Here is a 111581-nt window from a genome sequence, read left to right on the forward strand (position 1 = left end):
GCAGCGGCATCCCCCGGGGCGTCTCCCGGGGAGGCCCTTTCCGACCACCGGGCCGCGCCACCGGGCCGCGCCACCGGGCCGCGCCCGCGTCGGGCGCGAGGCCTCGCCCTGCGGGCGAGCGACGGGACTTCGCGGACGCGGGCCCGAAGCCGCCCCGTAGGGCAACGGCGTTGGCTCAGGGGGCCTCGCGTGAGGTCACCGTGAACTGTGCGCCGTCCGGGTCGCGCAGTACCGCCTCGTGGTCGGTCTGCCGCAGGACGCCTCCGCCGTGGGCCGCCACGACCCGGGCGCACGAGCGGATGTCCGCGACCGCGAAGTGGACCTGCCAGTGCGGGCGGACGGTCGGGTCGGGGGCCGCCTCCAACGCGCCCGACTGGATCCGCGCCACGACGTGCCCGCCGCTGAGCAGGACGACCTCGCCGCCCTCGTACCGGACCTCGCAGCTCTGGGGGTCCGCCGACGCCCAGTCGAGGATCTCGCCGTAGAAGATCGCCGCCTCGAAGGCGTCGCGGGTGTGCAGGCGGACGAAGGCCGGTGCCGAGCGGCGCCAGGTCTCCCAGCCGCCCATGAGGTCGCCCTCCCAGATGCCGAAGGTCGCGCCGTCCCGGTCGGCGAGCAGGGCCGCCCGGCCGGGCGGGAAGGACAGCGGGCCCACCGCGACCGTGGCGCCGCGCTCGCGGACCCGGCCGGCGGCCACGTCCGCGTCGGGCACGGCGAAGTACGGCGTCCAGGCCACCGCGACCTGCCACATCGAGGCCACCGCGGCCAGACCGGCCACCGGAACGTCGTTCGCGGTGGCGATCCGGAAACGGTCGCCGAGCCGGGCCGAGCGCCACTTCCAGCCGAACACGGCCTCGTAGAACGCCTCGGTGGTCTCCACATCGCGGCTCGTGAGACTGACCCAGCACGGGGCCCCGAACACCGAATGAGTGGAGACGGCGTCCGGCTTGCCGGGGATCGGTTTGCTGTCGTGGTCCATGACCCCCAGTGTCCAACCGGAAGGGGTCCCGGTGCCTGTCGAGCACGTGTCTTGACCATCCTTTTGGGTTAGTTACCTCTGCTAAAGAGGTAATCTCACGAGTGTGGAGACGGAGAACTTCCCGGAAGAGCTGGCCGACGCGCTCGTCGGTGTCCAGCGGCTGATCCGCAGGCGACTGCGGAGCGAGATGACCTTGCCGCGGCTGCGCGGCGCCGAGGTCGAGCTGCTGCGCCTGGTCGAGATCAGGCCCGGCATCGGCATCTCGGACGCGGCCAAGGAGCTGTACCTCGCGAGCAACTCGGTGTCGACGCTCGTCAACCAGCTCGTCAAGGACGGCTTCCTGATCCGCGGGACGGACCCCGCCGACCGGCGCGCCGCCCGCCTCCGGCTCACCCAGGCGGCCAAGACCCGCCTCGCCGACTGGCACACCCGGCGCGCGGCACTCGTCCGAGGCGAGGTGGACCGTCTCGACCGGGCGGACCGGGACGCACTGCGCGCGGCGATCCCGGCCCTGCACCGACTGGCCGTCAATCTGCACGAGGAGGCCGAGGACTCATGACACCGGAAACCGCCCCCGGGCGGGCCGCAGCCGTGAGCTGCACCCGGCTCGCCTATTCCTTCGGCGAGACGACCGCCGTGGACGGTCTCGACCTGTCCGTGGGGGAGGGCGAGGTCTTCGGACTGCTCGGCCCCAACGGAGCCGGGAAGACCACGGCCATCCGCTGTATCACCACCCTCCTGTCGGTCCCGGCGGGCATGGTCCATGTCTTCGGCCACGACACGGCCAAGGACCAGATGTCCGTCCGCCGGATGCTCGGCTACGTCCCGCAGCAGCTCTCCGCCGACAGCGGGCTCACCGGACGCGAGAACGTCGCTCTCTTCGCCCGCGTCTTCGACGTCCCGCGCAGAGAGCGCGCCGCCCGCGTAGCCCAGGCGCTGCGGGCGGTCGACCTCACCGACGCCGCCGACCGGCTGGCCAACACCTACTCAGGCGGCATGGTCCGCCGCCTCGAACTCGCGCAGGCCCTGGTCAGCGCACCCCGTCTGCTCATCCTCGACGAGCCCACCATCGGCCTCGACCCGATCGCCCGCACCAGCGTGTGGGAGCACATCAACGCCGTGCGCGAGGCCACCGGCATGACCGTCCTGGTCACCACCCACTACATGGACGAGGCCGACCAGTACTGCGACCGGGTCGGTCTGATGCACCGCGGCCGGATCCGCGCCCTGGGCACCCCGGTCCAGCTCCGCGAGGGCCTCGGCGAACGCCGACGCGCGGACGGCGCCCCCGCCACCGATCCGCTCCCCACCCTTGAGGACGTCTTCCGGGACATCGCCGGCAGCGGTCTCGAAGACCAGTCAGGAGGTTTCCGCGATGTCCGAAGCACCCGCCGCACCGCGAACCGCGTCGGCTGACCGCGCCGCCGAGAACGACCTGAACCTGCTGCTCACCCCGCCCCGGCCCCGGTCCGGCTGGCGGCTGATCCCCGCCCGCGTCATCGCGATGTGCGCGGTGGAACTCCAGAAACTCCGGCACGACCGCACCGAGCTGTACACCCGCGCCGTCCAGCCGGCCCTCTGGCTGCTGATCTTCGGCCAGACCTTCACCCGCATCAAGGCGATCCCCACCGGCGGCATCCCCTACATCGACTACCTCGCGCCGGGCATCATCGCCCAGTCCGCGATGTTCATCGCCATCTTCTACGGCATCCAGATCATCTGGGAGCGCGACGCCGGCATCCTCAACAAGCTCCTCGTCACCCCCACCCCGCGCTCGGCGCTGATCACCGGCAAGGCCTTCGCGGCCGGTGTGAAGTCGCTGATCCAGGCCGTCGTCGTGGTCGTCATCGCCGCGATCCTCGGAGTCGCGCTGACCTGGAACCCGCTGAAGCTGCTCGGCGTCGGGGCGATCGTGATCCTCGGCTCGGCCTTCTTCTCCTGTCTGTCGATGACCATCGCCGGCATCGTGCTCAGCAGGGACCGGCTGATGGGTTTCGGACAGGCGATCACCATGCCGCTGTTCTTCGGCTCCAACGCCCTCTACCCGGTGGCGATCATGCCGGGCTGGCTCCAGACGGTCAGCAAGGTGAACCCGCTGAGCTACGAAGTGGACGCCCTGCGCGGCCTCCTGCTCGGCACCCCCTCCCATCTCGGCACCGACTTCGCCGTCCTGCTGGTGGCCGCCGCACTGGGCATCGCCGCCGCCTCCTCGCTGCTCGGACGGCTCGCCCGCTGATCTTGTCCGGAACGTGATGTGCGGCACGCCCCCGACCACGGTTCGACGGCCGGAAAGCGGATTCTTCCTGCGCACGGCTTGATCAGTGATCAAGCGGACGAAATCGCTGGCCACAGCGCATTCTGCTCATTTGACAGTGCGCTGAGCACACAGATAGGAAGCAGCTCTCTGAGGTCGAGAGGGTGCACTGTGTACGAGCCGAACGTGGTCGGGGACTGGCAGGAGTACGACGAACATGCCGGTCTGCGGGTCCGCGTCCACAGCCTGGCGGCTGCCGAGCCGCCGCGCGGACGCGACGACGCCGCCGAGGGGCTGACGTACTTCACGCTCCGTGTCACCGTCGAGAACCGCGGCGCGCGGCACTACGGCATCCACCTGGAGGACGGTCAGATCGACGTCAGGGTCGGCCCGGACGGCGAGAGCGCCTTCATCGACTGGCGCAGCTCTCAGTTCATCGAGGGCTTCGACGTCCACCCGCTGCGCCGCGCCACCGCCGTCCTCTACGCGGCCGGTGCGGAGGCCTCCCTGACCCAGGTCGACGTACAGGTGCAGCTCCGGGTCGAGGAGGAGTGGACCGACCGGCGCCTGTGGGCGGGCGGCATCGGTCTGTGCGACGCGACGGTCGCCGGCGGTGCGGGGCGGGACGACAGCCTGGCGCACCAGGTCAGCAACTTCCTCCGCGACCAGGCGGAGCCCGGCACCGCCTGAGGGGTCAGTGCGGGATGCCGTCGATGATCTCGCGGGCGCCCTGACGCAGCAGCGCCACGGCCACCGACGTCCCGAGCGTCGCCGGGTCCAGCCGGCCCGCCCACTCGTGCGCGTTCAGCCGGGTCTTGCCGTCCGGGGTGAACACACAGGCGCGCAGCGACAGCTCACCGCTCCGGTCCACCTGGGCGTACCCGGCGATCGGGCTGTTGCAGTGCCCCTGGAGGACATGCAGGAACATACGCTCGGCGGTCGCCTCACGATGGGTCTCGGGGTGGCCGAGCCCGCTGATCGTGTCGATGACGTCGGTGTCGCCCTCACGGCACTGCAGGGCGAGGATGCCCGCGCCGATCGGCGGCATCATCGCCTCGGCGGACAGCACCTCGGTGGCCACGTCCAGCCGGTCGATGCGCTCCAGGCCGGACATCGCGACCAGCAGCGCGTCCGCCTCGCCCGACGCGAGCTTCTCCAGCCGCCGGTTGACGTTGCCGCGGAACGGCACGCACTGCAACTCCGGGTGAGTTGCGGCGAGTTGGGCGACCCGGCGGACCGACGAGGTGCCGACGCGGGTACCGGCCGGCAGCTCGTCGAGGGTCAGCCCGCCCGGGTGGATCAGGGCGTCGCGGATGTCGTCCCGCTTCAGGAACGCGGCGAACGTCGTACCGGCCGGCAGCGGCCGGTCGGCGGGCACGTCCTTCATGCAGTGCACCGCGAGATCCGCCTCACCGGCGAGCAGCGCGGCGTCCACCTCCTTGGTGAACGCCCCCTTGCCCTCGACCGCGGACAGATCGCCCATCCACTTGTCGCCGGTCGTCTTCACCGGCACGACCTCGGTGCGCACCCGCGGATGAAGGACGGCCAACTCGGCGCGGACACGCTCCACTTGGGCCAGCGCCATGGGCGAGTCGCGGGAGACGATACGGATCAGTTCGGGCACGGACATGCGGCCACGATAGACCGTTTCGCACCTCCCCAGCCGCCGCACCCGTCAACTCGAACCCGTCGCACCACCCGAATCAGACAAGGGGCTCGCTGATCTCCACGGCGCGCACCGCGGCGACCAGGGCCGTTTCGTCGCCCACGTCCAGAGCGGTGTCGGTGAACTTGATGACGTGTTCGTCACCATGGGCCACGGCCCGTTCGAGCACCTCCTCCGCCGTGAGGCGTGCCGACGGCGTGTACGTGACCGGCTCGTCGGGGGCGTACATCGCGGTGACCGCCGCGGACGCCGTCCACGCGGCGTGCAGGCTCGGCACCCACAGCTCGCGGGGGAGCGCGTCGAGGGCGCGCAGCACCGCGTTGGGAGCCGTCGCGGCGTGGACCAGCATGGTCGGCTGACCGTGCCCGTGGGTGGCGTAACGATGCGTGGCCGCGCGCACCAGCTCGGTGAGCCGGTCCCGCGCGGCGTCCGGACCGGTCACCTCCCCCGCCCAGACGGGCAGTCGGTGGACGGCGTCCAGCCGGGCCCGGAAACCGACCGGCCCTACGGCGATCGGCGGTACGGCGTCGAGGGCGTCGGCGGCGGTGCGCGCGCCGGGCACCGACGCGATGCCGGACACGGGTTGGTACCGCGCCGCCCAGTAGCCCAGCCCGTGCGCGAGTTCGGTGAGCCGGGGCTCGTTCTCCTCCGCGCCGAGCGCCCGTACGGCATGGCCGACCCGGATGACCGGATGGGTGGCGCCCGCCGCGATCCCGGGCAGCAGACGCGGCCACCACACGGCGAGGACGCTCCGCCAGGGGTGTTCGGCGAGGGCGCGGGAGAAGTAGTCGATCCAGTCGGCGGCCCGGTGCGGATCGCCCAGTGCCGAGGGCCAGTTGTCGTCCGTGACGGGAGCCACCGGATCGGGGAACTCCTCCAGCTTGTCCCGGTAGAGATCCAGCCAGTGGTGAACGGCCCCGGCCCGCCCGCGCGTGGAAAGTGCCTCGGCGACCATCGGTGCGTGATTGCTGAGCCAGCCGTCCCGCTCGGGCCCGGTGGAATGCAGTCGTCCGAAAGCCTCTTCCAGCGTTCCGCTCGTGTCCATGCCCAGCACGCTAGGCGCCCGGCCCGCGAGAGCAGATCGGCCCGGAGACGGAAGAAGCACCCGCCCCCGGCCCTAGGTCGGCGGTCCTACGGCCGTCGCGGATGCCGACGGAGTGGATCTCGCCGGTGGCCGTCCGACCGGGACCCGACCCGTCCGGCCGATCATGCCCCAGCCGCGGGGTGTGGCGCGCCCATCTCCGGCGTTGCCTTCACCCGGCGGCTCCCCACAGCTCGCACGCAGGGCCCTGTCGTGTCACCCGTGGCGGCAGCCGCCGACGTCTCCTCCCGCCTCGCGGCCGCACGCTCCACCCACCCCGCTCACCGGCACTTCCCCGGCTCTGTTCCTCCCCTGCGATCCGCTCGGCCGGACAGGTTCTACTCGGTCAGCACCACCTCGATCGTGCGATGCCCCCGCCCGTCGGCCGCCACGACGGGCTCCCCGGCCCGCCCGTCGACCGTGCTCGACCGCACCCGACTCCCGGAGCCGCTCAGTGTGACGTCGAGCGTCATGTCCCGGTACGGCAGCCCGCGCAGGCGCACCGGGCCCCAGGACGAGGGCAGGCACGGGCGCAGTCGTAGGGAGTCGTCCGTGAACGTCAGGCCGAACAGGCCGTCGTGGACCAGGCGCAGATACGCCGTCGCCGACCAGGTCTGGTCGGGCTGCGACACGAAGTGGTCGGCGTGCCCGCTGCCGCCGCCCTGCCAGCCGCCGTCGACCGCGCCGGTCACCGAGTTGTACACCTCGTAGAAGCCGCCGCTCGTGGTGATCAGGCCGGCGAGGGTGTCGACGGCGAGGGCGAACGGTCCGGTGCGGCCCGCGTCGGCGGCGGCCTGGCCGTACAGTCCGTGGACCATCGGCCAGACCATCACGTTGTGCCGTCCCGGGCGCCGGTCGTCGAAGCGCGGGAAGTGCGGCCAGACGTTGACGATGCCGTACGGCTGCCAGTGCGTGGAGTCGACGACGCGGGCGGCGCGGTCGGCGTCGGCGACGCCGAGGAGGACGGCGAGGGCGAGTCCCGCGCCCTCCTGCGAGGTGTCGAGACGTCCGGCGAGCGGGCCCTCGCCGTGTACGAGATAGCCGTAGGTGCCGGTGTCCGCGCGCCACAGGTGCCGGTCGATCGCCGTGCGCAGACGCTCCGCGTCGGAGCGCAGGGAGGCGGCTTCCACGGGGCGGCCGAGGGCCTCGGACATGGCGGCGAGGGCCGACTGGGCGCCGTAGTAGAGGCAGTTGGTCGACAGGCACATCAGCTTGGCTGCCTGCGGGTGGTCGAGGACGAAGGAGGAGTGGACGGAGGACGAGGCGGGCGGGCTCGGATAGCCGGAGATGCCGTCGTTCATGAAGCCCGGGCCCTCGAAGAGGCCGAAGGACGCGTTGAAGTGCTGGGCGCGGCGGGCCGCGAGGGTGTGGGTGGAGGTGTCGCAGGCCTGCGTGAGGAAGTCGCGGTCGCCGGTCACCAGGTAGTGGTGGTGGGCGGCCAGGACCCACACGATCTGGTCCCACCACTGGTTGTCCTGCTGGACGACGAGGCCGTCCCGCGCGCGGTCGACCACCGACCACAGGGTGTTCCGGGCGACGGCCGGTGCCAGCAGGCTGACCCCGCTCCAGGTGTTGACGGCCGCGTCCCGGGTCCAGCGCTGCGGCGCGGGATAGCCGCCGCCCGCGCGGACGACGGTGCCGGGCGGGTAGGCGAGCAGGCCCGCCCGGTCGTACACCGAGCGGTCCGCGCCGATGGTGTTGGCGCCGGACACGGACCTGAGCGCGGACGCGTACAGCGCGCCGAGCCGGCGTTGGACCGCCGGGTCGTCGAAGGCGAGGGTGGGCATGGTGTATCCGTTCCCGGGAGCCGGCCCCTGCGCACCCGCGGGGAAGGCCGTCGCCCCGGCCACCGCCAGCGCGACCAGGAGAGCCCGCCGGGAGATTCGTCTGGCTGCCACGTTCCGTCCTCTCGGGCTCCCGGGGTCGAGATGACCCCGGGAGCCCTGAGAACGATGGTGCCCTGTGCCGCGTACCGTCAGGCGTTGGGGTCGAACGTGATTCCGGACGGCTCGGCCGATGTGAGGTGGGCCGCGAAGTTGGCGTCCTTGAGTCCGAAGTTGGCGCTGCCGAAGTCGTAGGCGCTCAACTTGTCACGCAGGCCCGCCGGGTAGCCGTTCCAGCCGACCAGCGGCGGGTACTGCCAGGTGTGCTTGTCGTTCTCCGGCGGCTCGTCGGCGGAGTTCGCGAGCCGGAAGTCGTGGGTGCCGATGCCGTCCTTGTGGTAGACGATCTTGGCGTGGGTGCCGTCGAAGCGGACCTCGGAGGCCGCGTGCACGGTGAACGAGCCGTGGTTGGACGTCGACACGTACTGGATCTGGCCGTTCTGGACCCAGACCACGACGTGTTCCCAGTCGTTGCGGTGCCCGCCGATGCTGGAGTTGGCGACGGCCTGGTCCTTCTCGAAGTACAGGCCGTACATGTAGGCGCACCAGCCGTTGTTGCACTTGTAGCGCGAGTAGCTGTTGGTGTTGTCGAGGTCCGAGGCGTCGTGGCAGTCGCCGCTGAGCGAACCCGTCGGGTTGAGGCCGCCGTTGATGGTCCCGTCGGGGCCGATCGCGGGCGTCGGGTAGCAGCCGTCCGTGTCGTAGTCGAAGGCGGGCAGATACGTCTGCTCGGCCGCCTCGGCGTTCGCGGGCAGCGCCGTGGGCGGGGCGGCGAAGGCGGCGGAGGGGAAGGCGACGACCAGGGCGGCGGCACCGCCGAGGGCGGCGAGCCACCTTCCTCGGCGGACTCGGGACTTCTGGGACGACACTGCGTCCTCCTTTGCGGGCGCAGCCCGACGGCTGTGAGGGGTGGAAAGGGCTTTCAGCGTCCCGACTTTTCATGTACGTGCCAAGGGGGCGAGGTGTCGCGGTGGTGACACGCCGCCCAATACTTGATCTACGCAACTTCCTTGGTTCTCCGGTGCGTTCACCGGTTCACAGCTCGGGATCCGGCGGCACGGGCGCCTGCACCAGACCCGTCTGGTAGGCCATCACGACGAGTTGGGCGCGGTCGCGGGCGTCGAGCTTCGTCATCGCGCGGTGCACATGGGTGCGCACCGTCAGCGGGCTGACGTACAGCTTCTCGGCGATCTCGTCGTTCGAGCGGCCCTCGGCGGCCATCGCCATGATCTCGCGCTCCCGTGCGGTGAGGACGTCGAGCTTCTCGGGCGTCGCGAGCCGGGTGCCCGGGACGGGTGTGGCCAGGAAGCGGGTGATCAGGGTGCGGGTGGCGAGCGGGGAGAGCAGGCACTCGCCGGACGCGACCGTGCGGATGCCGGACAGCAGCGCCTCCGCGGTGACGTCCTTGCCGAGGAAACCGCTCGCGCCTGCCCGCAGCGCCTGCGCCACGTACTCGTCGACCTCGAAGGTGGTCAGGATGAGGACGCGTGTGTCGGACAGCGCGGGGTCGGCGCAGATGGCGGTGGTGGCGGCCAGACCGTCGGTGCCGGGCATGCGGATGTCCATCAGGACGAGATCGGGGCGGTGTTCACCGGCCAGCAGGATCGCCTCGGCGCCGTCGGCCGCCTCGGCGACCACCTCCATGTCCTCGCAGGTGTCGATCAGGATCCGGAAGGTGGCCCGCAGCAGGGCCTGGTCGTCGGCGAGCAGTACGCGGATGGTCATGAGGCGCTTTCTTCCGGTCGCGGGGTGCTGGGGTACAGCGGCAGTTCGGTGGTGACCTCGAAGCCGCCCTCGACGCGGTGCCCGGCCCGGAGGGCACCGCCGACCGACCGGGCGCGCTCGCGCATCCCGATCAGCCCGAAGCCATGGCCCGGGACCGGGACGGCGGCCGTCACCGCCTCCGCCCCGTCGTCGGTCACGGTGACGGTCAGCCGGTCATGGGAGTAACGCAGGCGCACGTGCGCCGACTGGGTCGTGGCGTGTTTGCCGACGTTGGTGAGGGCCTCCTGCACGATCCGGTACGCCGTCAGGTCCACCCCCGGTGACAGCGGGCGCCGTTCGCCCTCCGTCGTCACGGTGACGGTGAGTCCGGTGCTCACGAACGAGCCGGTCAGCTCGGCCAGTTGGGCCAGCCCGGGGCTCGGGGCCAGGGGAGTGCCGGGGTCGTCGGGCCGGCGCAGCAGACCGACCGTGCCCTTCATCTCGCGCAGCGCGGAGGACGTCGTACCGGCGAGTTCCGTCAGGATCTTCCGCACCTGGTCGGGGTGCGTGCGCGCCAGGTGCGCGGCGGTGCCGGCCTGCGCGTGGGCCAGGGCCAGATGATGGGCGACCACGTCGTGCAACTCCCGTGCGATGCGCATCCGTTCCTCGGCCACCCGGTGCCGGGCCTCCTCCTCCCGGCCGCGCTCGGCGTACTCGGCCCGCGCCCGCACCGCCTCCAGATAGGCCTCCCGCAGCCGGAGCGCGTTCCCGGCGACGACCGGCAGCAGCAGCCAGGCGACCGGGCCGACGGTCCTGAACGGCCAGGGGTGATGCGCCGGGTCCACCGCCGTGGCCGCGCCCACCACCAGCACGACCGAGGCGAAGAAGTAGCGCCGGGCCGTCCGACGGCGGGTCAGCACGGCGAGCCGGTACAGGGCCAGCATCAGCGGCCCCAGCGTCAGCGGGGTGAGCAGACAGCCCAGCGCGCCGGCCCCGGCGGCCACCACCGCCGTGACCAGGACGACCGTACGGGGGCGGCTCCGCTGCCAGAGCAGGGCCGCGCAGGAGACCGCGGCGAGCGCGATGGTGGGGCCCACGTCGGGCCGGGGACCGTGCGGCACGTTCAGCTCGCTGCCGAAGAGGAACATGGCGAACAGCAGCACCGCCGACATGGTGTCGACGGTGCGGATGTGCTCGTCCGCGTAGTGCTGCCAGCTGTCGTGCATCGGTGTCTCCGGTCGGGCTGCCGGGGCCGTGTTCCGCCGTGCCCGGCCCAGCGGTCGCGATCGCCCGCGCCGCGCGGAGCCCCCTCGTCGAGCCCAGCCTCCCTGGCGGACCCCCGTCCCGTCGTCGTGCGGCTGCCGACAATGGCGGCTACTGAGAACGCAGTACGCGCCGTCGGCCGTGTCATCCCTGGGCACGACCGGCGGCGCGCGTCACGTCACACGTTCTGCAGATACGCCAGCACGGCCAGCACCCGGCGGTGCCCGCTGTCGCTCGGCGGCAGGCTCAGCTTCAGGAACACATTGCCGATGTGCTTGCTGACCGCGCGTTCGGTGACGACCAGGGTCTTGGCGATCGTCGTGTTGTCGTGGCCTTCCGCCATCAGCTTCAGCACCTCGCGCTCGCGCGGGGTCAGCGAGTCCAGCGGTGAGTTGCGGCGCCGGGTGAGCAGCTCGGTCACCACCTCGGGGTCGAGCGCCGTACCGCCGGCCGCCACCCGGTCCAACGCGTCGAGGAACTCGTCGACCCGGCCGATCCGGTCCTTGAGGAGATAGCCGACCCCGCTCGCGCCGACGCCCAGCAACTCGGCGGCGTACGACTCCTCGACGTACTGCGACAGCACCAGCACCGGCAGTCCCGGGATCTTCTCCCGTGCCTCCAGCGCGGCCCGCAGGCCCTCGTCGCGGAAGCCGGGAGGCATCCGCACATCGAGCACGGCCACGTCCGGCCGGTGTTGGAGCAGCGCGGGCAGCACCTCGGGCCCGCTGCCCGCGACGGCCACCACCTCGTGCCCGGCCGACGTCAGCAGGAGGACCAGACCCTCCCTGAGCAGGGCGTTGTCCTCGGCGATCACGATTCTCACGACAGTTCCGCCTCAACTACGCTCACCAGACGCACGGCAGCTCCACTTCGATCACGGTAGGTCCCCCCACGGGGCTGGTCACAGTCACACCGCCGTCGAGCGCGGCGACCCGGCGCCGCATGCCCAGCAGCCCCGATCCGCCCGCCTCGTCGGCGCCACCCCGGCCCTCGTCGCGCACCCGGACGCGCAGTCCGGTGCGGACACGGGCGAGGTGGACCTCGGCGCGGTCGGCGCCGCTGTACTTGGCCGCGTTGGTCAGCGACTCGGCGATCACGAAGTACGCCGCCGCCTCCACCGCCGCGGGCGCCCGCGGCCCGTCGTGTCCGTCGGTCAGTCCGTCCACGGTCACGGTCACACCGAGCGCGCTGCTGGCGGCCAGCGCGCGCACCGCGCCGACCAGACCGCGGTCGGTGAGGATCGGCGGATGGATGGCGCGTACGACGTGCCGCAGATCCGTCAGCGCCTCCTCGGCCAGCGTCTGCGCCTCGTCGAGCATCCGGCGGGCAGCCGCCGGATCGCGGTCGTAGGCCCGCTTCGCCAGACCGATACGCATCGACAGCGACACCAGCCGGGCCTGTGTGCCGTCGTGCAGGTCCCGTTCGATCCGGCGCAGTTCGGCCCCGTGCGCGGCGATCGCGCCCGCCCGGGTCTGCACCAACTCCTCGACCCGTACGGCCAGTTGGGCCTTCGGTGAGGGTTTCAGCAGAACCGTGGACCAGTGGGCGTCGAGGTCCGCGAGCCGGCTGATCAACGGCAGGACGAGGGCCTGGCGGCGCAGCAGCCCGCACCACACCCCGTCGACGACCAGCCCCAGCGGCCACAGCGGCAGCATCAGCACGGGCAGGGCGCCGTAGGCGTAGTAGGCGATCATCCAGCGGAAGTCGGTCAGTGTGCTCGGGTCGAGAACCGCCGTGCGCACCCGCTCCCGGACGGTGCCGGTGAGCGGCTGGTACGCCTCGGGGATCTTCCGGCCCGTCCACGCGCCCGCCGTCCGCCGCTTGGCCCCGGCGATCCGCCGGATCAGCAGCACGGTCTCGGGCAGCATGAACGCGCCGACCACCGTGACCGTGAGGATCGCGGTGATCAGGAGCACGGTGATGAAGATGTACGACCCGAAGGCCATCGCGGCGGAGACGACCAGGTGGAATGTGGCCCGGGCCGCCTGCCGCAGGGTGGCGCGCATGGAGATCAGGTTAGGCGCATCGGCCCGGGCACGGGGGAGCGAGCCACCCGGTGCGGGTGCAGCCCGCTCCACCGCAGTCTCGGGAGATCGCTCCCTCGTGCCGTCGGGCGGACGACGCAATCGTTGAGGCAACACGTCAGCGAAGGTCCAAATCTGCTCGTTCCGGAGGAAACCATTCATGAAGCCGCTGCTCGCGTCGAGACCCGTGCTGTGGTTCCTGTTCCTGTTCAACCTGGTCGTCGCCGTCGCCGCGCCCTTCGTGGCCCACGGGTCGCAGGCCGTCCTGACCGGCGTCGGCATGGGGGTGGTCTCGCTGGGGGCGGGCGTCAGCCTGTTCCGGACCCGCCGGAAGCCGGCCTGACCGGGCGCGGCCGTACGGGCACACCAGGGCGCGCGCCCCGACGGACGCACCGCGGCTCGTCGCCCGGAGGCGGCGGCCCGCGGCGCCGGTCAGACGGCGCACCAGCCGTTGTCGACGGGCAGCACCACGCCGTTGATGTTCCGGGCGGCGTCGGAGGCCAGGAAGACGAGCGCGGCGGCCTGCTCCTCGGGGAAGGCGATCCGGTCGGAGAGGCCGAGTCCGGGGCCGATCACCCCCGGGCCGTGGGCTCGGGCGTCGACGTCGAAGGTGATGCCGGTGGCGGTGGCCCCGGGCGCGATGGCGTTGGCGCGGATTCCCCGGCTCCGGTACATCACGGCGAGGGACTTCACCAGGCCCACGATGCCGTGCTTGGCGGCGGTGCAGGCGGCGCCCGCCGCGCTGCCGCGCAGTCCCGCCTCGGCGGCGGTGAAGACGATCGCGCCGCGCCCGGCGGCGAGCATGTGCGGCAGCGCGGCCCGGGTCAGCAGGAACGGCGCCGTGAGATTGACGCGGATGACCCGCTCCCACTCGGCGTCCTCGGTGTCGGCGAGGGCCGACATCCGGTCCATGATCCCGGCGTTGTTCACCAGCACGTCGAGCGCGCCGAACGCGTCGAGGGCGGTGGCGACGACCTCGTCCACCACCGCCTGTTCGCTCAACTCGCCGATGACACCGACGGCGGAGCCGCCGTCGTTCTCGATCTGCTTGACGGTCTGCACGGCGCCCGCCCGGTCCAGGTCCGCGACCACGACGCCAGCTCCCGCGAGGGCGAACTGCAGGGCCGCGGCACGCCCGATCCCGGACGCCGCTCCGGTGACGACGACGCTGCGCCCCTCAAGTCCGGTGCTGCGCATGGCGTACTCCTTCGTTCTTCGCGCTCTCGCGGGTCTCGTCCCGAGACGCGGAGGGCGGTGCGGACCGTGCCACGCTCAGGGGATGTCCACGGACCCGGCGCCGATCTGGGGGAGTGGCCGGCGACCGGGTCCGGGACAGCGCCGACCCCCGTCCCCACGGGTTCGGCGCGGGGGCCGCCTTCCGCTCAAGGCGGCCCCGGCTCTGGTGAGCGAGGGCTTAGTTGCGTTCCTGCTGTCCGGCAGTCCGCCTTGACGGCGGGCTTGCTTGAGTTAGGCAAGCATATGTGACTTACTTGAGTCAAGCAAGCGAATAGATATTGCTTGAGTCAGGCAAGCAGAACGGTAGGCTGAGCGCATGTCCACGTACGGCAGCATCAGTGAGACACGATCACTCGCCCGCGGTGGCGGGCAGCACCTGCTCGTCGCCGTGGGCGAGCCGGACAACGCCGAAGTTCTCTCCACGACACTGGAGTTGGCGGGCTACCGCATCAGGACGGCCGCCACCGGCACCGAAGTGGTGGCGCGACTCGCGGAGCAGCGGTTCGAACTGGTCGTCATCGACGCGGAGTTGCCCCAGATGGACGCCCTCGCGCAGGGCCGCCGACTCGTCACGCACCGCCCGCCCGTGCTGCTGCTGACCGCCTGGGACGCCCTCGACAAACTGCTGCCCGAGCTGGGCGCGGGGGAGCGGGACTACGTCACCAAGCCCTTCCGGATCGCCGAAGTCCTCGCCCGGATCCAGGTGTTACTCCGTGGCAGGGGCGGCGGACGGGACGGCGCGCTGCACTACGCCGACCTGGTCCTGGACGACACCACCTGCCAGGCGCGGCGCGGGCGGCGCACCCTCGATCTCACGCCGGCGGAGTACCGGCTGCTGCGCCACCTCCTCGTCAACGCGCACAAGGTGCTGTCCAAGGAGCAGATCAGCCGCTACGTCTGGGGCGACTTCCGTGGCGACAACGCCATGGAGCAACTCGTCTCCCGCCTCCGGCGCAAGGTGGACCAGGAGGGTGCGGCGCTGATCCATACGCGCCGGGGCTTCGGCTACTGGCTCGGGCGGGCCGCCGGTGGCGGGTGAGTGTCCCGCCGGTGAAGTTGCAAGGGATTCGCGGAGCAAATATGGACGCCTCGTGAAGCGAGTGCGGGGCGGGGTCGCGGAGACGCGGCCCCGCCTCTTTCGCGCTGCGGTCGCGAGTCGTCGTAGTGACGTCGGGGTCGCTCAACTCGCAGGTAAATCACCTGAGTTCACCCTCCCTGACATCTCTGTCCGGTCCATGGCAACAGCGCCTAAGCGTGATCTGGATCACGTCAGGTTGATGTCAGGAAACTGACCGGAAGGTGTCAGGCCGCTCTGTTTGCATGTGCTCATCGAGGCCTCGTTCCCAGTACCCCGGCGCCCCGCCCCACGCGGAGCCCCCCACACCGAGGAGAGACATGGCCGACACCCTGACCGGTACCGCGCCCGACACGGCCGCGGCGGTCCCCGAGTATCCGATGCAGCGCGACGCGCGCTGCCCCCTCGCCCCGCCGCCGGCCGTGCACGGGGTGCGCGAGGGGAAACCGATCAGCAAGGTCCGTATCTGGGACGGCAGCACGCCCTGGCTGATCACCCGTCACGCCGACCAGCGCGCCCTGCTCACCGACCCCCGCGTCAGCGACGACGACCTGGAACCCGGCTTCCCCCACGTCAACGCGCACCGCGCCGAGATCTCCCCGCACATCCCGCGGCTGATCACCAACACCGACGCCCCCGAGCACACCCGGCTGCGCCGGACGGTCAACGCGCCGTTCCTCGTCAAGCGGATCGAGACCATGCGGGCCCCCGTCCAGAAGATCGTCGACGAGCTGATCGACGACATGCTGGCCGGCCCCAACCCCGCCGACCTGCTCACCGCGCTCGCCCTGCCCGTGCCCTCGCTGGTCATCGCCGAACTGCTCGGAGTGCCGTACGAGGACCACGACTTCTTCCAGCGCAACAGCAGCCTCGCCCTCGACACCGCCGCGTCACCCGAGGAGGCCCGCGAGGCGAGCACCGCGCTCAGCGGCTATCTGGACCGGCTCATCGGGGAGAAGCTGGAGAACCCGGGCGAGGGCGTGGTGTCCGAGATGGCGGGGCGGGTGAAGACCGGTGAGATGACCCGCCTGGAGGCCGTCCACATGGGCGTCGCCATGCTCATCGCCGGGCACGAGACCACCGCCACGATGATCAGCCTCGGCACCCTCGCCCTGCTCCAGGCCCCCGATCAACTCGCCCTGGTGCGCGACACGGACGACCCGAAGGTGATCGCCGGCGCGGTGGACGAACTGCTGCGCTTCCTGACCATCGTGCAGATCGGGCTCCGCCGGGTCGCCAAGGCCGACATCGAGATCGGCGGCGTCACGATCCGGGCCGGCGAGGGCCTGATCTTCGACCTGCCCGCCGCGAACTGGGACCCCGAGGTGTTCCCCGCGGCCGACCGCCTGGACATCACCCGCTCCGCCCGCCAGCACCAGGCATTCGGCTACGGCCCCCACCAGTGCCTCGGCCAGAACCTCGCCCGCCTCGAACTCCAGGTCGTCTACGGCACCCTCTACCGCCGCATCCCCACCCTGCGCCTGGCCGCCCCGATCGAGCACCTGGCCTTCGACCGCACAGGGACGACCTACGGCGTGGCCTGCCTGCCCGTCACCTGGTGACACCTCCTCATCGACGAACGTCAACGAACTCCGACCGAGAGCAAAGGACACAGCCATGAAGGTCGAACTCGACGAACCGAAATGCGTCGCCTCCGGGCAGTGCGTGGTCGCCGCCCCCGACGTCTTCGACCAGCGTGACGAGGACGGTGTGGCGATCCTCCTGGAGGAGCACCCCGGCGCCGAACTCGTCGACGACGTACGGGAAGCCGTGGCGGTCTGCCCGGCCGCGGCAATCCGACTGGTGGAGCGGTGAACCGGATCGTCGTCGTCGGCGCCTCGGCCGCCGGACTCGCGGCGGCCGAGACGCTCCGCCGCGAGGGCTACACCGGCAGGCTCACCCTCGTGGGCGACGAACCGCGTCCGCCCTACGACCGGCCGCCGCTGTCCAAGCAGGTCCTCGCCGCCGAGTGGGAGCCGGACCGGGTCGCCCTGCGCGGCCCGGCCGAGCTGGCCGGGCACGACCTCGACCTCCGTCTCGGCGTCGCCGCGACCGCACTCGACCTCGCCGCGCAGGAGGTGTCGCTCTCGGACGGCGCGCAGGTGCCGTACGACGGGCTCGTCATCGCCACCGGGGTGCGCCCCCGGCGGCTGCCCGGCGAGGGCGCGCACGTCCTGCGCACCCTCGACGACGCCCTCATGCTGCGCGAACGGCTCGCGCCGGGGCGGCGGTTGGTCGTGGTCGGCGCCGGGTTCCTCGGCGCCGAGGCCGCCGCCGTGGCCTGGCGTCTGGGTGCCCGGGTGACCCTGCTGGAACCGGCCCGCGTGCCCCTGGCACACGCGGTCGGCGAACAGGTCGGAAAGGTGCTGGCCCAGGCTCACGTGGACCACGGCGTCAACCTCCGCACCGACGTCTCCGTCACCGAGGTGACCGACGAGGGCGTACGGCTCGGGGACGGCGAGGAGATCGAGGCCGACGAGGTGCTCGTCGCGATCGGCTCCCTGCCGAACACCGAGTGGCTCGCGGACAGCGGGCTGCCGGTGGGCGACGGCGTGGTGTGCGACGAGTACTGCGAGGCCGCGCGGAACGTGTACGCGGCCGGTGACGTCGCCCGCTGGTACAACCCGCTCTTCGGCACCTCGATGCGCATCGAGCACCGCACCAACGCGGCCGAGCAGGGCATGGCCGCCGCCCGCAACCTCCTCGCCGCCACCGGTGCGCGCAAGCCGTTCTCACCCGTGCCGTACTTCTGGTCCGACCAGTACGACATGAAGATCCAGGCACACGGCTATCTGCGCGGCCACGACGAAGTCACCGTCGTGGAGGGCGACTTGGCCGAGCGCCGATTCGTAGCCGCCTACCGCACCGGAGACCGCCTCACCGGCGCCCTCGCCGTCGGCATGCCCCCCAAGGCGATCCGCACCTGGCGCCAGGCCATCGCCACCGGAGCGACCTGGCGGGACACCGTGTCCACGTCCCCGAAGGAGGCCGCTCATGGCGCAGCCCCTGCCTGACGCACCCCGTGACGTCGTCGTGGTCACCGGCGCGGGTGGCATGGGAACGGCGATCGCCCGTCGCCTCGGCGGTGGGCGCACGTTGTTCCTCGCCGATGCATCGCGCGGCCAACTCGACCGCACCGTGGCCGCGTTGCGCGCCGAGGGCCATGCGGTGCACGGTGTCCTCACCGACATCTCCGACCGTACGGCGGTGGAGAAGCTCGCCCGGACCGCGGCCGGCGAGGGCAGGGTCGTCGCCGTGGTGCACACGGCCGGGGTCTCCGCCTCGATCGCGTCGGCGCGGACGATCCTGGAGGTCGACCTGCTCGGCACCGTCCATGTGATCGACGCCTTCGAGGCGGTGGCCGGTCGCGGCACCTCGCTGGTCGCCGTGTCCAGCATGGCCGGCCACTACGCCTCCCTGAGCCCCGAGGACGAGGCCGCCCTGGCGACGGCCCCGGCCGAGGAACTGCTCACCCTGGCCGCCGTCACCGCCGTGGGCGACGACCCGCTGCGCGCCTACATGGTCGCCAAGCGCGCCAACCACGTGCGCGTGGAGGCCGCCGCACTCGCCTGGAACCTGCGCGGCGCCCGAATCAACACCGTCAGCCCCGGCGTCATCTCCACCGCGATGTCCAAGGCGGAGGCCGAGTCCCCGCACGGCGGGCACATGCTCAAGATGCTGGACGATTGCGGAGCGGGCCGCACCGGAACACCCGGCGAGATCGCCGACGCGGTGGCCTTCCTCACCGGCCCCGAGGCGCAGTTCATCACCGGCACGGATCTGCTCGTCGACGGTGGACAGGCGGCGTGGGTCCGCCGGCACATGCGGCATTGACGGGGCGGCGGTCCGGACCGTCCACCGCCCGGTGCGCGAGGGCGAGCCCATCGCCGTACGGCTCGCGCGGTGGAAGGACGGTCCGCACCCGCCGCTCACCCCGATGGCCCACGGCGGTGGCCTCCGCCAGGGGCCCATTCGACGCTGAGGCCATGAGCCCTGGTCATGCCCGCTCGTCGAAACGGACGAGGATCGTCCTCCTGGTGGCCGTCGTCGCGGCGGCCCTGGTCGGCGGTCTCGCGCTGCTGCCCGACACGTTCTCGGCGGACGCCGACGCCGGCGCGAGCGTCACGAAGGTGTCCGTCGGCGGTTCCGTCGGGAAGAACCTGCCGGTCACCAAACCGAAGATCTCCTGCGCCGGCCTGCTCCAGAAGGACTTCGGCACCCTCGACGACGCGGCCACGTCGATCACCTCGGCGACCGTGGTGGCCAAGGGCGACGCGAACGCGTACGAGTACTGCGACGTCAAGGGCACCATCGCCCCGCAGATCCAGTTCGAACTGCGGCTCCCGACACAGACGTACCGGCAGCGCTACCTCCAGGAGGGCTGCGGCGGCTACTGCGGCATGGTCGGTGTCAGCCAACCGGCGGCCTCGACCGGCTGCGCCCCCGTCACCGACGGCTCCTTCGCCCTCGGCCAGGACAACCAGGGACACGTCTCCACCTCGGGCATGAGCGGCGGGGGAGCGGAGGTCTGGGCGACGAACCCCCAGCTCAAGGTCGACTTCGGCTACCGCTCCGAGCACGCCTTCGCCACCGCAGCCAAGGCGATCACCAAGGCGTTCTACGGCGCCGAGCCGACGTACTCGTACTACGACGGCTGCTCGGACGGCGGGCGCGAGACGCTGATGGAGGTGCAGCGCTACCCCCGCGACTTCAGCGCCGCCCTGGTCGGCGCCCCGGCCTTCAACCAGACCGCGCTCAACGCGATGCAGGAGGCGTACCTCTCCACCATCGACTTCCGCGCGGACGGCTCGACGATCCTGCCCGCCTCGAAGCTCGCCATGCTGCACAAGGCCGTCCTCGCCAAGTGCGCCGACCCCAGGCTCAACAACGACCTCATCCAGGACCCGGCGACCTGCGCCTTCGACCCGGCCGGCCTCAAGTGCGCCGACAACAAGGACAGTTCGAGCTGTCTCACCGCCGAGCAGGTCGACGTCGTACGGAAGGCGTACGCGGGTGTGACCGCCCCGGACGGCACCCATCTCTACACCGGCGGCCAGCCCTACGGCTCCGAGACCGCCTGGGAGGGACTGTTCGTCCCCAAGGCCGGGCAGGGACAGAGTTCGGTCCAGTTGTACGGGATCGGCCTCGGGTTCCTGCGCTGGGTCGGCACGTGGGAGGCCGACCCGACGCTGAAGCTCGACCCGTCGCTGTTCACCGTGGACACCTTCAAGGCCTACCAGCGGGAGGTCTCCGGGATCTACGACGCCACCGACCCCGATCTCACCGAGTTCCACGAGGCCGGCGGCAGGCTCATCCAGTGGCACGGACTGACCGACCCCAACATCCCGCCCACCGGCACCCGGGCCTACCGCCAGGCCATGATCGACACGATGGGGCAGGACGAGGTCGACGACTTCTACCGCCTGTACCTCTTCCCGGGCGTGAACCACTGCGGGGGCGGTGACGGCCCCGACAGCTTCGATCTGCTCACCGAACTGATCGACTGGCGGGAGACCGGGAGGACGCCGGGTGCCGTGATCGCGTCCAAGACCAGCGGCGGGAGCCGGCCCGGGGGACCGGCCGGGGGGCAGCTCGGCGGCGACGCCCGGAGCGGCAAGGCCTCCGCGAGCAGCAGCGCGCCCACCGTCGAGTACACACGGCCCGTCTACCCCTACCCGCAACTGGTCGCCTACGACGGCTCGGGCGACAAGCACGACGCGGCCAACTACCGCGCCTACACGCCCGACCGACTGCCCGACGACCACTACAAGTGGGCCGGAACCTTCACCTCCGGCTACCAGGAGTGGTGCGAGACGAAGGACGGCAGGTCGATGAGGTGCAGTCGGCACAGGCCGTAGCGGAAGCCGTAGAAGAAGCCGTAGGAGAACGTGGTTCATCGTCCGTCCATGGCCGGTCCATGGGCGGGCGGCGGCATGTCTGAGGTAAGTATGGGCGGAGGCCCTGCCTGCAATACGGCGGACAAAATTGTTGACAATCTTGTTTGGCTAGATTTAGGTTCGACAGGCACTCACTCAGGGAGGGCAACGATGCCGAAAGAAGCCCGTCCGAGCACCGGGGAGCAGGCCAAGCAACATGCGCTCACGCAGTTGCGGCAGGCGATCCTGCACGGCGAGATGGCACCGGCGCAGCGGTTGGTGGAGAACGAACTCGCCGAGCAGCTCGATGTGACGCGGGCCAGCATCCGCGCGGCGCTGATCGATCTGGCGGCCGAAGGACTGGTCGAACGGATCCGCAACCGCGGCTCGCGGGTGCGGGTGGTGACCGTGGAGGAAGCGGTCGCCATCACGGAGTGCCGCATGGTCCTGGAGGGACTGTGCGCGGCCAAGGCGGCCGTCGCGGCCAGCGACGACCAACTGGCCGAACTGGCGGACCTCGGCAGGGCCATGACCAAGGCCGTGGCCGACGGCGAGCCGGTGACGTACTCCGAGCTGAACCACGAACTGCACGACAAGGTCCGGGAGTTCTCCGGCCAGCAGACCGCCGTGGCCCTGCTGGAGCGGCTCAACGCCCAACTGGTCCGGCACCGCTTCCAGTTGGCGCTGCGGCCGGGGCGTCCACAGCAGTCCCTGAACGAGCATCTGGCAATGATCGAGACGATCACGGCCAGGGACCCGCAGGCGGCCGAGACGGCCGTCCGCGCCCATCTCGCCAGTGTGATCGAGGCGTTGCGCATCTGAGGCGCGGCGCATCGGCGCACCCGGGGCGGGCGCACACCTGTCCACCAAGGAGATTCGAGCAATGACGCACGGCACCGCGCCCGCCACCCCACGATCGACACTCGTCGTCACGGCGCACGCCGGGGACTTCGTGTGGCGGGCGGGCGGCGCCATCGCGCTCGCCGCCGCCCGCGGCGAGCAGGTCACCATCGCCTGTCTGACCTTCGGCGAGCGCGGCGAGTCCGCCAAGGCCTGGCGCGAGGGGAAGCAACTCGACGAGATCAAGGCGATCCGGCGGGACGAGGCCGAGCGCGCGGCGGCCACCCTCGGCGCCGAGGTCCGCTTCTTCGACGCCGGCGACTACCCCCTGGTCGCCACCGCCGAGCTGACCGACCGACTCGTCGAGGTCTACCGCGCCACCCAGCCGGACGTCGTGCTCACCCACCCCACCGAGGACCCGTACAACGGCGACCACCCGGCCGCCAACCGCATGGCGCTGGAGGCCCGTGTCCTGGCACAGGCCATCGGCTACCCCGGTGAGGGCGAGATCATCGGCGCCCCGCCGGTCTTCTACTTCGAGCCGCACCAGCCCGAGATGAGCGGCTTCAAGCCCGAGGTCCTGCTCGACATCACCGAGGTGTGGGAGACCAAGCGCAAGGCGATGGAGTGCCTCGGCGCCCAGCAGCACCTGTGGGACTACTACACCGACCTGGCCGTCCGCCGAGGCGTCCAGCTCAAGCGCAACGCCGGCCCGAATCTCGGCCTGGCCCACACGACGATGGCCGAGGCGTACATGCGCCCGTACCCGCAGATCGCGAAGGAGCTGGCATAACCATGGGCGGTGTGATCGTCACCAACCCCCCGAAGGCCGACGCCGCGGACGTCGAGGCGCTGGCCGCCTTCGGCGTGGCCACCGTCAGCGAGGCCATGGGCCGCACCGGTCTGCTCGGTCCGGCAATCCGCCCTGTCCAGCAGGGAGTCCGGGTCGCGGGCACCGCGGTCACCGTGCTCAGCTGGCCCGGCGACAACCTCATGATCCATGCGGCCGTGGAGCAGTGCGGCGAGGGTGACATCCTCGTCGTCACCACCACCTCCCCGTGCACGGACGGCCTGTTCGGCGAACTCTTCGCCACCGCGCTCCAGCAGCGCGGGGTGCGCGGCGTCGTCCTGAACACCGGCATCCGCGACACCCAGGAACTGCGCGACATGGGCTTCGCCGCCTGGTCCCGAGCCGTCTCCTCGCAGGGCACCGTCAAGGCCACCGGCGGCTCGGTCAACGTGCCCGTCGCCATCGACGGCCAGGTCGTCCGCCCCGGTGACGTGATCGTCGCCGACGACGACGGCGTGGTGGTCGTACCGCGCGAGAAGGCCCGCGAGACCGCCCAGAGGTCCGAGGCCCGCGAGGCCAAGGAGGCCGCCACCCGCGCCGCCTTCATCGACGGCCAACTCGGCCTGGACCGCTACGGGTTGCGCGACACCCTCAAGCAGCTCGGCGTCGAGTACCGGACGTACGAGGAGTACACCGGAGACGGGTCGTGACCGGGCCCGCGGAAGTGCGCTGCATGCTGATGCGCGGCGGCACCTCCAAGGGCGCCTACTTCCTGGCCGAGGACCTCCCCGCCGACCCCGCCGAGCGCGACGACCTGCTGCTGCGTGTCATGGGCAGCCCCGACCCGCGCCAGATCGACGGCCTGGGCGGCGCCCACCCGCTCACCAGCAAGGTCGGCGTGGTCTCCGTCTCGGACGACCCCGAGGCCGACGTCGACTACCTGTTCCTCCAGGTCGCCGTCGACCGCCCCGAGGTCACCGACCGGCAGAACTGCGGCAACATCCTCGCCGGAATAGGCCCGTTCGCCGTCGAGCGGGGGATCGTGGCCCCCGGTGACGGCGAGACCTCCGTCCGTATCCGCATGCTCAACACCGGGGAACTCGCCATCGCGCGCTTCCCCACCCCGGGCGGGCGGGTCGACTACACCGGCTCCGCGGAGATCTCCGGCGTGCCCGGCACCGCGGCGCCGGTGGTGATCGAGTTCCCGCAGGGCAGCAGCCCGTTGCTGCCGACCGGCCGCATCCGGGACGTGATCGCCGGCACCGAGGTGACCTGCGTCGACAACGGCATGCCGGTGGTCCTCGTCCCGGCCGCCGCGCTGGGCGTCACCGGTTACGAGAGCCCCAAGGACCTGGAAGAGAACCTCGCTCTCGCCGACCGGCTCCGGGAGATCCGCCTGGAGGCAGGCAAGCTGATGGGTCTCGGGGACGTCGAGTCCACCACCGTGCCCAAGCTCACCCTGCTGGCACCGCCCACGGACGGCGGCGCCGTGATGACCCGAACCTTCATCCCCGTGCGCTGCCACACCTCGATCGGGGTCCTGGGCGCCGCGAGCGTGGCGGCGGGACTGCTCCTGCCCGGCGGGGTGGGGGAGGACATCGCGGAGCTTCCGTCCGGAAGTGACCGAATTCGCATCGAGCATCCCAGCGGATTCCTAGACATCGAAACTAGCGTGGCCCCCGCATCCGGCGAGGCCGCTCCCGTGGTCCGCAGAACCGCCGTGGTGCGCACCGCCCGCAAGATCTTCGACGGCACCGTGTTCCCCCGGTCCGCCGGCACCGCCCCCACACCCGCACGACCCCTAGGAGGCAACGATGGCTCCGCCGCTCGGTGACATCGCCCATATCGGCCACGCCCAGCTCTTCACCCCGGACCTGGACGCCAGTGTCGCCTTCTTCACCGACTACCTCGGGCTGACCGTCAACGGGCAGGACGGCGACACCGTCTATCTGCGCACCTACGACGACTACGAGCACCACAGCCTGGTCCTCACCGCCCGCGAACAGCCCGGCCTCGGCCGGCTCGCCCTGCGCACCTCCAGCGAGGAGGCCCTCCAGCGCCGTATCAAGGCGGTCGAGGAGGCGGGCGGCACCGGCAGGTGGGTCGAGGACGAACCCGGCATCGGCAAGCTCTACGTCACCACCGACCCGGACGGCCACGAGCACGCCCTCTACTGGGAGAGCGAGCACTACCGGGCCCCCGACGAGCTGAAACCGGCGCTCAAGAACCAGCCGCAGGCCAAGCCCAACCGGGGCGTCGGCGTACGGCGCCTGGACCACATCAACTTCCTCGCGGCCGACGTGCTCGCCAGCGCGGAGTTCCAGGAACAGGTACTCGGCGCCCGGCCGACCGAGCAGATCCGGCTCGACTCGGGCCGCATCGCGGCGCGTTGGCTGACGTACACGAACAAGTCGTACGACGTCGTCTACACCGAGGACTGGACCGGCTCGACCGGGCGGCTGCACCACATCGCCTTCGCGACCGACACCCGCGAGGACATCCTGCGCGCGGCCGATCTCGCCATCGACACCGGTGTGTTCATCGAGACGGGCCCGCACAAGCACGCCATCCAGCAGACGTTCTTCCTCTACGTCTACGAGCCCGGCGGCAACCGCATCGAGCTGTGCAACCCGCTCACCCGACTCGTCCTGGCGCCCGACTGGCCGCTGATCACCTGGACCGAGGAGGAGCGGAAGAAGGGGCAGGCCTGGGGACTGAAGACCATCGCGTCCTTCCACACCCACGGCACCCCGCCCGTCGCCTGAAACACGCTGCTCAGGGGGTGTACGGCACAGATACATGTGCCGTACACCCCCTGTGTATCTGGATTGTTGCTGAGATTGTTAACAAAACCGTTGACACTCTGGAAACGGACTCCTAGCGTCTAGCGCACCACACCGGGTCAGCCGCCAGAGCCGCGTCGACCCGATCACTGATCCCCTCCAGGAATCCCCTCCTGGACGAGAGGAAACAAAGATGTCCTCCTCCCCGACCCTGTCCGCCCGCGGCAGCAGACTGGCCCTGCTGGTCATCGGTCTGTGCTGGCTGGCCGTGCTCTTCGACGGCCTCGACATGTTCATCTACGGCTCGGTGCTGCCGCACCTGTTGGAGACGAAGACCTTCGGTCTCACCGCGGACCAGGCCGGAGACCTCGGCAGCTACGCCACCTTCGGCATGCTCGTGGGCGCCCTCACCGCGGGCACGGTCGCGGACCGGATCGGCCGCAAGCACCTGATGATCGCCTGCGTGACGCTCTTCTCGCTCGCCTCCGGCATCTGCGCGGTCTCCGGCAGCGTCGAGGTCTTCGGCCTCGGCCGCACCCTCGCCGGCGTCGGCCTCGGCGGTCTGCTGCCCACCGCGATCAGCATGGTCTCCGACTACGCCCCGCGCGGCCGTACCGCCATCACCATCGGCATGCTGATGACCGCCCACCACGCCGGCGGCATCCTCTCCGCCTACGTCGCCAAGTGGCTGGTGGACCCGGTCGGCTGGCGCGCCGCGTTCTGGGTCTGCGTCGTCCCGCTGCTCTTCGTCCCGGTGCTCCTGAAGTTCCTGCCCGAGTCGCTGAGCTTCCTGGTCGCCAAGGGCCGCACCGACGAGGCCCACGCCCTCGCCGAGCGCTACGAGGTCGAACTCCCCGCCGCCACCGGCAAGAAGACGGCGGCCGACCGCTGGGACGCCCTGCTCAACCTCTTCCGCGGCGGCGAGTGGCTCCAGACCCTGCTGTACTGGCTGGCCTCCTTCGGCGGACTGCTCCTCGTCTACGGCGTCGCCACCTGGCTGCCCACCCTGATGCGCGCCGAGGGCTACGCGCTGGCCGACGCCCTGACCTTCGTGGTCGTCTTCAACCTCGGCGGCATCGTGGGCATGCTCGCGGCCGGCCGCGCCGCCGACCGCTTCGGGGCCCCGCGCATCTCGGCGATCTGGTTCGCGCTGACCGCCGTCGGCGTCTTCCTGCTCGGCGTCCACATGGACCAGACCGTGACGATGCTCGTCGTCTTCCTCACCGGCGTCTTCCTCAACAGCGCCCAGACGATGATCTACGCGACGGTCTCCATCCGCTCCACCCCGGACAACCGCGCCACCTCGGTCGGCTGGACCTCCGGCATGGGCCGCTTCGGCGCCGTCTTCGGCCCCTGGCTCGGCGGCCAACTGCTCGCCTCGGGCAACGGCGACTGGGGCTTCACGTCCTTCGCCATCGCCGGTCTGTCGTCGATGGTCTTCATCGGCATCGCGGCCCTGCGCACCTCGAAGCAGTCGACCCAGGCTGACACCCCGCAGGAGCTGGTCGGCAGCCACTGACGGCCAGGGCACACACCGGACAGGCCCGGACGCCGGCCACCGCAGGGGATGCGGGGGCCGGCGTCGGCTTGCGCGCGTGGCCCTGCGGTGGCCTGCGCAGGGGACCGGAGTCTGCGCGGAGGTGGTGGCCGAACCGGCCCTGCCGGAGCTGGAGTCGACGACGGCGACGCTGGGGCCGACTGCCGACTGCCGACTGCCGACTGCCGACTGCCGACTGCCGAGAACCCGGCCCGCACCGGCGCCCAAGCCGCCGCCCGGGCCAGCGCGCGCGGACACGCGGACATGCCGAAGAGCCTGCCGCCCGAATGGGCGCAGGCCTCCTCGTCGCCGTTCGGCTCCTCTAGTCGTCCGAGCCCATCTGGTCCTCCGCCGACAGGTGCTCCACCGTCTTGCCCGTCTCGGTGAACGTCCGGGTCACGTAGCCGGACGAGTACACCCACAGGATGCGCAGCGGGGTGTCGCCGATGTTCCGGAACAGGTGGGGGATCGGTGAGGGGACGTACGTGGTGTCGTACTGCTCCAGCTTCGTCACCTCGCCGTCGACCCAGACCTCCGCCTGGCCCTCCAGGATGGTCACGTGCTCGTCGCAGTTGTGCGAGTGCAACGGAGCCCCGCAGCCGACCGGATACACGCTCATCCCACTGGTGATCAGGTTCTCCCCGCCCGCCGAAGGCGTCGTCACGAGGGGCGTCGACACGACGGCACCGCCCCGGTCGAGAGCGGGCACGGACGCGACCTTGATGATCGTGGTCATCCGGGTTTCCTTTCCACTTACACACTTCTGCGTCGAACGACGTTAGGCCGCGCACGGGCGAATGGGTGCCCTCTGGCGTGCAGCTTTACCTTGCATTTCCAGAGGGGTGAGCTTTCCTGACCCGCCTGTAGCGTCGGCACGCACCGCACGGCTTCACGATCCGTGCACGTAACGCGCCGGAAAGAAAAGGCAGGTATCGGCCCATGAGGCTCCCCGTTCTCACCGAAGAGGAAATGGACCCGCGCCAGCAGGAACTGGCCGCCCGCATCGCCGGCCGGCGCGGTGCCGTCCGCGGACCCTTCCGGGTCTGGCTGCACAGCCCGGAGATGTGCGAACGGGCCGAATCCCTCGGCGCGTTCGCCCGTTTCGACTCCAGCCTGCCCAAGCACCTGAGCGAACTCACCCTGCTCATGGCCGCCCGCAACTGGGACGCCCAGTACTCCTGGAACGCCCACGTCCACCAGGCGATCGAGGCCGGCATCCCGGAGGCCGCCGTCAAGGCGATCGCCGAGAAGCGCGAGGCCGTCTTCGACAACGAGGCGGACCAGGCCTTCTACCAGTTCTGCCGCGAGATCCTCGACGAGCACTTCGTCACCGACGCCACCTTCGCCGCCGCGCTGGAGCACTTCGGCTCCAAGGGCCTGGTCGACACCATCGGCGCGCTCGGCAACTTCACCATGCTCGGCATGTGCCTGAACACCTTCCAGGTGGACCTCCAGGCCGACAAGGAGCCCCCGTTCCCGGACATCCGCGGCTACGGCCGCGTCGCCCCGGACGACTCCGCGGGCACCGAGCCACGCCCATGACAACTCCGGGGGGAGACGCGGTACTTCGCGTCCGGGGCGTCACCAAGAGCTTCGGCGGCGCGGCCGCGCTGAAGGGCGTGGACCTCGACCTGTACCCGGGCGAGGTCCACGCGCTGATGGGCATGAACGGCGCCGGCAAGTCGACGCTGGTACAGGTCCTTTCGGGGGTGCACCAGTGCGACGAAGGCACCGTCGAGGTCAACGGGCGGGCGCAGCACGGACTTACGGTGCGCAAGGCGCGCCGGCTCGGTGTCGCCTCGGTGCCCCAGCGCCGCGAGCTGGCGATGGGGCTCACCGTCGCCGAGAACGTGATGCTGGGCGACCTGCCGACCCGGGCCGGCGCCGTGCGCTGGAAGGCCGTCAACTCCGAGGCGCGCAAGGCACTTGAGGCCCTGGGCATCGACATCGACGTGACCCGGACCGCGGGTTCGCTCACCGTCGCCGAGCAGACCATGGTCGAGGTGGCCCGCGAGGTCCGGCGCGGCGGCCGCATCCTGATCCTGGACGAGCCGACCGCCTGTCTGAGCGCCGAAGCGGCCCACCAGATAAGGGAGTTGGTCCGCACCCTGCGCGACGAGGGCGTGGCCGTCGTCTACATCTCGCACTACATCGACGAGGTCCTCGCCGTCGCCGACCGCGTCACCGTCCTGCGCGACGGAGCGGTGGTACGCAGCGCTCCGGTCGACGAGTTCGACGCCGCCGGACTCGTCCGCAGCATGGTCGGCCGCGACGTCGTCTCCCGGCGCACGCAGCGACCCGCGCCCAAGGACGAGATCGGGCTGACCGTGCGCGGCCTCACCGACGGCCGGGCCGTACGGGACTTCACCGTCGAGGTGCACAAGGGCGAGATCGTCGCCGTGCTCGGGCCGGCCGGGGACGCGCAGTCGCGCCTCTTCGACCTGCTCTCCGGCCGCCGCCGTCCCGACACCGGCCAACTCGCCGTGGACGGCGCCCCGGTGCCTTTCGGCCGGGTTCAGGCCTCCCTCTCCAGTGGCCTGCGCTGCGTCACCGGCGACCGCCGCGCCCTGGGCCTGGTCCCCGAACTGTCCCTGGACGAGAACCTGATGCTGGCCGGCGACCGCTTCGCCCGCAGGCGCATGCACCGCCGCGCCGAACTCGCCCGCCGGGCCGCCCCGTTGCGCCGCAGCTACGGCGTGGTCGCCCTCGCCGGCAACCCGCCCGTGGGCGCGCTGTCCGGCGGCAACCAGCAGAAGGTCCTGCTCGCCAAATGGCTGCAGACCGAGCCGGTCGCCTGCTTCCTGGAGGACCCCACCAACGGGGTCGACATCGCGGCCATGGCCGACATCCACGCCCTCGTCGACGACCTCGCCTCGCGCGGCGCCGCCGTCCTGCTCGCCTCCTCGTCCGCCGAGGAGGTCATGCGCCTCGCGGACCGTGTGGTCGTCGTCAGCGCCGGCCGGACGGTCGCCGAGCACGACATCGACGCCATCACCCACGACGAACTCGTCGCCACCGCCCTCGGAGGTCAACCGCAGTGAGCGTCAAGACAGTCACCGACGCCCCCGGGGTCTCGGACCCGCCCGGGAAGACCCGCCGCCTCTCGTGGGCCGGGCTGCGCGGTGCCCCGCACACCGGGCTGATCGCCGTCCTGATCGTGGTGATCGTCGCCACCTCGCTGCGGACCGACTCGTTCGCAACCGACACGAACGTCATCAACATCCTGCGCCAGGTCAGCGTCGTCGCCGTGATCGCGGCGGGCCTCACGCTGCTGATGACCGCGGGCGGCATGGACTTCTCGATGGGCAGCAATGTCGCCGTGACGACCGCGGTCGGGGCGCAGTTGCTGGCGCACGGCCACTCCACGGCGTTCACCGTCGTCGCCGCACTGGTGCTGGCCACCCTGATCGGTCTGGTCAACGGGGTGGTCGTGACATTCACCAACGTCGCCCCGTTCGTCGCCACCCTGGCCACGGCCACCCTCCTCGACGGTGTCGCCCTGCTCGTCCTCGACAGCGTCAGCGTGTCCATCGGCACCAGGATGTTCGCCCTCGGCAACAACAAGATCCTCGGGGTGCCCTACCTCCTGGTCGTGGCGCTCCTCGTGCTGCTGGCGACCGCCCTGGTCATGAGGTTCACCGTGTTCGGCCGCGACGCCTTCGCCATCGGCGGCAACGAGCACGTCGCCCGCCTCAGCGGCATCAATGTCACCGCCCGCAAGCTCTCCCTGTACGCCCTCACCGGCGCCCTGTCCGGACTGGCCGGCCTGATGCTGCTGTCCCGGCTCAGCGGCAGCAGCCCCGGCACCGGCGGACTCTCGCTCCAGCTCCAGGCGGTCGCCGCGGTCGTCATCGGCGGCACCGCCCTGGCCGGCGGCTACGGCACGGTCGTCGGCACCGCGCTCGGAGTGGTCCTCCTCGGGGTGGTCGCCAACGCCCTCAACCTGCTCCAGGTCTCCAGCAACTACCAGTCGGTCTCCGTCGGCGGAGTGCTGCTGATCGCGGCCATCGCCAACGAGATGCACAAGGCACGTTCAGCACGTCATTGATCACCCTTATGCACCCCGCATCCATGAATGGCGGTTCACCATGAGAATTTCGGTCCCATCCCGCAGAGCCATGCTCGCCACGTTCGCCGGCACCACCCTGGTGCTGAGCGGTTGCGGTGCGAGCGACGACAGCGGCAGTTCCGGTGACGTCACCCTCGGGTTCGTCAACGGCGGCGACACCGAGTTCCACAGTTGTCTCCAGAAAGCGGTCGAGCAGACGGCGAAGGCGCAGAACGCCAAGGTCTTCACCGCCAACTCGCACCAGAATTCCACCACCGAGCTGTCCAACATCGAGGACATGACCTCGCGCAATGTCAGCGCGCTGATCGTGCAGACGGTCAACGTGGACGCGCTCAAGGGCGACATCGCCAAGGCGAAGGCCGCGAACATACCGATCTACCTGACCTCCGTGGCCACCAGCGACGTGAACGACATCCTCGGTGCCGCCGTGGTCGACCTCGGCAAGCTCGGGGCGCTGGACGCGGGCTGGATCGAGCAGGACGCGGCCGGCAAGAGCGTGCAGGTCGGCGTCATCGCGGGCGCGCCCGGCGCCGCCTCCGACCTGATGGTGGGCGGCTTCACCAAGGCGCTGCCGAGCACCGCGAAGGTGGTCGCGAACCAGCCGGGCATGTTCAACCCGGTGAAGGCGCAGGACGTCGCCGAGAACATGATCCAGGCCCACCCGGACCTGCAGTACGCGTTCGTCGCCTCGGAGGACATGGCGCTGGCCGCCCGCAAGGCGTTCGATGCGGCCGGCAAGAAGGACGTGAAGATCGTGACCGCCAACGGCACCGACGCGGGCCTGGCCGCCGTCAAGGACGGCCGGCTGTCCGCCACCGTGGCGAACTCGGCCATGTCGATCGGGCAGACCGCGGTCAAGAACGCGGTCGGACTCCTGGCCAAGAAGAAGGTTGACAAGATTGCCAACATTCCTCTTTTGTTGGTCACCAAGGACAACCTGAGCAAGGCACCCCAGTACTGCCCCGAGTAACACCGCCGCGTGGGCAGCGCGCCTGCCCCCGCATCGTCCCGAGCCGCCCGTCCGGCATGCCGCTGGAGTGTCCTGATAGAGCCGCTATGAGGACATTCCGGATCCGGCCGGACCCCAACGCACGACCGGCACCGCCGCCGGGGCCCACCCCTGGCACACGTGGGCCTCCGGAGGAATCATGGATCGACTGCTCCTCATGCACAGCTTCGTCACCGTCGCGCAGACCGGGAGCTTCAGCGGCGCCGCCAAGAAACTGGGCTCGTCGGGCTCACTCGTCTCGCGCCACGTCGCCGAACTGGAGCGACAGGTCGGCGTCCGTCTGGTCAACCGCACCGCCCGCTCGGTGAGCCTCACCGAACCCGGACTCAGGTACGCCGAGTTCGCGGCCCGCATCCTCGACGAGATAGAGGCCGAGGACGCCGTCATCTCGCACCTGCACGACCGCGCCGAGGGCACCCTGAGCATCATCTGCCCCAAGTGGATCGGCAGCCTGGACCTCGGAGACGCGATCGCCGCCTTCTCCGCCGCCCACCCCAAGATCCACGTCCGCTTCGAACTCGGCGGCATGTCCGACCGCACGTACGACTTCCTGGACAGCGGCTTCGACGTCGCCTTCCACACCCGCGACCTGCGCGACTCCAGCGTCCGCCTGAAGAAGATCGCCTCGCTGCCCTTCGTCCTGTGCGCGTCCGAGTCCTACCTGGAGCGCGGCGGCCCGCTCACCGAGCCCAACGCCCTCGCCCACCACGACTGCCTCGTCCACGTCAACGACCCGGTCTGGCGCATCGGCCACGGACACTCCTCCACCCTGCACAAGATCCGCAACGTGGCGTTCTCCTCGAACTCCTACCTCGCGCTCCAGAAGGCCGCCGTCCACGGCCGCGGCATCGCCCTGCTCCCGCAGCGCCCCGCCTACGACGACCTCCTCTCCGGCGCCCTCAAGGTCCTGCTGCCCGAGCTCGCCGTACCGGACCGCCCGCTGTACGCGATCTACGGCCCCGGCCAGGCCACCCCGCGGAAAGTCACCGTGTTTCTCGACTTCCTCACCGAGTGGTTCTCGAACAATCCGATTCCGGCGATCGGCCGCTGACCCGCGCCTGTACGGCCGCCGTCAGGAGCGGCGACCGATAACGCAAGAAACGATTGCAATGCCTGCGCGACCTGGCTGTTGAGGTGGTCAAAGCCGCAAATCTACGATCGCGGAGAACCGGTGACCGTAGTAGCACCGCAGGCGAGATCCGCGACGAAGCGAGGAATCGATGGGCATCCAGAGAATCGAATCGGTCACCTACGGCATCGACGATCTCGACGAGTGCGTACGGTTCTTCGACGACTTCGGGCTGTTCCTGCTGGAGCGGACCGACGAGCACGCGGTCTTCGAGACCCTGACCGGACAGACGCTCCACCTGGACACCGTCCCCGGCCCGCTGCTGCCGCCGCCCCTGGAGGCCGGCCCCACCATCCGCGAGATGGTCTGGGGCGTCGACACCCCCGAGGAACTGGCCCGGCTCGTCACCGCGGCCGGCCGCGACCGCAAGGTCCACGAGAGCGCCGACGGTGTCTTCCACACGGTGGACGACAGCGGCTTCGGCGTCGGCCTCACGCTGGCCCGCCCGAAAGCCGCGGACGTCACCCCGCGACCCGCCAACGCGCTGGGCAGCGTCGACCGCTGGAACAGCGCGCTGGAACCGCTCACCCGGGCCTACCCGCTGCGCATGTGCCATGTCGCGCTGAACATCGTCAAGGACGGGCGCGAGGAGGCCGTCGCGTTCTACACCGAGCGGCTCGGCTTCCGGCCCACCGACGTCGTCGAACCGATGGGCGTCTTCATGCAGGCACCGGGCGACGACGACCAGCACACCATCCTGCTGTGCCACCGCCCGGACCGCGCGGGCATCAACCACATCGCCTACGAGGTCCCCGGCTTCGACGACGTCATCGAGGGCGGCAACTTCATGATCGAGCGCGGCTGGCGGGAGGCCCGCAAGCTGGGCCGCCACACCGTCGGCTCGAACGTGTTCCGGTTCATCCACGCGCCGTGCGGCGGCCGCGTCGAGTACGCGGCGGACATGGACCGCGTCGACGACACCTACGAGACCCGCGTCCACGAGACCACCCCGCCCCACCACATCTGGGCGCTGCGCTCCAACCGCGACCAGGACGCCCCCGCCTCCTGAACCACCATCCAGACTTTCCCAGCCTGAGAGGGCACCCACTCATGACCTCCGACCACGGCTACCCCGCCGTCCGCATGTACATCGCGGGCGAGTGGTGCCAGGGCGGCACCGGACGGACCGCCCCGATCGTGAACCCGGCCACCGAGAAGGTGATCGGCGAAGTACCCCTCGCCACCACCGCCGACCTCGACCGCGCCCTCGACGCGGCCACCGAGGGCTTCCGCACCTGGCGCGCCACCCCGATCGCCAAGCGCTCCGCGATCCTGCACGCCGCCGCCGACCTGATCACCGAGCGCGCCCCGGAGATCGGCCGGATCATGGCCCAGGAACAGGGCAAGCCGCTCCGCGAGGGCACCACCGAGGCGCTGCGCACCGCCGACACCCTGCGCTGGCACATCGAGGACGCCCGCCGTGCCTACGGCCGGATCATCCCCTCCGCGCCCGGCACCGTCCTCACCGTGCGCCGCGAACCCGTCGGCCCCGTGGCCGCGTTCGTGCCCTGGAACTTCCCCGTCGGCGGCCCCAACCGCAAGCTGTCCTCCGCGCTGTCCGCTGGCTGCTCGATGGTCATCAAGGCGTCCGAGGAGACCCCCGGCACCGCCGCCGCCCTCGTGGCCTGCTACGCCGACGCAGGACTCCCGGCCGGTGTCATCAACCTCGTCTTCGGCGAGCCGGCCGAGGTCTCCGCCCACCTGATCCCCTCACCGAAGATCCGCCTGGTCGCCTTCACCGGCTCGGTCCCGGTCGGCAAGCTCCTCGCGGCCCAGGCCGGCGAGGCCATGAAGCCCACCCTGATGGAACTCGGCGGCCACGCCCCGGTCGTCGTCTGCGCCGACGCCGACCCGGTGAAGGCCGCCCGCAAGGCCGCTCAGGCGAAGTTCTTCAACGCCGGCCAGGTGTGCACCTCGCCGAGCCGCTTCTTCGTCCACGAGAGCATCGTGGAGGAGTTCACCGCCGAGTTCGTGAAGGCCGCCCAGGCAATCACCGTAGGAGACGGTCTGGACTCGGAGACCGGCATGGGCCCGCTCGCCAACGAGCGCCGCCTCCAGGCCATGGAGACCCTGGTCGCCGACGCCGTCGAACGCGGCGCCAAGGTGCTCACCGGCGGCGAACGCCTGGAGCGCGACGGCTACTTCTACGCCCCGACCGTCCTCACCGACGTACCGGCGGACGCGAGGCTGATGCACGAGGAGCCCTTCGGCCCGCTCGCGCCCATCGTCCCGTTCACCGACCTGGACGAGACCCTGGCCCTCGCCAACGCCCTGCCCTACGGCCTCGCCGCCTACGGGTTCACCGAGTCCGCCGCGACCGCCGAGAAGCTCTCGGACGCGCTGGAGGCCGGCATCCTCTCCATCAACCACTGCGGCGGCTCCGTCGCGGAGGCCCCCTCCGGCGGCGTCAAGGAGAGCGGCTACGGCAGGGAGGGCGGCCCCGAGGCCCTCGACGCCTACCTGATCACCAAGCGCGTGTCCCACCAGTTGGCGGGCTGACGCGATGAGGTACACCCGCGTCTCGGTCGGCGGACGGGCGGTCTGGGGCCGCGTGGGGGAGGAGGACATCGAGCTGCTGTCCGAGTCCCCCATCGACGGCGACCCAACCGTGATCGGCACCGTGCCCATCGCCGAAGCCCAGTGGCTGCCCGTCGTCGTCCCGCCCGTGTTCTACGCGGTCGGCATGAACTACCCCCGCCACATCGCGCACGCCCACGCCGAGACGCCCACCCGCCCCGAGGTCGGCTACCGCGCCAACAACGCGCTCACCGGCCACCGTTCGCCCATCGTCAAGCCGGCCGAGGTCGAGGGCCGCTTCGAGGCCGAGCCGGAACTCGTCGCCGTGATCGGCCGCACCCTGCGGCACGCCACCCACGACGAGGCCCGCAAGTCGGTCTTCGGCTGGACCATCGGCAACGACGTCAGCGCCCGCACCTGGCAGCACCAGGACCGCTCGTTCTGGCGCAGCAAGAACAGCGACACGTTCAAGCCGATGGGGCCCTGGATAGAGACCGACGTCGACGCCCTGGCACAGACCACGACACTCCGTGTGAACGGAGAGGTCCGCGCCTCGTTCGCCACCGGAGACATGGTCTTCGACCCCTACGACCACATCGTCGAGCTCACCAAGCACATCACCATGCACCCGGGGGACGTGCTGTGGATGGGCGCCGAGTCCACCTGCCAACTCGAACCCGGGGACACCGTGGACATCGAGATCAGCGGCATCGGCGTCCTGTCCAACCCCGTACACCGTGAAGGGAATCCGTCATGAGCAGCGCACCCCGCTACATCCACCACGTCAACTTCCCCACCACCGACCCCGACCGGACCGCCGAGTGGTACACGAAGGTCTTCGGGATGAAGCGGATCCAGCCCAAGTCCAACACCCGCGTGGTGCTGATGACCCGCGGCAACTTCGACCTGCACTTCACCCCGGTCGAGGAGATGGAGCGCATGGCGCCCTATCACTTCGCCGTCGAGGTCGACGACTGGGACGAGTTCCTCGCCCACCTCAACGACCTCGGGATCCGGCACACCCGGCCCATCGAACGGCCGGAGAACCAGTCGAAGTTCTGCTACATCCACGACCCCGACCACACCATGATCGAGCTGGTCTTCCACGGCCGCCGCCCCAACTAGCCCCGCGCGTACAGGAGTTAACCCCCATGCCCATCGCCGACTCCGACGGCACCTCCATCTACTACGAGCGCCACGGCAGCGGTCCGGCGATCCTGTTCGTGCACGGCAGCGGTGGTCACCACGCCGCCTGGTGGCAGCAAGTGGCCGCGCTGCGCGAGGAGTTCACGGTCGTCACCGTGGACCTGCGCGGCTTCGGCAAGTCCGACTCCTCCATGGACGAGTTCGACGGCCAGGACTTCCCCGGTGACGTCGTCGCCGTACTCGACCAGGAGGACCTGACCGACGCCATGCTCGTCGGGCAGTCCATCGGCTCCGTCGCCGCCCTGCGCGCCGGACTGCTGCGGCCCGAGCGGGTCGGCTCCGTCGTGCTCGGCCACTCGCTGGGCGGCATCAGCCACCCCGAGCTGAAGGAACTCGCCGCCGCCGACCGCGCCGAGGCCGTCAAACTGCCGGTCATCGACCGCCTGTTGACCAAGGGGTTCCAGCAGGAGCGGGCCGACCTCACCTTCCTCTTCCAGCAGATGGGCACGTTCAACGTCGCCAAGATGCAGGACCTGCGCAACCTCGACACCAACGGCCCGTCCCTGGACGACATCCGTGCCTCGGGCGTCAAGGTCGCCTTCCTCGCGGGCGAGAAGGACGCGGTGCTCAGCGTGAAGACCGTGACCCGAGCCCACGAACTGCTGGCCGGCTCGCACCTGGAGATCGTCCCCGGCGCCCCGCACTCCATGTACTGGGAGACGCCCGAGAAGTACAACGCCGCCGTCGCCCACCTGCGCCGCACCCTCACCGCACCGAAGGAAGCAGCATGAGCAGCCTCACCCTGGCCGCCGCCGAGGAGATCATCGACGCCGCCCACAAACGCGCCCAGTCCGTCGGGAAGGCGGTGAGCGTGGCCGTCGTGGACGCGGGCGGCTTCCCGATCGCCATCCGCCGCCCGGACGGCGCCCGCCCGCTCACCCCGGACATCGCCCGCGCCAAGGCGTACACGGCGGCCATCATGCAGCGCCCCGGCAAGATGCTGAAGAAGTGGCAGGAGAGCCAGCCGGTCTTCTTCTCCCAGCTCTCCCAACTCCCCGGCGCCGCCATGCCGATCATGGCCACCGAAGGCAGTCTCACCATCAAGAAGGACGGCGAGATCATCGGCGGACTCGGCATCGCCGGCGGCACCGCGGACGAGGACCAGCAGATCGCCGAGGAGGTGCTCGCCTCGCTCGGCTACGAACTGGAGTTCGCCGCCTGGGGTGTCGCGGGCAAGCCTGCCTCGTCCGGAAAGGACGCATGACCCATGGCGGACACGTTCAACTACCGCATCGACCACCACGGCAGTCTGGTCCGCCCGTCGGAGCTGATCGCCGCGCGCGCGGCCGGCGACCCCGAGGCGCTGAAGGAGGCGGAGCTCCAGGCGGTCAAGGACGCGGTCGTCCTCCAGCGCAAGCTGCGCTCCACCGTCGTCACCGACGGTGACTTCCCCCGGGAGGACTTCCGCAGCGCGGTTCTTGACGGAGTATCAGGGTTCCGGCGCACGGACGAGACCGACGCCGACGGCCTGGTGCGCTGGGTCGCGGAGTCCCTTCCGAAGGCCAACGGACCGCTGCTCGCGGACTGGACCGCACGCCTCTCGGAGCTGACCCTGATCGCCCCGAAGGCCTCGCTGCCCTCACCCGCCTACCTCGCCGCCACCACCTACCAGGCCGGTCTCGGCCCGTCCTCCGCACGGGAGTTGGGGGAGGCGCTCGCGGAGATCGTCCGCGCGGAGATAGCGGCGCTGGTCGCCGGCGGGGTACGCCTGATCCAGCTCAACAACCCTCTCCTGCTGGGGCAGTTGGCCACCGACCCGGCCGACCCGGGCGCGCTCTCCTTCGCGGACGCCCTCGCCGTCGACGCCCTGGCGGTACGCCTGGACGAGCGCCCCGAGGGCGTGAGGATCGCTGTGGCCCCCGGCCCGGTCGCCCCCACCGCGGTGGACTGGTCCCGTGCCGAGCAGCTCTACGGTGAGATCGGCGCCGACCGCTGGGTCCTGCCCTTCGACCAGGGCACCCCGGCCGAACTCGCCCTGGTCAAGGCCCTGCCGGAGGACCGTGACTTCTGCCTGGGTGTCGTCGACGCGACCGTGCCCGCGCTGGAGGACGTCGACACGGTGATGGCCAGGATCGACGCCGTGGGCGAGTTCAAGGACCTGGAGGACGGGGCCGTAGCGCCGTCCCGGGGCTTCGCCGACGTGGCGAGCCGGCCGCTGCTGAGCGCCGAGGAACAGCGCCGGAAGATCGAGCTGGTGGAGACGGTCGCCCGGTACGTGTGGGGCAACGAGTTCTGACCTACGAGCCGGGAAGCGCGGTGACGCGCTTCCCGGCTGTGTCCGTCAGAGGACCTCGGCGAACGTCACCCTGCGGTCGGTCAGCAGCGGCCAGACCGTCTTCACGATCAGCTCGTCGAAGTGCTCGGCCGCCTTGTGCGCGTCGAAACCGGCCCGGTCGGCGTACCGCTCGTACAGCACGAAACTGCCGGGCTTGTCCGCCTCGGCGTGCACCTCGTACGCCAGGTTCGCCGGCTCGGCACGGGTCTGCTCGCGCACCTTCAGCAACGCGGCGCGCACCGTGGCCTCGTCGGCGGGCTCGCAGAAGTAGTGGGCGATGACTGCGTAGGCCATGTCGTGTCTCTCCTCATCGAATTCTCGGTGGATCCTCGGCTCCCGGCGGCCCGGTACATGCCGTCCGGCCTGCCGATTCCAACACGGGACAACCCTCCGCCGACCTGCGCGCGGCGCAAGCAATGCCTGCCCGCGCGGGGCTGGTGGCACCGCCCCCACATGGTGTGTTGTCGCATTCGGCCCACTGTGGCCGCTGACTGTGCAGACCGCGGACCCGCGCCGCGGCGGACGAAGGAAGTGATCTTCATGCGAAGCCTGGAAACCCTCTCCGGTGGAGAGTGGGTGGCGAGCGGCGAGTGGATCGAGGTGCACAACCCCGCCGACGTCCGCACCCCCCTCGCGCGCATCCCCGCCCTCGCCGCCAAGGACGTCACCCGCGCCTACGACCACGCCGAGCGCGGCTTCGCCGTATGGAAGCGCACCAGCCCCTTCGAGCGGGCCAGGATCTTCACCGAGGCGGCGAAGCTGATCCGCGAGCGGGTCGAGGAGATCGCCGCCGACGTCACCGCCGAGAACGGCAAGACCGGCGCCGAGGCCCGCGGCGAGACCCTCAAGGCCGCCGACTTCCTCGACTACTACGCGGGCCTGGCCCGCCAGGGCTACGGCACCCTCCTGCACGACGCCCGCCCGAACACCCGCGTGCACACCCAGCGCGAGCCGATCGGCGTGATCCTCGTGATCAGCCCCTGGAACGACCCGCTGATCACCCCGGCCCGCAAGCTCGCCCCGCTGCTCGCCACCGGCAACGCGGCCGTGTTCAAGCCGGCCACCGAGACACCGTTGTCGGGCCTGCACTTCGCCCGCGCCCTGCACGACGCGGGCCTGCCCGCCGGAGTGCTGAACGTGGTCACGGGCCGCACCGCCGAGATCGAGGAGGCGCTCCTCGACGACCCGCGGATCGTCGGCATCACCTTCACCGGCTCGAACGAGGTCGGCAACCGCATCCGCCGCCGTCTCGCCGACCGCAACGTGCGCTTCCAGGGCGAACTCGGCGGCAAGAACGCCTCCGTCGTCCTCAAGGACGCGGACCTGTCGTTCGCCGCGAAGACCGTCGCGGCCGCCTCCTTCGGACAGGCCGGCCAGCGCTGCACCGCCACCAGCCGCGTGATCGTCGAGCGGCCGGTGTACGAGGAGTTCATCCGGCTGCTGGTCGCCGAGGTCGAGGCGCTGAAGGTCGGCCCCGGCAGCGACCCGGCGACCACCCTGTGCCCCCTGTCCAGCCCCAAGCAGCGCGACAGCGTCCTCGCCCACCTCAAGGGCGCCGTCGAGCAGGGCGCCACCGTCCTCACCGGCGGCGCGGCCGACACCGAGGGCGACCACGCGCACGGCTGCTTCGTCCAGCCGACCGTCCTCGCCGACGTCACCGCCGAGACGGCGATCTGGCGCGAGGAGGTCTTCGGACCGGTCCTCGCCGTCCGTGCCGTGGACGACTTCACGCAGGCCGTGGACGCGGTGAACGACTCCGACTTCGGGCTCGCCGCCGCCGTGTTCACCCGCGACCTCGCCTCCGCGTACCGCTTCGCCGACGACGCCGAGTGCGGGCAGATCGCGGTCAACGCGACCACCCCCGGCTGGGACGTCCACCTGCCCTTCGGCGGATTCCACGACTCCGGCACCGGCTACAAGGAGCAGGGCGACGAGGTCCTGCGCTTCTCCACCCGGGTCAAGACCGTCGCCGTCCACATCGGCGCCTGAACAGGCGTGCAAGACAGAGAGGAGGATGCCGATGGCTGACGAGACGATCGGCATCGTCGGCGCCGGCATCGTGGGCCTGGCCACCGCCCGAGAGATCGCCCTGCGCCGCCCCGGCACCCGGGTCGTGGTGATGGAGAAGGAACACGCGGTCGCCGTCCACCAGACCGGCCACAACTCCGGTGTCGTGCACGCCGGCATCTACTACGCGCCGGGCAGCCTCAAGGCCGACCTGTGCGTCCGGGGCGTATCGATCCTGCGGGAGTACTGCCAGGACAGAAGCCTGCCGTACGACGAGATCGGCAAGCTCGTCGTGGCCGTACGCCCGGACGAACTGGGCCGGATGGAGAACCTGTACGAGCGGGCCAGGAACAACCACGTGCCCGAACTCCGCAAGATCTCCCGGGAGGAGATCAAGGAGCTGGAGCCGCACGTCGGCGGTATCGCGGCCCTGCACTCCCCGCGCACCGCGATCACCGACTACCCGGCGATCGCCCGCGAGTTCGCCAAGGACATCGAGGCCTCCGGCGGCGAGGTGAAGCTGGGCTTCCCCGTCACCTCGATCACCAACGTGCCGGGCGGCATCGAGGTCGCCTCGGGACAGGAACGCGTCCGGGTCGACCGGCTGATCCTCTGCGCGGGCCTGCACTCCGACGCCGTGGCGAAGCTCGCGCAGGACAAGAGGGAACCGAAGATCATCCCGTTCCGGGGCGAGTACATGCTCCTCAAGCCGGACCGCACCCACCTGGTGCGCGGGCTCATCTACCCGGTACCGGACCCCCGATACCCCTTCCTCGGCGTGCACTTCACCCCGCGCGTCGACGGCAGTGTCGAAGTCGGCCCGAACGCCGTGCTCGCCCTGGCCAAGGAGGGCTACAAGCTCAGCCGCCTCTCGGTGAAGGACCTCGCCCAGCTCGCCGCCTATGCCGGCTCCTGGAAGATGGCCGCCCAGCACTGGCGCACCGGCATCAAGGAGTACCGCGGCTCACTGTCCGCGAAAGCCTTCATGAAGGACGCGAAGCTCTACGTCCCCGGTGTCGGCGTCTCCGACGTCGTACGCGGCGGGGCGGGCGTCCGCGCCCAGGCACTGGACCCCGACGGCACACTCGTGGACGACTTCCGCATCCATCAGGTGGGCCGGATCACCGCCGTCCGCAACGCGCCCTCGCCGGCCGCGACGGCGTCCATGGCGATCGCCGAGCACATTGTGGGCGCCGTGTTCGACACACCGTCCGCAAGCTGAGAATGCCCTGCGTACAGCGGTGTTCCGCGCAACTACTGCTTGCGCTCCCAGGGCTCGGCAAGGGCCCGCGGCCCGCCTAGCGTTTCTTCAGCACCACCTCACCACCCTCTCCGCAAGCCCTTCGAGAGACCTTCGAGAGAAAGAGTTCAGGACATGTTCGTTGTCGACACGCAGATCCACATCTGGAAGGAAGAGACCCCGGACCGCCCCTGGGTCCCGGGCGCGCGGGAGCGCATCCGCCTCAACGGACACCGCGAGGACCCCTTCTCCTACGAGGAGGCGCTGGAGCTGATGGACGAGGCCGGCGTCAACCGGGCCCTGATCCTGCCGCCGTCCTGGGAGGGCGACCGTATCGACTACGCCCTGGAGGCCTGCGAGGCGCACCCCGACCGCTTCGGCATCATGGCGCGCATCCCGCAGAACAAGCCCGAAGAGGGCAAGACGATGCTGAAGGACTTCGCGCAGAACCCGCATGTGAAGGGCACGCGCCTCACCTTCCACCGGCCGCAGGACCGCAACTGGATGATCGACGGCACCAACGACTGGTACTGGCCGATCGCCGAGGAGCTGCGCATCCCGACGATGGTCCACGCGCCCATCTGGAAGCGGGAGTTGGGCGAGATCGCGGCCAAGCACCCCGAGCTGAAGATCATCATCGACCACATGGGCATCATGGCCCGCTGCGTCGACGACGCGATCGGCTACTGGGTCTCGGAGACCGCCGACCTGGCCGCCCACCCGAACATCTACGTGAAGGTCTCGGCGCTCCCGGGTTACTCCACCCAGCCCTTCCCGAACAACAACATCCAGAAGTACGTGCGCGAGATGGTCGACAAGATGGGCCCGCAGCGCTGCTTCTACGGCACCGACATCACCCGCCTCCTCGGGCACGGCATCACGTACACCGACACGATCGAGCAGTTCACCAAGCACTGGGACTTCACGCCCGAGGAGCTTGAATGGATCATGGGCCGCGGTATCTCCGAGGTCCTGAACTGGCCGATCGAGGGCTGAGGAAACACGAGAGATGACCGACATCACCAACACCCCTGGCGCCGACGGCGGCGACGCTCTCGTTACCGCCTTCAACGCCGTCGGCGCCGACTACATCTTCTGCTCGTCGGGCTCCGAGTGGGCCCCCGTCTGGGAGTCCCTGGCCCGCCGCCACCGCGACGGACTGCCCTGCCCGCAGTACCTGGACCTGACCCACGAGACCGTCGCCGTCGGCATGGCCACCGGCTACGGACTTCTCAAGCGCCGGCCGCAGGGCGTGCTGCTGCACGCGGCCCCCGGTCTGCTCCAGGGCTCGATGGCCGTGCACGGGGCGCTGCTCGCGGGCGTCCCGATGGTGGTCAGCTCCTCGGAGTCGACCACCTACGGCGACGGTCCCGGCCAGGACCCGGGCGGCCAGTGGTACCGCAACCTGTCCATCGTGGGTGGCCCGCACCAGATCGCGCAGCCCTTCACGAAGTGGTCCAACGAGGCGGCCAGCGTCCACACCCTGCCCACGATGGTGGCGCGGGCGGCGGAGCTGGCCTGGCGGGCGCCGGCCGGACCGGCGTACCTCAACGTGCCGCTGGAGATCCTCCTGGAGGAGTGGGACGGCCGCGAGGCCAAGCCCATCGTGCGGCCCGGCTCCACGCACAGCTCGCCCGAAGAGGTCGACCCGGTCGCCCAGTTGATCCGCGAGGCGAAGAACCCGGTCGTCGTCACGGAGACGGCCGGGCGCGAGGCGGGCGGCTTCGAGGCCCTCGTCGCCTTCGCCGAGGCCTGGAACATCCCGGTCGTCGAGCCCGACTCGGCGGTCTGCGGCAACTTCCCGCGCACCCACCCGCTGCACGCGGGCAGCGACATCGGACCGTGGATGGACGAGGCGGACCTGATCCTCCTCGTCAACTGCCGCGCGCCCTTCTACCCGCCGTCCCGCCGCCCCTCCAAGGCGACGATCGTCGTCATCGACGAGGTGCCGCAGCGCCCGCACGTCGTCTACCAAGTCCTGTTCGCCGACACGTACTTGGAAGGCAACGTCGCCAACACCCTGCGCCAGCTGACCAAGCGGGCGAAGGACCTCGACGAGGCCGCTGTCACCGTACGGCGGACCGCGCAGGACGAGCGGCACGCCGCCGAGCAGGCCGCCATCGCCGGCGCCGAGACGAAGGCGGAGCAGGCCGAGGGGATCGACCCGGTGCTCGTCGCCGCCACGCTGCGCAAGCTGCTGGAGGGCAAGGACGGGATCGTCGTCGACGAGACCATCACCCACAGCCGCGTCGTCAAGCGCCACGTCCAGACCGCCGACCCCGACTCGTACTTCTACGTACAGGGCGGCCTCGGCCAGGGCATCGCGGTCGCGCTCGGCGTCAAACTCGCCGCCCAGGAACGCCCGGTGGTGCTCACCATCGGCGACGGCGCGTTCGCCTACAACCCGGTCATCCAGTCGTACGACGCCTCCAAGGCGTACGAACTCCCGCTGCTGATCGTGGTGTTCAACAACCGCGTCTACAAGTCGATGAACCTCAACCACCGCAGGTTCTATCCCGAGGGCGCCGCCGCCGACACCGGCGAGTGGCTCGGCACCGATCTGCACCGGCTGCCCCGACTCGCCGCGTTCGCCGAGCCGTTCGGGATGCACACCGAGACCGTCGACGCGCCCGACGCCCTCGCACCCGCGCTGGAGCGCGCGCTCAAGGCCGTGGCGGAGGGCACCACCGCCGTCGTCGACGTACTCGTCACCCGCTGAACCAGGAAGGCACCCGCCACCATGTCCGACACCGCAACGCCCAAGCCGGGCAAGGTCCTTGTCGCCGCCGACGACCTGCGCACCTTCTCCGCAGCCCTCCTGGAGAAGGGCGGATTGAGCGCCGAGCAGGCGCGCACCACCGCCGACGTGTTCGTGTGGGCCGCGCTGCGAGGCGTCGACTCGCACGGCATCGCCCGCGTCCCCGCCTACCTGGAGCTGCTCGCCAAGGGGGTGGCCAACGCCGACGCCGACATCAAGGTCGAGTCCACCACCCCGGCCGCCGCCGTCCTGGACGCCGACCGCGCCCCCGGCCCGGTCGCCCTCAGCGCCGCCGCCGACGAGGCGGTCACCCGGGCCAGGACCAGCGGCGTCGCCGCCGTCGGGGTCCGCCGTACCGTCCACACCGGCGCCATCGGCTACTACGTGTCGAAGATCGCCGAGCAGGGTCTCGTCGGCATCGGCTACGTCTCCGGCATGCCCAACATGGGCTACACCGGCGTCAAGGGCGCCGCCGTGGCGACCAGCCCGCTCGCCATCGCCGTACCGGCGCAGGCCCACGCCCCGCTGCTGCTGGACATGGCCACCGCCACCATCGCCCTGGGCAAGATCCGCCAGGCGAAGGCGAGCGGCACCCCGCTGCCCGAGGGCGCGGCGGCCACCGCGGACGGCACCCCGACCACGGATCCCGAACTGGCCGTCATGCCACTGCCGTTGGGCGGTGCCAAGGGTTCCGGGATGTCCCTCGCCTTCGAACTGCTGACCAGCGTGCTGATCGGCGCGCCGATCTTCGCCGCGTTCCACTCGGACGACCCGCAGGGCCGCAAGCACCGCCAGAACGCGCTGCTCATCGCCCTGGACCCGGCGGCCTTCGGCGACCCGGCCGCCTTCACCGCGGCGGTCGACGACACGCTGGGCACGCTGAAGCAACTGCCGCCCGCCGATGGCGCCGAGGGTGTCTTCTACCCCGGCGAGCGCAGTGCGGCGGTCGCCGAGGCACGCGGCGCCAAGGGCATCCCCGTCGCGCCCAAGGTGTGGCGTGAACTGACCGAGGCGGCGGGCAAGTTCGGCCTCACCCTGCCGGAGCCCGTGGCCTCGGCATGAATGACAGCACTTCGCCGACCGTCCGAAGGGGGGACGGTCGGCGAAGTGCGTTTTCCGCGCGCGGAGTTCAGGCCGTGCCCACTGCGTCCCGCACCTGACGGGCTATCAGGGCGTAGGTCCGCAGGGCCCGTTCGTCGTCCGTGCCGTCGTAGCCGTGGTCGGCTCCGGTGACGTCGACGTGCTCGACCAGGGCGCCCGAGGTCCGCAGCCGGTCGGCGTAGGCGACGCCCTCCGCCTTCAGCAGGTCGTACTCGGCCGTGACGACCAGGGCCGGGGCCATGCCCTTGAGGTCCGCGGTGTCCGAGGGGTGCGCGGGTGACGCCAGGCGGTCGGTGCGCAGCTTGGGATCCGGGATGTACGCCGCGTCGAAGAGGTCGGCCATCCAGGGCCGCAGCAGCGGCTTGGCGATGGCCGCGTGCTTGTCCTTGGCGCCGGTCGCGAGGTCCAGCGGCGGATAGTGCAGCACCTGGAGCGCTATCGAGGGGCCGCCCTCCTCCAGCGCCTGACGGGCCACCGCCGCCGCGAGTCCGCCCCCGGCACTCTGCCCGCCGACGGTGAGCCGGTCGCCGTCCCAGCCCTGTTCGGCGCCGTGCTCCGCGATCCACCGCACGACCTCGTACGCCTGCCGGGGCGGCGCGGGGAAGGGGTGCTGCGGTGCGACCACGTAGTCCACGTTGACGACCACGACACCCGCCTCCGCCGCCAGGAACCGGCACAGGGGGTCGTCCATCTCGGTCAGCGGGATGACGTAGCCGCCGCCGTGGAAGTTCACGTGCACCGGCGGGGACGGATCCTCCGACGCGGGCAGGTACACCGTGGCGCGGGCCGGGGCGACCGTGGCCGGGATCGTCAACTCCCGTATTCGGCGCGGGAATTCGGGGAAGCGCTGATGCGAGGCGGCGGCGGATCCCCGCCCGCTCGGGCGCCGGTCGGCCATCCGGGTAAGGCGTTGCAGGGACTTGGCGGCGAAGGCGGCCACCGCCGGCCGGGCCAGAACAGACATGCCGCTCCATTCGTGGAGTACGCGCACCGGGGAGCCCGGTCGCCGGGACTCGATCGACAGGATTCCTGGCGATGGGTAGGGCGACGATAACACGGGTGCGCGTCGCGCAGATGCTGTGATCGGCCCTGTTCAGGGCGACGGGTTGTGGGCTGCGGCCCGGGGGTGTGCGGGCGGCGCGAAGGCGGCCCTCGCGGTCCCGGCCGTCGTGTGTGCCGGGGTGTGCCCGGGCGTCGGCGGGAACTCCGTCGGGTATTCGGGGTCGTGGCTCAGTCGGTGGGCCGGTATCGGCGGTCGCGCTGTCGGCCTGCCGGTCAGCGGTGTCGGACGGGTCCGGCCAGTCGTTCGTGGTCGTGGTCGTGCCGGTGCTCGCAGCACGGCCCGTGCGGCGGCGCCGCCGCCGCTTCCGTCGCCACGCATGCCGCGTGCTGAGCCGTCTCGATCATCTGCTCGCTGTCGGTCGCGGCGTCGGCCAGGCTCGCGCAGCACACGACGAGCAGCGCGGCACCCGCGACGAACGGCAGGGCCCGGCGCGGGGGAGGAGGCGCGAGCAGTGCCCGCACCCGCTGCGGCACCGCTCCGCCGGTCGCGGCCAGGGCCGGCCGGGAACGGTTCGCCGAGGTGGCGAGCGCGGCCCGGCCCACCGCGTGGGCGACGACCGTACGATCGCCCACGCGCACCGCGGCCTCCTCGTCGGCCCAGCGCTCCAGGGCGAAGCCGCCCGCGCCGGACAGCGGTCGTAGCAGCGGATTCACGGCGGCGGTGAGTCGCCAGAGGGTCTGGAAGAGATGGTGACGACCGCGCAGATGGGCCCGCTCGTGGGCGAGCAGCGCCTCGCGCTCACGGTCGCCGAGACAGCGGAGCATCCCGCGCGACACCACGATCCGCCCCGGTGCCCCCGGCAGCGCGAAGGCCTCCGGCAGTTCCATGTCCAGGACGGCCAACTCCGTGTCACCGGGCAGCAGTCGGCACTCGCGACGGGCCCAGCGCAGATGCCGCAGCTGACGCGTGGCGGCGACGACGAGGCCCGCGAGGGACGCGAGGAGGGCGAGCGCGGCGACTGCGGCGACCGTCAGGTACACCGGGTCGGAGGCGCGCACGGCCGCGACCGACCACCGGCCCTCCTCGGCGACCTCGGGGATCTGCGCCAGACCGGCGAACGTCAGCAGCGCCAAGGAGCCCAGCCAGCCCAGCGATGCCACCAGCGCGGCGGACGCCAGCGACCAGGCGGCCGGGCGCGGGGCCAGCAGCGGGGCGGCGCGGGGTGCGGACACCGCGATCACCATGGTGATCAGGAGGGGGACGTACACACTGATCAGCACCGGCTCACGGTCCCTCGTCGGTGCGGCCGGTGTGCTGCGGCCCGTCGTGCCCGGAGAGCAGTCGATGGAGCAACTGCTCGTCCTTCTCGGACAGTTCGGAGACGAAGCGGGTGAGCACCGCCTCGCGGTCGGTGCCGTGCTCCAGCAGGGAACGCATCCGCTCGGCGGTGTGCGTCGCCTCGTCCCGCGCGGGCGCGTACGCGTACCCGCGGCCCGCGCGCTGCCGGACGAGCATGCCCTTGTCGTACAGCCGCGACAGGATCGTCAGCACGGTGGTGTAAGCGAGGTCTCCGGGCAGCCGATCCCTGACCTGGCGCGCGGTCAGCGGCTCGTCGGCCCCGTAGAGAGCGGCGAGAACACCGCTCTCCAGCTCACCGCGCGCCCGCCGGCCGGACGTCGCACCGGACTCGTCGCTCTTCGGGTCGTCCACTGTTCACCCCACCGCCTCTCACCGCTCGGCGTCACAGCCTACCCGCCGACTTACTACGGCCTGTAGGAAGTGCACCGGAGGCGTCGGGCAGGGCTTCGCGAACATGAACTACTACATGTCGTACGAGCTTACCTACTACATGTTGTAGAGTTTCGCCGCTCCACTCCACCTGCGGAGGAAAAAGCCCATGCCCCACCTCGGAAGTACGGCGCATCTGCGTGCCTTCGCGGCCGCCACCCTGCGCCCCCGGCAGGCGCCCGCGCCTCGCCGCCCGGCGCCGGCCGAGCGTGTCGTGATCGTCTCGGCGAGCGTCGGGGCCGGTCACGACGGCGCCGCCACCGAACTGGAGCGGCGCCTGGTGGCAGCCGGTCTCCCGGTCGACCGCTTCGACCTGCTGGACGTCCTGCCCGCCCGGCTCGGCCGGCTCGTACGGGACGGCTACCACCGCATGCTCGTCCGCGCGCCGTGGGCCTACCAGCGGATCTACAGCAGCACCGAGCGCGCCGGAGGCGGCGGCCCCGTCGCACGAGCCCTGCTGCGCTCCGCCGAGGAACGGCTGCTGCGCGCGCTGCCCGCCGACACCGGCGCCGTCGTCTCGACCTACCCGGGCGCGAGCCGGGTCCTGGGCTCCCTCCGGCTCGACGGCCGGCTGACCGTACCCGTCCTCACCTACCTCACCGACTTCTCGGTGCACCCTCTCTGGGTGGCCGACGGCGTCGACGTCCACCTCGCGCTGCACGCCGTGCCCGCCGCCCAGGCCCGGGCCGCCGGCGCCCGCGACGTGCGGGTGTGCGGCCCGGTCGCCGACCCGCGCTTCCACCCCGTGGACGCGGCGGCGCGCAGCGCGGCCCGCGCCCGCTTCGGCCTGCCCGCGAACGCCCCGCTGGCCCTGCTGGTCGCCGGCTCCTGGGGCGTGGGCCCGGTCCGGCAGGTGGCCCGGGAACTGCGCGACTGCGGCGCGGCCGTACCGGTCGTGGTCTGCGGCCGCAATGAGGCCCTCGCCGACCGACTCCGCGCGGACGGCATCGACCACGTCCACGGCTGGGTCGACGACATGCCCGGCCTGATGCACGCCGCCGACGTCCTGGTCCAGAACGCCGGCGGCCTGACCTCACTGGAGGCCTTCGCCACCGGCCTGCCCGTCGCCAGCTACGGCTGCATACCCGGCCACGGTCTCACCAACGCGGCGGCCCTGGACGCCGCGGGGGTCGCGGCGTGGATCCGCGAGCCGGCCCAACTCAAGGTCGTACTGGGCGAGTTGATCGACGGCGCACGCGGCCTGCTGCAACGCGAAGCGGGCCTCGCCCTGTTCGCCGGCGAGATCCCCGGCTCGGACCGGGGCCCGGCCGCCGAGACAATCCGGGTCTGCCGGACGGGCGTCGGACCCACCGCCCGCTCCGAGGGCGGACCGCCTGCCGGTCGGGGCCGGGGTCGGCGTCGGACGGGGGCCGGGAGTTCCGCCTCCTTGCCGGGTGCCGGGCCTTCCGTCGCTCCCGCAGGTGGGGCGCCTGCCGGCCGAGGGTCGCGGCGGGCGGGTCTCGGACCTTTCGCCGCGTTCACGAGTGCGCTGCTCGCCGGCCGGGAGGTTGGTCCGGTGGGCGTCCGGGCCGCCGTTCCGCCTACCGGTGGGGCTTCTCTCGGCCGAGCGTTGCCTGGGTCCGGTGCCGGGCTCTCCGTCCGGTCCGCGCGCGGGTCGTCGGCCACCCGCCGGGTCCGGCCGACCGCGTTGCGGCTCGCCGTCACCGTGGCTCTGGCCTGCGGGGTCTGGGCGGGCGCGGTCGGCACCGCGGTCGCCACCACCGACGGCGGCCCTGATTTGATGCACGCCATCGGCCATGGCCTGGACCTCGACGACTTCGGCCGTGCTCCCCACACGTCCCACGCTCCCCGCCCCGCCCATGCGGAGGGCCGCCACTCGTGACCGCCGCACGACTGCTCCGTACGAGCGCCCTCACCGCGCTGCCGGTCCTCGCCGCCGCGTACGCCGCCCCCGTCCTCTCCACCTACGGCCCGCTCCGCAACCGCGTGCTGCCACGCCTCTCCGGCCGTGGCCGGCCCGACCACGTGGCGCTCACCTTCGACGACGGGCCGGACCCGCTGTCCACTCCACTGTTCCTGCGCCTGCTGGACGAGCGCCGGATCCACGCCACCTTCTTCCTGCTCGGCCGCGAAGCGGCGCGCGCCCCCGGCCTGGTGCGCGAGATCGCCGCCGCCGGACACGAGATCGCGGTGCACGGCTGGCTCCATCGCCCGCTGCTCCTGCGCGGCCCCCGCGCCACCCACGACGACCTCGCCCGCGCCCGCGACACGGTCGGCGACCTCACCGGACGCACGCCCCGGCTCTTCCGCCCGCCCTACGGCGTGATGTCGACGCCCGCCCACCTCGCGGCCCGCCGCCTGGACCTCACGCCGGTGCTGTGGACGGCCTGGGGCGAGGACTGGAGGGCGCGTGCCACACCGGAGTCGGTCCACCGGACGGTCACCGATGACCTGCGCGGCGGCGGCACCGTCCTGCTCCACGACTCCGACTGCACCTCGGCCGCTGGCTCCTGGCGCGCCACCCTCGGCGCCGTCCCCCGCATCCTCGACACCTGCGCCGCGCGGGGCCTGTCCGTGGGGCCGCTGCGGGAGCATGCTGTGGATCACCTCTGAAGTTGACAATATTGTTGGCGCTCCTGGTCCGCGGAATTTACGTTCGCAAGTACCTAGACCAGGGAGCCCCCCATGCTTTCGAACGCCATGAACCGTCGGACCTTCCTCAACGGGTCGCTGACCGTCGCCGCGACGGCCGCACTCGTCGGCGCCGGGACCGGAGCCGACGCGGCGGACCGCACCACCTCCGCGACCCCGCTGACCGGCCCGCTCCGGATCGACACCGGCCGGGTGTCGGGAGTGGCGTCCCTGGTCTCCGGCGTCACCGTTTTCAAGGGACTGCCGTACGCCGACACGACGGCGGGCTACAACCGCTGGCGCCCGCCGCAGCCGGCCAAGTCCTGGACGGGCGTGCGTGTCGCGGACACGTTCGGGGACATCTGCCCGCAGCAGACGATGGGTTCGGCCGCGGTCACGATGAGCGAGGACTGCCTCAACCTCAACGTCTGGACCGGAGCCGCGAGTTCACGGGAGAAGCGCCCTGTCCTGGTCTGGATCTACGGCGGCCGGTTCACCGGCGGGTACGCCTCCGACCCCGGCTTCGACGGCGCGGGCCTCGCCGCCAAGGGCCTGGTCGTGGTGACCCTCAACTACCGCACCGGCGCCTTCGGTTTCCTCTCCACCCCCGAACTCAGCGCCGAGTCCGGCCACCAGGCGTCCGGCAACTACGGTTTGCTCGACCAGATCGCGGCCCTGCGCTGGGTGCGCCGCAACATCACCGCGTTCGGCGGCGACCCGAACAGGGTGACCATCGCCGGCCAGTCGGCGGGCGGCGCCTCGGTCATGCACCTCATCTACTCCCCGCTCGCCAAGGGCCTGTTCCAGGGCGCGATCTCCGAGAGCGGCGGCGCCCGCGCCACCGGCGACCCCGAGATCGCCGCGCTGGCGGCGTCGTACCGCACCCTTGAGACCGCCGAGACCCAGGGCACCGCCTACGCCGAAGCCCTCGGCGCGACCACGCTCAGCGCGCTCCGCGCCGTGACGAGCGACAAGTTGATGGCGGGTCAGAACGCGAGCGACACCTCGGTGAGCGGACCGGTGAACGGCAACCCGCCCGAGTTCCGCCCCGTCCTCGACGGCTGGGTCAAGCCGTGGACCTACGAACAGGCCCTGGCGGGCGGGCACTTGAACGACGTACCCGTGCTGGCCGGTGGCAACAAGGACGAAAACGGCGCCTCCCCGAGCCCGACGGTGAAGCTCGCGGACTATCTCAGCACCGCGCAGAAGGAGTACGGCACGCTCGCCGACGAGTTCCTGAAGCTCTACCCCGCCACCACCGACACGGAGGCGGGCCAGGCCCGCAACGCCTGCGCCCGCGAGGGCTCGCGCGTCTCCGCCGACCTGTGGGCGGCCGAGTGGGCGAAGACGGCCAAGAGCCCCGTGTTCACGTACTACTGGGAGCACGTCCCGCCCACGGCGACCGGCCCCAACTCCCGTGGCGCCTACCACGGTTCGGAGATCAACTACGTCTTCGACAACCTCTACGCCACCGACCTGCCCTGGACCGACGCGGACCGCGCGGTCGCCGACACCCTGTCCGACTACGTGGTGAACTTCGCGACCCACGGCGACCCGGGCGGCCACGGCCTCACCCGCTGGCCCGCGGCGAACCACCGCTTCGCGACCACGATGGAACTGGGTGACCGGTTCGGCACGCTCGCCCTGGCGGACGCCGCCAAGGTGGACTTCTTCGAGCGGTTCTTCGCGGGCCAGAAGCGTTGGTGACCTCGGGCCGGTGAAGTACTCTCGTCGCCGTATCCGGGGTAAACGCACGCAGTAACTTACTTGAGTTACGCAACAATATGGTAAAGTGGGTCCCATGTCCACACCACCGGTCCCCACCGCCCCCGCCTCCCCGGAGGTGACCGAGATCGAGCGAGCCCTCACTCGGATCACCTACCTGAGCACCCGCGCCCGCCAGCACGACCGGCTCATGGCTCTCGCCGGGGTGCCCCTGGACCGTGCGGCGGTGGCGTTGCTGCGCCAGGTCGCCGACTCCGAGCCGCTGCGCCCGGGGGAGCTGGCGCACCGCCTCGGGGTCGAGGCCTCGCATGTGACACGGACCGTGCAGCAACTGCAGAAGTCCGGCTACGTCACCCGCGTGCCCGACCCCGACGACCGGCGGGCCCAGCGGATCGAGCTGACCGAGGCCGGACAGAAGGCCGTCGCCAGCGTCCGGGACGCGGGTGCGCGCGGAATGCAGATGGCCCTCGCGGAGTGGTCGACGGACGAACTGCAGCAACTGGCCACGCTGTTCCATCGCATGGTCGACGACTTCCTGAAGTACTCGATCGACGAGGACGGCGAGCAGGAGGTCGCGGCCCCGGCCGGCACCGCCTGAGCAATGGGTGCCGGGCGCGGAGTGCCGTTACGGGTCGCGCCGGCCTCAGCCGAGGTCGGCGACGATCTGCGGGAGGTCGGCCGTGGTGCGGATTCCGGGGGCCGCCGCGCAGACGAACGGCACGGCGTTCACCGCGCGGTTCGCGGTGTAGGAGGGGGACATCGCGGCCATCCGGTCGAGGGGCACGGGGAAGCGCAGGTCGATGTCGAGCGGTGCGTCCCCCTCGACCGCGACGTGCCAGCCGGTGGCGCGCAGGTCCCAGGCGGGGTCGAGGTCGGTGGTGCAGTACCAGTTGGCGCGGAACCGCAGCAGGGGATGCCCGTTCCGCAGGCCGGAGACGGTGATCCGTTGCGCGGCCACGGTGCCGGCCGGCAGGGTGCCCGCCGCGATCCGCGTCGTGTGCCGGGCGGTCGCGACCTCGCCGGTCGCCTCCACCGCGTCGAGCGGCATCCCGAGCGTCTCGGCCAGCAGCCGCAACGACGGGCCGAAGCTGTCGCGCAGTCCGGTCAGCCGCTGTGCGCCGAACTCGGCAGGGGGCTGCCCGAAGCCCATCATCTCGAACAGCAGCCCGGGGGAGTCCCGTTGGGAGAGGTCCGCGAACTCGTCGATCGTCAGGGCGTCCAGCCGCCGTTGGATCGAGGCGAGGGTGAGCGGCAGGGCCTCGGTGATGAATCCGGGGCTGCTGCCCGTGCTGTGGACAGAGGTCCCGCCCCGTTCGCACGCGTCCTCGATCCGCTTCCGTACCACCGGGTCGAGGCTGGGCGCGTGATGGAACTCGCCGCGCGTCGACACGACGTTCACACCTGCCGAGAGCAGCGTGCACACCTCGTCGAAATCACAGGCCCGCGGGGTGTAGAGGACGCAGTCGGCGCCGAGCGCGAGGATCTCGTCGAGGTCGTGCGTGGCGACGACGCCGGTCGTGCCGAGCTCGCCCCCACTCAACTCGCCCGCGTCCAGGCCCGACTTGGCCGGCGTGTGGACGTAGACGCCGGCCAAGGTGAGATTCGGATGCTCCCATACGGCACGCATCGTGCGGGCGCCGATGTTCCCCGTGGCCCACTGCACGACCCGGTAGCGCTGTACTCCGTGCCGTAGCGGCTCGGTCATCGCCCACCTCCCGTTGCGGTGGGCGAGAACCGTACTCTCCGCTATGGAGAGCGTCAATCACATCGTCGTCAGTTGCGCACCGGGACGCCCGAGAGGCCGCCGAGGCAGAACTGCCAGACCTCCTCGGCGGTGACCGCCGCCGTGTGGCTGCCGGCCGGAACTCCGTTGCCCTGTGCGACGAACATGACGGTCTGCATCAGGATCGACGCCTGCCGACGGGGCTTCCCGGCGGGGATGACGCCGGCGTCCTCGGCCTGCTCGACCAACTCCGTGAACACCGTGAGCAGCGGGAGGTGGGCGGTCGCCACCTGCGCGGGATGCTTCACGAGGAGTTGCAGCGCGAAGTCGCTGAACAGGGGGCGCTCCACACCGGGGTTGGAGAGCGACTGCTCGAACAACATCTTCACCGCGGTCCGCAGCGCCTCGAGCGGATCCGACTGGGAGCCGGCCGTCTCGCGGATCTCGGCCGCCGACTTGGACAGCGCGTCCTCGAACAGGGCGAGCAGCAGCTCGTGTTTGCCGTCGAAGTGCTGGTAGAAGCTGCGCAGTGACTGTTTGGAGCGGTCCACGATCTCCTGGACGGTGAAGTCCGTCGTCCGCTTCTCCGCGATGAGTTCCTGCGCCGCGTCCAGGAAGCGCTGCACACGCTGTTCGGCGCGGAGCTTGGCGGCACGGGTGGAACGCTCAACGGCGCGCTGGCGCCAGGCTGGTTGTTCTTCGGGGACAGCTGTCACATGAAGAACGATACTCCACTTCAGCGGTAACACTCCGGCTTCCCCTACCGAAGCCCACACCGCAAGTTTCGAGACCCTTACTTGCGTGAGATGAGAATGCTATTCTCACCTGCATTCGTGCGGGTTGGCAGGAGGTTCGTCTGACATGGCATGGGACTTTTCCACCGAGCCGGAGTTCGAGGAGAAGCTGGAGTGGATCAGACGGTTCCGCGCCGAGCGCGTGGAGCCCCTGGACCTGCTGTATCCGGACCGGGCGTACCACCCGCTCGACGACGAACTCGGCCCCGTGGTACGGACGTTGAAACAACAGGTCCGCGACGAGGGCCTGTGGGCACCGCACCTCGGCCCCGAGCTGGGCGGACGCGGCTTCGGCCAGGTCAAGCTGGCGCTCATCAACGAGATCCTGGGCCAGTCGAGTTGGGCCCCCGTCATCTTCGGCACGGCCGCTCCCGACACCGGAAACGCCGAGATCATCGCCCGATACGGCACCGAGGAGCAGAAGGAGCGCTATCTCCAGCCGCTGCTCGAAGGCGAGTGCTTCTCCTGCTTCTCCATGACCGAACCGCAGGCCGGCGCCGACCCCACGATGTTCACCACCCGCGCCGAGCGCGACGGCGACGACTGGGTCATCACCGGCCGCAAGTTCTTCTCCTCCAACGCGCGCACGTCGAAGTTCGTCATCGTGATGGCGGTGACGAACCCCGACGTCAGCCCGTACAAGGGCATGTCGATGTTCCTGGTGCCCAGCGACACCCCAGGCGTCCGCATCGAGCGCCACCTCGGCATCATGGGCGAGGCCACCGACGAGGGCATGCACGCGCTCATCGCCTACGACGGGGTCCGCGTCCCCGCCGACGCGCTGCTCGGCGGCGAGGGCCAGGCCTTCGCGATCGCCCAGACGAGGCTCGGCGGCGGCCGCGTCCACCACGCGATGCGGGTCGTGGGCCAGAGCCAGAAGGCGCTCGACATGATGGCCGAGCGGGCCCTGTCCCGCGAGACCCAGGGCAGCAGGCTCGCCGACAAGCAGCTCGTCCGCGCCGACCTCGCCGACTCCTACGCCCAACTGGCCCAGTTCCGGCTCTTCGTCCTCTACACCGCCTGGCAGATCGACCGGTACCAGGACTACAAGCGGGTCCGTAAGGACATCGCCGCCATCAAGTTCCTCACCCCGAAGGTGCTGCACGACATCGTGTACCGCTCGATGCATCTGCACGGCGCCCTCGGTGTGTCGAACGAAATGCCGTTCTCCGACATGTGGAACGGCGCCGCCGTCATGGCCGTCGTCGACGGCCCCACCGAGGTCCACAAGATCACGGTCGCCCGCGACGTCCTGCGCGGCTACGAAGCCGCCCCCGGCCTCTGGCCCACCCAGCACCTGCCCACCCGCCGCGAATGGGCCCGGAAGCAGTTGGAGGACCTGCTGTGACGCTCGCCAACACGGAATCCCTCGCCCGCTGGCTGGACGGCCAGGGCATCGCCCCCGGTGAACCCGTCGAGACGTCGTACATCTCCGGAGGCACCTCCAACGACATCTACGGCATCCGGCGCGGCGAGGTGAGCATGGTGCTGCGCAAACCGCCGGAGAAGGTTCCGCCGGGGCGCAACGAGACCATGCTCCGTGAGTACCGCGTTCTCAAGGCGCTCAACGGCACGGACGTCCCGCACCCCGAGGCGATCGCCGTCTGCGACGACACGAGCGTGCTCGGGTCCTGCTTCTATCTGATGGCCCATGTCGACGGCTGGTCGCCGATGAACTCCGGCGGCTGGCCCGAGCCCTTCCTCAGCGACCTGTCCGTGCGCCCCGGCCTCGCCTACCAACTCGTCGAGGGCATCGCCAAGTTGGGCAACGTGGACTGGCGGGCCCAGGGGCTTGAGGGCTTCGGCCGCCCCGACGGCTTCCACGACCGGCAGGTCGACCGCTGGCTCGCCCACCTCGCCAAGTTCAAGTTCCGTGAGATACCCGGCCTGGAGAAGGCCGCCTCCTGGCTGCGGGAACACCGTCCCGCCCACTGGACACCCGGCATCATCCACGGCGACTACCAGTTCGCCAACGTCATGTTCCGCCACGGCGCACCCGCCGAGCTCGCCGCCCTGGTCGACTTCGAAATGGCCACCGTGGGCGACCCGTTGCTCGACCTCGGCTGGGTGATCATGGGCTGGCCCGACGCCGACGAGGACCGCACCCAGAAGGGCTACGTCGACTACACCGGCATGCCCGACCGGGCCGACCTGCTGGAGCACTACGCCAAGGTCAGCGGCCGTGACGTCAGCGAGATCGACTACTACGTGATCCTCGCCCGCTTCAAGATGGCCGTCGTCCTCGAAGGCGGCTACGCCCGGCATATGAGGGGCGAAGGCGGCAACCCGAAGATGGCCCACTACGGCGACGTCGTCCTGCAGATGGCCGCACAGGCGGCCGAACTCGCCGCGACGACCCGGCTATGAGAGCCGCCCGCTGCAACGCCGTCGGCGGCCCGGTCGTCGTCGAGGACATCCCCGAACCACCCCTCCCCGGACCGGAGTCCGCCGAGAAGGAAGCCGGCATCCCGGTCGACGTGCACTACGCGGCCGTGAACTTCGCCGACGTCCTCGTGATCGACGGCGGCTACCAGGTGAAGGCGGAACCGCCCTTCACCCCCGGCAGCGAGTTCGCGGGCGAGGTCGCCGCGTCCGCGCACGGATTCGAGAAGGGCGAGCGGGTCTTCGGCTCCATGTTCGTCGGCGCCTTCGCCGAACGCGTCACCGCCCGCCCGGCCGGCCTCAGCCGCATCCCCGACGCAATCCCCACCGAACGCGCGGCCGCCTTCGGGGTCAGCCACGCCACCGCCTACGACGCACTCCGCCTGGTCGCCGACGTACGCCCGGGCGAGCGGGTCGCCGTCCTCGGCGCGGCCGGCGGCGTCGGCCTCGCGACCGTCGAACTCGCCGCCCTGCTCGGCGCGGAGGTCGTCGCCGTCGCCTCGACGGAGGAGAAACGGGCGGTGTGCGTCGAGCAGGGGGCGCGGGTGACCCTGCCGTACGACGATCTCAAGCGGGGCCTGCGGGACGCGGGCGGCGCCGATGTCGTGATCGACCCGGTCGGCGGGCCGTACGCGGAGGAGGCGTTGCGTGCCATGCGCTGGGGCGGACGGTTTGTGAGCGTGGGGTTCGCGAGCGGGGAGATCCCGCGTATCCCGCTCAATCTCCCGATGCTCAAAGGCGTCACCGTGCACGGCTTCGACCTCGGCGGCTGGGCGCGCCACCGCCGGGACGACCTGGTCGCCGCCCGCACCGAACTCCACGAACTGTTCGCCGCCGGGAAGATCCGGCCCCGCGTCCACGCCGTGTATCCGCTCGCCGAAGTCGCCGCCGCCCTCAGCCTGGGGCGCCGCGCCATCGGCAAGGTCCTTCTGGAGGTCGCGCATGGAGTTTGAGTTCGACGACGACCAGCGGCTGCTCCAGCGCGTGGTCCGCGAGACGGTCACCAAGTCACGAGCGCTGCCCGAAGAGCAACTCTGGGACACCTACCTGGAGTTGGGCTGGCTGGACGCCCCTCCGGTGGAACTCGCCATCATCCTGGAGGAGTTGGGCTACGCCGCCGACGCGACGCCCTTCCTCGCCACGTCGACCTGGTTCGCCCCGCTGGCCGGCCGGCTGCCCCGCGGCTCCGGCACCGGAGTCTTCGACGGAGCAGGACGGTTCGTCCTCGACGCCGACCGCGCCGACGAGATCGCCCTTCTCACCTCCGACGGCGTCGTCGTACGGGACGGAGCTGAACTCGCGGCCGAGCGGCTGTCCGTGTTCGACCCGACCCTGCACGTCGCCCGGGTGGACGTGCCCGACCTGGTCGCCGGAGTACCGGACCTGGCCCTGATGGGCCTGGCCGTGAGCACCGTCGGCAGTTGCCGGCGCATCCTCGACCTGGTCGTCGCCCATGTGAAGGAACGCCACCAGTTCGGCGTGCCCATCGGCTCGTTCCAGGCCGTCAAGCACAAGGCCGCCGACATGTACGTCGCCATCGAACGCGCCAAGGTGCTCGCCTACTTCTCCGCGCTCACCATCGCCGAGGACGACCCACGCCGCACCCGCGCCGCCGCGATGGCCAAGGCCGCCGCCGGAGACTGCCAACGAGTCTGCTTCCGCAACGGGTTCCAGCTCTTCGGCGCCATGGGCTACACGTGGGAGAACGAACTGCAGATCCATCTCAAGCGGGCCAAGGCCGGGGACCTGCTCCTCGGCACGGCGTCCGAGCACAGGAAGGCGCTGCTGGTATGAGGCTGGCCCCCGACCCCGAGGTCGAGAAGTTCCGCGCCGATTTCAGCGACTTCCTCGACGCCCATCTGCCCACCCCCGAAGAGGCCACGGACCGCTCCAAGTCCAGTGCGCACATACCCGATTGGGCCCGCCGCTGGCAGCGCAAACTCTTCGACGCCGGCTGGCTGCTGCCCGCCCAGCCGCCCGAGTACGGCGGCCGCAACGCCACCCTGCCCCAAGTCGTCGCCCACCTGGAGGAGTTGTCCCGGCGGCGGATCTACCACAGCTTCAACCCGCAGGGCCTCAACATCATCGCGGCCTCCCTGCTCACCTTCGGCACCGAGGAACAAAAACGCGACTGGGCGATCCCCCTGCTGCGCGCCGAGATCACCGCGTCGCTCGGCATGAGCGAGCCCGGGGCCGGTTCCGACCTGGCCGGGCTGCGCACCCGGGCGGTCCTCGAAGGCGACCACTTCGTCGTCAACGGGCAGAAAGTGTGGACCTCGGGCGCCCACGACGCCGACGTCCTGCTCACGTTCGTCCGCACCGACCCCGACGCGCCCAAGCACAAGGGGATCAGTGTCCTGCTCATCCCCACCGACTCCGCGGGCCTGGTCCGGCGGCCGTTCGGATCGATCGCCGCGCCCGACGACCTCGACTTCAACGAGGTGTTCTTCACCGACGTCCGCGTCCCGAAGGAGAACCTCGTCGGCCCCCTCAACGAGGGCTGGCGCGTGGCCAACGGCTCACTCGGCCACGAACGGACCCTGCTGTGGGTGCACTACGCCGAGCGGATGGACGGCCTGATCCAGGACGCGGCCTGCGACGAGGAGTGGTACGCGACGCTCCAAATGGATGTTCAGGCACTGCGGTTGCTCGGCTACCGGCTGCTCGCGCCCGACCGGAACCCGGTGGAGATCTCGGTACTCAAACTGCTCGGCTCCGAGGCCGCGCAGAACGCCGAACTGCACGCCCTCGAACATCACGGCGGCGAGGCGCTGCTGCATCCGGTGCAGACCGGGGCGTACACCCATATGAACCTGGCGACGTTCACCGCCAGTTGGTTCGAGCGGTACGCGCGCAGCTTCGGCGGGACCATCGCCGGCGGCACCTCCGAGATCCAGCGCAACATCATCGCCGAGCGGATCCTCGGCCTGCCCCGATAGAACCGACTCAGGACCGAATCGGAACCGAGTCAGAGCCGACAGAGGACGAGACGCATGGACGACATCCTGTACGAGGTCGACGACCGGGTGGGGATCATCACCCTCAACCGGCCCCAGGTCGCCAACGCGCAGAACGCGGAGCTGCTCGACGCGCTCGACGCGGCCTGGAGCCGGGCCGCGGCCGACGAGGACGTGAAGGTCGTACTCCTGAAGGCCAACGGCAAGCACTTCTCGTCGGGACACGACCTCAAGGACCGCTGGCCGGCGCCGAACGAGATCACCCTGGAGTGGATCTACAGCGCCGAGACCCGCCGGTACCTGGAGTACACCCTGCGCTGGCGCAACATACCCAAGCCGACGATCGCCGCCGTGCAGGGCAAGTGCATCGCGGGCGGACTGATGCTCTGCTGGCCCTGCGACCTGATCGTGGCCGCCGAGAACGCAGAGTTCTCGGACCCTGTCGTCCACATGGGCATCGGGGGAGTCGAATACCACGGCCACACCTGGGAGTTGGGCCCGCGCAAGGCGAAGGAGATCCTCTTCACCGGACGGGCCGTCACCGCCGAGGAGGCGGAGAAGGTCGGCATGGTCAACAAGGTCGTCCCCCTCGACCAACTGGGCACCGAAGCCCTTGAGTTGGCCCGCCAGATCGCCCGCATGCCGTCCTTCGGCCTCCGCCAGGCCAAGCGCGCCGTCAACCAGAGCCTCGACGTCCAGGGCTTCTACGCGGCCGTCCAGTCCGTCTTCGACATCCACGAGACGGGACACGGAAACGCGCTGAGCGTGAGCGGATACCCCATTCTCACCAAGCTCGACGCCATGAAGGAACGCCTCAAGGACCAGTAGGCAGGGTTCACGGGTGACCACAACCGCAGCACGCCGCGTCCCCTCGGCCAACCGAATCGGTTGACCGAGGGGACGCGGCATACCCACACCCTGACGGTGTCGACGACGTGCCCTCAGCCGCGCTCGTCGCGGAACACCTTCCCGCCCTTCATCACGAACCGCACATCCGCCGTCACGGAGACGTCCTCCAGCGGATTGCCGGGCACCGCGATCAGGTCGGCGAGCAGCCCCTCGGCGATACGGCCCCGGTCGTCGGCGTCGATCAGCTCCGCCGCGTTGACGGTCGCCGCCTGGAGCGCCTCCAGGGGAGTCATCCCGCGGTCGACCAGAGCGATCAGCTCCTGGGCGCCGCGGCCGTGCGGGATCGCCGGCGCGTCCGTGCCCAGCGCCATCCGGACACCCGCCTTGCCGGCCCTGGACACCACGGTCTTCGCCCGGGGAAAGATCTCGGCCGCCTTCTCCCGCAGTTCGGGCGCGGAACGGGACATGTCCATCCCCTCGATGAGAGCGGTCGTCGGCACCAGGAACGTGCCCCGCTCCGCCATCAGCGCGATGGTGTCGTCGTCGAGCAGGAAGCCGTGCTCGATGCAGTCGATGCCGGCCTCCACCGCCGAGCGGACGGCGTCGGCCCCATGGGTGTGGGCCGCCACCTTCAGTCCGCGCCGGTGCGCCTCGTCGACGATGGCCCGCAGCTCCTCGTCGGAGTAGTGCTGCGCGCCGGGGGTGCCCGTATGGGACATCACGCCCCCGGACGCGCAGACCTTGATGAGCCGTGCCCCGTGCTTGATCTGGTAACGGACTGCCTTGCGCACCTCGGAGACACCGTTGGCAATGCCCTCTTCCAGGGAGAGAGGCATGATTCCGGGGGCGTACGCGGCGAACATCGTGGGGTCCAGATGTCCGCCGGTCGGTGTGATGGCGTGTCCGGCCGGGACGATGCGCGGACCGTCGATCCAGCCGGCGTCGATGGCCTTCGCCAGCGCGACGTCCAGCAGATAGCCGCCCGTCTTCACGAACAGGCCGAGGTTCCTGACCGTGGTGAACCCCGCGCGCAGGGTCCGCCGGGCATTGCCCACCGCACGGAGCATCCGCAGCGGGGGATCGTCCTGGACGGGGGAGAGCGCCAGCGTCTCTCCCCGGCCGCCCATCAGGAGGTTGACCTCCATGTCCATGAGACCGGGCAGGAGAGTGACGTCACCGAGATCGAGAACCTCGCCCTCGCCGGTGCCCGCGCCGGGCGCGATACGGTCGCCGTCGACCGTGATCACGCCCGGCTCCTCCAACTCGCCCGTCTCCACGTGCAGTACACGCGCCGCTTTGAGCGTGAGCACGAGGGATCACACCTTCGGTTCGACGACGAGGTCCATGTAGGCGGCCCCGCTGTCCGGCACCCGGGCCTGCTTCCAGACCTCGACCGGGAACGACACGTTCACCAGGGAGAACATCAGGAGCAGCAAGTTGCGCTCCTGCTCCGGCAGTTCGGCCAGCGGGAACTTGTCGAGGTGGTCGGAGGCCTGCTCCAGCAGCGGGAACGCGGCGTCGTAGAAGGCCTGCATCTCCTCCATGGAGCTGGCCAGGCGCTTGCTGTAGCGGTCGCGCTCGGACTCCAGGACCCACTCGCTGAACGGTTCGAGGGCCGCGAACTCACTGGGCAGCATCGGTGTGCTCCTTGACGTAGTCGGCGACCGTCTTGTGCAGATGGCGGAGCAGCAACTCCTGGTCGCAGAGCGGGAAATCGGTGACGACCCGGCTCTTGAGCATCGTCTGGGTGGCTTCCAGCGTGTTGCCGTCCTGGAGGGCGTACTCCTTGAACGTCACCGCCGCCAGCTCCTGCTTCAGCCGTTCGCGTGCCGTCTTGGCGGGCACGAAGTACAGGTTGGCCTCGAAGATGTGCTTGTCGACCGCCGTCGGCCAGTAGTGGTACGTCAGATACCAGCCGGGCTTCCAGATCAGCAGGGTCATGTTGGGGAAGAACTCGAAGGAGTCGTTGCCCCACGCGCGGTGCCCGCCAGGATTGAGGCCGGGGGGCAGAGGGTCGAGGCCCTCGATGTCGGGCGCCTCCCACGGGCCGAACAGGCCGCTGCGCAGCACGCGTTCGATGGGCTTGACGATGGTCAGGTCCTTGGGCGGCGACATGCCTCCCCAGGAGGAGATCATCGAGTGCGGGGGGTGGATCTCGTAGTGCAGCGCCTCGTACCCGACGTTGAAGAGCTTGTCGGCCTCGTCCTTGACGGCCTGCTTCATGTGCAGGACGGGCGCGTGGTAGAACTCCGCGAACGCGTCGATGAACAGCTTCCAGTTGCTGCCGATCTCGGCCTTGTAGGTGAAGACCTCGGTCATCTCGTGGAAGGGGTAGCCCTCCAGGCCCTTGGCGAACTCGCCGAGGTACTCCTTCAGCGGCTGGGCGTCGGGGTCGAGGTTGACGAAGATGAACCCCTCCCAGACCTCGCAGCGGACCAGCTTGAGGCCGTAGTCCGCCTTGTCCAGGTCGAAGAACTCCTTCTCCTGCTGGACGAAGGTCAGATCGCCGTCGAGGCTGTAGCGCCAGGCGTGGTACTTGCAGGTGAACTGGCGGCAGGTGCCCTTGACCTCCTCGCCCGGGTAGTCGTTCCACACGAGCTTGTTGCCGCGGTGGCGGCAGACGTTGTGGAAGGCGCGGATCTCCTTGTCCTTGCCCCGCACGATCACCAGTGAGGTGTCGGCGACGGCCAGCTCCTTCGTGAAGTAGCTGCCGACCTTGGGGACCTGCTCGACCCGCCCGACGTTCAGCCAGGTCTTCTTGAAGATCGCCTCCTTCTCCGCCTCGTAGTACGCGGGGTCGATGGAGTCCTCGTAGTTGACCGGGCTGGTGCCCAGCTCGGGGTAGTTCTCGGTCCAGCTTCCGGCCGCCGGCTTGGCGAAGTGTGGCATGGGATCACCCCTCTCGCTTGTGAGAATACCATTCTCGTTTTGGGAAACTGAAGTTCTCGTCCGAGATCACGGGGTCGAGTTCCACGCCGAAGGTGTTGAGGGCCATCGTGAGCATCGTGTAGGCGCCGATGGTGAAGACCAGGTCCATGAGCTGACGTTCGTCCAGGTCGACGGCGAGCGCCGCGTAGGTCGCGTCCGACAGGCCCGAGTCGGTGTCCAGTTCGTCCACCGCGCGGTTGAGCAACGTGTCGGCGCCGGTGCGGACTTCCTCGATCTCGGCTTCGGTCACCCCGAACTTCCGGCCGATCAGGACGTGGCTGGCCCACTCGTACTTGCTGCCCCGCCGCCAGGCCACCCGCATGACGGCCAGTTCGCGGACGCGCACCGGCAGGGTCGAGGTGTTGAGGTGCATGTTGAACGTCAGGAACGCCCGGGCCAGGGCCGGATGCCGCTGGAAGATCCCCAGGACGTTGGCCTCCGGCAGCTTCCTGGGGTGGTTGATGACCGAGAACAGGTCGTGGTCCCACTCGTCGTACGGCACGGGGGAGATGCGGACGGGGTTCTCGGGGGTGCTCCCGCCGTTCTCGCGGTGGCCGGTCGGGCTCTCACCGTGCTCGCTCATGTGTTCCGACCGCCGTTCACGCCCAGGATCTGGCCTGTGATGTAGCCGGCCTCCTCGGAGGCGAGGAAGGAGCAGGCCGCCGCGATGTCCTCGGGGCGCCCGACCCGTCGTACCGGAGTGCGCTGGATGTGCTCCTCGACCGTCCCGCCGAGCAGTCGGCGCTCCTCCGAGCGGCGCAGCATGGGGGTGTCGATGAAGCCGGGCGGCACCGCGTTCACGGTGATGCCCTGCGGGCCCAGTTCCAGGGCCAGCGCCTTGGTGAGGCCGTTGACCGCCGACTTGGCCGCCACGTAGTGCGTCATGAACGGCTGGCCCGAGTGCGCGCTGGACGAGGAGATGTTGACGATCCGCCCCCAGCCGGCCTCCACCATGTCCGGCAGGACGGCCTGGACGCAGTGGAAGACGCCGTTGAGGTTGACGTCGACGACCCGCTGCCAGGCCTCGAACGTGAGGTTGGCGAAGCGCTTGTAGCCCTCCATTCCCGCCGCGTTGACCAGAACCGTGACCGGACCGAGCTGCTCCCGGACCTCGGCCAGCGCCTCGTCCACCTGGGCCCGGTCGGAGACGTCGGCCTTTCGGGAGAAGCCCCTGTCGGACGGATTGAGGTCGAGGGTGGCGACCTGCAGACCGTCGGCCTCCAGGCGCTGTGCGATGGCCAGTCCGATGCCGGAGCCGCCGCCTGTGACGAGGGCTGTCCTCATGCCGGAACCCCCTTCGTCTCGATCATGAAAATCTCCCTTCCGGATCTGAGAAGCGTATTCTCGTCTCCCGTGCTTCCGGAAGTCCCCCGCAGGCGGGGGCTGTTCGCCGCCCTCCGTGCACCTGCCACCCAACCGGCCAGGATGACATTCTCGCTTCCGGATGGTTGATTCGCGTATAAGGAGAATGTAGTTTCCGCTTCATTGGAGCAAGCCGCCCATCCATGCGAGGAGAACAGGATGCGGTTCCAGGACAAGGTGGCGATCGTCACCGGAGCGGGACAGGGAATCGGCGAGGACTACGCCCGGGCGCTGGCCGCCGAAGGGGCACGGGTCGTGGTCGCGGACATCAACGAGGAGCAGGGGCAGCGGGTCGCCAAGGAGCTGGGGGAGTCCGCGCTCTTCGTCAAGGTCGACGTCGGAGACCCCGCCTCGGCCGACGCGCTGGCCGCCGCCACCGTCGCCGAGTTCGGCCGCATCGACTACCTGATCAACAACGCCGCGATCTACCACAGCATGCGGCGCGAGGGCCTCACCACCGTCGACCTCGACTATCTCAACCGTTTCATCCAGGTGAACCTGATGGGCGCCCTGTACGTCACCCGGGCCGCCGTCCCGCACATGAGCGAGGGCGGCGCGATCGTCAACCAGTCCTCCGCCGCCGCCTACATGGCCAGCGGCTACTACGGTCTGGCCAAGATCGGCATCAACCACCTCACCGCGTCCCTCGCCGCCGAACTCGGCGGCCGGGGCATCCGCGTCAACGGCATCGCCCCCGGCCCCACCGACACCGAGGCCACGGCGACCGTCGTACCGGTCGAGTTCCAGGACCGGATGACCCAGGCCCTCGCCATCAAACGGATGGGCACCCCCGGCGACCTGACCCCCACCGTGCTCTTCCTGCTCTCCGACGACGCCGGCTGGCTCACCGGACAGACCATCAGCGTGGACGGCGGACAGGTGGTGCGGCTGTGACCCGCCTTCTCATCAACGGCCAACTGGTCGACGCGGAGCGGACGTTCCCCTCCCTCAACCCCGCCACGGGCGAGGTGTACGGCAACGCCCCCGACGCCACCACCGCCCAGGCCGAGGCCGCCGTAGCAGCCGCCCGCACAGCCTTCGACACCACCGCCTGGGCCACCGACGTACAGCTACGCATCCGCTGTCTCGACCAACTGCACCAGGCGCTCCTCGACCACGTCGAGGAACTGCGCGAGCTGACGATCGCCGAGGTCGGCGCGCCCCGCATGCTCACCTACGGCCCCCAACTCGACGACCCCGTCAAGCTGGTGCGCTTCTACGCCGACCTGCTGCGCAAGTACCCGCTGACCGAGGAGCTGGGCGAGGTAGAGATCCGGGGCCAGCGTCACCGCCGTTGGGTGGAGAAGGAGGCCGCCGGGGTCGTCACCGCGATCATCGCCTACAACTACCCGAACCAACTGGCCCTCGCCAAGCTCGCCCCCGCCCTCGCGGCCGGCTGCACGGTCGTCCTCAAGGGCGCCCCGGACACCCCGCTGACCACCCTGTTCCTCGGCCGACTCATCGCCGAGCACACGGACTTCCCGCCCGGCGTGGTCAACGTCCTCACCTCCTCCGGCGCCGAGGTCGGCGAGGCGCTCACCACGCACCCCGACGTCGACATGATCACCTTCACCGGTTCCACCGCGACCGGCCGCCGCATCATGGAGGCCGCCAGCCGCACGGTGAAGAAGGTCTTCCTCGAACTCGGCGGGAAATCCGCCATGATCGTCCTCGACGACGCCGACTTCGCCACCGCCGCCATGTTCGCGGCCGGCACCATCTGCTCCCACTCCGGGCAGGGTTGCGCGCTCACCTCACGGCTGCTCGTGCCCAGGGAGCACCACGACGAGCTCGTCGAGAAGGTCGCGGCGGGCCTCGCCCGTATCCCGCTCGGCGACCCAGCCGACCCCAAGACCTTCGCGGGCCCGCTCATCAGCGAACGCCAGCGCGACAAGGTCGACGGAATGGTGCAGAGGGCCGTCGCGGCAGGCGCGAACCTCGTCACCGGCGGCGAGAAGGTCGATCCCGGCTTCTTCTACAAGCCGACGCTCCTCAGCAACGTCGACCCGGACAGCGAGATCGCCCAGGACGAGGTCTTCGGACCCGTCCTCGTCGTCATTCCCTACGACGACGATGACGACGCCGTGCGCATCGCCAACAACTCCGTCTTCGGCCTCTCCGGCGGTATCCAGAGCGCCGACGACGAGCGGGCCATCGCCCTCGCACGCCGGATCCGCACCGGCACCTTCAGCATCAACGGCGGCAACTACTTCGCCGCGGACGTGCCGTTCGGCGGATACAAGCAGTCCGGCATCGGCAGGGAGAGCGGTGTTCCCGGACTGGAGGAGTTCCTGGAGTACAAATCCTTCGCGGTCGTGGTCCGGTCATGATGCCGCTCGCAGGGATCCGTGTCCTCGAAGTCGCCATGTACGGCTTCGTCCCCTCGGCGGGAGCCGTCCTCTCCGACTGGGGAGCGGACGTCATCAAGGTCGAGCACGCCGTCACCGGCGACCCGCAACGCGGCCTCCGCCAGACCGGCACGATGCGCGTCGAGGGCGACCCCAACCCCAACGTCGAGCACGCCAACCGAGGCAAGCGCAGCCTCGGCCTCGACATCTCCAAACCCGAGGGAAAGGAGGTGCTGTACGAACTGGCCCGGCACGCGGACGTGTTCCTGACCAGCTTCCTTCCCGGCCACCGGGACAGGTTCGGCATCGACGTCGACGACATCCGTAGCGTCAACCCCCGCATCGTCTACGCCCGGGGCAGCGCCTTCGGGCCGCGCGGACCGGAGGCGGTAAAGGGTGGCTACGACATGACGGCGTTCTGGGCCCGCGCCGGCACCGCCGCGAGCATCACCCCCGAAGGCACCGACGGCATCATCAACCCGCCCTCGCCCGCCTACGGCGACACCATCTCCGGCACCAACCTCGCCGGCGGCATCGCGGCCGCGCTCCTCAAACGCGAGCGCACCGGCGAACCCTCGGTCGTGGACGTCTCCCTGCTCGGCAGCGGCCTGTGGGCGATGGGCCACGCCACCGCGCTCTCCCTGCACCTCGGCAAGCCCTGGCTCCCGCCGCCCGTGGGCACCCACGGTTCCGTGGCGAACCCCCTGTCCGGGCTCTACGAGACCTCCGACGGCCACCATCTGGCGTTCGTCATGATGCAGCCCGGCAAGTTCTGGGCCGATGTGTGCCGGCACATCGACCGCCCCGAACTCGTCGACGACCCCCGCTTCGACACCGCCGAGCACCTGGTCGCGAACACGGCGGAGGCCGTCAAGATCCTCCGTGAGGTCCTCGCCACCCGCACCCTCGCGGAGTGGAGCCGGCGCTTCGCCACCCTGGCCGGCCCATGGGCCCCCGTGCAGAACTCCCTGCAAGTGGGCGACGACCCGCAGATCAGGGCGAACGAGTACCTGCTCCCGGCAGGAGAGCTCGAACTCGTCTCCAGCCCCGTGCAGTTCGACGTACAGCCCCCGCACCTCGCACCCGCACCCGAGTTCGCCGCCCAGACCGAGGAGATCCTCCTCGAACTGGGCCTGGACTGGGACCGCATCATCGCGCTCAAGGCCGCCGGCGCGGTCACCTGATCACCCGACAGCGAGACTCACATTCTCAACGAGGAGAACCGATGAGACGCTTGCTCATCCCCGCGCTGGTCCTGGCCCTCGCGGCCGCGGCGGGATGTTCCGGCCGCACCAAGTCCGCGGACACCACCAGCCCTTCGACCACCGGAGCCGCCGACACCGCGACGGCCGACTTCGGCACCCTGAAGTCCGTCTGCGGCAAGGGCACGGCCAAGACCGTCACCAGCCAGGGCGTCACCGCCACCGACATCAAGGTCGGCGTCTTCACCGACGTCGGGTTCACCAAGAACCCGGAGTTCGAGAACGCGGCCAAGGTCTTCAGCTCATGGTGCAACGCCGCCGGCGGCATCAACGGACGCAAGATCACGCCCGTGTCGCACGACGCCCAGCTCATGCAGGTCAACCAGCAGATGATCTCGGCCTGCCGCACCGACTTCTTCGAGGTGGGCGGCGGTGCCGCCCTCGACGGCCTGGGCGTCAAGACCCGCCTGAAGTGCCTGCTCCCCGAGTTCCCGGCACAGGTCACCTCCGAACTCGGCGCGGACCTCCAGGTGATGACCCAGGGCGCCTCCACCGGCTACTCGCCCTACGCCGGCTACTACTCCTGGCTGCTCAAGGAGGCGTACCCGGCCTCGGCGAGCGGCGTCGGCATCATCACCGGAGACGTGCCCGTCACCAAGGCCCTCGCCGCGCAGGACAAGGAAGTCCTCACCGCGATGGGCGGCAAGGTCACCTACTCCGACCTCTACCCCGCCCAGGGCGTCTCCGACTGGACGCCGTACGCCCAGTCCATCAAGACGAAGAAGGTCAAGGGACTCGTCTTCCTGGGGGACTTCACCCAACTGGCGAAGCTGGAGCAGGCGCTCACCAACATCGACTACAAGCTCGACTGGATCGACTCCAACAACAACGCCTACGGCCCCGCCTTCCTCAAGCTGGCCGACACCGCTCTGAGCGCGCAGACCAACTTCGCCTCCATCGACGGCACTTACCCGTTGGAGAAGGCCGACGACAACCCGGCCACCAAGGAAATGGTCGCCCTGTTCAAGAAGTACGCGCCCGACGCGCAGATCACCCTGCCCGCCGTGCACGCCTTCTCCAGTTGGCTGCTGTTCGCCACCGCCGCCCGCGACTGCGCCGAACTGACCCGCAGTTGTGTCCTGGCGAACGCCAAGAAGCAGACCGAGTGGACCGGAGGAGGGCTCCAGGCCCCGGTGAACCTGTCCTCGCCCGACGAGCCCGTGAAGTGCTTCAACGTCGAGAAGGCCACCACCAGCGGCTGGGTGCCTGCGGACTTCAAGCCCACCGAAGGCGCCTACCGCTGTGACGCGCCCGTCTACAAGTTCACGGGCAACTACGGCAAGCCGGTCACGCTCGCGGACGTCGGCAAGTCGCTGTCCGACCTCAAGTAGGCACACCTCGTCCCCCGTTCACCGCGGCAGGAAGGAAGGACCGTGAAGGTACGAGTCGACCCCGAGCGCTGCCAGGGCCACACGCTCTGCGCGATGCACGCTCCGGACAGCTTCGAACTCAGCGAGATCGACGGGCACTCCTCGGTCATCGACGAGGACGTCCCCGCCGACCAGGAGAGTGCCGTGCGTGAAGCGGTCCTGTCCTGCCCGGAACGGGCGATCTCTCTCATCTCCTGACCCCCACCTCAGCCACCGAGCAGGAGAGGACTCCGCATGACCACGGACGACGCGGCCGTCGACGACGACGGCGGCCGCAAGCACCACCTGGTGCACTTCGACCGGCACACCCCCGACTACCGCGACCGGTTCGAGGAGATCACGCACGAGTTGCACGGCCGGTGTCCGATCGCCTGGACGGAGACCCACGGCGGCCACTGGGTGGCCAGCGGCAACCGTGAGGTGTTCGAACTCGCGAGGTCCGCGGAGTTCCTCTCCAACGACCACGACGTGAAGAACGAGCGGCGCGGCTACAAGGGCATCTCCATCCCCCCGGCACCCCGCGCCCGCGAAGCCCGGGGCGGCTTCCTGGAGATGGACCCGCCGGAGCAGCGGTACTACCGGCAGACCCTCAACCCCTATCTGTCACCGGCGGCCATCCAGCGCTGGATCCCGTTCGTCGACGAGGTCGTCCGCGCGAGCATCGACGAGAAGATCGAGTCCGGGCGCATCGACTTCGTCGACGACCTCGCCAACATCGTCCCGGCCGTGCTCACCCTGGCGATGATGGGCATCCCGCTGGCGCACTGGACCATCTACAACGAACCGGCCCACGCCTCCGTCTACACGCCCCCCAACTCACCCGACATGCAAAGGGTGTTGGACCTGAGTCGCAAGATGGGCATGGACCTCATGGCCCAACTCGCGGAGATCCGCAAGAACCCCCGACCGGGCCTCGTCGACGCACTGGTCCGCGCCGACATCAACGGCCGCAACCCCGACGACGGCGAACTCCTCGGCGTGTGCGCCCTGTTGATCGGCGGCGGCTTCGACACCACCACCGCGCTCACCGCCCACTCCCTCGAATGGCTCTCCCAACACCCGGAGGAGCGCGAGCGGTTGAGCCGTGAGCGGAAGACCCTGCTGGACTCCGCGACCGAGGAGTTCTTGCGCTTCTACACCCCGGCACCCGGAGACGGCCGTACCATCACCGCCGACTGCGAGATCGCCGGCACCGAGTTCAAGGAGGGCGAACGCCTCTGGCTCTCCTGGGCGATGGCCAACCGGGACCCGTCGGTCTTCCCCGACCCGGACACGATCGACATGGAACGCAAGGGAAACCGGCACAGCAGCTTCGGCCTCGGCATCCACCGCTGTATCGGCTCCAACGTGGCCCGCACCGTGTTCAAGCGGATGGTGACGGCCGTACTGGACCGCATGCCCGACTACCACTGCGACCCCGAAGGCGCCGTGCACTACGAGACCATCGGCGTCATCCAGGGCATGCGCCACCTCCCGGCGACCTTCACCCCGGGCGAGCGGCTCGGCGCCGGACTCGACGAGACCCTCGCCGAACTCCAGAAGGTCTGCGACGAACAGCGCCTCGCCGAACCGGTCACCATCCGCAAGTCAAAGGCACGGATCGACACATGACAGAGCATCAGCGTCCCGGTCCGGTGGTCACGGAGGAGAACGAGTTCTTCTGGACCTCCGGCGCGGACGGCCGGCTGCGGCTGGCGGAGTGCGGGTCCTGCGCGGCCCTCATCCACCCGCCGCAGCCGGTCTGCCGGTACTGCCACGGGCACGACATCGGCGTCCGGGCGGTCTCCGGCTTCGCGACCCTGATCGGCTTCACCGTCAACCACCGCTTCGCCCTGCCCGGCCTGCCCGCACCATATGTGGTGGCGCAGGTCGCGGTGGAGGAGGACCCCCGGGTCCGGCTCACCACCAACGCCGTCCAATGCGAGCCGGACGAGCTGGAGTTGGGCATGCGGATGGAGGTCGTCTTCGAACAGGTCGAGGACGCCTGGCTGCCCCTGTTCCGCCCGGCCCCCGACCAGCCGGCCGAACGCACCCTGCCGCTCGGCGAGGAGGAGACACTCCAACTCGCCCGCCGCGTACGGCCGATGGTGACGACCGAGAAGTTCGAGGACAAGGTCGCGATCACCGGCGTAGGCGCGTCCGAACTGGGGCGCCGCCTGCTGGTCCCTCCGGTGTCCCTGACCGTCCAGGCCTGCGAGCGCGCGATCGCCGACGCCGGACTCACCGCCGCCGACATCGACGGCCTGGCGACCTACCCCGGCCCCACCCCGCACGGCGGCTTCAGCGAGGGCGGGGTGACCGCCCTGGAGTCGGCCCTCGGCCTCGAACCCACCTGGTACAACGGCGGCGGAGAGACCTTCGGCCCCGGCGGCTCACTGGTCTCCGCGATGCTCGCCGTCGCCGGCGGCCTCGCCCGGCATGTGCTGTGCTTCCGTACGGTGTGGGAGGCGTCGTACGGCGAACTCGTACGGCGCGGACGCATCGCAGTGGACCAGCCGCGCCAACTGGACGGCTGGATCAAGCCGTTCGGCGGTGTCTCGGCGGCGCACACCCTCGCCCAGAACGCCCAGCGCCACTTTCACCGCTACGGCACCACCCGCGAGACCCTCGGCTGGATCGCCCTCAACCAGCGGGCCAACGCCGCGCTGAACCCCACCGCGATCTACCGCGAGCCGCTCACCATGGACGACTACCTGAGTGCCCGCCCCATCACCACACCCTTCGGCCTCTACGACTGCGACGTACCCTGCGACGGCGCGGTCGCCGTCATCGTGTCGGCCGTGGACACCGCCCGGGACCTGGCCCAGCCGCCCGTCTTCGTCGAAGCCGTCGGCACCCAGCTCCTGGAACGCCTCGAATGGGACCAGAGCACCCTCACCCACGAACCCCAAGTCCTGGGCCAGTCGGCCCACTTGTGGTCGCGCACCACCCTGCGCCCGCAGGACGTCGACATCGCGGAACTCTACGACGGCTTCACCTTCAACTGCCTCTCCTGGCTGGAGGGACTGGGATTCTGCGGCATCGGCGAGGCCAAGGACTTCCTGGACGGCGGCAAGAACATCGCCCGCGACGGCGTCCTGCCCCTGAACACCCACGGCGGACAGCTCTCCCACGGCCGTACCCACGGCATGGGGCTGGTCGAGGAGGCGATCGTCCAACTGCGCGGCGCGGCCGGGGCGCGGCAGGTGCCGGGCGCGCGGATCGCGGCGGTCAGCACCGGCGGCCTCGCTCCGAGCGGCGTGCTCCTCCTCCGGGCGGACGGATGAACTCCCGTACCACGGACGTCGTTCCGCATGTCGTCGACGTCGACGGCGTCCCCGTGTCGGCGCTGCTGTGCGAGGCCCGCGACCCGCGCGCGGTCGTCGTCGCGCTGCACGGGGGAGCGGTGACGTCGAGCTACTTCGACTACCCGGACCAGCCCCGACTGTCCCTCCTGCGCATCGCCGCGGCACTCGACTTCACCGTCGTCGCCATCGACCGTCCCGGTTACGGAAGTTCGGCTCCGCACGCCGAGAGCATGGCTTCCCCCGCACGGCGCGTCGACCTCGCCTACGGAGCGGTCGACCGGCTGCTCGCCGCGCGTCCGCGCGGGGCGGGGCTTTTCCTGTGGGCGCACTCGATCGGCTGCGACCTGGGCGTCCGCATGGCGGGCGACGAACGGCGGAACGACCTTCTCGGCCTGGAGATCGCCGGTACCGGCCGCCACCACGCGCCTGCGGCCGTCGAGATCCTCGACTTCAGGCAGCGCGATCCCGCCGTGCCGAGACGGCCAGGACCCGGCCTGCGCGATCTGCTGTGGGAACCGGCGCGCCTGTATCCGGACGACGTCGTCGGGGCCGCCCGCATCCAGTCCCTGGGCCCGCGCTACGAGTCCACCGTGGCCCGCCGCTGGCCGCTGGAGTTCGCCGAACTCGCCGCCCGCGTAAGGACTCCCGTCCACTACACGCTCGGCGACCACGAACGCGTATGGAGTTCCGGGCCCGAGGCCATGGCCGACATCGCGAGCCTGTTCACCGCCTCCCCGCGGGTCGTCACCGACGAACAGGCCGACGGCGGCCACAACTTGAGCATCGGACGCACCGCGACCGGGTACCACCTGAAGATCCTCTCGTTCGTGGAGGAGTGCGTTCTCGGATACGAGAACGGCGAGATCGACCATCTGCCACGGAGGGCCGGATGACTGACGCCGACATCGCGGTACTGCTGCTCGTACGAGTGGTCGTAGGACTGATCATGATCATGCACGGGCTCAACCACTGGCGCGGTGGCGGCCGGATCGAGGGCACCGCCCGCTGGTTCACCGGACTCGGCCTCAGACAGGGCGTGCTGCAGGCCTGGATGAGCGTGCTCACCGAGGTCGGCGCGGGCGTCCTGCTGATCCTGGGTCTCCTCACACCGCTGGCCTGCGCGGCCGTGATCTCGGTGATGCTGGTCGCGGGCCTGCTCGCCCATCGGCCCAACGGGTTCTTCGTCTTCAAGGACGGCTACGAGTACGTCCTCACCCTCGCCGTCGTCGCCCTGGCGCTCGCGGTACTGGGCCCCGGCCGCTGGTCCGTCGACCACGCGGCCGGTATCGATGTGACCGGCTGGACCGGCGGTGCCGTCGCCCTCGGGGTGGCCGTGGCGGCGACCGCCGGACTGCTGGGCGTGTTCTGGCGACCGGAACCGAAGCCGGAGCCCGCGACCGGCACGGATACCGAGGCCGCGGCCGTGCCGAAGCCCGCGAACGCCCCGGAGTCGGTCGACCAGGAGGCCCGCTGATGCGCGTCGGATTCATCGGGCTGGGCAGCCAGGGCGCGCCCATGGCACGCCGGATCGTCGAGGCCGGCTTCGCCACGACGCTCTGGGCACGCCGCCCCGCCACGCTCGCCGCGTTCGCGGACACGGCGGCGCGGCGCGCCGCGTCTCCGGCCGAACTGGCCGCGGCCAGCGACCTGGTGTGCGTCTGTGTCGTCGACGACGCCGATGTCGAACAGGTCGTCACGGGCGAACAGGGCGTACTGACCGGCCTGCGGCGGGGCGGTGTGATCGCCGTGCACAGCACGGTCCACCCCGACACCTGCCGGCGGCTCGCCGAGCGCGCCCAGGTGCACGGCGTCTCCGTGGTCGACGCGCCCGTCAGCGGCGGCGGGAAGGCGGCCGCCGAGGGCCGGCTGCTGGTGATGGCGGGCGGCGAGTCCGGCACGGTCGCCTACTGCCGCAAGGTGTTCGAGGCCTTCGGCGATCCGGTCGTCCACATGGGCCCGCTCGGCTCGGGACAGATCACCAAGCTCCTCAACAACCTCCTGTTCACCGCGAACCTGGCGACCGCGGCCGACACCCTCGCGCTCGCGCCGGAGTTCGGTATCGACCGCGGCGCCCTCGCCGACGTCGTCCTCCACGGCAGCGGAGCGAGCTTCGCGCTCGACCGGGTGAAGGAGGGCGGCGGCACCCTCGACCGCCTCGCGGAGCGCGCCGGACCACTCCTCCGCAAGGACGTCAAGCTGCTGGCCGGCCTCGCCGAGGCGGCGGGCGTGCCGACCGGCTCGGTACTGGCGGCGGCCGACGCGGCCCTCGACCACATGGGACAAGAGTGCCTCACGGCGACCGCGACTCCCGCTCCACGAAAGTGAAAACGGCCTTCTTGTGACCGGAGAAGATTGATATCGTCGCTCGTCGTCAGACTGGTGACGGAAGGGAACCGTGCACACCGTGAAGGACTTCGAGGCGATCGACTTCTTCCAGGACGACGAGGTCGTCGCGGACCCCTATCCCTACCTGGAGGCCTTGCGCGGCAAGTGCCCGGTGCTCCGCGAGAGCCACCACGACGTGACGATGGTGACCGGGTACGACGAAGCGATCCAGGTCCTCAACGACTCCGACACCTTCTCGTCCTGCCTCTCGGTGACCGGCCCCTTCCCCGGGTTCCCCGTCCCGCTCGAAGGCGACGACGTGAGCGCGCTGATCGAGCAGTACCGCGACCAGCTCCCGATGAGCGACCAACTGCCGACGCTCGACCCACCGATGCACACGGATCACCGCGGACTGCTGATGCGGCTGATCACCCCGCGCCGCCTCAAGGAGAACGAGGCGTCGATGTGGCACCTCGCCGACGCCCAGCTCGACGCGTATCTGGCGGCCGGCGAGGGCGACTTCATCAGCGGGTTCGCCGGTCCCTTCACGCTGCGGGTCATCGCCGACCTGCTCGGCGTGCCCGACGAGGACCGCAACTCGTTCGTCGAGGGCCTCGAACACCGGCCGCAGGCCGGCATCGGGAGCACCGACGGCGAGGTGTCGTACTCACCGCTGGAGTACCTGTACGGGCAGTTCTCGGCCTATGTCGAGGAGCGCCGGCGCGAACCCCGCGAGGACGTGATCACGGGCCTGGCCACCGCGAAGTTCGCCGACGGCTCGACCCCCGACGTCGCCGATGTGGCACGCGTCGCCACCAACCTGTTCGCGGCCGGCCAGGAGACCACCGTCCGGCTGCTGAGCAACGCCCTCAAGCTGATCGCCGAAGACCCCGATCTGCAGCGGCTGTTGCGCACCGAGCGCGACCGCATCCCGAACTTCATCGAGGAGACGCTGCGCACCGAGAGCCCGATCAAGGGCGACTTCCGGCTCTCCCGCGTCCCGTCCACCGTCGGCGGCGTCGACCTCCCCGCCGGCACCACCCTCATGGTCCTCAACGGCGCCGCCAACCGCGACCCGCGCCACTTCGAGGACCCGGAGACCTTCGACCCGGCCCGTGCCAACGCCCGCCACCACCTCGCCTTCGGCCGCGGCCCGCACACCTGCCCCGGCGCCCCGCTCGCCCGTGCCGAGGCCCGCGTCGGCATCGAGCGCATCCTCGACCGGACGACGGACATCAGGATCTCGGAGCGCGTGCACGGCCCCGCCGACGCACGGAACTACCGCTACCTGCCGACGTACATCCTGCGCGGACTCACCCACCTGAACCTGGAGTTCACGCTCGCCGAGGAGCCCACGCGATGAAAGCCTCCGTAGACCCGGACCGCTGCCGGGGCCACGGAATCTGTTGGTCGATCTGCCCCGAGGTGTTCGACCTGACAGACGACGGATACGCCGAAGTCCTGCTGCCCGAAGTCCCCGCGGAGCATCAGGAGGCGGTCCGTTCAGCTCTGGGCAGTTGCCCGGAGCGTGCGATCACAGTGAGTTAGAGGAGAACGAGTACATGCCCAAGGGCTACGTGATTGTGACCGAGGCCATCAAGGACCCGGCCGGGATGGCCGCCTACGGTCAGGCAGCGGGGGCGTCGATCGTCCAGGCCGGTGCGTCCATCCTCGCGGTCGACGGCCGGCCGGAGGTTCTTGAGGGCGAGTGGCACGGGGACCAGACCGTCATTCTCGAATTTGAATCCGTCGAAGCCGCGAGGGCCTGGTACGAGTCGGAGGAGTACGGGCGCGCCAAGCCCCTGCGGCAGGCCGCCGCAGACTCGCGCGCCGTGCTCGTCGCCGGCTTCGAGATGCCGTCGCAGGGGGCGTGACATGGAACTGTCCTGCGGCCTGCCCCCCGGCCCCGACTTCGCCGAACTCGTCGTACTCGCCGAGGAGTTGGGCTACACGCGAGCATGGATCTACGAGTCGGCCCCGCTGTGGGAGGACCCCTTCGTCCACCTCGCGCTGGCCGCCCGGGAGACGTCCCGCATCGGTCTGAGTTCGGCCGTCCTGGTGCCGGACCAGCGCTCGGTGATGACGATGGCATCCGGGATCGCGACGATCGCCCGCCTCTCCGAGGGGCGCTTCCGGGCCTGCTTCGGCACGGGCTTCACGGCGCGCCTTGCCATCGGCCAACGCCCCATGAAACTCACGGCCCTCGCCGAGTACGTCACGGCACTGCGCGGCCTGCTGGCCGGCGAGACCGTGACAGTGGACGGCAGCCCGGTCCGCATGCTGCACGCGAGCGACCGCGCCGCGCCCCGCCCGCTCGAAGTCCCGCTGTGGCTCAGTGTGTTCGGCCCCCGGGGCGCCGAGCTGGCCGGCGAGGTCGCCGACGGCATCATCGGCCCCGTCCACCCGACACTGCCGTCCGCGATGATCGTGTCCGGCACGGTGCTCGACCCCGGCGAGGAACCGGGATCGGCGCGGGTGCGCGAGGCCATCGGCCCGTGGCGGGTCGTCCCCTGGCACGAGGCCTACGCCTCACGCGGCGCCGAGGCGGTCGACGCGCTGCCCGGCGGCGAGGCCTGGCGCAAGACCCTCGAAGCGCTCGCCCCCGAGGGCGAACGCCATCTCCTGGCCTTCGAGGGCCATGTCACCGGGCTCACCGAGCGGGACCAGGAACTCCTCCCGCACATCGACCTCACCAGCCTGGTGGCGGACGCGCCGGGCATCGGGGCGCAGCTGGCCGCGCTCGACGCGGCCGGATTCCAGGAGATCGTCTACACACCGTCCGGGCCCGACGTGGCACGCGAACTGCGCGCCTTCGCCGACGCACACCGGAAGACGGCGCGTTAGACACACGTCGGCCTAGAATGGCCGGAAGGGTCGCCTCACCGCCACGGCAACCGTAATGTCACATCGGTGTTGCGGTGGCGGAAGGGGTGCTCAATGACGACGGCCCGACACGACGAGATCCTTGTGGCCGCGCTCGCGGTGTTCGCCGAGCGCGGCTACAAGAAGGCATCCATCGACGCCGTGGCCGAGCGCGCCGGCCTGACCCGGCAGGGCGTCCTGCACTACTTCCCCAGCAAGAAGCGGCTGCTCCTCGCCCTCGTCCAGCTCCGCGAGGACCTCGCCCGCGAACACCTGGCCGCCCTCCACGCGGACGCCGGCCAGGACCTGCCCGGACTGCTCGCCGAGGTCATCACCTACGACCACAAGAACCCCGGTCTCGCCCAGATCCACAGCGTGCTCGTTGCCGAGGGCGTCACCGGAAGCGACGAAGTGCAGCGGTTCTGCCACGACTACTACCGGGCGATCCAGGACCACACCGTCGAGCACCTCACCGGCCTCTACGGCGACCGCCTGCCGAGCGGTCTGACCCCCCGGGCCGCCGCCACGGCCGTGGTCGCCATGCTGGACGGGGTCCAGCAGCAGTGGATGCTCGACGAGGAGCAGACCGACTACCCCGAGATCATCCGCGAGGTGATGGGCGTGCTGCTCGGGCCCATGCCTGTATGAAATCGGCCATGGCCGCGACGCTCTCGGGTTGCAGACTCACCGCGTCCGGCCGTACCCGAAGATCCACCGTGACCCCGGAACGGGCCGCGCGGGCGGCGAACGACAGGGAGTCGTCCAGCAGCGGATCGGTCCCCGCCACCAGGAGCTGGATCGGCGGCAGCCCGTGCAGGTTGGCGTGCAGCGGGCTCAACAGCGGGTTGGTGCGATCGGCGCCGGCCGCGAACCGGGCCGCGTGCAGCCGCAGTTCGTCGAAGTCGAAGCCGGGATCGGCGGCCGCGTTGAGCAGTAGACTCGGCGCGTCCAGCGTCAGATCGAGCAAGGCCGAACTCAGCACCGCGCACTCCGGCTCCCGCGCCCCCATGTCCCGCAGCCGCACCAGCAGCGAGGCCGCGAGCCCCGCCCCCAGCCGCTCACCCGCCAGCGCCACCGGACCACGGGCCTGGCACGAGCTGTACACGGCGTGCACGTCGTCGAGCGCCCCCGGGAACGACGACCGGTACCGCGGGCACACCACGACCGCCCCCGTGCGCAGCGCGAGCCGCTCGGCCAGGTCCACCGCCGACTCCGGCGAACCCGACAACTGCCGGTCCCCGTGCAGATACAGCACCACCAGATCGGTCGCATCCGGCGGCCGGACGATCGGCCCGACCGGGCTCGACTCGACCCGCACCCGACCGTCGCTGCCCGCCGGACGGTCCGTGTGCGCCCGTACGTCGCTCAGGTCGGCGTCCGCTCCGGTCGCCCCGACTCGTGTGTCACCCACGGGACATCACCCTCTCCGCTGCCTGCCAGTGCTCGTCGGACACCCAGAGCCGGGCGAAGGCGCGCGCGGCCTCCTCCTCCGGGACGGCTCCGCTCATCACCCGTTTGATCTCCCGCGCCGGATTGGTGGCCAGCGATCTGGCCAGGGTGCGCCAGCCCTCGGCGAACTCGGCGCGCGGCAGCACCAGATCGAGCAGTCCGGCGCGGTGCGCCTCGGTGGCGTCGAGCACCGTCCCGGCACCGGCGAGCATCAACGCCCTGCCCCTGCCGACCAGTTGGGCGAGCCGCTCGGCGCCGCCCCAGGCGGGCATGATGGCCAGCGCCACCTGGTTGAAGCCGATCCGGATGTCGTCGGCGGCGACCCGGATGTCGGCGGCCACCGCGACCTCGGCGCCACCGCCGAAGGCGTGTCCGTTCAACGCGGCGATCACCGGCCCGGGGAAGCCCGCGATGCGGTCGCAGATCCCCCTCATCCGCAGGGCCATGGCCATCGCGTCCTCCTCGGTCCGGATCGCACTGAGCTGCTTGAGGTCCCCGCCGGAGACGAACGCCCGGTCGCCGGCGCCCGTGATGACCAGGGCCTTGGCGCCCGCGGCCGCGTCGAGCACCTTGTCGAGTTCGTCCATCGTGGTGGGGGCGATGGCGTTGCGGGCATGGGGGCGGTCGATCGTGACGACCGCCAGGCCCTCGTCGAGTTCGAGATCTACGTCCATGGCCTCAGTCCTCGTATTCGACAGTGACGTGTGGTGCGGTCGGCTCGCCCTGGCAGGTCAGGACCCAGCCCTCGGCGATCTCGTCCTCGTCGAGCGCGTTGTTCACGCGCATCTTGGCCTCGCCTTCGGTGACTTGGGCGATACAGGTGGCGCAGTTGCCCGCCTCGCAGGAGAACGGCGGGGCCAGACCTGCCCGACGCGCGCTCTCCAGGAACGTCTCGCCGGAGCGCTGCGCGAGCGTGTGCCGCTTGCCGGAGAGCACGAGCGTGAGCGTGCCGTCCTGTTCGGGGGCCTCTTCGGGTGCGGGCGGGGGATCGGTGGTCTGCGCGAACCGCTCGACGAAGATCCGCTCCGGGAGGACTCCCTGGGCGAGAAGGGCGTTCTCCACCAACTCCATGAAGGGCGCGGGCCCGCAGAGGTAGAAGTCCGCGTCCGTGTCGCCGCCCACGAACTCCCGCACCGACTCCTCGGTGACGAACCCCTGCCGGTCGTCCAGGTGGTGCCGGATCTCGAACCGGTCCGGATACCGCTCGGCCAACTCGCCGAGCGCCGCCGCGAAGATGACGGCGCCCGCGTCCCGGTCGGCGGCCAGGACCCGTACCGGGCGCCCGGTGCCGGCCAGCGCGGACTTCGCGAGCGAGAGGATCGGCGTGATCCCGCTACCTCCGCAGAACGCCACCACCGGAGCACCGATTTCACGGCCCCCGCGTGTCTCGCCTTCCTCTCTTAGGCAGAACACGCCTGCGGGCAGCGTGGTCTCGACGACATCGCCGGGCGCGAGGTGGTCGTGCATCCAGTTGGACACCAGACCGCCCGGAACCCGCTTCACCGTCGTCATCAACTCGGCGTCCGTCTCCGGCGAACTGGACATCGAGTAGCTGCGCAGCGTGCCACAGGCCTTGATCGTCACGAACTGGCCCGCCCGGTAGGGGAAGGGCGCGTCGAGTACGTACGTCCGTGTGTCGGGCGTCTCCTGGATGATCCGTGTGATCCGCACCGGGTGGAACCCGTGGTCTCGTCCCATGTATGGAATTTACCTTCTCGCTCTGAGAGAGTGCAATTCTCAATGACGAGAGGAAGTTCCTGTCGTGCGAACGATCCCCGCTGAACTGGTCGACCGCTATGAGGCGGAAGGCTGGTGGACCAGGGAGACGATCGGTGACCTGCTGGCGCGGGGACTGACGGCGGCCCCGGAAGCCGCGTTCCGCGTGCACTCGGCGGTCCGGCCCTGGGAAGGCACCTTCGCCGAGGTCGAACTGACGGCCCGCCGACTCGCCGCCGGCCTGCGCGAGAGGGGCGTCGGCCCCGGTGACGTCGTGGCGCTCCAACTGCCCAACTGGATGGAGGCCGCCGCCGTCTTCTGGGCGTCGGCGTTCCTCGGTGCGGTCGTGGTGCCGATCGTCCACTTCTACGGACGCAAGGAAGTCGGCTACATCCTGGACACGGTCGAACCCAAGGTCTTCGTCACCGCCGAACGCTTCGGACACCTGCGCCACGACCCCGAGTTGAGCGCGAAGATCCCCGTGGTCGGCGTCGTGGGGAGGGACTTCGACGACCTGCTCGCCGACGAACCACTGCCGGGAGTCCTCCCGACGGACCCCTCCGGACCCGCGCTGATCGCCTTCACCAGCGGAACGACCCGCGATCCCAAGGGAGTTGTGCACAGCCACCGCACCCTGGGCTTCGAGACCCGTCAACTGGCCGGCCGCTACCCGCCCGACCGGGGCCACCAGCTCACCTCCGCGCCCGTCGGCCACTTCATCGGCATGGTGAACGCCTTCCTGATCCCCGTCCTGGACGGCTCCCCGGTGAACCTCGCCGACACCTGGGACCCGGGCCTCGCCCTGGAGTTGATGGCCCGCGACGGACTCACCGTGGGAGGCGGCGCCGCCTACTACATGACGAGCCTGCTCGACCACCCCGACTTCACCCCCGCCCACCTGACCCGCATGAAGTACGCGGGCCTCGGCGGCGCGGCCGTACCGAACACGGTGACCAGACGGCTCGCGGACCTCGGCATCACCGTCTTCCGCGCCTACGGCAGCACCGAACACCCCTCGATCACGGCCTCCAGCCACACCGCGCCCGAGGACAAACGGCTCTACACCGACGGAGACGCGCTGACCGGAGTGGAGATCCGGCTGGCCGACGACGGCGAGATCCTCAGCCGCGGCCCGGACCTGTGCCTCGGCTACACCGACCCGGCCCTCACCGAGCGCGCCTTCGACGCGGACGGCTGGTACCACACCGGCGACATCGGTGAACTCGACGAGGACGGCTACCTCACCATCACCGACCGCAAGGCGGACATCATCATCCGCGGCGGCGAGAACATCGGCGCGCTGGAGGTGGAGGAGGTGCTCCTCGCCCTGCCGGCCGTCGCCGAGGCCGCAGTGGTCGCGGCGCCGGACAGCCGCCTCGGCGAGCACGCGGCGGCCGTCGTGCGGCTGCGGCCGGGTCACCCCGAGCCCACCCTCGACGAACTCCGCGCCCACCTCGCCTCCGTGGGCCTCGCCCGGCAGAAGTGGCCGGAAGAACTGTATGTCGTCGACGACTTCCCGCGCACCGCAAGCGGCAAGGTCCAGAAGTTCGTTCTCCGTAGGGATATTGCAGCCCGTCAAGAGTGAGAATAGGATTCTCGTAATCTGCGAAGGAGGATCTCATGCCATCGCGCGTGCCCCCGTATCCACTGTTCGACGCGGACAACCACCTGTACGAGACCGAGGACGCACTCACCCGCTACCTGCCCAAGCAGTACGCGAGTGCCATCCAGTACGTGCAGGTGAAGGGCCGTACGAAGATTGCCATCCGCGGTCAGATCAGCGACTACATCCCCAACCCCACCTTCGAGGTCGTGGCCCGGCCCGGCGCGTGGGAGGACTACTTCCGCGAGGGCAACCCGGAGGGCAAGTCCCACCGGGAGCTGTTCGGTGAGCCGATGCGGTCGATACCCGCGTTCCGCGAGCCCGGGCCCCGCCTGGAACTCATGGACGACCTGGGCATCCACCAGACCCTGATGTTCCCGACCCTCGCCAGCCTGGTCGAGGAACGGATGCGGGACGACCCGGAGTTGATCCATGTCGTCGTCCACGCCCTCAACCAGTGGCTGCACGAGACCTGGCAGTTCAACTACAAGAACCGCATTTTCACCACCCCGGTGATCAGCCTGCCGATCCTGGACAAGGCGATCGCCGAACTGGAGTGGTGCCTTGAGCGGGGAGCGCGGGCGATTCTCGTCCGGCCCGCGCCCGTCCCCGGTTTCGGTGGCTCGCGGTCCTTCGCGCTGCCGGAGTTCGACCCGTTCTGGAAGCGGGTCGAGGAGGCGGGCGTGCTGGTGGCCATGCACTCCTCCGACAGCGGCTACTCCCGCTACTCCAGCGACTGGGAGGGCAAGAGCCAGGAGATGACGCCGTTCCAGGCGCAGGTCTTCCGGATGATGTCCGAGTGGCGCCCGGTCACCGACGCGGTCGCGTCCTGGGTCTGCCACGGAGCCCTGTTCCGCTTCCCGGAACTCAAGGTCTCCGTCATCGAGAACGGCTCCTCCTGGCTGCTGCCCCTGCTCGACCAACTGGGCAGCACCTACAAGAAGCAGCCGAAGGGCTTCCTGGGCGACCCGGTCGAGGAGGTCAGGAAGCGGATCCACATCAGCCCGTTCTGGGAGGAGGACATGGCCGCGCTCTCCGAGGTCGTCGGTGTCGAGCGTGTCCTGTTCGGGTCCGACTACCCGCACCCCGAGGGACTGGCCGACCCGGTCTCCTACATCGACGCGATCCAGGGCATGACCCAGGCCGACCAGGCCAAGATCATGGGCGGCAACCTCGCCCGGCTGATCGGCGTATGACCTGGGAGAGCATCCCGCAGATGGTGCTGAGCGCGGCCGACCGCTTCGGTGACGCCGAAGCCGTGGTGGACGGCCCGCTCCGCCTCACGTTCACCGAGCTGGTCGAGCGGGTGCGCGTGGCTGCGGGAGCGTTCGCGTCGGCCGGGGTGGAGCAGGGCGACCGGGTCGCGATCTGGGCGCCCAACTCCGCCGAGTGGATCGTCGCCGCCTTCGGTCTCATGACCGCGGGCGGTGTGGTGGTGCCGGTGAACACCCGCTTCAAGGCGGACGAGGCGCACGACATCATCGTCCGCAGCGGGGCGAAGGCCGTCCTCGTCCAGGAGGGCTTCCTCGGTCTGGACTTCCGGGCCCCGCCCGGAGTGCCGGTCATCGACCTCAAGTCCGGCTTCCTGGCGAGCGGTTCGCCCTTCGAGCGCAAGGTGACCGGCGACCAGGTCAGCGACATCGTCTTCACCTCGGGCACCACCGGCCGCCCCAAGGGCGTCCTGATGACCCACGCCCAGACCCTCCGGCTGTACACGGAGTGGTGCGACCTGGCCGGGGTCAGGGAGGGCGACCGCTATCTGATCGTCAACCCCTTCTTCCACATCTTCGGCTTCAAGGCGGGCCTGGTCGCGTCGCTGATCCGCGGCATGACCATCCTGCCCGTGCCCGTCTTCGACGTGGACCATGTCCTCGACCTGGTCGAGCGCGAGAAGGTGACGGTCCTGCCCGGACCGCCCACCCTCTACCACTCGCTGCTCACCGACCGCGGATCAAGAGACCTGTCCTCACTACGAGTTGCGGTCACCGGAGCGGCCGACATCCCGGTCGAGCTGATCCGCCGGGTGATGACCGAACTGCCCTTCTCCTCGATCATGACGGGCTACGGCCTGACCGAGGCGGGCACCGCCACCGCCACCCGGCCCGGCGACTCCTTCGAGGACATCGCCACCACCGTCGGCACCCCCTGCGACGGCGTCGAGGTCCGCATCGCCGACGACGGGGAAGTCCTGGTCCGCGGCTACAGCGTGATGCGCGGCTACTTCAACGACCCCGACGCCACCGCCGAGGCCATCGACCAGGACGGCTGGCTGCACACCGGCGACCTCGGCACGCTCGACGAGCGCGGCTATCTGAGGATCGTCGGACGCAAGAAGGACATGTTCATCGTCGGCGGCTTCAACGCCTACCCGGCCGAGATCGAGGGCTTCCTGATGGAACACCCGGCGGTCGCCCAGGCCGCCGTGATCGGCGTCCCCGACGAACGCATGGGACAGGTCGGCAAGGCCTTCGTCGTACGCCAGAAGGCGTTGCCCGAGGACGAGTTGACCGCCGACGAGCTGATCGAGTGGAGCCGGCGCCGGATGGCCGGGTTCAAGGTGCCCCGGACCGTGGAGTTCCTGACGGAACTGCCGCTGAACGCCACCGGAAAGGTGATGAAGGACCTCCTGCGATGACGCCTCCCACACCGCCCCAGGGCGACGACCTCACCCGGACCGCGTCCGGCCTGCCCCTCAAACCGGTCTACGGCCCCGACGACGTCAGGGCCGAACCGCCCCGGCCGGGCAACTTCCCCTTCACGCGCGGCAATTACGCCACCGGCTACCGAGGCCGGCTGTGGACCCTGCGCCAGTACTCCGGCTTCGGCACCGCCGAATCGTCCAACCGCCGCTACCACTACCTCCTCCAACAGGGCGGCACCGGACTCTCGGTGGCACTCGACCTGCCCACCCAGTGCGGCTACGACTCCGACGACCCCGAAGTGGGCGAGGAGGTGGGCCGGGTGGGCGTCGCCGTCGACACACTCGCCGACGCCGAGATCCTCTTCGACGGCATCCCGCTCGACCGGATCAGCACCAGTTTCACCATCAACGGAACGGCCGCGATCCTGCTCGCCTTCTACGTCGCCGCGGCCGAACGGGCGGGCGTGCCCCGGGCGAAACTCACCGGGACGATCCAGAACGACATCCTCAAGGAGTATGCCTCCAGGGGCACTTGGATCTGGCCCGCCGAACCCTCCCTGAGGCTCATCGCCGACACCATCGAGTTCTGCGCGGCCGAAGTCCCGCGTTTCAACGCGATCTCGGTCGCCGGCTCGCACTTCCGCGACGCCGGCGCCAACGCCGTACAGGAGATGGCGTTCACGCTCGCCGACGGGGTCACCTACTGCGACACGGTCCTCGCCCGCGGCCGTATGACGATCGATCAGTTCGCCCCGCAGGTCTCCTTCTTCTTCTACACGCACGGCGACTTCTTCGAGGAGGTCGCCAAGTACCGGGCCGGACGCAGGCGTTGGGCGACCATCGTGCGCGAGCGGTACGGCGCGGACAGCGACAAGGCCGCCATGTTCCGCTTCGGCTGCGTCGCCGGAGGCGCCTCCCTCTACGCGCCCCAGGCACAGAACAACACCGTCCGGGTCGCCTACGAGGCCCTCGCCTCGGTCCTCGGCGGAGTCCAGTCGATGTTCACCGCAGCCTGGGACGAGCCGTTCGCCCTGCCCAGCGAGGAGTCGGCGACGCTCGCCCTGCGCACCCAGCAGATCCTCGCCCACGAGACGGGCGTCGCCCGGGTCGCGGACCCGCTCGGCGGCTCGTACTTCGTGGAGGCGCTCACCGACGCCACCGAGGCCCGCATCGTCGAGATCATGGACGACCTGGAGCGCTACGGCGGCATGGTCCGGGCCATCGAGGACGGCTATCTGCAGACGCTCATCGCCGACGAGGCCTACCAGTTGCACCGCGAGGTGGAGGCGGGCACCCGCCCGGTGGTCGGCGTCAACCGCTTCGTCTCCGACGAGCCGCCGCCCGATCTCGCCACCTACGAACTCGACGCGGAGGGCCGCGACCGGCAGCTGAAACGGCTCGCCGACGTCAAGGCCACCCGCGACGCCGCCCTCGTACGGCAACGCCTCACCGAACTGACCCGCGCCGCGGAAGGCACCGACAACCTCATGCCCATCCTCATCGACTGCGCCAACGCCTACTGCACGGTCGGCGAGATGGTCGCCGCGCTCAAGGCGGTCTGGGGCGAGTTCCAGCAGCCGGTGGTGTTCTGATGAACTCCCGTGTACTGGTGGCCAAACCGGGGCTCGACGGACACGACCGCGGCGCCAAGATCGTCGCGCGGACCCTGCGCGACGCGGGCTTCGAGGTGATCTTCACCGGGATCCGGCAGCGCGTCGACGACATCGTCGCCGTCGCCGTCCAGGAGGACGTCGCCGTCGTCGGCCTCAGCATCCTCTCCGGCGCGCACCTCGCGCTCACCACCCGCGTGATCGAGGCGCTGCGCGCCACCGGGGCCGAGGACATCGCCGTCGTGGTCGGCGGCACCATCCCACCGGCCGACGTACCGAAACTGCTGACGGCGGGAGCCGCCGCGGTCTTCCCCACGGGCACACCGCTCGACGCCCTCGTGGCCGAGATGCGCGCCCTGACATCCGTCACCTCGCCATGACCCGGCGGCGAGTCGAAAACCTGGAGGCACCGTGCGCATCGGAGTGATGATCGGGCCCGAGCGCGGAGACTCGGTCCGCAAGGTCACCCGCATGATCGACGACGTGACCTGGGCCGAGAAGGCGGGCTTCGACACCGTATGGGTGCCGCAGATCCCCACCGACTTCGACGCGCTCACCGCGGTCGCGCTGATGGGCGCGCGGACCGAGCGGATCGAACTGGGCACCGCCGTCGTGCCGTTGCAGGCCCAGCACCCCATCGCCCTGGCCCGGCAGGCGATCTCCGCCCAGGCCGCGGCGGGAGGACGGCTCGCTCTGGGCCTCGGGCCGTCCCACCACTGGATCATCCAGGACATGCTGGGACTGCCGTACGAGAAGCCGGCCGCCTTCACCCGCGACTACCTGGACGTCCTGGACGCCGCGTTCGGCGGAGAGGACATGGTCGACGTCGAGAACGACACTTTCACCGTCCACAACCCGCTCACCCTCGCCCCGGTCTCCCCGCTTCCGGTCCTGCTCGCGGCCCTCGGCCCGGTCATGCTTCGCCTCGCCGGGGAACGGGCCGACGGGACCGTGCTGTGGATGGCCGACGAACGCGCGGTCGCCGACCACGTCGTCCCCCGCATCACCAAGGCTGCCGAGAGCGCCGGACGCCCGGCACCCCGGATCGTCGCCGGCATCCCGGTCTGCCTGTGCCGCCCCGACCAGGTCGACGAGGCCCGCGAGCGCGCCAACCGCATCCTCGGCGAGGCGGAGATCTCGCCCAACTACCAACGCGTTCTCGAATACGGCGACGCCCGCGACATCGGCGATCTGTGCGCGGCGGGCGACGAGAACGCCATTGCCGCCCGCTTCAAACGGTTCGCGGACGCCGGGGTCACCGACCTCTCCGTACGGCTGCTGCCCATCGGCGACAACCGCGACGAACTGGTCGCCTCCAAATACCGCACCCGCGACATGCTCGCCGCCCTCGCCGCGGACCTGCGATGACCGCCGGACCGCTGAACGGCATCCGCATCCTGGAAGTCGGCCACATGCTGGCCGGCCCCTACGCCACGATGATGCTCGCCGACCTCGGCGCCGAGGTCACCAAGATCGAACCACCCGGCGGGGACATCTCCCGCCAGGTGAGCGACGCCTACTTCGCCAGCCTCAACCGCGGCAAGCGCAGCGTCCGCCTCGACCTCACGACCACCGACGGACAGGCCCGACTCGGTGAACTCGTCGCCGAAGCCCACGCGTTGCTCGTCAACCTCAAACCGTCGGCGATCCACCGGCTCGGCCTGACCTACGACGTGCTGCGCAAGTGGAACGACCGGATCGTGTGCGTCGCGCTCACCGGATACGGACTGGAGGCGGGCGACGAACCCGCCTTCGACTACGTCGTCCAGGCCGCCACCGGAGTCGCCGCCCTCACCGGCGACCCGGACGCCCCGCCGACCCTGCCGGGCTACTCCTCGGCCGACAACTCCTCAGGCCTGACAGCCGCGTTGGGCCTGCTCGCCCAGATCGTCTCCGGGCAGGGCGGCCAAGTGGAGGTGTCGCTGCGGGATGTGATGCTCTCTCAGCTCAACTACCGCGCCTCCGCCTACCTCAACGAGGGCGTCGAACCCCGCAGGCTGCCCCTCGGCGCCCACTCCTACTACGTGCCGGCCCAGCTCTTTCCCACCGCCGAGGGCTACTTGGCGCTCTTCATCACCCACGACGGCTTTTGGAAGTCCTTCGCCGCCGAGGCCGGCGTCCGGGGATTCCCCACCATGGCCGAACGCGCGGAACGCCGCGAAGAGGTACTGGCCGCCGTGACGGACGCCCTGGCCGGCGACACCGCCGCGGCGTGGGAGGCGCGGCTGCGTCCGCTCGGAGTGCCGGCCGCCGCCGTACGGACACTGCCGCAGGCCCTGGCGGCGACGCCGGAGGCCGTGGTGACGGCCGGGGACTTCCGGCTGGTCCGCAGTCCCGTCCGGGTCGCGGGACACGAACCCGACTACGGGCCGCCGCCCCGGCTGGGCGAACACGACGTTTCCGGAGAGGTGGTGGATTCATGAGAGCCGAGGACCAGTTCCATCTCGGGCTGGTCGCCGAGGACTTCGAGGCGACCCTGGCCGAGCTCTCGGCCGCGTTCGGATACGAGTGGTGCGCCGAGATCGGCGGACCGCTGCCCCTGGCGCTGCCGACCGGAGACGCCGTTGTCGACATCAGTTGCGTCTACTCCCGGACGCTGCCCCGCCTGGAGATCATCCGGAGTGTCCCGGGAACCCTGTGGGAACCGGTGGCGGGCGGAGGCGTGCACCACATCGGCTACTGGTCAGACGACGTCGCCGCCGACGCCGCCGAACTCACCGGCCAGGGCTTCGTGACCGAGGCGACCCGGGCCGGCTCCGGCGGCGCGCCCTTCGCCTTCCTGCGCGGCCCGAGCGGCCTGCTCGTGGAACTCGTGGACCGCGTGGTGCGGCCGGGGTTGGAGAAGTACTGGATCCACGGAGGAGGGGACGCATGAGGACCGTGGGCATCGCGACAGGGGCCGGGCGCGGCATGGGACTGGCCTGCGCACGGCGGCTCACCGAACTGGTCGACACGCTGCTGCTGGTGGACCGGGACGAGTTGGCCGTGACCGCCGCGGCGAAGGAACTGGCCGCCGCCGACCCGGAGATCGAGATCCAGCCCTGTGTCCTCGACATCACCGACGCGACCGGACTCGCCGAACTGGCCGCCCGCATTCCCGAATTGGGCACCCTCCGGGCCGTTTCCCATGCCGCCGGGATCTCGCCCACCATGGCCGACTGGCGGCGCATCTTCGAGGTCGACCTCGTCGGCACCGCCCGGCTCGCCGAGGCGCTGCGCCCGCTCGCCACCGAGGGGACGGCGCTGGTGTGCTTCGCCTCGATGGCCCCGCTCCTCGGCAATCTGGAGGCCGATCCCGCCGTAGCGGCGATCCTCGACGACCCGCTGCAGGACGGCTTCCTCGACCGGGTGCACGACGCTCTCGGACCGGCCGTAGAGAACACCGGGCTCGCGTACGCGTGGGCGAAGCACGGGGTGCACCGGTTCGTACGGCGGGAGGCGGTGCGGCTCGGGCCGTACGGCGCCCGTGCGTGTTCCGTCTCGCCGGGCGTCATCGACACTCCCCAGGGGCAGCAGGAGGCCTCGGCCCAGCCCGCCATGGCCGCGCTGGTGGAGCAGACCCCGCTCGGCCGGACGGGCATGGCCGAGGACGTGGCGGCGGCGGTGGCGTTCCTGCTGTCGGACGAGGCCGCTTTCGTTTCCGGGATCGACGTTCTCGTCGACGGCGGGGTGTACGCGGCGGTGCGGGAGCGCGCCGGTCGGTGACCGGCGAGGCGGTGTCCGGTCCGGAGAGCCGGAGCAGACCGTTTCCTCAGCGACGGCGTCCGCTGCGGGTATAGGACCAGCCGGACCCGACTCCGGCCGAGTGCGCGGCTAGGAAGGCGAGCCCGAGCAGCATGAGGCTGGTCGGGGTGAAGGCCAACTGGGTCGACGTCTCGGAGACGCGGATGATGAAGGCGATGACGAAGAGCGCGGCAGCCACGAGTGCAAGCATCGTTAACCCCTACGGATGGATGGCGAGCCACAGGTGATCCCGGTGGCTGCGCCCTTCCATGTGCCCCGGACGGTGCGGATCAGTCGCACTCCCAGCGCACCGCCCGGGGGTCCGGCCGCCGTTCAGGCAAGGGATTCCGAGCGCTGGACGGTACCCGTGAGGCCGGTGGCGCCCTGCCCCGCGAGCAGGACGGCGGCCCTCGCCATCGCCTCCGGCGGCTCCACCATCTCCGCCGGGATCTCCCTCCCCCCGCTGCCCGCCTGCCAGCCCTCAGTGAGGACCACCCGTGACGGCGCGAGGCAGTTGACCGCGATGTTGTCCTCCCGCAGGTCGGCGGCGAGCCCCAAGTAGAGTCGCTCGACCGCCGACTTGGACACCCAGTACGCGTTGGCGCCCCGGTCCGTCATGCCCACCCCGCCGGTCGTCACGGCCACCAACGAGCCACCGCCACGCGCGCGTACGTGCGGAATCACCGCCCGGGTCACCAGGAACACACCGGTGAGATTGACGTCCAGACACAGTTGCCAGCGCTTGAGCGGTGTCGACTCGACCGGGCCGAGCCACAGCACCCCGGCATTGGCGATGAGAATGTCGATACCGCCGAACTCCGCGACCGTCGCGGCGACGGCCGCGTCGACCGAGGACTCGTCGCTCACGTCACAGGGCACCGGCAGGGCCCGTCCGCCGTCCGCCACGATCCGGTCCGCGACAGAGTGGATGGTGCCGGGCAGCCGGCCCTCCCGCTCCGACCGCGCGGCCACCGCGACCGAGGCCCCGGCCTCGGCGAGCGCAAGCGCCACCGTACGGCCGATGCCACGGCTGGCGCCCGCGACGAACGCGACCTTGTCCTTCAACGGACCGCTCACGTAGGTCACTTCCCCTACTTCGGCGGGAACCGGAGGGCGCCGTCGAGACGGACGACCTCGCCGTTGAGATAGTCGTTCTCGACGATGTGCTGCACGAGACCCGCGTACTCGACCGGCATCCCCATGCGCTTCGGGTACGGGATCTGCGGCCCCCAGTAGGCCTCCAACTGATCGCCCGCCTTGCCGTAGGCCGGTGTGTTGAAGGTGCCCGGCGCGATGGTGACGACCCGGATGCCGAGCGGGGACAGATCGCGCGCGGCGACCAGGGTCATGCTGACGACCCCGCCCTTGGCGGCGGCGTAGGGGAGTTGACCGATCTGGCCCTCGTACGCGGCGATCGACGCGGTGCTGACGATGACCCCCCGGCCGCCGTCCAGCGGCTCCTGACGGGCGATCGCTGCCGCGGCCAGACGCATCACGTTGAAAACCCCGGTGAGATACACGTCGATCGTCGTGCGGAAACCCGCGAGGTCCAGGGGAGAGCCGTCCTTGCCGACGAGCCGGCCGCCGCTCGCCGGGCCGCCGTGCGCGTCCACCGAGATCCTCAGCGGCCCCGCCGACTCCGCCTCGGCCAGGGCCGCTTGGACGTCGTCCTCGGAGGTGGCGTCGGTGCGCACATAACGGACGCCGAGCTCCTGCTCCAGGGCCTTGCCCTTCTCGTCGGCCAGATCGGCAACGACGACCTTCGCTCCCGCCGCGTGCAGGCGCCGGACGGTGGCCTCGCCCAGGCCGCCCGCCCCGCCGACGACGACCGCGGAGCTCCCACTGATCTGCATCAAGGATTTCCTCTCTTGCGAACAGCGCTCTAGTGAGATGAGAATAGCATTCTCATGAATATAACCATGATTCTGGAGATGGTGGCCTCGGGCGGCGACCGGCCGGTGGTCACGGCGAACGGCCGCTCCCTGACCGCCTCGGAACTGCTCGCCCGCGCCCGCGCCGCCGCCCACCGCTTCCGGGGCCACCGGGCCGTGCTGTATCTGAGCCCCAGTCATCTCGCCTATCCGGTGGCCCTGTTCGGCGCCGCCCTGGCGGGCATCCCGTTCATCCCCCTCAACTACCGCCTCGGCGATCACCAGTTGACCCGCCTCCTGGCCCGCCACACCGATGCGGTCGTGCTGCGCCCCGCCGACCTCGACGCCCTGCTCACCGCCGAAGAGGCCACCGGTGAGCCGGAGTTCGAACAGGACCAGGACCAGGACCAGGACTCCGTCGCGGTGGTCCTCTACACCAGCGGCACGACCGCCGAACCCAAGGCGGCACTGCTGCGCCACCGGCACCTGCTGGCCTACGTCCTGAACACCCAGGAGTTCGCCTCCGCGCAGGAGGGCGACGCGGCGCTGGTGGCCGTACCGCCGTACCACGTGGCCGGGTTGATGAACCTCCTGACCAACCTCTACTCCGGCCGGCGACTGGTCTACCTGTCCGCCTTCGACGCGGGGGAGTGGCTGGAGACCGCGCGCCGCGAGCAGGTCACGCACGCGCTCGTCGTGCCCACCATGTTGGCCCGCATCGTCGCGGAGGTCCCGGCCGACGACGCCGGCACGCCCACCCTCCGGAGCCTCGCCTACGGCGGCGCCAGGACCCCGCGGCCCGTGGTGGAGCGGGCGTTGCGGGTCTTCCCCGGGACGGGCTTCGTCAACGCCTACGGCCTGACCGAGACGGCCTCCTCCGTCGCGGTGCTGGGACCCGACGACCACCGCGAGGCGCTCGCCTCGACCGACCCGGCCGTACGGGAGCGGCTCGGCTCCGTGGGACGGCCGCTGCCCGGAGTCGAGATCGAGATCCGCGACGACGACGGAAGGCCTGCCGGCGCCGGGGAGACCGGGCTCGTGTTCGTGCGCGGGGACCAGATCTCCGGCGAGTACGGCGGCCGCAGCGCCCTCGACCCGGACGGCTGGTTCCCCACCCGGGACCGCGGGCGACTGGACGCCGACGGCTATCTGTTCATCGAGGGCCGCGCCGACGACACCATCATTCGCGGCGGCGAGAACATCGCGCCCGCCGAGATAGAGGACGTTCTCGTCGCCCACCCCGGCATCACCGAGGCGGCGGTGATCGGCCTGCCCGACCCCGAGTGGGGGCAGCGGATCGTCGCCGTCGTGGTCGGCGAGGGCGACCCGGCCGAGGTCCGCCAGTGGGTCAAGGACCGGCTGCGCTCCTCCAAGACCCCCGACACGATCGTGTTCCGCGCCGAACTCCCCAAGACCGAGACCGGAAAACTGCTGCGCCGCACCCTGCTGGCCGAGTTGGAGACCACCCATGCCTGAAGCAGTCCTCGTGTCCGCCCTGCGCACCCCCGTCGGCACCGCCGTCAAGGGCACCCTCCGCGACACCACCGCGTTCGACCTGGCCCATCACATCGTCGCCGCCGCCGCTGCCACCGACGGGCTCGACCCGGACGCGGTCGACGACATCATCCTCGGCGAGGGCCTGTACGGCGGCGGGGTCGTGGCCCGGCACGCGGCAGTGACCGTCGGGCTCACCGAGGTACCGGGCCTGGCCCACAACCGCCACTGCGCCGCCGGACTCGCGGCCGTGCAGAGCGCGGCGGGGAGCATCCGCGCCGGCATGGACGAACTCGTCATCGCCGGCGGCGTCAACTCCGCCTCCACCTCACCGAAACAGCGTTTCCGCGTCGACGGCGACTGGGTCGACCCGTGGAGCCCGCCCACGCACCCCGACCGGGCCGACGCCCCCAACCTGGACATGTCGATCACGGTCGGCTGGAACACCGCCGTACGCGCGGGCCTGAGCCGCGCCGACATGGACGCCTGGGCGCTGCGCTCGCACCAGAACGCGATTCGCGCCATCGACGAAGGCCGTTTCACCGCCGAGCTGGTGCCCATCGACACCCCGCACGGCCTGTTCTCCGTCGACGAACACCCCCGCCGTACCACCAGCCTGGAGAAGCTGGCCTCGCTCAAGCCGCTGCACCCGGAGATCGACGGCTTCTCCATCACGGCGGGCAACGCGGGCGGCGCGAACGACGGTGCCGCCGCACTGGTGGTGGCCAGCGACCGGCTCGGCCTGCCTGCGCTCGCCGTCGTCCGCTCCTGGGCGTCGGTCGGCTCCGACCCCGCGGAGACCGGCCTCACCCCCGTGAAGGCGATCCCCAAGGCCCTTGCCCGCGCCGGACTTTCCCCCTCCGACGTCGACCTCTACGAGATCAACGAGGCCTTCGCCGCCGTGCCCGTCGCCGCGGTGAAGCTGCTCGGCCTCGACCCCGACCGCGTGAACGTCAACGGCAGCGGCTGCTCCCTCGGCCACCCGGTCGCCGCGACCGGCGCCCGGATGCTGGTCACCCTGGTGCACGAACTGCGCCGTCGCGGCGGCGGCATCGGTGTCGCGGCGATGTGCGCGGGCGGCGGGATGGGCTCCGCCACGGTCATCGAGGTACCGGCGCCGTAGCGCACGAGTGCCGGTGGGGCGGGGGCGGGGAGCTGTCGCGACGACGGGAACGCTGTGGACGCCTTGAAGGAGAAGGGCGTTCTCGTCGCCGACGTGGCCACCGGGCCGGGATCGGCCTTGGCCCGGCGGCCGGCGGCCGGCGGACGAGGGCGCCGCACCGGCCCTCACGGAGGCGCCGCCCGCCCGTACCCGCAGCACCCCAGGGGAGGTCAGTTACCGGGCGTCGCGGAAACGCACCAGCGCCTCCTGCGCGAACGAGGCGACCAGGGTCCCGTTCGCGGTGAGCACATCGCCCCGGCCGTAGCAGCGGCCGTGGGCGAGCAGTGGACTCTCCTGGCGCAGGAGAAGCCACTCGTCCGTCGTGAACGGGCGGTGGAACCACACCGAGTGCGCGGTCACGGCGGAGGTGAACGCCGTTCCCGAATCGTGCTGGGTGACCCCTTCGAGCGGGCGGAGCGCCGTACCGATCAGACTCAGATCGCTCGCGTACGCCGTCAACGCCGGGGCGAGTTCCGGGGCGACGGTCGGTGTGCGCATCCACAGGTCGTACTCGGGCGGCTCCGACTTCGGGGTGTCCACCTCGACGGTGGCCCGGGTGTCCCAGGGGATCAGCCTGAGGTCCACGTCGTGCTCGGCGCCCGGCACCGGAGGCATCGAGAAGGCGATCTGCTGCTCGGGGCCCTCCTCGAAGGAGTGCAACGACACGCTCGCGACGGTCGCGACGCCCTGCGTCTGTCGGCCCACGACGGTCAACGAAGCGAAGGAGCCGCCCTCATGATGACGCGTCACCTCGTACCGCACAGGCTCCTGCGGCCGTCCCGCCCGTGCGAACTGCAGGCGAAGACTCTTGACCGCCTTGCCCGGGCAGGCCAGTTGGGCGGCGCGGACGCCCTGGGCGAGCAACTGCCCGCCGAAGACGCGGTAGTAGCCGAGATCCTGGTTGCGTCCCTCGAAGACGTCACCTGGCTGGGCGTCGAGGTCGAGGCAGGAGAGCAGGTCGCCCCACAGATCAGTCGTTTGATCGGTCACTGATGTCACTCCTCGGTCGGTCACAGGTGGACGAGCCGTGGCGCGGACCCGCCGGCCCGCAGCAGGGCTCCGGCCTCGCGCGTCAACTCCCGTGCGCTGCCCAGCAGTCCGTCCAGCACCATGGCCCGCCGTACGTGCCGGTGCAGATCGTGCTCGGCGGTGAAACCGATTCCGCCGAGCACCTGCTGACAGTGCCGGGCCGCCGTCAGTGCCGCCCGCCCGGCCGCCGCCTTGGCCAGCAGCGCGCCCAACTCGTCGGTGGCGGCCACCAGCGTGGCTTCGGCCCCGTCCAAGGCCACGAGCGTCTCGGCGAGCCGATGCCGTACGGCCTGGAAAGAGGCGAGTGGGCGGCCGAACTGGACGCGGTCCACGGCGTGTTGCCGGGCGAGGGTGAGCATGGCGTGACCGGTCCCGACCAGCCACCAGCCGAGCGCGACCCGGCCGGCGGCGAGCGGGACGGGAGGTACGGCGGGCACGGGACGCAGCGGAAGTTCGGTGTCCAGGGTCGTCCCGGCGGCGCTGTCGTCGCGCTCCCAGACGACCCAGGTACCACCCGTGAACGGCAGCGGCACCGTGCCGCCGGCCGGACGGTCCGCCGCGACGAGCAGGACGTCGTTGATGAGCGGCGCGTGGGCGCCCGTTTCGCCGAGCAGGCGGAAGGCGAGGGGTACGGCGATGTCCGGCTGTTCGGTGAGGAGTTCGGCCCAGCCGAGGGCGGCCAGGGCGGTGTCCAGCGCCTGCCCCGAGGCCGCCGTCATCGTCTTGCGGAGCGTATCGGTGAGCAGGTCCCGTTCGGCGGCGTCCACCTCTACTCCCTCCCCAGGTCGAGCAGTCGGCGCGCGATGATGTTCCGCTGGATCTCGGCCGTGCCGCCGTAGATCGTCGCGGCCCGCGCGTACAGGTATTCCGAGCGCCATGGTGAGTCCGTCAACTCCAGTACGCCGGGCAGCAGATCGCGCACGGTCTCGAAGAGCTGTTGCTCGGCCGTGGCCAGCAGCACCTTGTCGACCGACGTCTCCGCGCCCAGGCGCCCGCCCGCTGCCAGGCGCCGCTGGGTGGCGTGGGAGCGGCAGCGCACGGTGTGCAACGCCAGGTAGGCAGCGCCGAGTTCGGCGTCGTCCGGGACGCTCGTCTCGGCCAGCAGGCGGTCAAGTCGCGTGTAGAGATGGGCGATCCGGTGCCAGAAGCAGGTGGAGCGCTCGTGCGGGAGCAGGTCCATCGCGAGCCGCCAGCCGTCGCCGGGGCGGCCGAGCATCCGGTCGGCGGGCACGGCCACGTCGTCGAAGAACACCTCGGCGAACTCGTCCACGCCGTGCATCGTGCGCAGCGGCCGGACGGTGATGCCGGGGGTGTCCATGTCGACGAAGAACGCGGTGATCCCGTTGTGGCCCGGCGCGGTGCGGGTCAACAGGACGCAGCGGGCGGCGAATTGGGCCAGGCTCGTCCACACCTTCTGGCCGCTGATCACCCAGTGGTCGTCGCGCGGAACAGCCTTCGTGGTGAGCGAGGCGAGGTCGCTGCCGGAGCCCGGCTCGGAGAAGCCCTGGCACCACTGTTCGCGGCCGCTCAGCAGCAGCGGGACCATCTCGGCCGCGAGGGCGGGCGGGGCGTAGGAGATCAGCGTCGGGACGAGAACCTCGACCATCGAGTAGATCCCCGGCTCGGCCAACTCCCTTGTGGCGACCTCCTCGCCGAGCACCGCTCTGAGCACCGCGGGCCCGCCGAGCCCCCTCACCTCGGCGGGCCAGCCGTACCGCATCCAGTCCGCCTCGAACAACGCCCGGCGGACCCGGGCCAGTTGAGCGACCTGGGCGTCCAGGGAGTGGTCCGGGCCGGGGGACAGGTCGTGCTCGTCCAGCCAGGCGCGCAGGCCCGAGCGGAAGTCGTCGACGTTCATGTACCCGGGCGCTGAGGTGATGTTCATGTACCCGGGCGCTGGTAGGCGTGCGGGCGGCCCGAGTCGTGCGCTCCGCTGCGGCGGATGAACGTCATGGCCCGCGTGCGCAGCCGCCACCCCTCGGCCGTACGGACGTAGGTGTCGTTGTAGTAGCCGATCCGCAGGTCGTGCGTGGCGTGGTCGACGAAGCAGAGCGGCTGGGTGCCGGTCGCCGTGTCGCCGGACAGGTCGACGGCCGGCGTACCCGTGAGGAACAGCCCCTTGGGGGCGGCGGCCACGAGCGCCGGGAACTCGTCGAGGCCGTAGGAGTCCCCGAAGGCGCTGTACGTGCCGTCGGGCGTGAAGACCCCCAGTACCCCGTCCAGGTCGCCGCGGGTGATGCACACCGCGTAGCGGGCGAGGAGCTGCTGGATCTCCATCAGGTCGTCGGTCGGACCGGCGGGAGGAGCCGGAACAGGCAAGGAGGACAAGGACTTTCCACCCTTCACCATGAGCGAGAATGGCATTCTCTCAGATGAGTGGCAGATTTCCATGATGCGTGAGGCGACGTCAACAGTCTCTGTCTGAATGGTTGATTCTCCGTAGATGAGAAGCTAGTTTCCAGCGATGGAGAGGGGAGATCCGACGCGATGGACCAGTTCCTCACCTTCGGAATCGTCGGCCTGAGCACGGCCGCGATCTATGCCGTCATCGGCAGTGGGCTCGTGCTCACCTACACCACCACCGGCGTGTTCAACTTCGCGCACGGCGCGGCCGGCATGCTGTCCGCGTTCATGTACTGGCAGTTGACCGTCGGCTGGGGCTGGCCCGTGCCGGTCGCCCTGGTCGTGGTGCTGCTCGTGCTCGCCCCCGGCTTCGGGCTGCTCGTCGAGCGGTTCGTGCTGCGGCCCGTCCAGGCCCTCGGCGAAGCCGAACGGCTCGTCATGACGGTGGCCCTGCTCAGCGGACTCATCGCCGCAGCACGCTGGATCTGGGACCCGAACGTGGCGCGCCCCCTGCCCATGTTCTTCGCCGGCCGCAAGCCCATCCACCTCGGCCCGGCCGTCATCACCTGGCACCAGGCGATCACCATGGCGGTCGCCGTCGCTGTCGCCGTCGGCCTGCGCGTCCTGCTCTACCGCACCCGCGCCGGAGCGGAGATGCGCGCCGCCGTCGACGACCGGGCACTCGTCGGCCTCACCGGCGCCGACCCGGTCCGGGCCGGCCGGGTCTCCTGGATCCTCGGCACCCAACTGGCGGCGATCGGCGGCATCCTCATCGCCCCGACCGTCACACTTGACGCCGCCCAGCTCTCCCTGCTGATCGTCAGCGCCTACACCGCCGCCGTCTTCGGCAGGCTGCGCAGCCTGCCGCTCACCTTCCTCGGTGCCGTCGTCGTCGGCTGCATGGAGAGCTATCTGACCGGCTACCTGCCGCAGAACGAATACCTGCCCGGACTACGCCTCGCAGCCCCCGCCCTGCTGCTCTTCCTCGCCCTGCTCGTGTTCCCGCACCGACGGCTGCGCGGCCGGGAACGCCGGCTGGCCCGCGTCCCGGTACCGTCCGCGCGCGGCACCCTCGTCTTCGCCGCGGTCGTGATCACCTTCGGCGCCGTACTCGCCTCCCTGCTCGGAGAAGCCGACCTCATCACCTACGGAGCGATCTTCTCGCTCGGCGTAGTGGCACTCTCCTACGTCCCCCTCGCCGGGTACGCCGGACAGGTCTCCCTGTGTCAGCTCAGCATGGCCGGCATCGGAGCGGTCGTCTGGGGACACCTCGGCGCGCACGGCCAACTCTGGGCACTCGGCGCCGCCATCCTCGTCTCGGCGGCAGCCGGAGCCCTGGTCGCGCTGCCGGCCCTGCGCCTCTCCGGCGTGTATCTCGCCCTGGGCACCGCCGCGTTCGCCGTCATCCTCGACCGGTGGATCTTCACCATCCCGGCCTTCCACGTCCTCGGGATACGGATCGCCCTGTTCGACCAGGGCTCGGTGGACGTGTCCGGACCCAGTCTGTTCGGTCTACGGCTCGACAGCGGGCGGGAGTCGATGGTGTTCGCCGCCGTCTGTCTCGCCCTCGCCTCGATCGGCGTGGCCGCCCTGCGCCGCAGCCGCTTCGGACGGCGGCTGATCGCCCTGCGCGACAGCGAGGCCGCCTACGCCACCCTCGGCGGCAACCTGCTCGTCGCCAAGGTCGCCGTGTTCGCCCTCGCCTCCGGCATCGCCGGACTCGGCGGAGCACTCTACGGAATGCAGCAACGCACCGTCACCGCCGACCAGTTCAACCTCGTCGCCGGTCTGCCCATCTTCCTCGTCGCCGTCGTCGGCGGACTCGGCGCGGTCGGCAACGGCCTCTTCGCCGGCACCGCCTTCGTCGCCCCGACGAACGCCCTGATCGCCATCGCACCCGGCACCGCGAACCTGGTCGCCCTGCTCCCCGGCCTGGCCGGCGTCGGACTCGGCCACAACCCCGACGGCATCGTCTCCCGCTTCCGCCGCCAGTGGGAGCCCCTCGCCCGCGACCGCATCGCCCTCCCCGCCCTGCTCTGCGTCCTCGCCCTGGCCTGGGCGCTGCGGTTCGGCGACGTGATCAACGACTGGACGTACTACGGCGGTTCACTCCTCCTCGCCGTCGCGCTGCGCTCCTGGGCCGACGCCCGGCAGACCGCCCCGCGAGAACCGGAGATCCCCGTCGAGTGGTGGGGCCTACGACGGGACTGGCGCCCGGAGGACGAGGAGGTGCTGGCCCGTGGCATCGCTGCAGGTTAGTGGAGTGACCGTCTCCTTCGGCGGAAACCGCGCTCTCGACCAGGTCGCCCTGACCGCCGAGGCGGGCCGGGTCACCGGACTCATCGGGCCCAACGGGGCAGGGAAAAGCACCCTGTTCGACGTCGCCTCCGGACTGCGCAGGCCCTCCTCGGGACAGGTCCGCCTCGACGGCCGGGACGTCACCCGGGCCCGGCCCTCCGCACGCGCCCGGCACGGACTGGCCCGCACCTTCCAGCGCCTGGAACTGTTCGGCCGGCTCAGCGTGCGCGACAACCTCCTCGTCGCCGCCGAACTCGGCCCCGAACGCCGCCGGGCGGACCAGCTCGTCACCGAGATCCTTCGGCGGCTCGATCTCACCGACCTCGCCGACACCTCACCCGACGCGCTCCCCACCGGAGTCGGCCGCCTGGTCGAGGTCGGCAGGGCGCTCGCGATCCGCCCGAAGGTGCTTCTCCTCGACGAACCCGCCGCCGGCCAGGACGCGGAGGAGACCGAACGGTTCGCCGAACTCCTCCGTGCCCTCACGGACGACGGCACGGCCGTCGTCCTCGTCGAGCACGACATGAGCCTCGTGATGGCCGTCTGCGACGAGGTCTACGTCCTCGACCTCGGCAAGATCATCGCCGTCGGCCCGCCCGAGGTGATCCGCAGCGACGAAACGGTTCTCGCCGCCTACCTGGGGGACGCGTGAGCGCACTTCTCGAACTGCGCGGCATCCGAGCCGCCCATGAACGCATCACCGTCCTGCACGGCGTCGACCTCGACGTCGCCGCCGGACAGGTGGTCGCGCTGCTCGGCCCGAACGGCGCCGGAAAGACCACCACCCTCCGCGTCGCCGCCGGGGTCCACCCCGCGGAGTCGGGCCAACTCCTGCTCGGCGGACGGGACATGACCGGCGCCGACCCCCGCGACCTGGCCCGCGCCGGAGTCTGCCTCATCCCCGAAGGACGAGGCGTGTTCCCGAACCTCTCCGTCCGCGACAACCTCCTCATGATGACCTTCACCGGCCGCAGCCGCGAGGAGATCGAGGAGATCGCCTTCACCCGCTTCCCCGTCCTCGCCCGGCGCGCCGGACAGGCCGCGGGCACCCTCTCCGGCGGCGAACAGCAGATGCTCGCCCTCGCCCGCGGCCTCGCCACCGACCCCGCCGTACTGCTGCTCGACGAACTCTCCATGGGGCTCGCCCCGTTGGTCGTCGGCCGCCTCTACGAGCAGGTCGGCGAGATCGCCCGGCAGGGCGTGGCCGTCCTGGTCGTCGAGCAGTTCGCCGCCGCGGTTCTCGACATCTGCGACCACGCCGCCGTCCTCGTACGCGGCCGGGTCGAACGGCAGGGCCACCCCGACGGCGGGTTGCGTGCCGAACTGTCCGCTCTCTACCTGGGGAGTTCCACATGACGTCCACCGAGACGCGAGCGGACCGCTTCGTCCGCGAACTCACCGTCCTGAAAATCCCGGACCCGGCCGCCGGAAGGGCCGTTCTCTGGCTGCGCGCGGGCGCCGCCCTGATGACGATCGGCGTCGTCCTCGGCGTGTGCGCCTACTTCATCTCGCACAACACCAGCGACCCGCTGGTGCAGAACGACGCTCTCACCCTCGGCCTGGCCGCGGTCGCCGGGAGCGTCGTCGGCTCCGCGCTCTTCCTGCGCTACTCGCTCACCGGCTTCCTGCGGTACTGGATGGCACGCCAGTCCTTCGACGTGGAACTCCTCGCCGACCGCCTGCTCGAAAGGGAACTCCGCCATGACCCCACCGGCACCGACGCTGCGCCCCGGTGACCAACTCGCCAGCACCGTCTGCGGCACCCGCGTGGTCGTCATCCGCGCACCAGCCGCCGCACAGCCCCAACTGGGGTGCGGCGGCAGCCCGTTGGTCCCGGCAGCCGACGCGCCCCCGGCGAAGCCCGGACCGGCCGGCACCACCACCCTCATCGGCAAGCGGTACGTCGACGCCACCGGGACGCTCGAACTCCTCTGCACCGCATCGGGCGCGGGCGAACTGACCTGTGACGGCGCCCCCATGGCCCTCAAGGCGGCCAAGCCGCTGCCCGCCTCCGACTGACCGACCCACCCCCGAAGGAGCCGTCATGGACCGCGACGACCTCATTCTCATCAGTGTCGACGACCACATCATCGAGCCGCCCGACATGTTCGTGAACCACCTCCCCGAGCGCTACAAGAAAGACGCGCCCCAACTGGTGCACCGGGACGACGGAACCGACGTATGGCAGTTCCGCGGCACGACCATCACCAACTCGGCGCTGAACGCCGTGGCGGGGCGGCCCAAGGAGGAGTACGGCGTCGAACCGCAGGGCCTCGACGAGATCCGCCCCGGCTGCTACGACGTGCACGAGCGGATCAAGGACATGAACGCGGGCGGCATTCTCGCCCAGATGAACTTTCCGTCCTTCCCCGGCTTCTCGGCCCGGCTCTTCGCCACCGAGGACACCGACTTCTCCCTCGCGCTCGTCCGGGCCTACAACGACTGGCACATCGACGAGTGGTGCGCCGCCTACCCGGGGCGCTTCATCCCGATGGCGCTGCCCGCGATCTGGGACGCGGAGCTGTGCGCGGCGGAGGTGCGCCGGGTCGCCGAGAAGGGCGTTCACTCGCTCACCTTCACCGAGAACCCCGCCGTCCTCGGCTACCCGAGCTTCCACGACCCGTACTGGAACCCGCTGTGGCGCGCGCTGTCCGACACGGACACCGTCATGTCGGTGCACATCGGCTCCTCCGGCAGGCTCGCGGTGCCGGCCGCCGACTCGCCGCCCGACGTGATGATCACGCTCCAGCCGATGAACATCGTCTCCGCCGCGGCCGACCTGCTCTGGTCGCCCCCGATCAAGGAGTTCCCCAACCTGAAAATCGCCCTCTCGGAAGGCGGAACGGGCTGGATCCCGTACTTCCTTGAGCGCCTCGACCGCACCTTCGAGATGCACTCGACCTGGACCCTCCAGGACTTCGGCGGCAAGCTGCCCTCCGAGGTCTTCCGCGAGCACTTCCTGACCTGCTTCATCACGGACAAGCTGGGCGTACGGCTGCGCCACGACATCGGTATCGACAACATCTGCTGGGAGGGCGACTACCCGCACAGCGACTCCCTGTGGCCGGACGCCCCCGAGCAACTGCACGACGTGATGACGAGCTGTGACGTCTCCGACGAGGACGCCCGGAAGATCACTTTCGAGAACGCGATGCGCTGGTACTCCTTCGACCCGTTCGCGCACATCCCGCGCGAACAGGCCACCGTGGGCGCCCTGCGCAAGGCGGCCGAGGGGCATGACGTCACGACCCGCTCCCGCAGTCACCAACTCATCGAGCCCGCCGAGAAGTTGGAGGCGTTCCGCTCCAAGGCCAAGGCGGCTGTGGCGGCGGCCCGATGAGCGACCTGGTCCTGACGGATCGGGTCGGCGCCGTGCTGGTGGCGACCCTGAACCGTCCCGAGGCCCGGAACGCCATGAGCCCGGAGCTGATCGACGACCTGTCGGACGTGCTGCGGGAGGCGGACGCCGACCCGGCGGTGCGGGCGATCGTCCTCACGGGTGCCGGAACGGTCTTCTGCTCCGGCATGGACCTCAAGGCGTTCGCGAAGGGCGGGGGCCGGTTCGACGGCCTGGTGTGGTTCTTCCGGGAGGGCATCGCCACCCCGGTGATCGCCGCCCTCAACGGCTCGGCACTCGCCGGCGGCTTCGAACTGGCCCTGGCCTGCGACCTGGTGGTCGCCGCCGAAGACGCCAAGCTCGGGATCGCTGAGGTCAAACGAGGCCTGTTCGCGGCCGGCGGCGGTACGACCCTCGCCGACCGGGTGCCGCTGGCCGTCGCCCTGGAGATGGGGTTGACCGGCGAACTGGTCACCGCCACGGACGCCAAGCAGTTCGGCCTGGTGAACCGCGCCGTACCGGCCGAGAAAGTGCGGGAGGAAGCACTGGCCCTGGCCGGGCGCATCGCCGAGAACGGTCCTCTCGGGGTCGCGATGACCAAGAAGCTGATGCGGGAACGCCGTTGGGCCGAACCCGAAGAGGTCGAGTCCGTGTTCAGAAGCGCCGACGCGGCCGAGGGGGCACGGGCCTTCGCCGAACGCCGTAGTCCGGTGTGGACGGGCAAGTGACGGAACTCCGGGGTCTCCGAGGCTGTGGTCTCGGAGACCCCGAGTGCGCGGCTCCCGGAGTTCAGCGCAGGAAGCTGTCCTGAGGGACGCCCACCGGCGCGCTCACCTCGTCGACGAGCCCCCAGCGCAGCGCCTTCCCGGCGCTCAACTCCACCCCGGACAGGGCGAGATACGCCGTCCGCTCCCGGCCGGCCCGCACCGGGATGCTGGCCGTGCCGCCCGCGCCCGGAATCAGCCCCATGCCGATCTCCGGCAACCGGATCACCGTGTCCGGCGCGGCGACCACCCGCCCCGCGAAGGCCGCGAGCTCGATCCCCGCGCCGACGCACGCACCGTGCAGATGCGCGGTCACCCGAGGAGCACAACGGTTCAACAACGCACCCGGACTGCGATGCACCCGCACCAGATGGGCCCGCGCCGGATCACGGGACGTACCGAACTCCGAGAGATCGCCTCCACTGCAGAAGGCGGGACCGTTGCCGTACAGATCGACCCGGCCGATCGACGGGTCGGCCACGGCCACCTGGAGCGCCTCGCACAGCGCGTCCCGGGTCGCCGCGTCGAACGCGTTGCGCACCCAGGGCCGGTCCAACGTGATGGACAGCCGGGAACCCTCCCGGCCGAGCCGTACGGGAGTCTCGGCGGGGCGGGGCGTCCGCCGGGGCGCCGAGGCCAGCCAGGCCCGGAAGTCCGCTCCACCCTGAAGCGTCGAGTACGCGAGGGATTCGAGAACCAGCCTGTCGGGGATCGACAGCCCGCCGCCCATCCGCAGCACCTGCACCAACGCGACAGAGGCGGCGGCCCGGCGCTCGACGACACCACCGAGCTGCCGGGCCGTGGCATACGGATCCGCGCATCCCACCCATGGCCTGGGCGGATCGGACACACCGGTGAGCAGGATGTCGAACCCCTCGACCGCATCCACGGGTTCCGCGGCCACTCCGATCAGGACCCGGTCCCGGTCACGCGGGCCCGTCCCCTGCGCGGGAGCGCGGTCCAGGTCGACGATAGTGAAGGGCGCCTCCACAGTGATCTCCCTCCAGGCGTGAACCGGAGTGTAATTTGAGATCACCTGTGGAGAGAAGGGGGTTCAACCTGTGGAGAATCACGCTCTCCATCCCTGGATGGCCTCCGTCGATCCGTACCTGGCCCCCCTCACCGAGGTCGCCCGCTCGTTCACCGAACTGACCGGCGTGCCGGTCGACCTCCCGGACGCCCTGTTCCGGCGGGCCAGGCTCGCCGGGTTGGAACGCCCCGGACGGACGTCGGCCAACGGCTCCTGCCACCTCCTCCCCACCGCCGACGGCTGGGCCGCCGTGAACCTGGCCCGCCCCGACGACCTCGCCGCCGTGCCCGCGCTGCTGGCGCTCCTCGGCGCGCCCGACGAACCCGAGGGCCTCGACGGCCTGCGTACGGCGGCACGACGGATCACGGCCGCCGCAATGGCCGAGGCCGCACAAGTGCTCGGCATCGCCGCCGCGGTGCCGGGATCGGCCCAGGACGCGCGGCCTGCGGTGCACGCGTCGCGACGCGGAGAACGGCGTATCCGCGCGATGGCCGGGCTACGGATCGTCGACTTCTCCGCGCTCTGGGCGGGACCGCTGTGCGCGCGCCTGCTCGGGTCGGCGGGCGCGCGGGTGACGAAGGTGGAGAGCGCGACGCGACCCGACGGCGCCCGCTTCGGAGACCCCGCCTTCTACCGCTGGCTGCACGACGGTCATGACAGCCTGGTCGTGGACTTCGTCCCCGGCGCGCTCGACGAGATCGTCGCCGAGGCCGATGTCGTCATCGAGGCGTCACGGCCACGCGCCCTGCGCCGGCTGGGCCTCCGCGCCGAGGAGTTCCTCGCCGCCCGGCCCGGGAGAGTGTGGGTCTCCATCACGGGCTACGGACGCGAGAGCGACCGTATCGCCTTCGGAGACGACGCTGCCGTGGCCGGCGGTCTGACCGGCGTCGATGGGAACGGCGCTCCCGTCTTCCTCGGCGACGCGCTCGCCGACCCCGTCACCGGCGTCTTCGCCGCCCACGCCGTGGCTTGTTCCCTCGCCGAGGGCGGCGGAGAGCTGCTCTCCGTCTCCATGGCGGCCTGCGCCGCGACACTCGCGCAGGCCGGAACCCGGGTCCACCCGCCGTGCTGATCAGAAACGTGGAGGTCGAGGGCCACGGACCGACAGTGGATGTACGGATCGTCGGCGGACGGATCGCCGAGATCGGACCGGGGCTGCCGGGACCGGGCGACGTCGACGGCCGGGGCGGGGCGCTGCTGCCGGGCCTGCACGACCACCACGTCCACCTCGCGGCGCTCGCCGCCGAAACCGCCTCCGTGCGCGTCGGACCGACGGATGTGCGCGACCGTACGGCACTCGCGGCGGCCCTGGTGAGTGGGCCGCCGGGGGAGTGGGTGCGGGCCGTCGGCTACCACGAGAGCGTCGCGGGGGAGTTGGACCGGTGGGCGCTCGACTCCCTCGCGCCCGACCGGCCGGTGCGGGTGCAGCATCGCACCGGTGCGCTCTGGGTCTGGAACAGTGCCGCGCTCCGGGCGGCCGGTCTGGAGGGCGACGGACGCTTCTGGCGCGAGGACGAGCGGCTGCGAGGGTTCGTGCCGCCCGTACGGCTGGATCTGGAAGGGGTCGGGCGGCGGGCGGCGGCACTCGGCGTTACCGGGTTCACCAACGCCGATCCGCACCCGGCGAGCGGGCTCACCCAGATGCTGTCGGTCCTTCCGCAACGGCTCCTGGTGATGGGTGTCGACGAGCCGGTGAAGCTGATGCTCGACGATCCGACCCTCCCCACCCCCGCCCAACTCGCCCGTGCCATCGGGGAGATCAGACCCAGACCGGTCGCCGTGCACTGCGTGACGAGGGTGCAGTTGCTGGTGACCCTGCTCGCCCTGGACGAGGTGGGCCCGGCCGACGGCGATCGGATCGAGCACGGGTCGGTGATCCCGGCCGAGACGCTCCCGTGGCTGCGCCGACTCGGGGTGACAGTCGTGACGCAGCCGCACTTCCCGGTCGAGCGCGGCGAGGCCTACGCCACCGACGTGGACGCCGACGACCGCCCGCACCTCTACCGCTGCCGGACCCTGACCGAGGCCGGCATCCCGCTTGCCGCAGGCACCGACGCGCCGTACGGGACCGCGGACCCCTGGGCGGTCATGCGGGCGGCGACCCGCCGGGACGACGGCGAACGACTCGAACCGGGCGCGGCGCTACGGCTGTTCACCGGTGAACCCCAACACCCCGCCCGGACAAGGCGGTTGACGGTCGGCGCGGTCGCCGACCTGTGCCTGCTCCACGTACCGCTGTGCGAGGCCCTCCGCACACTCTCCGGCGATCTCGTGCGTGCCGCATACGTGTCGGGCCGACCCGTCACACCCGCGTGACCTACACGCTGTACCCGCCGTCGACGCCCAACGCCTGCCCGGTGATGAACCCGGCCCGGTCGGAGGCGAGGAACGCGACCGCCTCCGCGATGTCCGTGGCGTCGCCGAAGCGGCGCATCGGAATATTGCGCCGGGTGACGGCGAGTGCGGCCTCGTCCAGTTCGCCGGAGCTGATCAGGCGGCCCGCGATGCCGTCGTTGAGCATGCCGGGCGCCACGCAGTTCACGCGGACGCCGTAGCGGCCCTCCTCGGCGGCGAGTGCCCGGGCGACCGCCTCGACCGCGCCCTTCGCGCCCGAGGACAGGCCGTCCCGGACCGGGAAGCGGCGGGTGGCGACTGTCGTCACGGCGACGATGCTGCCCCGGCTCTCCCGCAGCAACGGCAGCGCGGGATGCACCAGGTTGAAGAACGCCATGGCGTCGCCTTCGAGTTGGGCGCGGTACTCGCTCGGCGTCACCCGGCTCAGATGCCTCATCGGCACGTGCGGGCCCGCTGCGTACACCAGGGTGTGGATGCCCCGCTCCGTGCCGGACACCGCCTCGGCCGTGGCCGACTCGTCGCTCAAGTCGAGCCGGATCGCTCGCACTTGACGGCCGAGTTTCGTGACCTCGGCGGCGAGTGCGTCCGCCGCCTCCTGGTTGGACCGGTAGGTGAAGGCGATGTCGCTGCCCCGCTCGGCGAGGAGCCGGACGATCGCCGCCCCGATACCGCCCGAGCCGCCCGCCACGAACGCGACACCTGGTCCGCTGGAGAAGTCCGGCACCGTAACCGCCTCACAATCCGAGGGACTTGGCGATGATGACCTTCATGACCTCGCTGGTCCCGGCGTAGATGCGGGTGATGCGTGCGTCCGCGTAGAGCCGGGCGATGGGGTATTCCAGCATGTAGCCGTAGCCGCCGAACAGTTGCAGGCAGCGATCGACCGTCCGGGCCTGCATCTCGGTGCAGAAGAGTTTGACCTTGGCGGCGTCCGGCCCGCTCAGTTCACCGGCGACGAGTTCGAGCACCGCCCGGTCGAGCACCGCCTGCGCGGCCTCGATCTCGGCGGCCACCGCGGCGAGTTCGAACTTGGTGTTCTGGAACGAGGCGACCGTCTTCCCGAACGCCTTGCGCTCCTTGACGTACGCGATCGTCGTGTCCAGGGCCGCACGGGCCTGCGCGACCGAGCCGACCGCCACTGTCATCCGCTCCTGCGACAGGTTGCGGCCGAGGTAGCCGAACGCGGCACCTTCCTCACCGAGCCGATTGGCGACCGGGACCCGCACGTCGTCGAAGGCCAACTCCACCGTGTCCTGCACCTTGATGCCTAGCTTGTGCAGCACCCGGCCACGCGTGA

At 70.6% G+C, this 111581-nt stretch carries 114 protein-coding genes (1 of these 114 running past the window's edge); 79 read left to right on the forward strand and 35 right to left on the reverse strand.

The genetic code is table 11. The annotated features are described in order from the left end of the window. Window positions 1-175 precede the first annotated feature (175 nt). Entirely contained in the window at window positions 176-979 is an 804-nt protein-coding gene (locus AB0M63_RS27640; protein ID WP_366021326.1) for a VOC family protein, read from the reverse strand. A 103-nt stretch (window positions 980-1082) separates the two neighbouring features. Here AB0M63_RS27640 and AB0M63_RS27645 point away from each other — a divergent pair, with 103 nt between their 5' ends. From AB0M63_RS27645 to AB0M63_RS27660, 4 genes are all read left to right on the forward strand, one after another. After that, window positions 1083-1538 carry a MarR family transcriptional regulator gene (locus tag AB0M63_RS27645; protein ID WP_366021327.1) on the forward strand — a complete coding sequence of 152 codons (456 nt, stop codon included), beginning with the start codon at window positions 1083-1085 and terminating at the stop codon, window positions 1536-1538. Then, window positions 1535-2395, forward strand: coding sequence for an ATP-binding cassette domain-containing protein (locus AB0M63_RS27650; RefSeq protein ID WP_366021328.1), 861 nt, complete (start codon window positions 1535-1537; stop codon window positions 2393-2395). Before AB0M63_RS27645 ends, AB0M63_RS27650 begins: the two co-directional genes overlap by 4 nt. After that, window positions 2355-3215, forward strand: coding sequence for an ABC transporter permease (locus tag AB0M63_RS27655; RefSeq protein ID WP_366021329.1), 861 nt, complete (start codon window positions 2355-2357; stop codon window positions 3213-3215). Before AB0M63_RS27650 ends, AB0M63_RS27655 begins: the two co-directional genes overlap by 41 nt. 189 nt (window positions 3216-3404) lie before the next feature. Beyond that, entirely contained in the window at window positions 3405-3923 is a 519-nt protein-coding gene (locus AB0M63_RS27660) for a hypothetical protein (protein ID WP_355916314.1), read from the forward strand. A gap of 4 nt (window positions 3924-3927) precedes the next feature. On the opposite strand, the gene hemC is transcribed toward AB0M63_RS27660, so the two are convergent. From hemC to AB0M63_RS27700, 8 genes are all read right to left on the reverse strand, one after another. Next, window positions 3928-4863: a hydroxymethylbilane synthase gene (gene hemC, locus AB0M63_RS27665; RefSeq protein ID WP_366021330.1), complete on the reverse strand. Its 936-nt coding sequence runs from the start codon at window positions 4861-4863 to the stop codon at window positions 3928-3930. Window positions 4864-4936: 73 nt separating this feature from the next. After that, window positions 4937-5944, reverse strand: coding sequence for a questin oxidase family protein (locus tag AB0M63_RS27670; protein WP_366021331.1), 1008 nt, complete (start codon window positions 5942-5944; stop codon window positions 4937-4939). A 374-nt stretch (window positions 5945-6318) separates the two neighbouring features. Next, window positions 6319-7878 carry a glycosyl hydrolase family 65 protein gene (locus tag AB0M63_RS27675; RefSeq protein WP_366021332.1) on the reverse strand — a complete coding sequence of 520 codons (1560 nt, stop codon included), beginning with the start codon at window positions 7876-7878 and terminating at the stop codon, window positions 6319-6321. A gap of 77 nt (window positions 7879-7955) precedes the next feature. Beyond that, window positions 7956-8732 carry an NPP1 family protein gene (locus AB0M63_RS27680; RefSeq protein ID WP_355916302.1) on the reverse strand — a complete coding sequence of 259 codons (777 nt, stop codon included), beginning with the start codon at window positions 8730-8732 and terminating at the stop codon, window positions 7956-7958. Between the two features lie 166 nt (window positions 8733-8898). Continuing rightward, a complete protein-coding gene (locus tag AB0M63_RS27685) occupies window positions 8899-9588 on the reverse strand; it encodes a response regulator transcription factor (RefSeq protein ID WP_366021333.1) in 690 nt (229 codons plus the stop codon). Further along, complete coding sequence (locus AB0M63_RS27690) at window positions 9585-10793, reverse strand: sensor histidine kinase (protein WP_366021334.1); 1209 nt, start codon at window positions 10791-10793, stop codon at window positions 9585-9587. The genes AB0M63_RS27685 and AB0M63_RS27690 overlap by 4 nt, the downstream gene beginning before the upstream one ends. A 215-nt stretch (window positions 10794-11008) precedes the next feature. Next, window positions 11009-11653 (reverse strand): response regulator transcription factor, encoded by a 645-nt coding sequence (locus tag AB0M63_RS27695; RefSeq protein WP_355916293.1) that lies wholly within the window; start codon window positions 11651-11653, stop codon window positions 11009-11011. A 22-nt stretch (window positions 11654-11675) separates the two neighbouring features. Further along, window positions 11676-12836, reverse strand: a complete 1161-nt coding sequence (locus AB0M63_RS27700; RefSeq protein ID WP_366021335.1) for a sensor histidine kinase — start codon at window positions 12834-12836, stop codon at window positions 11676-11678. Between the two features lie 178 nt (window positions 12837-13014). Here AB0M63_RS27700 and AB0M63_RS27705 point away from each other — a divergent pair, with 178 nt between their 5' ends. After that, window positions 13015-13197 carry a hypothetical protein gene (locus AB0M63_RS27705; protein ID WP_366021336.1) on the forward strand — a complete coding sequence of 61 codons (183 nt, stop codon included), beginning with the start codon at window positions 13015-13017 and terminating at the stop codon, window positions 13195-13197. 89 nt (window positions 13198-13286) lie between these two features. On the opposite strand, the gene AB0M63_RS27710 is transcribed toward AB0M63_RS27705, so the two are convergent. Continuing rightward, window positions 13287-14051, reverse strand: a complete 765-nt coding sequence (locus AB0M63_RS27710; protein WP_366021337.1) for an SDR family NAD(P)-dependent oxidoreductase — start codon at window positions 14049-14051, stop codon at window positions 13287-13289. A gap of 355 nt (window positions 14052-14406) precedes the next feature. Here AB0M63_RS27710 and AB0M63_RS27715 point away from each other — a divergent pair, with 355 nt between their 5' ends. From AB0M63_RS27715 to AB0M63_RS27770, 12 genes are all read left to right on the forward strand, one after another. Then, a complete protein-coding gene (locus tag AB0M63_RS27715; RefSeq protein WP_355916281.1) occupies window positions 14407-15129 on the forward strand; it encodes a response regulator transcription factor in 723 nt (240 codons plus the stop codon). Window positions 15130-15485: 356 nt separating this feature from the next. Continuing rightward, window positions 15486-16727, forward strand: coding sequence for a cytochrome P450 (locus tag AB0M63_RS27720; RefSeq protein WP_366021338.1), 1242 nt, complete (start codon window positions 15486-15488; stop codon window positions 16725-16727). A gap of 55 nt (window positions 16728-16782) precedes the next feature. After that, complete coding sequence (locus AB0M63_RS27725) at window positions 16783-16980, forward strand: ferredoxin (protein ID WP_019069916.1); 198 nt, start codon at window positions 16783-16785, stop codon at window positions 16978-16980. Continuing rightward, on the forward strand, window positions 16977-18179 hold the full coding sequence (locus tag AB0M63_RS27730) for an FAD-dependent oxidoreductase (RefSeq protein ID WP_366021339.1): 1203 nt from the start codon (window positions 16977-16979) through the stop codon (window positions 18177-18179). Before AB0M63_RS27725 ends, AB0M63_RS27730 begins: the two co-directional genes overlap by 4 nt. Beyond that, window positions 18160-18999 (forward strand): SDR family oxidoreductase, encoded by an 840-nt coding sequence (locus tag AB0M63_RS27735; RefSeq protein ID WP_355916268.1) that lies wholly within the window; start codon window positions 18160-18162, stop codon window positions 18997-18999. The genes AB0M63_RS27730 and AB0M63_RS27735 overlap by 20 nt, the downstream gene beginning before the upstream one ends. A gap of 152 nt (window positions 19000-19151) precedes the next feature. Then, the gene (locus AB0M63_RS27740) at window positions 19152-21023 is read left to right on the forward strand and encodes a tannase/feruloyl esterase family alpha/beta hydrolase (RefSeq protein WP_366021340.1); all 1872 of its coding nucleotides are present in this window, start codon (window positions 19152-19154) and stop codon (window positions 21021-21023) included. Between the two features lie 189 nt (window positions 21024-21212). Then, window positions 21213-21863 carry a GntR family transcriptional regulator gene (locus AB0M63_RS27745; RefSeq protein ID WP_355916262.1) on the forward strand — a complete coding sequence of 217 codons (651 nt, stop codon included), beginning with the start codon at window positions 21213-21215 and terminating at the stop codon, window positions 21861-21863. Window positions 21864-21924: 61 nt separating this feature from the next. Then, window positions 21925-22674, forward strand: coding sequence for a PIG-L deacetylase family protein (locus tag AB0M63_RS27750; protein WP_366021341.1), 750 nt, complete (start codon window positions 21925-21927; stop codon window positions 22672-22674). A gap of 2 nt (window positions 22675-22676) precedes the next feature. Further along, window positions 22677-23381 carry a 4-carboxy-4-hydroxy-2-oxoadipate aldolase/oxaloacetate decarboxylase gene (locus AB0M63_RS27755; RefSeq protein ID WP_366021342.1) on the forward strand — a complete coding sequence of 235 codons (705 nt, stop codon included), beginning with the start codon at window positions 22677-22679 and terminating at the stop codon, window positions 23379-23381. Next, complete coding sequence (locus AB0M63_RS27760; protein ID WP_366021343.1) at window positions 23378-24505, forward strand: 4-oxalomesaconate tautomerase; 1128 nt, start codon at window positions 23378-23380, stop codon at window positions 24503-24505. The genes AB0M63_RS27755 and AB0M63_RS27760 overlap by 4 nt, the downstream gene beginning before the upstream one ends. Further along, on the forward strand, window positions 24486-25436 hold the full coding sequence (locus AB0M63_RS27765; protein WP_355916250.1) for a catechol 2,3-dioxygenase: 951 nt from the start codon (window positions 24486-24488) through the stop codon (window positions 25434-25436). Before AB0M63_RS27760 ends, AB0M63_RS27765 begins: the two co-directional genes overlap by 20 nt. A 211-nt stretch (window positions 25437-25647) precedes the next feature. Next, window positions 25648-26973 (forward strand): aromatic acid/H+ symport family MFS transporter, encoded by a 1326-nt coding sequence (locus AB0M63_RS27770; RefSeq protein ID WP_366021344.1) that lies wholly within the window; start codon window positions 25648-25650, stop codon window positions 26971-26973. Between the two features lie 340 nt (window positions 26974-27313). Here AB0M63_RS27770 and AB0M63_RS27775 read toward each other — a convergent pair whose 3' ends face one another. Then, window positions 27314-27727: a cupin domain-containing protein gene (locus tag AB0M63_RS27775; protein WP_366021345.1), complete on the reverse strand. Its 414-nt coding sequence runs from the start codon at window positions 27725-27727 to the stop codon at window positions 27314-27316. A 233-nt stretch (window positions 27728-27960) separates the two neighbouring features. On the opposite strand from AB0M63_RS27775, the gene AB0M63_RS27780 reads away from it, so the two are divergent. From AB0M63_RS27780 to AB0M63_RS27835, 12 genes are all read left to right on the forward strand, one after another. Next, window positions 27961-28533, forward strand: a complete 573-nt coding sequence (locus AB0M63_RS27780) for a carboxymuconolactone decarboxylase family protein (protein WP_355916338.1) — start codon at window positions 27961-27963, stop codon at window positions 28531-28533. Continuing rightward, a complete protein-coding gene (locus tag AB0M63_RS27785) occupies window positions 28530-30032 on the forward strand; it encodes a sugar ABC transporter ATP-binding protein (protein ID WP_366021346.1) in 1503 nt (500 codons plus the stop codon). The genes AB0M63_RS27780 and AB0M63_RS27785 overlap by 4 nt, the downstream gene beginning before the upstream one ends. Further along, on the forward strand, window positions 30029-31039 hold the full coding sequence (locus AB0M63_RS27790; RefSeq protein ID WP_355916238.1) for an ABC transporter permease: 1011 nt from the start codon (window positions 30029-30031) through the stop codon (window positions 31037-31039). The genes AB0M63_RS27785 and AB0M63_RS27790 overlap by 4 nt, the downstream gene beginning before the upstream one ends. Before the next feature lie 70 nt (window positions 31040-31109). After that, the gene (locus tag AB0M63_RS27795) at window positions 31110-32030 is read left to right on the forward strand and encodes a sugar ABC transporter substrate-binding protein (protein ID WP_366021347.1); all 921 of its coding nucleotides are present in this window, start codon (window positions 31110-31112) and stop codon (window positions 32028-32030) included. 178 nt (window positions 32031-32208) lie between these two features. Continuing rightward, window positions 32209-33120 (forward strand): LysR family transcriptional regulator, encoded by a 912-nt coding sequence (locus tag AB0M63_RS27800; RefSeq protein ID WP_355916232.1) that lies wholly within the window; start codon window positions 32209-32211, stop codon window positions 33118-33120. Window positions 33121-33289: 169 nt separating this feature from the next. Further along, on the forward strand, window positions 33290-34207 hold the full coding sequence (locus tag AB0M63_RS27805; protein WP_366021348.1) for a VOC family protein: 918 nt from the start codon (window positions 33290-33292) through the stop codon (window positions 34205-34207). Window positions 34208-34248: 41 nt separating this feature from the next. Beyond that, window positions 34249-35697, forward strand: coding sequence for an NAD-dependent succinate-semialdehyde dehydrogenase (locus AB0M63_RS27810; RefSeq protein ID WP_366021349.1), 1449 nt, complete (start codon window positions 34249-34251; stop codon window positions 35695-35697). 4 nt (window positions 35698-35701) lie between these two features. Continuing rightward, a complete protein-coding gene (locus AB0M63_RS27815; RefSeq protein ID WP_356058502.1) occupies window positions 35702-36472 on the forward strand; it encodes a fumarylacetoacetate hydrolase family protein in 771 nt (256 codons plus the stop codon). Further along, the gene (locus AB0M63_RS27820; RefSeq protein WP_355916220.1) at window positions 36469-36840 is read left to right on the forward strand and encodes a VOC family protein; all 372 of its coding nucleotides are present in this window, start codon (window positions 36469-36471) and stop codon (window positions 36838-36840) included. The genes AB0M63_RS27815 and AB0M63_RS27820 overlap by 4 nt, the downstream gene beginning before the upstream one ends. A gap of 26 nt (window positions 36841-36866) precedes the next feature. Then, window positions 36867-37652, forward strand: coding sequence for an alpha/beta hydrolase (locus tag AB0M63_RS27825; RefSeq protein ID WP_355916217.1), 786 nt, complete (start codon window positions 36867-36869; stop codon window positions 37650-37652). After that, entirely contained in the window at window positions 37649-38125 is a 477-nt protein-coding gene (locus tag AB0M63_RS27830; protein ID WP_355916213.1) for a heme-binding protein, read from the forward strand. Before AB0M63_RS27825 ends, AB0M63_RS27830 begins: the two co-directional genes overlap by 4 nt. Window positions 38126-38128: 3 nt before the next feature. Further along, window positions 38129-39157, forward strand: coding sequence for a methionine synthase II (cobalamin-independent)-like protein (locus AB0M63_RS27835; RefSeq protein WP_355916210.1), 1029 nt, complete (start codon window positions 38129-38131; stop codon window positions 39155-39157). 45 nt (window positions 39158-39202) lie between these two features. Here AB0M63_RS27835 and AB0M63_RS27840 read toward each other — a convergent pair whose 3' ends face one another. Beyond that, entirely contained in the window at window positions 39203-39490 is a 288-nt protein-coding gene (locus AB0M63_RS27840; protein ID WP_355916207.1) for a putative quinol monooxygenase, read from the reverse strand. Window positions 39491-39736: 246 nt separating this feature from the next. Between AB0M63_RS27840 and AB0M63_RS27845 the strand changes: the two genes are divergently transcribed. From AB0M63_RS27845 to AB0M63_RS27865, 5 genes are all read left to right on the forward strand, one after another. Further along, a complete protein-coding gene (locus AB0M63_RS27845) occupies window positions 39737-41185 on the forward strand; it encodes an aldehyde dehydrogenase family protein (RefSeq protein ID WP_366021350.1) in 1449 nt (482 codons plus the stop codon). Between the two features lie 31 nt (window positions 41186-41216). Continuing rightward, window positions 41217-42425, forward strand: coding sequence for an L-2-hydroxyglutarate oxidase (lhgO, locus tag AB0M63_RS27850; protein WP_366021351.1), 1209 nt, complete (start codon window positions 41217-41219; stop codon window positions 42423-42425). Window positions 42426-42578: 153 nt separating this feature from the next. Continuing rightward, entirely contained in the window at window positions 42579-43439 is an 861-nt protein-coding gene (locus tag AB0M63_RS27855) for an amidohydrolase family protein (protein WP_366021352.1), read from the forward strand. A 13-nt stretch (window positions 43440-43452) separates the two neighbouring features. Next, the gene (locus AB0M63_RS27860) at window positions 43453-45162 is read left to right on the forward strand and encodes a thiamine pyrophosphate-dependent enzyme (RefSeq protein ID WP_366021353.1); all 1710 of its coding nucleotides are present in this window, start codon (window positions 43453-43455) and stop codon (window positions 45160-45162) included. 21 nt (window positions 45163-45183) lie between these two features. Further along, window positions 45184-46263: an Ldh family oxidoreductase gene (locus AB0M63_RS27865; RefSeq protein WP_355916192.1), complete on the forward strand. Its 1080-nt coding sequence runs from the start codon at window positions 45184-45186 to the stop codon at window positions 46261-46263. Between the two features lie 67 nt (window positions 46264-46330). Here AB0M63_RS27865 and AB0M63_RS27870 read toward each other — a convergent pair whose 3' ends face one another. The 3 genes from AB0M63_RS27870 to AB0M63_RS27880 form a co-directional block, all read right to left on the reverse strand. Further along, window positions 46331-47266: an alpha/beta hydrolase fold domain-containing protein gene (locus AB0M63_RS27870; protein ID WP_366021354.1), complete on the reverse strand. Its 936-nt coding sequence runs from the start codon at window positions 47264-47266 to the stop codon at window positions 46331-46333. A gap of 311 nt (window positions 47267-47577) precedes the next feature. After that, window positions 47578-48585: a M56 family metallopeptidase gene (locus AB0M63_RS27875; RefSeq protein WP_366021355.1), complete on the reverse strand. Its 1008-nt coding sequence runs from the start codon at window positions 48583-48585 to the stop codon at window positions 47578-47580. Window positions 48586-48589: 4 nt separating this feature from the next. After that, window positions 48590-49015 carry a BlaI/MecI/CopY family transcriptional regulator gene (locus tag AB0M63_RS27880; protein WP_366021356.1) on the reverse strand — a complete coding sequence of 142 codons (426 nt, stop codon included), beginning with the start codon at window positions 49013-49015 and terminating at the stop codon, window positions 48590-48592. Window positions 49016-49202: 187 nt separating this feature from the next. On the opposite strand from AB0M63_RS27880, the gene AB0M63_RS27885 reads away from it, so the two are divergent. From AB0M63_RS27885 to AB0M63_RS27900, 4 genes are all read left to right on the forward strand, one after another. Next, window positions 49203-50936 carry a UDP-N-acetylglucosamine--N-acetylglucosamine transferase gene (locus AB0M63_RS27885; RefSeq protein ID WP_366021357.1) on the forward strand — a complete coding sequence of 578 codons (1734 nt, stop codon included), beginning with the start codon at window positions 49203-49205 and terminating at the stop codon, window positions 50934-50936. Continuing rightward, a complete protein-coding gene (locus tag AB0M63_RS27890) occupies window positions 50933-51667 on the forward strand; it encodes a polysaccharide deacetylase family protein (protein ID WP_366021358.1) in 735 nt (244 codons plus the stop codon). The genes AB0M63_RS27885 and AB0M63_RS27890 overlap by 4 nt, the downstream gene beginning before the upstream one ends. A 72-nt stretch (window positions 51668-51739) precedes the next feature. Continuing rightward, the gene (locus AB0M63_RS27895) at window positions 51740-53392 is read left to right on the forward strand and encodes a carboxylesterase family protein (RefSeq protein ID WP_366021359.1); all 1653 of its coding nucleotides are present in this window, start codon (window positions 51740-51742) and stop codon (window positions 53390-53392) included. Window positions 53393-53486: 94 nt separating this feature from the next. Continuing rightward, entirely contained in the window at window positions 53487-54008 is a 522-nt protein-coding gene (locus AB0M63_RS27900) for a MarR family transcriptional regulator (protein WP_355916174.1), read from the forward strand. A gap of 45 nt (window positions 54009-54053) precedes the next feature. Here the strand turns inward: AB0M63_RS27900 and AB0M63_RS27905 are convergent, their stop codons facing one another. Next, a complete protein-coding gene (locus tag AB0M63_RS27905; protein ID WP_366021360.1) occupies window positions 54054-55115 on the reverse strand; it encodes a dihydrodipicolinate reductase in 1062 nt (353 codons plus the stop codon). 68 nt (window positions 55116-55183) lie between these two features. Next, entirely contained in the window at window positions 55184-55849 is a 666-nt protein-coding gene (locus AB0M63_RS27910) for a TetR/AcrR family transcriptional regulator (RefSeq protein ID WP_355916168.1), read from the reverse strand. A 145-nt stretch (window positions 55850-55994) separates the two neighbouring features. Between AB0M63_RS27910 and AB0M63_RS27915 the strand changes: the two genes are divergently transcribed. Genes AB0M63_RS27915 through AB0M63_RS27940 form a run of 6 tightly spaced genes read left to right on the forward strand, consistent with a single transcriptional unit; the run spans window position 55995 to window position 62094 of the window. Further along, window positions 55995-57275 (forward strand): acyl-CoA dehydrogenase family protein, encoded by a 1281-nt coding sequence (locus AB0M63_RS27915; protein WP_366021361.1) that lies wholly within the window; start codon window positions 55995-55997, stop codon window positions 57273-57275. Beyond that, entirely contained in the window at window positions 57272-58294 is a 1023-nt protein-coding gene (locus AB0M63_RS27920; RefSeq protein WP_366021362.1) for a phosphotransferase family protein, read from the forward strand. The genes AB0M63_RS27915 and AB0M63_RS27920 overlap by 4 nt, the downstream gene beginning before the upstream one ends. Continuing rightward, window positions 58291-59262 (forward strand): NADPH:quinone oxidoreductase family protein, encoded by a 972-nt coding sequence (locus tag AB0M63_RS27925; RefSeq protein WP_366021363.1) that lies wholly within the window; start codon window positions 58291-58293, stop codon window positions 59260-59262. Before AB0M63_RS27920 ends, AB0M63_RS27925 begins: the two co-directional genes overlap by 4 nt. Then, window positions 59252-60103, forward strand: coding sequence for an acyl-CoA dehydrogenase (locus AB0M63_RS27930; protein WP_366021364.1), 852 nt, complete (start codon window positions 59252-59254; stop codon window positions 60101-60103). The genes AB0M63_RS27925 and AB0M63_RS27930 overlap by 11 nt, the downstream gene beginning before the upstream one ends. Continuing rightward, window positions 60100-61248, forward strand: a complete 1149-nt coding sequence (locus AB0M63_RS27935) for an acyl-CoA dehydrogenase family protein (protein ID WP_366021365.1) — start codon at window positions 60100-60102, stop codon at window positions 61246-61248. The genes AB0M63_RS27930 and AB0M63_RS27935 overlap by 4 nt, the downstream gene beginning before the upstream one ends. 54 nt (window positions 61249-61302) lie before the next feature. Next, window positions 61303-62094 (forward strand): enoyl-CoA hydratase, encoded by a 792-nt coding sequence (locus tag AB0M63_RS27940; RefSeq protein ID WP_366021366.1) that lies wholly within the window; start codon window positions 61303-61305, stop codon window positions 62092-62094. A gap of 113 nt (window positions 62095-62207) precedes the next feature. Here the strand turns inward: AB0M63_RS27940 and AB0M63_RS27945 are convergent, their stop codons facing one another. The 5 genes from AB0M63_RS27945 to AB0M63_RS27965 are packed head-to-tail and all read right to left on the reverse strand — an operon-like array spanning window position 62208 to window position 66327. Further along, window positions 62208-63425: an amidohydrolase family protein gene (locus AB0M63_RS27945; protein WP_366021367.1), complete on the reverse strand. Its 1218-nt coding sequence runs from the start codon at window positions 63423-63425 to the stop codon at window positions 62208-62210. 6 nt (window positions 63426-63431) lie between these two features. Further along, a complete protein-coding gene (locus AB0M63_RS27950) occupies window positions 63432-63752 on the reverse strand; it encodes a hypothetical protein (protein WP_355916144.1) in 321 nt (106 codons plus the stop codon). After that, window positions 63739-65004, reverse strand: a complete 1266-nt coding sequence (locus tag AB0M63_RS27955) for an aromatic ring-hydroxylating dioxygenase subunit alpha (protein ID WP_355916141.1) — start codon at window positions 65002-65004, stop codon at window positions 63739-63741. The genes AB0M63_RS27950 and AB0M63_RS27955 overlap by 14 nt, the downstream gene beginning before the upstream one ends. Before the next feature lie 4 nt (window positions 65005-65008). Further along, window positions 65009-65626 carry a carboxymuconolactone decarboxylase family protein gene (locus AB0M63_RS27960; RefSeq protein WP_366021368.1) on the reverse strand — a complete coding sequence of 206 codons (618 nt, stop codon included), beginning with the start codon at window positions 65624-65626 and terminating at the stop codon, window positions 65009-65011. Continuing rightward, the gene (locus tag AB0M63_RS27965) at window positions 65623-66327 is read right to left on the reverse strand and encodes an SDR family NAD(P)-dependent oxidoreductase (protein WP_366021369.1); all 705 of its coding nucleotides are present in this window, start codon (window positions 66325-66327) and stop codon (window positions 65623-65625) included. The genes AB0M63_RS27960 and AB0M63_RS27965 overlap by 4 nt, the downstream gene beginning before the upstream one ends. A gap of 237 nt (window positions 66328-66564) precedes the next feature. On the opposite strand from AB0M63_RS27965, the gene AB0M63_RS27970 reads away from it, so the two are divergent. The 15 genes from AB0M63_RS27970 (at window position 66565) to AB0M63_RS28040 (ending at window position 80507) form a co-directional block, all read left to right on the forward strand. Further along, complete coding sequence (locus AB0M63_RS27970) at window positions 66565-67299, forward strand: SDR family oxidoreductase (RefSeq protein ID WP_355916132.1); 735 nt, start codon at window positions 66565-66567, stop codon at window positions 67297-67299. Then, window positions 67296-68735 (forward strand): aldehyde dehydrogenase family protein, encoded by a 1440-nt coding sequence (locus AB0M63_RS27975; protein WP_366021370.1) that lies wholly within the window; start codon window positions 67296-67298, stop codon window positions 68733-68735. Before AB0M63_RS27970 ends, AB0M63_RS27975 begins: the two co-directional genes overlap by 4 nt. Continuing rightward, window positions 68732-69937 carry a CoA transferase gene (locus tag AB0M63_RS27980; protein WP_355916127.1) on the forward strand — a complete coding sequence of 402 codons (1206 nt, stop codon included), beginning with the start codon at window positions 68732-68734 and terminating at the stop codon, window positions 69935-69937. The genes AB0M63_RS27975 and AB0M63_RS27980 overlap by 4 nt, the downstream gene beginning before the upstream one ends. Window positions 69938-69978: 41 nt before the next feature. Beyond that, a complete protein-coding gene (locus AB0M63_RS27985; protein WP_366021371.1) occupies window positions 69979-71346 on the forward strand; it encodes an ABC transporter substrate-binding protein in 1368 nt (455 codons plus the stop codon). Between the two features lie 42 nt (window positions 71347-71388). Then, on the forward strand, window positions 71389-71583 hold the full coding sequence (locus tag AB0M63_RS27990) for a ferredoxin (RefSeq protein ID WP_355916121.1): 195 nt from the start codon (window positions 71389-71391) through the stop codon (window positions 71581-71583). A 36-nt stretch (window positions 71584-71619) separates the two neighbouring features. Continuing rightward, entirely contained in the window at window positions 71620-72996 is a 1377-nt protein-coding gene (locus AB0M63_RS27995; protein WP_366021372.1) for a cytochrome P450, read from the forward strand. Beyond that, complete coding sequence (locus AB0M63_RS28000; protein ID WP_366021373.1) at window positions 72993-74651, forward strand: OB-fold domain-containing protein; 1659 nt, start codon at window positions 72993-72995, stop codon at window positions 74649-74651. The genes AB0M63_RS27995 and AB0M63_RS28000 overlap by 4 nt, the downstream gene beginning before the upstream one ends. Then, window positions 74648-75565 carry an alpha/beta fold hydrolase gene (locus tag AB0M63_RS28005; protein WP_366021374.1) on the forward strand — a complete coding sequence of 306 codons (918 nt, stop codon included), beginning with the start codon at window positions 74648-74650 and terminating at the stop codon, window positions 75563-75565. Before AB0M63_RS28000 ends, AB0M63_RS28005 begins: the two co-directional genes overlap by 4 nt. Continuing rightward, window positions 75562-76146: a DoxX family protein gene (locus AB0M63_RS28010; RefSeq protein WP_366021375.1), complete on the forward strand. Its 585-nt coding sequence runs from the start codon at window positions 75562-75564 to the stop codon at window positions 76144-76146. Before AB0M63_RS28005 ends, AB0M63_RS28010 begins: the two co-directional genes overlap by 4 nt. Beyond that, a complete protein-coding gene (locus AB0M63_RS28015; RefSeq protein ID WP_366021376.1) occupies window positions 76146-76997 on the forward strand; it encodes an NAD(P)-dependent oxidoreductase in 852 nt (283 codons plus the stop codon). Before AB0M63_RS28010 ends, AB0M63_RS28015 begins: the two co-directional genes overlap by 1 nt. 70 nt (window positions 76998-77067) lie before the next feature. Next, window positions 77068-78360: a cytochrome P450 gene (locus tag AB0M63_RS28020; RefSeq protein WP_355916103.1), complete on the forward strand. Its 1293-nt coding sequence runs from the start codon at window positions 77068-77070 to the stop codon at window positions 78358-78360. Beyond that, the gene (locus AB0M63_RS28025; protein WP_355916101.1) at window positions 78357-78545 is read left to right on the forward strand and encodes a ferredoxin; all 189 of its coding nucleotides are present in this window, start codon (window positions 78357-78359) and stop codon (window positions 78543-78545) included. Before AB0M63_RS28020 ends, AB0M63_RS28025 begins: the two co-directional genes overlap by 4 nt. A gap of 14 nt (window positions 78546-78559) precedes the next feature. Then, complete coding sequence (locus tag AB0M63_RS28030; protein ID WP_355916098.1) at window positions 78560-78871, forward strand: DUF1330 domain-containing protein; 312 nt, start codon at window positions 78560-78562, stop codon at window positions 78869-78871. Between the two features lies 1 nt (window position 78872). Then, entirely contained in the window at window positions 78873-79841 is a 969-nt protein-coding gene (locus AB0M63_RS28035; protein WP_366021377.1) for an LLM class flavin-dependent oxidoreductase, read from the forward strand. 93 nt (window positions 79842-79934) lie between these two features. Beyond that, the gene (locus AB0M63_RS28040; protein WP_355916093.1) at window positions 79935-80507 is read left to right on the forward strand and encodes a TetR/AcrR family transcriptional regulator; all 573 of its coding nucleotides are present in this window, start codon (window positions 79935-79937) and stop codon (window positions 80505-80507) included. Here AB0M63_RS28040 and AB0M63_RS28045 read toward each other — a convergent pair. The 3 genes from AB0M63_RS28045 to AB0M63_RS28055 are packed head-to-tail and all read right to left on the reverse strand — an operon-like array spanning window position 80461 to window position 83006. After that, the gene (locus AB0M63_RS28045) at window positions 80461-81270 is read right to left on the reverse strand and encodes an alpha/beta hydrolase fold domain-containing protein (protein WP_366021378.1); all 810 of its coding nucleotides are present in this window, start codon (window positions 81268-81270) and stop codon (window positions 80461-80463) included. The two genes, AB0M63_RS28040 and AB0M63_RS28045, sit on opposite strands and share 47 nt — an antisense overlap. Then, a complete protein-coding gene (locus AB0M63_RS28050) occupies window positions 81263-81982 on the reverse strand; it encodes an enoyl-CoA hydratase/isomerase family protein (protein ID WP_355916087.1) in 720 nt (239 codons plus the stop codon). Before AB0M63_RS28050 ends, AB0M63_RS28045 begins: the two co-directional genes overlap by 8 nt. A gap of 4 nt (window positions 81983-81986) precedes the next feature. Further along, window positions 81987-83006, reverse strand: coding sequence for a ferredoxin--NADP reductase (locus AB0M63_RS28055; RefSeq protein ID WP_366021379.1), 1020 nt, complete (start codon window positions 83004-83006; stop codon window positions 81987-81989). A gap of 64 nt (window positions 83007-83070) precedes the next feature. Here AB0M63_RS28055 and AB0M63_RS28060 point away from each other — a divergent pair, with 64 nt between their 5' ends. Genes AB0M63_RS28060 through AB0M63_RS28100 form a run of 9 tightly spaced genes read left to right on the forward strand, consistent with a single transcriptional unit; the run spans window position 83071 to window position 92583 of the window. After that, window positions 83071-84609 carry an AMP-binding protein gene (locus AB0M63_RS28060; protein ID WP_366021380.1) on the forward strand — a complete coding sequence of 513 codons (1539 nt, stop codon included), beginning with the start codon at window positions 83071-83073 and terminating at the stop codon, window positions 84607-84609. Between the two features lie 35 nt (window positions 84610-84644). After that, window positions 84645-85823: an amidohydrolase family protein gene (locus AB0M63_RS28065; RefSeq protein ID WP_355916078.1), complete on the forward strand. Its 1179-nt coding sequence runs from the start codon at window positions 84645-84647 to the stop codon at window positions 85821-85823. After that, entirely contained in the window at window positions 85820-87262 is a 1443-nt protein-coding gene (locus AB0M63_RS28070) for a FadD3 family acyl-CoA ligase (RefSeq protein WP_366021381.1), read from the forward strand. The genes AB0M63_RS28065 and AB0M63_RS28070 overlap by 4 nt, the downstream gene beginning before the upstream one ends. Beyond that, window positions 87259-88860: a methylmalonyl-CoA mutase family protein gene (locus tag AB0M63_RS28075; RefSeq protein WP_366021382.1), complete on the forward strand. Its 1602-nt coding sequence runs from the start codon at window positions 87259-87261 to the stop codon at window positions 88858-88860. Before AB0M63_RS28070 ends, AB0M63_RS28075 begins: the two co-directional genes overlap by 4 nt. Then, window positions 88860-89258: a cobalamin B12-binding domain-containing protein gene (locus AB0M63_RS28080; RefSeq protein ID WP_355916069.1), complete on the forward strand. Its 399-nt coding sequence runs from the start codon at window positions 88860-88862 to the stop codon at window positions 89256-89258. The genes AB0M63_RS28075 and AB0M63_RS28080 overlap by 1 nt, the downstream gene beginning before the upstream one ends. A 31-nt stretch (window positions 89259-89289) precedes the next feature. Further along, window positions 89290-90246 (forward strand): LLM class F420-dependent oxidoreductase, encoded by a 957-nt coding sequence (locus tag AB0M63_RS28085; RefSeq protein WP_366021383.1) that lies wholly within the window; start codon window positions 89290-89292, stop codon window positions 90244-90246. Next, window positions 90243-91301 (forward strand): CoA transferase, encoded by a 1059-nt coding sequence (locus AB0M63_RS28090; protein WP_366021384.1) that lies wholly within the window; start codon window positions 90243-90245, stop codon window positions 91299-91301. The genes AB0M63_RS28085 and AB0M63_RS28090 overlap by 4 nt, the downstream gene beginning before the upstream one ends. After that, window positions 91298-91753, forward strand: coding sequence for a VOC family protein (locus AB0M63_RS28095; RefSeq protein ID WP_366021385.1), 456 nt, complete (start codon window positions 91298-91300; stop codon window positions 91751-91753). Before AB0M63_RS28090 ends, AB0M63_RS28095 begins: the two co-directional genes overlap by 4 nt. Beyond that, complete coding sequence (locus tag AB0M63_RS28100; protein WP_366021386.1) at window positions 91750-92583, forward strand: SDR family oxidoreductase; 834 nt, start codon at window positions 91750-91752, stop codon at window positions 92581-92583. The genes AB0M63_RS28095 and AB0M63_RS28100 overlap by 4 nt, the downstream gene beginning before the upstream one ends. Window positions 92584-92629: 46 nt before the next feature. On the opposite strand, the gene AB0M63_RS28105 is transcribed toward AB0M63_RS28100, so the two are convergent. The 3 genes from AB0M63_RS28105 to AB0M63_RS28115 form a co-directional block, all read right to left on the reverse strand. Then, complete coding sequence (locus AB0M63_RS28105) at window positions 92630-92812, reverse strand: hypothetical protein (protein WP_355916055.1); 183 nt, start codon at window positions 92810-92812, stop codon at window positions 92630-92632. 122 nt (window positions 92813-92934) lie between these two features. After that, window positions 92935-93678 (reverse strand): SDR family NAD(P)-dependent oxidoreductase, encoded by a 744-nt coding sequence (locus AB0M63_RS28110; RefSeq protein WP_366021387.1) that lies wholly within the window; start codon window positions 93676-93678, stop codon window positions 92935-92937. A 14-nt stretch (window positions 93679-93692) separates the two neighbouring features. After that, window positions 93693-94454, reverse strand: coding sequence for an SDR family NAD(P)-dependent oxidoreductase (locus AB0M63_RS28115; RefSeq protein WP_355916049.1), 762 nt, complete (start codon window positions 94452-94454; stop codon window positions 93693-93695). Between the two features lie 66 nt (window positions 94455-94520). Here AB0M63_RS28115 and AB0M63_RS28120 point away from each other — a divergent pair, with 66 nt between their 5' ends. Together AB0M63_RS28120 and AB0M63_RS28125 are read left to right on the forward strand one after the other, a co-directional pair. After that, on the forward strand, window positions 94521-95948 hold the full coding sequence (locus tag AB0M63_RS28120; protein WP_366021388.1) for a fatty acid--CoA ligase family protein: 1428 nt from the start codon (window positions 94521-94523) through the stop codon (window positions 95946-95948). Next, complete coding sequence (locus tag AB0M63_RS28125; RefSeq protein ID WP_366021389.1) at window positions 95941-97089, forward strand: thiolase family protein; 1149 nt, start codon at window positions 95941-95943, stop codon at window positions 97087-97089. Before AB0M63_RS28120 ends, AB0M63_RS28125 begins: the two co-directional genes overlap by 8 nt. A gap of 213 nt (window positions 97090-97302) precedes the next feature. On the opposite strand, the gene AB0M63_RS28130 is transcribed toward AB0M63_RS28125, so the two are convergent. The 4 genes from AB0M63_RS28130 to AB0M63_RS28145 are packed head-to-tail and all read right to left on the reverse strand — an operon-like array spanning window position 97303 to window position 100434. Next, the gene (locus tag AB0M63_RS28130) at window positions 97303-98118 is read right to left on the reverse strand and encodes an acyl-CoA thioesterase domain-containing protein (protein WP_366021390.1); all 816 of its coding nucleotides are present in this window, start codon (window positions 98116-98118) and stop codon (window positions 97303-97305) included. A gap of 20 nt (window positions 98119-98138) precedes the next feature. Next, complete coding sequence (locus AB0M63_RS28135; RefSeq protein ID WP_366021391.1) at window positions 98139-98924, reverse strand: acyl-CoA dehydrogenase family protein; 786 nt, start codon at window positions 98922-98924, stop codon at window positions 98139-98141. Window positions 98925-98926: 2 nt separating this feature from the next. Then, window positions 98927-100042, reverse strand: coding sequence for an acyl-CoA dehydrogenase family protein (locus AB0M63_RS28140; protein ID WP_366021392.1), 1116 nt, complete (start codon window positions 100040-100042; stop codon window positions 98927-98929). After that, window positions 100039-100434 carry a nuclear transport factor 2 family protein gene (locus tag AB0M63_RS28145; RefSeq protein WP_366021393.1) on the reverse strand — a complete coding sequence of 132 codons (396 nt, stop codon included), beginning with the start codon at window positions 100432-100434 and terminating at the stop codon, window positions 100039-100041. Before AB0M63_RS28145 ends, AB0M63_RS28140 begins: the two co-directional genes overlap by 4 nt. A gap of 210 nt (window positions 100435-100644) precedes the next feature. On the opposite strand from AB0M63_RS28145, the gene AB0M63_RS28150 reads away from it, so the two are divergent. Genes AB0M63_RS28150 through AB0M63_RS28180 form a run of 7 tightly spaced genes read left to right on the forward strand, consistent with a single transcriptional unit; the run spans window position 100645 to window position 106863 of the window. Continuing rightward, complete coding sequence (locus tag AB0M63_RS28150) at window positions 100645-102759, forward strand: ABC transporter permease (RefSeq protein ID WP_366021394.1); 2115 nt, start codon at window positions 100645-100647, stop codon at window positions 102757-102759. Window positions 102760-102763: 4 nt separating this feature from the next. Further along, the gene (locus AB0M63_RS28155) at window positions 102764-103450 is read left to right on the forward strand and encodes an ABC transporter ATP-binding protein (protein WP_366021395.1); all 687 of its coding nucleotides are present in this window, start codon (window positions 102764-102766) and stop codon (window positions 103448-103450) included. After that, on the forward strand, window positions 103447-104154 hold the full coding sequence (locus AB0M63_RS28160; protein ID WP_355916024.1) for an ABC transporter ATP-binding protein: 708 nt from the start codon (window positions 103447-103449) through the stop codon (window positions 104152-104154). Before AB0M63_RS28155 ends, AB0M63_RS28160 begins: the two co-directional genes overlap by 4 nt. Then, a complete protein-coding gene (locus tag AB0M63_RS28165) occupies window positions 104151-104534 on the forward strand; it encodes a hypothetical protein (RefSeq protein WP_366021396.1) in 384 nt (127 codons plus the stop codon). Before AB0M63_RS28160 ends, AB0M63_RS28165 begins: the two co-directional genes overlap by 4 nt. Continuing rightward, window positions 104500-104817, forward strand: coding sequence for a hypothetical protein (locus tag AB0M63_RS28170; protein ID WP_355916022.1), 318 nt, complete (start codon window positions 104500-104502; stop codon window positions 104815-104817). The genes AB0M63_RS28165 and AB0M63_RS28170 overlap by 35 nt, the downstream gene beginning before the upstream one ends. Window positions 104818-104842: 25 nt before the next feature. Continuing rightward, window positions 104843-106138 (forward strand): amidohydrolase family protein, encoded by a 1296-nt coding sequence (locus AB0M63_RS28175; RefSeq protein WP_366021397.1) that lies wholly within the window; start codon window positions 104843-104845, stop codon window positions 106136-106138. Further along, complete coding sequence (locus AB0M63_RS28180; RefSeq protein ID WP_366021398.1) at window positions 106135-106863, forward strand: enoyl-CoA hydratase-related protein; 729 nt, start codon at window positions 106135-106137, stop codon at window positions 106861-106863. The genes AB0M63_RS28175 and AB0M63_RS28180 overlap by 4 nt, the downstream gene beginning before the upstream one ends. A gap of 61 nt (window positions 106864-106924) precedes the next feature. Here the strand turns inward: AB0M63_RS28180 and AB0M63_RS28185 are convergent, their stop codons facing one another. Next, entirely contained in the window at window positions 106925-107890 is a 966-nt protein-coding gene (locus AB0M63_RS28185; RefSeq protein ID WP_366021399.1) for an enoyl-CoA hydratase/isomerase family protein, read from the reverse strand. A gap of 97 nt (window positions 107891-107987) precedes the next feature. On the opposite strand from AB0M63_RS28185, the gene AB0M63_RS28190 reads away from it, so the two are divergent. Together AB0M63_RS28190 and AB0M63_RS28195 are read left to right on the forward strand one after the other, a co-directional pair. Further along, the gene (locus AB0M63_RS28190) at window positions 107988-109001 is read left to right on the forward strand and encodes a CoA transferase (RefSeq protein WP_366021400.1); all 1014 of its coding nucleotides are present in this window, start codon (window positions 107988-107990) and stop codon (window positions 108999-109001) included. Then, window positions 108995-110245 carry an amidohydrolase family protein gene (locus AB0M63_RS28195; protein WP_366021401.1) on the forward strand — a complete coding sequence of 417 codons (1251 nt, stop codon included), beginning with the start codon at window positions 108995-108997 and terminating at the stop codon, window positions 110243-110245. Before AB0M63_RS28190 ends, AB0M63_RS28195 begins: the two co-directional genes overlap by 7 nt. 1 nt (window position 110246) lies before the next feature. On the opposite strand, the gene AB0M63_RS28200 is transcribed toward AB0M63_RS28195, so the two are convergent. Both AB0M63_RS28200 and AB0M63_RS28205 read right to left on the reverse strand, forming a co-directional pair. Continuing rightward, window positions 110247-110972 carry an SDR family oxidoreductase gene (locus tag AB0M63_RS28200; protein WP_366021584.1) on the reverse strand — a complete coding sequence of 242 codons (726 nt, stop codon included), beginning with the start codon at window positions 110970-110972 and terminating at the stop codon, window positions 110247-110249. Between the two features lie 46 nt (window positions 110973-111018). Next, window positions 111019-111581, reverse strand: the 3' end of a protein-coding gene (locus AB0M63_RS28205) for an acyl-CoA dehydrogenase family protein (RefSeq protein ID WP_366021402.1). Its footprint extends 586 nt past the window's final position; 563 of the gene's 1149 nt are visible here — the last part of the coding sequence; its start codon lies off the right edge, out of view; it ends in the stop codon at window positions 111019-111021.

It is taken from the genome of Streptomyces sp. NPDC051576, from assembly GCF_040681835.1.
GTDB lineage: Bacteria > Actinomycetota > Actinomycetes > Streptomycetales > Streptomycetaceae > Streptomyces.

Bases quoted from the DNA above. Each gene is read 5' to 3' on its own strand.
- AB0M63_RS27640 (WP_366021326.1), bottom strand. From the start codon at position 979: ATGGACCACGACAGCAAACCGATCCCCGGCAAGCCGGACGCCGTCTCC.
- AB0M63_RS27650 (WP_366021328.1), top strand. From the start codon at position 1,535: ATGACACCGGAAACCGCCCCCGGGCGGGCCGCAGCCGTGAGCTGCACC.
- AB0M63_RS27655 (WP_366021329.1), top strand. From the start codon at position 2,355: ATGTCCGAAGCACCCGCCGCACCGCGAACCGCGTCGGCTGACCGCGCC.
- hemC (WP_366021330.1), bottom strand. From the start codon at position 4,863: ATGTCCGTGCCCGAACTGATCCGTATCGTCTCCCGCGACTCGCCCATG.
- AB0M63_RS27670 (WP_366021331.1), bottom strand. From the start codon at position 5,944: ATGGACACGAGCGGAACGCTGGAAGAGGCTTTCGGACGACTGCATTCC.
- AB0M63_RS27685 (WP_366021333.1), bottom strand. From the start codon at position 9,588: ATGACCATCCGCGTACTGCTCGCCGACGACCAGGCCCTGCTGCGGGCC.
- AB0M63_RS27690 (WP_366021334.1), bottom strand. From the start codon at position 10,793: ATGCACGACAGCTGGCAGCACTACGCGGACGAGCACATCCGCACCGTC.
- AB0M63_RS27700 (WP_366021335.1), bottom strand. From the start codon at position 12,836: ATGCGCGCCACCCTGCGGCAGGCGGCCCGGGCCACATTCCACCTGGTC.
- AB0M63_RS27705 (WP_366021336.1), top strand. From the start codon at position 13,015: ATGAAGCCGCTGCTCGCGTCGAGACCCGTGCTGTGGTTCCTGTTCCTG.
- AB0M63_RS27710 (WP_366021337.1), bottom strand. From the start codon at position 14,051: ATGCGCAGCACCGGACTTGAGGGGCGCAGCGTCGTCGTCACCGGAGCG.
- AB0M63_RS27715 (WP_355916281.1), top strand. From the start codon at position 14,407: ATGTCCACGTACGGCAGCATCAGTGAGACACGATCACTCGCCCGCGGT.
- AB0M63_RS27720 (WP_366021338.1), top strand. From the start codon at position 15,486: ATGGCCGACACCCTGACCGGTACCGCGCCCGACACGGCCGCGGCGGTC.
- AB0M63_RS27725 (WP_019069916.1), top strand. From the start codon at position 16,783: ATGAAGGTCGAACTCGACGAACCGAAATGCGTCGCCTCCGGGCAGTGC.
- AB0M63_RS27735 (WP_355916268.1), top strand. From the start codon at position 18,160: ATGGCGCAGCCCCTGCCTGACGCACCCCGTGACGTCGTCGTGGTCACC.
- AB0M63_RS27740 (WP_366021340.1), top strand. From the start codon at position 19,152: ATGAGCCCTGGTCATGCCCGCTCGTCGAAACGGACGAGGATCGTCCTC.
- AB0M63_RS27745 (WP_355916262.1), top strand. From the start codon at position 21,213: ATGCCGAAAGAAGCCCGTCCGAGCACCGGGGAGCAGGCCAAGCAACAT.
- AB0M63_RS27750 (WP_366021341.1), top strand. From the start codon at position 21,925: ATGACGCACGGCACCGCGCCCGCCACCCCACGATCGACACTCGTCGTC.
- AB0M63_RS27755 (WP_366021342.1), top strand. From the start codon at position 22,677: ATGGGCGGTGTGATCGTCACCAACCCCCCGAAGGCCGACGCCGCGGAC.
- AB0M63_RS27765 (WP_355916250.1), top strand. From the start codon at position 24,486: ATGGCTCCGCCGCTCGGTGACATCGCCCATATCGGCCACGCCCAGCTC.
- AB0M63_RS27770 (WP_366021344.1), top strand. From the start codon at position 25,648: ATGTCCTCCTCCCCGACCCTGTCCGCCCGCGGCAGCAGACTGGCCCTG.
- AB0M63_RS27775 (WP_366021345.1), bottom strand. From the start codon at position 27,727: ATGACCACGATCATCAAGGTCGCGTCCGTGCCCGCTCTCGACCGGGGC.
- AB0M63_RS27780 (WP_355916338.1), top strand. From the start codon at position 27,961: ATGGACCCGCGCCAGCAGGAACTGGCCGCCCGCATCGCCGGCCGGCGC.
- AB0M63_RS27785 (WP_366021346.1), top strand. From the start codon at position 28,530: ATGACAACTCCGGGGGGAGACGCGGTACTTCGCGTCCGGGGCGTCACC.
- AB0M63_RS27795 (WP_366021347.1), top strand. From the start codon at position 31,110: ATGCTCGCCACGTTCGCCGGCACCACCCTGGTGCTGAGCGGTTGCGGT.
- AB0M63_RS27800 (WP_355916232.1), top strand. From the start codon at position 32,209: ATGGATCGACTGCTCCTCATGCACAGCTTCGTCACCGTCGCGCAGACC.
- AB0M63_RS27805 (WP_366021348.1), top strand. From the start codon at position 33,290: ATGGGCATCCAGAGAATCGAATCGGTCACCTACGGCATCGACGATCTC.
- AB0M63_RS27810 (WP_366021349.1), top strand. From the start codon at position 34,249: ATGACCTCCGACCACGGCTACCCCGCCGTCCGCATGTACATCGCGGGC.
- AB0M63_RS27815 (WP_356058502.1), top strand. From the start codon at position 35,702: ATGAGGTACACCCGCGTCTCGGTCGGCGGACGGGCGGTCTGGGGCCGC.
- AB0M63_RS27820 (WP_355916220.1), top strand. From the start codon at position 36,469: ATGAGCAGCGCACCCCGCTACATCCACCACGTCAACTTCCCCACCACC.
- AB0M63_RS27825 (WP_355916217.1), top strand. From the start codon at position 36,867: ATGCCCATCGCCGACTCCGACGGCACCTCCATCTACTACGAGCGCCAC.
- AB0M63_RS27830 (WP_355916213.1), top strand. From the start codon at position 37,649: ATGAGCAGCCTCACCCTGGCCGCCGCCGAGGAGATCATCGACGCCGCC.
- AB0M63_RS27835 (WP_355916210.1), top strand. From the start codon at position 38,129: ATGGCGGACACGTTCAACTACCGCATCGACCACCACGGCAGTCTGGTC.
- AB0M63_RS27840 (WP_355916207.1), bottom strand. From the start codon at position 39,490: ATGGCCTACGCAGTCATCGCCCACTACTTCTGCGAGCCCGCCGACGAG.
- AB0M63_RS27845 (WP_366021350.1), top strand. From the start codon at position 39,737: ATGCGAAGCCTGGAAACCCTCTCCGGTGGAGAGTGGGTGGCGAGCGGC.
- lhgO (WP_366021351.1), top strand. From the start codon at position 41,217: ATGGCTGACGAGACGATCGGCATCGTCGGCGCCGGCATCGTGGGCCTG.
- AB0M63_RS27855 (WP_366021352.1), top strand. From the start codon at position 42,579: ATGTTCGTTGTCGACACGCAGATCCACATCTGGAAGGAAGAGACCCCG.
- AB0M63_RS27860 (WP_366021353.1), top strand. From the start codon at position 43,453: ATGACCGACATCACCAACACCCCTGGCGCCGACGGCGGCGACGCTCTC.
- AB0M63_RS27865 (WP_355916192.1), top strand. From the start codon at position 45,184: ATGTCCGACACCGCAACGCCCAAGCCGGGCAAGGTCCTTGTCGCCGCC.
- AB0M63_RS27870 (WP_366021354.1), bottom strand. From the start codon at position 47,266: ATGTCTGTTCTGGCCCGGCCGGCGGTGGCCGCCTTCGCCGCCAAGTCC.
- AB0M63_RS27885 (WP_366021357.1), top strand. From the start codon at position 49,203: ATGCCCCACCTCGGAAGTACGGCGCATCTGCGTGCCTTCGCGGCCGCC.
- AB0M63_RS27895 (WP_366021359.1), top strand. From the start codon at position 51,740: ATGCTTTCGAACGCCATGAACCGTCGGACCTTCCTCAACGGGTCGCTG.
- AB0M63_RS27900 (WP_355916174.1), top strand. From the start codon at position 53,487: ATGTCCACACCACCGGTCCCCACCGCCCCCGCCTCCCCGGAGGTGACC.
- AB0M63_RS27905 (WP_366021360.1), bottom strand. From the start codon at position 55,115: ATGACCGAGCCGCTACGGCACGGAGTACAGCGCTACCGGGTCGTGCAG.
- AB0M63_RS27915 (WP_366021361.1), top strand. From the start codon at position 55,995: ATGGCATGGGACTTTTCCACCGAGCCGGAGTTCGAGGAGAAGCTGGAG.
- AB0M63_RS27925 (WP_366021363.1), top strand. From the start codon at position 58,291: ATGAGAGCCGCCCGCTGCAACGCCGTCGGCGGCCCGGTCGTCGTCGAG.
- AB0M63_RS27930 (WP_366021364.1), top strand. From the start codon at position 59,252: ATGGAGTTTGAGTTCGACGACGACCAGCGGCTGCTCCAGCGCGTGGTC.
- AB0M63_RS27935 (WP_366021365.1), top strand. From the start codon at position 60,100: ATGAGGCTGGCCCCCGACCCCGAGGTCGAGAAGTTCCGCGCCGATTTC.
- AB0M63_RS27940 (WP_366021366.1), top strand. From the start codon at position 61,303: ATGGACGACATCCTGTACGAGGTCGACGACCGGGTGGGGATCATCACC.
- AB0M63_RS27950 (WP_355916144.1), bottom strand. From the start codon at position 63,752: ATGCTGCCCAGTGAGTTCGCGGCCCTCGAACCGTTCAGCGAGTGGGTC.
- AB0M63_RS27955 (WP_355916141.1), bottom strand. From the start codon at position 65,004: ATGCCACACTTCGCCAAGCCGGCGGCCGGAAGCTGGACCGAGAACTAC.
- AB0M63_RS27960 (WP_366021368.1), bottom strand. From the start codon at position 65,626: ATGAGCGAGCACGGTGAGAGCCCGACCGGCCACCGCGAGAACGGCGGG.
- AB0M63_RS27965 (WP_366021369.1), bottom strand. From the start codon at position 66,327: ATGAGGACAGCCCTCGTCACAGGCGGCGGCTCCGGCATCGGACTGGCC.
- AB0M63_RS27970 (WP_355916132.1), top strand. From the start codon at position 66,565: ATGCGGTTCCAGGACAAGGTGGCGATCGTCACCGGAGCGGGACAGGGA.
- AB0M63_RS27980 (WP_355916127.1), top strand. From the start codon at position 68,732: ATGATGCCGCTCGCAGGGATCCGTGTCCTCGAAGTCGCCATGTACGGC.
- AB0M63_RS27985 (WP_366021371.1), top strand. From the start codon at position 69,979: ATGAGACGCTTGCTCATCCCCGCGCTGGTCCTGGCCCTCGCGGCCGCG.
- AB0M63_RS27995 (WP_366021372.1), top strand. From the start codon at position 71,620: ATGACCACGGACGACGCGGCCGTCGACGACGACGGCGGCCGCAAGCAC.
- AB0M63_RS28000 (WP_366021373.1), top strand. From the start codon at position 72,993: ATGACAGAGCATCAGCGTCCCGGTCCGGTGGTCACGGAGGAGAACGAG.
- AB0M63_RS28005 (WP_366021374.1), top strand. From the start codon at position 74,648: ATGAACTCCCGTACCACGGACGTCGTTCCGCATGTCGTCGACGTCGAC.
- AB0M63_RS28010 (WP_366021375.1), top strand. From the start codon at position 75,562: ATGACTGACGCCGACATCGCGGTACTGCTGCTCGTACGAGTGGTCGTA.
- AB0M63_RS28015 (WP_366021376.1), top strand. From the start codon at position 76,146: ATGCGCGTCGGATTCATCGGGCTGGGCAGCCAGGGCGCGCCCATGGCA.
- AB0M63_RS28025 (WP_355916101.1), top strand. From the start codon at position 78,357: ATGAAAGCCTCCGTAGACCCGGACCGCTGCCGGGGCCACGGAATCTGT.
- AB0M63_RS28030 (WP_355916098.1), top strand. From the start codon at position 78,560: ATGCCCAAGGGCTACGTGATTGTGACCGAGGCCATCAAGGACCCGGCC.
- AB0M63_RS28035 (WP_366021377.1), top strand. From the start codon at position 78,873: ATGGAACTGTCCTGCGGCCTGCCCCCCGGCCCCGACTTCGCCGAACTC.
- AB0M63_RS28040 (WP_355916093.1), top strand. From the start codon at position 79,935: ATGACGACGGCCCGACACGACGAGATCCTTGTGGCCGCGCTCGCGGTG.
- AB0M63_RS28050 (WP_355916087.1), bottom strand. From the start codon at position 81,982: ATGGACGTAGATCTCGAACTCGACGAGGGCCTGGCGGTCGTCACGATC.
- AB0M63_RS28055 (WP_366021379.1), bottom strand. From the start codon at position 83,006: ATGGGACGAGACCACGGGTTCCACCCGGTGCGGATCACACGGATCATC.
- AB0M63_RS28065 (WP_355916078.1), top strand. From the start codon at position 84,645: ATGCCATCGCGCGTGCCCCCGTATCCACTGTTCGACGCGGACAACCAC.
- AB0M63_RS28070 (WP_366021381.1), top strand. From the start codon at position 85,820: ATGACCTGGGAGAGCATCCCGCAGATGGTGCTGAGCGCGGCCGACCGC.
- AB0M63_RS28075 (WP_366021382.1), top strand. From the start codon at position 87,259: ATGACGCCTCCCACACCGCCCCAGGGCGACGACCTCACCCGGACCGCG.
- AB0M63_RS28080 (WP_355916069.1), top strand. From the start codon at position 88,860: ATGAACTCCCGTGTACTGGTGGCCAAACCGGGGCTCGACGGACACGAC.
- AB0M63_RS28090 (WP_366021384.1), top strand. From the start codon at position 90,243: ATGACCGCCGGACCGCTGAACGGCATCCGCATCCTGGAAGTCGGCCAC.
- AB0M63_RS28095 (WP_366021385.1), top strand. From the start codon at position 91,298: ATGAGAGCCGAGGACCAGTTCCATCTCGGGCTGGTCGCCGAGGACTTC.
- AB0M63_RS28100 (WP_366021386.1), top strand. From the start codon at position 91,750: ATGAGGACCGTGGGCATCGCGACAGGGGCCGGGCGCGGCATGGGACTG.
- AB0M63_RS28105 (WP_355916055.1), bottom strand. From the start codon at position 92,812: ATGCTTGCACTCGTGGCTGCCGCGCTCTTCGTCATCGCCTTCATCATC.
- AB0M63_RS28115 (WP_355916049.1), bottom strand. From the start codon at position 94,454: ATGCAGATCAGTGGGAGCTCCGCGGTCGTCGTCGGCGGGGCGGGCGGC.
- AB0M63_RS28120 (WP_366021388.1), top strand. From the start codon at position 94,521: ATGATTCTGGAGATGGTGGCCTCGGGCGGCGACCGGCCGGTGGTCACG.
- AB0M63_RS28125 (WP_366021389.1), top strand. From the start codon at position 95,941: ATGCCTGAAGCAGTCCTCGTGTCCGCCCTGCGCACCCCCGTCGGCACC.
- AB0M63_RS28140 (WP_366021392.1), bottom strand. From the start codon at position 100,042: ATGAACATCACCTCAGCGCCCGGGTACATGAACGTCGACGACTTCCGC.
- AB0M63_RS28145 (WP_366021393.1), bottom strand. From the start codon at position 100,434: ATGGAGATCCAGCAGCTCCTCGCCCGCTACGCGGTGTGCATCACCCGC.
- AB0M63_RS28150 (WP_366021394.1), top strand. From the start codon at position 100,645: ATGGACCAGTTCCTCACCTTCGGAATCGTCGGCCTGAGCACGGCCGCG.
- AB0M63_RS28165 (WP_366021396.1), top strand. From the start codon at position 104,151: ATGACGTCCACCGAGACGCGAGCGGACCGCTTCGTCCGCGAACTCACC.
- AB0M63_RS28170 (WP_355916022.1), top strand. From the start codon at position 104,500: ATGACCCCACCGGCACCGACGCTGCGCCCCGGTGACCAACTCGCCAGC.
- AB0M63_RS28175 (WP_366021397.1), top strand. From the start codon at position 104,843: ATGGACCGCGACGACCTCATTCTCATCAGTGTCGACGACCACATCATC.
- AB0M63_RS28180 (WP_366021398.1), top strand. From the start codon at position 106,135: ATGAGCGACCTGGTCCTGACGGATCGGGTCGGCGCCGTGCTGGTGGCG.
- AB0M63_RS28190 (WP_366021400.1), top strand. From the start codon at position 107,988: ATGGCCTCCGTCGATCCGTACCTGGCCCCCCTCACCGAGGTCGCCCGC.